This is a genomic window from Pseudomonas sp. EA_65y_Pfl2_P74 (assembly GCF_963970575.1).
Taxonomy (GTDB): Bacteria; Pseudomonadota; Gammaproteobacteria; order Pseudomonadales; family Pseudomonadaceae; genus Aquipseudomonas; species Aquipseudomonas baetica_A.
Genome location: NZ_CAXAOQ010000020.1, coordinates 1 through 113,134 on the forward strand (window position 1 = coordinate 1; position 113,134 = coordinate 113,134).

106 protein-coding genes, 3 tRNA genes, 1 other RNA gene and 4 pseudogenes (1 of these 114 cut by a window edge) are annotated in these 113,134 nt (G+C 57.7%); 66 read left to right on the forward strand and 48 right to left on the reverse strand.

What is annotated here, in order from left to right; translation table 11 throughout:
* Positions 1-223 precede the first annotated feature (223 nt).
* The 6 genes from recC (at position 224) to AACY18_RS16965 (ending at position 11,927) form a co-directional block, all read left to right on the forward strand.
* On the forward strand, positions 224-3,676 hold the full coding sequence (gene recC / locus AACY18_RS16940) for an exodeoxyribonuclease V subunit gamma (protein ID WP_339465443.1): 3,453 nt from the start codon (positions 224-226) through the stop codon (positions 3,674-3,676).
* Entirely contained in the window at positions 3,673-7,362 is a 3,690-nt protein-coding gene (gene recB / locus AACY18_RS16945; RefSeq protein WP_339465444.1) for an exodeoxyribonuclease V subunit beta, read from the forward strand. The genes recC and recB overlap by 4 nt, the downstream gene beginning before the upstream one ends.
* On the forward strand, positions 7,359-9,464 hold the full coding sequence (gene recD / locus AACY18_RS16950; protein ID WP_339434128.1) for an exodeoxyribonuclease V subunit alpha: 2,106 nt from the start codon (positions 7,359-7,361) through the stop codon (positions 9,462-9,464). Before recB ends, recD begins: the two co-directional genes overlap by 4 nt.
* Positions 9,465-9,586: 122 nt before the next feature.
* Positions 9,587-10,162 carry a YfiR family protein gene (locus tag AACY18_RS16955; protein WP_221730501.1) on the forward strand — a complete coding sequence of 192 codons (576 nt, stop codon included), beginning with the start codon at positions 9,587-9,589 and terminating at the stop codon, positions 10,160-10,162.
* On the forward strand, positions 10,159-11,427 hold the full coding sequence (locus tag AACY18_RS16960) for a diguanylate cyclase domain-containing protein (RefSeq protein WP_339465446.1): 1,269 nt from the start codon (positions 10,159-10,161) through the stop codon (positions 11,425-11,427). The genes AACY18_RS16955 and AACY18_RS16960 overlap by 4 nt, the downstream gene beginning before the upstream one ends.
* A 5-nt stretch (positions 11,428-11,432) precedes the next feature.
* Positions 11,433-11,927 carry an OmpA family protein gene (locus AACY18_RS16965; protein WP_339434130.1) on the forward strand — a complete coding sequence of 165 codons (495 nt, stop codon included), beginning with the start codon at positions 11,433-11,435 and terminating at the stop codon, positions 11,925-11,927.
* Here AACY18_RS16965 and AACY18_RS16970 read toward each other — a convergent pair.
* Positions 11,924-12,061: pseudogene (locus tag AACY18_RS16970) on the reverse strand (LysR family transcriptional regulator); the annotation flags it as partial. The gene AACY18_RS16965 and the pseudogene AACY18_RS16970 sit on opposite strands and share 4 nt — an antisense overlap.
* Positions 12,062-12,104: 43 nt before the next feature.
* On the opposite strand from AACY18_RS16970, the gene AACY18_RS16975 reads away from it, so the two are divergent.
* Complete coding sequence (locus AACY18_RS16975; RefSeq protein ID WP_339465447.1) at positions 12,105-12,848, forward strand: hypothetical protein; 744 nt, start codon at positions 12,105-12,107, stop codon at positions 12,846-12,848.
* 82 nt (positions 12,849-12,930) lie between these two features.
* Here AACY18_RS16975 and AACY18_RS16980 read toward each other — a convergent pair whose 3' ends face one another.
* The 6 genes and pseudogenes from AACY18_RS16980 to AACY18_RS17000 form a co-directional block, all read right to left on the reverse strand.
* A complete protein-coding gene (locus AACY18_RS16980; RefSeq protein ID WP_339434132.1) occupies positions 12,931-13,407 on the reverse strand; it encodes a hypothetical protein in 477 nt (158 codons plus the stop codon).
* 141 nt (positions 13,408-13,548) lie between these two features.
* The gene (locus AACY18_RS28120) at positions 13,549-13,701 is read right to left on the reverse strand and encodes a DUF7683 domain-containing protein (RefSeq protein WP_445261496.1); all 153 of its coding nucleotides are present in this window, start codon (positions 13,699-13,701) and stop codon (positions 13,549-13,551) included.
* A pseudogene (locus AACY18_RS16985) lies at positions 13,698-13,868 on the reverse strand (colicin E3/pyocin S6 family cytotoxin); the annotation flags it as partial. The pseudogene AACY18_RS16985 and the gene AACY18_RS28120, both read right to left, overlap by 4 nt.
* Before the next feature lie 190 nt (positions 13,869-14,058).
* Positions 14,059-14,298 (reverse strand): pyocin S6 family toxin immunity protein, encoded by a 240-nt coding sequence (locus AACY18_RS16990; protein WP_339434133.1) that lies wholly within the window; start codon positions 14,296-14,298, stop codon positions 14,059-14,061.
* A 12-nt stretch (positions 14,299-14,310) separates the two neighbouring features.
* Complete coding sequence (locus AACY18_RS16995; protein WP_339434134.1) at positions 14,311-15,432, reverse strand: colicin E3/pyocin S6 family cytotoxin; 1,122 nt, start codon at positions 15,430-15,432, stop codon at positions 14,311-14,313.
* 372 nt (positions 15,433-15,804) lie between these two features.
* On the reverse strand, positions 15,805-16,752 hold the full coding sequence (locus tag AACY18_RS17000) for a LysR family transcriptional regulator (RefSeq protein WP_339434135.1): 948 nt from the start codon (positions 16,750-16,752) through the stop codon (positions 15,805-15,807).
* Positions 16,753-16,901: 149 nt separating this feature from the next.
* Here AACY18_RS17000 and AACY18_RS17005 point away from each other — a divergent pair, with 149 nt between their 5' ends.
* The gene (locus AACY18_RS17005; RefSeq protein ID WP_339465448.1) at positions 16,902-18,428 is read left to right on the forward strand and encodes a CoA-acylating methylmalonate-semialdehyde dehydrogenase; all 1,527 of its coding nucleotides are present in this window, start codon (positions 16,902-16,904) and stop codon (positions 18,426-18,428) included.
* A gap of 10 nt (positions 18,429-18,438) precedes the next feature.
* Positions 18,439-19,326: a 3-hydroxyisobutyrate dehydrogenase gene (mmsB, locus tag AACY18_RS17010; RefSeq protein WP_339434137.1), complete on the forward strand. Its 888-nt coding sequence runs from the start codon at positions 18,439-18,441 to the stop codon at positions 19,324-19,326.
* Positions 19,327-19,409: 83 nt separating this feature from the next.
* Here the strand turns inward: mmsB and AACY18_RS17015 are convergent, their stop codons facing one another.
* The 4 genes from AACY18_RS17015 to AACY18_RS17030 form a co-directional block, all read right to left on the reverse strand.
* Positions 19,410-19,760 carry a cupin domain-containing protein gene (locus AACY18_RS17015; protein ID WP_122589396.1) on the reverse strand — a complete coding sequence of 117 codons (351 nt, stop codon included), beginning with the start codon at positions 19,758-19,760 and terminating at the stop codon, positions 19,410-19,412.
* 107 nt (positions 19,761-19,867) lie between these two features.
* Positions 19,868-20,239, reverse strand: coding sequence for a MerR family transcriptional regulator (locus AACY18_RS17020; RefSeq protein ID WP_221730505.1), 372 nt, complete (start codon positions 20,237-20,239; stop codon positions 19,868-19,870).
* Between the two features lie 47 nt (positions 20,240-20,286).
* Positions 20,287-20,862 (reverse strand): NAD(P)H-dependent oxidoreductase, encoded by a 576-nt coding sequence (locus AACY18_RS17025; RefSeq protein ID WP_339434138.1) that lies wholly within the window; start codon positions 20,860-20,862, stop codon positions 20,287-20,289.
* A gap of 147 nt (positions 20,863-21,009) precedes the next feature.
* A complete protein-coding gene (locus AACY18_RS17030) occupies positions 21,010-21,324 on the reverse strand; it encodes a putative quinol monooxygenase (RefSeq protein ID WP_339434139.1) in 315 nt (104 codons plus the stop codon).
* 184 nt (positions 21,325-21,508) lie between these two features.
* Here AACY18_RS17030 and AACY18_RS17035 point away from each other — a divergent pair, with 184 nt between their 5' ends.
* From AACY18_RS17035 to AACY18_RS17060, 6 genes are all read left to right on the forward strand, one after another.
* Positions 21,509-22,099 carry an NAD(P)H-dependent oxidoreductase gene (locus tag AACY18_RS17035; protein WP_339434140.1) on the forward strand — a complete coding sequence of 197 codons (591 nt, stop codon included), beginning with the start codon at positions 21,509-21,511 and terminating at the stop codon, positions 22,097-22,099.
* A 60-nt stretch (positions 22,100-22,159) separates the two neighbouring features.
* A complete protein-coding gene (locus tag AACY18_RS17040; RefSeq protein ID WP_339434141.1) occupies positions 22,160-23,071 on the forward strand; it encodes a LysR family transcriptional regulator in 912 nt (303 codons plus the stop codon).
* A 273-nt stretch (positions 23,072-23,344) separates the two neighbouring features.
* Positions 23,345-24,694, forward strand: a complete 1,350-nt coding sequence (locus AACY18_RS17045) for a GntP family permease (RefSeq protein WP_339465449.1) — start codon at positions 23,345-23,347, stop codon at positions 24,692-24,694.
* Between the two features lie 15 nt (positions 24,695-24,709).
* Entirely contained in the window at positions 24,710-25,570 is an 861-nt protein-coding gene (locus tag AACY18_RS17050) for a MurR/RpiR family transcriptional regulator (protein WP_339434143.1), read from the forward strand.
* 1 nt (position 25,571) lies between these two features.
* Positions 25,572-27,029 carry an N-acyl-D-amino-acid deacylase family protein gene (locus tag AACY18_RS17055; protein ID WP_339465450.1) on the forward strand — a complete coding sequence of 486 codons (1,458 nt, stop codon included), beginning with the start codon at positions 25,572-25,574 and terminating at the stop codon, positions 27,027-27,029.
* Positions 27,030-27,147: 118 nt separating this feature from the next.
* Positions 27,148-27,516, forward strand: coding sequence for a glyoxalase superfamily protein (locus tag AACY18_RS17060; protein ID WP_339465451.1), 369 nt, complete (start codon positions 27,148-27,150; stop codon positions 27,514-27,516).
* A gap of 66 nt (positions 27,517-27,582) precedes the next feature.
* Here the strand turns inward: AACY18_RS17060 and AACY18_RS17065 are convergent, their stop codons facing one another.
* Positions 27,583-27,945 (reverse strand): DUF6124 family protein, encoded by a 363-nt coding sequence (locus tag AACY18_RS17065; protein ID WP_339434146.1) that lies wholly within the window; start codon positions 27,943-27,945, stop codon positions 27,583-27,585.
* Positions 27,946-28,457: 512 nt separating this feature from the next.
* Positions 28,458-29,474: an AraC family transcriptional regulator GliR gene (gene gliR / locus AACY18_RS17070; RefSeq protein WP_339465453.1), complete on the reverse strand. Its 1,017-nt coding sequence runs from the start codon at positions 29,472-29,474 to the stop codon at positions 28,458-28,460.
* 178 nt (positions 29,475-29,652) lie between these two features.
* Here gliR and AACY18_RS17075 point away from each other — a divergent pair, with 178 nt between their 5' ends.
* Together AACY18_RS17075 and AACY18_RS17080 are read left to right on the forward strand one after the other, a co-directional pair.
* Positions 29,653-29,898, forward strand: a complete 246-nt coding sequence (locus AACY18_RS17075) for a FitA-like ribbon-helix-helix domain-containing protein (protein WP_221730516.1) — start codon at positions 29,653-29,655, stop codon at positions 29,896-29,898.
* On the forward strand, positions 29,895-30,314 hold the full coding sequence (locus AACY18_RS17080; RefSeq protein WP_339465454.1) for a type II toxin-antitoxin system VapC family toxin: 420 nt from the start codon (positions 29,895-29,897) through the stop codon (positions 30,312-30,314). The genes AACY18_RS17075 and AACY18_RS17080 overlap by 4 nt, the downstream gene beginning before the upstream one ends.
* A 90-nt stretch (positions 30,315-30,404) precedes the next feature.
* On the opposite strand, the gene AACY18_RS17085 is transcribed toward AACY18_RS17080, so the two are convergent.
* On the reverse strand, positions 30,405-30,971 hold the full coding sequence (locus AACY18_RS17085; RefSeq protein ID WP_445261498.1) for a methyl-accepting chemotaxis protein: 567 nt from the start codon (positions 30,969-30,971) through the stop codon (positions 30,405-30,407).
* A gap of 575 nt (positions 30,972-31,546) precedes the next feature.
* On the opposite strand from AACY18_RS17085, the gene AACY18_RS28125 reads away from it, so the two are divergent.
* Complete coding sequence (locus AACY18_RS28125; protein WP_445261959.1) at positions 31,547-31,786, forward strand: RNA recognition motif domain-containing protein; 240 nt, start codon at positions 31,547-31,549, stop codon at positions 31,784-31,786.
* Positions 31,787-31,877: 91 nt separating this feature from the next.
* Here AACY18_RS28125 and AACY18_RS28130 read toward each other — a convergent pair whose 3' ends face one another.
* Both AACY18_RS28130 and AACY18_RS28135 read right to left on the reverse strand, forming a co-directional pair.
* On the reverse strand, positions 31,878-32,741 hold the full coding sequence (locus tag AACY18_RS28130) for a methyl-accepting chemotaxis protein (protein WP_445261961.1): 864 nt from the start codon (positions 32,739-32,741) through the stop codon (positions 31,878-31,880).
* Positions 32,736-33,797 (reverse strand): annotated as a pseudogene (locus tag AACY18_RS28135) (methyl-accepting chemotaxis protein); the annotation flags it as partial. The pseudogene AACY18_RS28135 and the gene AACY18_RS28130, both read right to left, overlap by 6 nt.
* 253 nt (positions 33,798-34,050) lie before the next feature.
* On the opposite strand from AACY18_RS28135, the gene AACY18_RS17095 reads away from it, so the two are divergent.
* On the forward strand, positions 34,051-34,722 hold the full coding sequence (locus tag AACY18_RS17095; RefSeq protein ID WP_339434258.1) for a histidine phosphatase family protein: 672 nt from the start codon (positions 34,051-34,053) through the stop codon (positions 34,720-34,722).
* Positions 34,719-35,537, forward strand: a complete 819-nt coding sequence (locus AACY18_RS17100) for a phosphatase PAP2 family protein (protein ID WP_339465457.1) — start codon at positions 34,719-34,721, stop codon at positions 35,535-35,537. The genes AACY18_RS17095 and AACY18_RS17100 overlap by 4 nt, the downstream gene beginning before the upstream one ends.
* Positions 35,538-35,603: 66 nt before the next feature.
* Here AACY18_RS17100 and AACY18_RS17105 read toward each other — a convergent pair whose 3' ends face one another.
* The 11 genes from AACY18_RS17105 to AACY18_RS17155 all read right to left on the reverse strand — a co-directional run bounded on the left by AACY18_RS17105 (position 35,604) and on the right by AACY18_RS17155 (position 48,302).
* A complete protein-coding gene (locus AACY18_RS17105) occupies positions 35,604-37,043 on the reverse strand; it encodes an ArnT family glycosyltransferase (protein ID WP_339465459.1) in 1,440 nt (479 codons plus the stop codon).
* A gap of 69 nt (positions 37,044-37,112) precedes the next feature.
* Entirely contained in the window at positions 37,113-37,712 is a 600-nt protein-coding gene (gene rimJ / locus AACY18_RS17110) for a ribosomal protein S5-alanine N-acetyltransferase (protein WP_339465460.1), read from the reverse strand.
* A 274-nt stretch (positions 37,713-37,986) separates the two neighbouring features.
* A complete protein-coding gene (locus AACY18_RS17115) occupies positions 37,987-38,358 on the reverse strand; it encodes a DUF6124 family protein (protein ID WP_339465462.1) in 372 nt (123 codons plus the stop codon).
* Positions 38,359-38,552: 194 nt separating this feature from the next.
* Positions 38,553-39,479, reverse strand: a complete 927-nt coding sequence (locus AACY18_RS17120) for a hypothetical protein (protein WP_339465463.1) — start codon at positions 39,477-39,479, stop codon at positions 38,553-38,555.
* Between the two features lie 233 nt (positions 39,480-39,712).
* Positions 39,713-40,105: a transfer-messenger RNA gene (gene ssrA, locus AACY18_RS17125) on the reverse strand.
* 96 nt (positions 40,106-40,201) lie between these two features.
* Positions 40,202-40,480, reverse strand: coding sequence for a hypothetical protein (locus AACY18_RS17130; RefSeq protein WP_221730590.1), 279 nt, complete (start codon positions 40,478-40,480; stop codon positions 40,202-40,204).
* Positions 40,481-40,691: 211 nt separating this feature from the next.
* The gene (locus tag AACY18_RS17135; RefSeq protein WP_339465464.1) at positions 40,692-43,502 is read right to left on the reverse strand and encodes an FAD-binding and (Fe-S)-binding domain-containing protein; all 2,811 of its coding nucleotides are present in this window, start codon (positions 43,500-43,502) and stop codon (positions 40,692-40,694) included.
* The gene (locus AACY18_RS17140) at positions 43,499-44,170 is read right to left on the reverse strand and encodes a LutC/YkgG family protein (RefSeq protein WP_339465466.1); all 672 of its coding nucleotides are present in this window, start codon (positions 44,168-44,170) and stop codon (positions 43,499-43,501) included. Before AACY18_RS17140 ends, AACY18_RS17135 begins: the two co-directional genes overlap by 4 nt.
* Positions 44,170-45,624 (reverse strand): LutB/LldF family L-lactate oxidation iron-sulfur protein, encoded by a 1,455-nt coding sequence (locus AACY18_RS17145; protein WP_339465468.1) that lies wholly within the window; start codon positions 45,622-45,624, stop codon positions 44,170-44,172. The genes AACY18_RS17140 and AACY18_RS17145 overlap by 1 nt, the downstream gene beginning before the upstream one ends.
* Positions 45,621-46,445 carry a (Fe-S)-binding protein gene (locus AACY18_RS17150; protein WP_339465469.1) on the reverse strand — a complete coding sequence of 275 codons (825 nt, stop codon included), beginning with the start codon at positions 46,443-46,445 and terminating at the stop codon, positions 45,621-45,623. The genes AACY18_RS17145 and AACY18_RS17150 overlap by 4 nt, the downstream gene beginning before the upstream one ends.
* Positions 46,446-46,607: 162 nt before the next feature.
* Entirely contained in the window at positions 46,608-48,302 is a 1,695-nt protein-coding gene (locus tag AACY18_RS17155) for a lactate permease LctP family transporter (RefSeq protein ID WP_339465470.1), read from the reverse strand.
* Positions 48,303-48,564: 262 nt separating this feature from the next.
* Here AACY18_RS17155 and AACY18_RS17160 point away from each other — a divergent pair, with 262 nt between their 5' ends.
* A complete protein-coding gene (locus AACY18_RS17160) occupies positions 48,565-49,332 on the forward strand; it encodes an FCD domain-containing protein (protein WP_339431682.1) in 768 nt (255 codons plus the stop codon).
* Between the two features lie 104 nt (positions 49,333-49,436).
* Here AACY18_RS17160 and smpB read toward each other — a convergent pair whose 3' ends face one another.
* Positions 49,437-49,919 carry an SsrA-binding protein SmpB gene (smpB, locus tag AACY18_RS17165; protein WP_007915208.1) on the reverse strand — a complete coding sequence of 161 codons (483 nt, stop codon included), beginning with the start codon at positions 49,917-49,919 and terminating at the stop codon, positions 49,437-49,439.
* Positions 49,920-50,038: 119 nt separating this feature from the next.
* Between smpB and AACY18_RS17170 the strand changes: the two genes are divergently transcribed.
* The 3 genes from AACY18_RS17170 to AACY18_RS17180 are packed head-to-tail and all read left to right on the forward strand — an operon-like array spanning position 50,039 to position 52,191.
* Positions 50,039-51,442: a sodium-dependent transporter gene (locus tag AACY18_RS17170; RefSeq protein WP_339431683.1), complete on the forward strand. Its 1,404-nt coding sequence runs from the start codon at positions 50,039-50,041 to the stop codon at positions 51,440-51,442.
* 7 nt (positions 51,443-51,449) lie between these two features.
* Positions 51,450-51,884 carry a type II toxin-antitoxin system RatA family toxin gene (locus AACY18_RS17175; RefSeq protein ID WP_016986510.1) on the forward strand — a complete coding sequence of 145 codons (435 nt, stop codon included), beginning with the start codon at positions 51,450-51,452 and terminating at the stop codon, positions 51,882-51,884.
* Positions 51,877-52,191 carry an RnfH family protein gene (locus AACY18_RS17180; RefSeq protein ID WP_339431684.1) on the forward strand — a complete coding sequence of 105 codons (315 nt, stop codon included), beginning with the start codon at positions 51,877-51,879 and terminating at the stop codon, positions 52,189-52,191. The genes AACY18_RS17175 and AACY18_RS17180 overlap by 8 nt, the downstream gene beginning before the upstream one ends.
* Positions 52,192-52,252: 61 nt before the next feature.
* Here AACY18_RS17180 and AACY18_RS17185 read toward each other — a convergent pair whose 3' ends face one another.
* The gene (locus AACY18_RS17185) at positions 52,253-52,780 is read right to left on the reverse strand and encodes an outer membrane protein assembly factor BamE (protein ID WP_339431685.1); all 528 of its coding nucleotides are present in this window, start codon (positions 52,778-52,780) and stop codon (positions 52,253-52,255) included.
* 97 nt (positions 52,781-52,877) lie between these two features.
* On the opposite strand from AACY18_RS17185, the gene fur reads away from it, so the two are divergent.
* Positions 52,878-53,282 (forward strand): ferric iron uptake transcriptional regulator, encoded by a 405-nt coding sequence (gene fur / locus AACY18_RS17190; protein WP_339431686.1) that lies wholly within the window; start codon positions 52,878-52,880, stop codon positions 53,280-53,282.
* 75 nt (positions 53,283-53,357) lie between these two features.
* On the opposite strand, the gene recN is transcribed toward fur, so the two are convergent.
* A complete protein-coding gene (recN, locus tag AACY18_RS17195) occupies positions 53,358-55,031 on the reverse strand; it encodes a DNA repair protein RecN (RefSeq protein WP_339465471.1) in 1,674 nt (557 codons plus the stop codon).
* Positions 55,032-55,271: 240 nt separating this feature from the next.
* Here recN and grpE point away from each other — a divergent pair, with 240 nt between their 5' ends.
* From grpE to AACY18_RS17235, 8 genes are all read left to right on the forward strand, one after another.
* The gene (gene grpE / locus AACY18_RS17200) at positions 55,272-55,838 is read left to right on the forward strand and encodes a nucleotide exchange factor GrpE (protein ID WP_339431688.1); all 567 of its coding nucleotides are present in this window, start codon (positions 55,272-55,274) and stop codon (positions 55,836-55,838) included.
* 102 nt (positions 55,839-55,940) lie between these two features.
* Positions 55,941-57,857, forward strand: a complete 1,917-nt coding sequence (dnaK, locus tag AACY18_RS17205; protein WP_339431689.1) for a molecular chaperone DnaK — start codon at positions 55,941-55,943, stop codon at positions 57,855-57,857.
* 296 nt (positions 57,858-58,153) lie between these two features.
* Positions 58,154-59,278, forward strand: coding sequence for a molecular chaperone DnaJ (dnaJ, locus tag AACY18_RS17210; protein WP_221730603.1), 1,125 nt, complete (start codon positions 58,154-58,156; stop codon positions 59,276-59,278).
* 9 nt (positions 59,279-59,287) lie between these two features.
* Positions 59,288-60,094: a 4-hydroxy-tetrahydrodipicolinate reductase gene (dapB, locus tag AACY18_RS17215; RefSeq protein ID WP_339431690.1), complete on the forward strand. Its 807-nt coding sequence runs from the start codon at positions 59,288-59,290 to the stop codon at positions 60,092-60,094.
* Positions 60,095-60,352: 258 nt separating this feature from the next.
* Positions 60,353-61,489 (forward strand): glutamine-hydrolyzing carbamoyl-phosphate synthase small subunit, encoded by a 1,137-nt coding sequence (gene carA / locus AACY18_RS17220; protein ID WP_339431691.1) that lies wholly within the window; start codon positions 60,353-60,355, stop codon positions 61,487-61,489.
* 126 nt (positions 61,490-61,615) lie between these two features.
* Positions 61,616-64,837, forward strand: coding sequence for a carbamoyl-phosphate synthase large subunit (gene carB, locus AACY18_RS17225; protein ID WP_339431692.1), 3,222 nt, complete (start codon positions 61,616-61,618; stop codon positions 64,835-64,837).
* Between the two features lie 2 nt (positions 64,838-64,839).
* Positions 64,840-65,316, forward strand: coding sequence for a transcription elongation factor GreA (gene greA, locus AACY18_RS17230; RefSeq protein WP_339431773.1), 477 nt, complete (start codon positions 64,840-64,842; stop codon positions 65,314-65,316).
* 28 nt (positions 65,317-65,344) lie between these two features.
* Positions 65,345-65,749: an MFS transporter gene (locus tag AACY18_RS17235; RefSeq protein WP_339431693.1), complete on the forward strand. Its 405-nt coding sequence runs from the start codon at positions 65,345-65,347 to the stop codon at positions 65,747-65,749.
* 9 nt (positions 65,750-65,758) lie between these two features.
* On the opposite strand, the gene AACY18_RS17240 is transcribed toward AACY18_RS17235, so the two are convergent.
* Positions 65,759-66,067 carry a YhbY family RNA-binding protein gene (locus AACY18_RS17240; RefSeq protein WP_339431694.1) on the reverse strand — a complete coding sequence of 103 codons (309 nt, stop codon included), beginning with the start codon at positions 66,065-66,067 and terminating at the stop codon, positions 65,759-65,761.
* A gap of 101 nt (positions 66,068-66,168) precedes the next feature.
* On the opposite strand from AACY18_RS17240, the gene rlmE reads away from it, so the two are divergent.
* The 17 genes from rlmE to AACY18_RS17325 all read left to right on the forward strand — a co-directional run bounded on the left by rlmE (position 66,169) and on the right by AACY18_RS17325 (position 82,533).
* A complete protein-coding gene (gene rlmE, locus AACY18_RS17245) occupies positions 66,169-66,798 on the forward strand; it encodes a 23S rRNA (uridine(2552)-2'-O)-methyltransferase RlmE (protein ID WP_150617091.1) in 630 nt (209 codons plus the stop codon).
* A 203-nt stretch (positions 66,799-67,001) separates the two neighbouring features.
* A complete protein-coding gene (gene ftsH / locus AACY18_RS17250; RefSeq protein WP_221730609.1) occupies positions 67,002-68,909 on the forward strand; it encodes an ATP-dependent zinc metalloprotease FtsH in 1,908 nt (635 codons plus the stop codon).
* An 8-nt stretch (positions 68,910-68,917) separates the two neighbouring features.
* Positions 68,918-69,769, forward strand: a complete 852-nt coding sequence (gene folP, locus AACY18_RS17255) for a dihydropteroate synthase (protein ID WP_339465472.1) — start codon at positions 68,918-68,920, stop codon at positions 69,767-69,769.
* A gap of 16 nt (positions 69,770-69,785) precedes the next feature.
* A complete protein-coding gene (gene glmM / locus AACY18_RS17260) occupies positions 69,786-71,123 on the forward strand; it encodes a phosphoglucosamine mutase (RefSeq protein ID WP_339431696.1) in 1,338 nt (445 codons plus the stop codon).
* 65 nt (positions 71,124-71,188) lie between these two features.
* Positions 71,189-71,944 (forward strand): triose-phosphate isomerase, encoded by a 756-nt coding sequence (tpiA, locus tag AACY18_RS17265; RefSeq protein ID WP_016986498.1) that lies wholly within the window; start codon positions 71,189-71,191, stop codon positions 71,942-71,944.
* A gap of 4 nt (positions 71,945-71,948) precedes the next feature.
* On the forward strand, positions 71,949-72,335 hold the full coding sequence (secG, locus tag AACY18_RS17270) for a preprotein translocase subunit SecG (protein WP_095191056.1): 387 nt from the start codon (positions 71,949-71,951) through the stop codon (positions 72,333-72,335).
* A 22-nt stretch (positions 72,336-72,357) separates the two neighbouring features.
* A tRNA-Leu gene (locus AACY18_RS17275) sits at positions 72,358-72,443 on the forward strand.
* 97 nt (positions 72,444-72,540) lie between these two features.
* A tRNA-Met gene (locus AACY18_RS17280) sits at positions 72,541-72,617 on the forward strand.
* A 139-nt stretch (positions 72,618-72,756) separates the two neighbouring features.
* Positions 72,757-73,215, forward strand: a complete 459-nt coding sequence (rimP, locus tag AACY18_RS17285) for a ribosome maturation factor RimP (RefSeq protein WP_007915250.1) — start codon at positions 72,757-72,759, stop codon at positions 73,213-73,215.
* A gap of 47 nt (positions 73,216-73,262) precedes the next feature.
* Positions 73,263-74,744 carry a transcription termination factor NusA gene (gene nusA, locus AACY18_RS17290; protein WP_221730613.1) on the forward strand — a complete coding sequence of 494 codons (1,482 nt, stop codon included), beginning with the start codon at positions 73,263-73,265 and terminating at the stop codon, positions 74,742-74,744.
* 27 nt (positions 74,745-74,771) lie between these two features.
* The gene (gene infB / locus AACY18_RS17295) at positions 74,772-77,303 is read left to right on the forward strand and encodes a translation initiation factor IF-2 (protein WP_339431697.1); all 2,532 of its coding nucleotides are present in this window, start codon (positions 74,772-74,774) and stop codon (positions 77,301-77,303) included.
* 159 nt (positions 77,304-77,462) lie between these two features.
* Complete coding sequence (rbfA, locus tag AACY18_RS17300) at positions 77,463-77,864, forward strand: 30S ribosome-binding factor RbfA (RefSeq protein ID WP_095191053.1); 402 nt, start codon at positions 77,463-77,465, stop codon at positions 77,862-77,864.
* Positions 77,865-77,868: 4 nt separating this feature from the next.
* The gene (gene truB / locus AACY18_RS17305; protein ID WP_339431698.1) at positions 77,869-78,786 is read left to right on the forward strand and encodes a tRNA pseudouridine(55) synthase TruB; all 918 of its coding nucleotides are present in this window, start codon (positions 77,869-77,871) and stop codon (positions 78,784-78,786) included.
* 142 nt (positions 78,787-78,928) lie between these two features.
* Positions 78,929-79,198 carry a 30S ribosomal protein S15 gene (gene rpsO, locus AACY18_RS17310; RefSeq protein WP_003177875.1) on the forward strand — a complete coding sequence of 90 codons (270 nt, stop codon included), beginning with the start codon at positions 78,929-78,931 and terminating at the stop codon, positions 79,196-79,198.
* Between the two features lie 195 nt (positions 79,199-79,393).
* Positions 79,394-81,499, forward strand: a complete 2,106-nt coding sequence (gene pnp, locus AACY18_RS17315; protein WP_221730616.1) for a polyribonucleotide nucleotidyltransferase — start codon at positions 79,394-79,396, stop codon at positions 81,497-81,499.
* Between the two features lie 131 nt (positions 81,500-81,630).
* Positions 81,631-81,706: transfer RNA gene (locus tag AACY18_RS17320), tRNA-Thr, on the forward strand.
* Between the two features lie 149 nt (positions 81,707-81,855).
* The gene (locus AACY18_RS17325; protein ID WP_339465473.1) at positions 81,856-82,533 is read left to right on the forward strand and encodes a hypothetical protein; all 678 of its coding nucleotides are present in this window, start codon (positions 81,856-81,858) and stop codon (positions 82,531-82,533) included.
* Here the strand turns inward: AACY18_RS17325 and AACY18_RS17330 are convergent.
* From AACY18_RS17330 to AACY18_RS17375, 10 genes are all read right to left on the reverse strand, one after another.
* Positions 82,530-83,153 (reverse strand): recombinase family protein, encoded by a 624-nt coding sequence (locus AACY18_RS17330; protein WP_339465474.1) that lies wholly within the window; start codon positions 83,151-83,153, stop codon positions 82,530-82,532. The two genes, AACY18_RS17325 and AACY18_RS17330, sit on opposite strands and share 4 nt — an antisense overlap.
* A gap of 293 nt (positions 83,154-83,446) precedes the next feature.
* The gene (locus tag AACY18_RS17335) at positions 83,447-84,229 is read right to left on the reverse strand and encodes a DUF3800 domain-containing protein (RefSeq protein ID WP_339465476.1); all 783 of its coding nucleotides are present in this window, start codon (positions 84,227-84,229) and stop codon (positions 83,447-83,449) included.
* 86 nt (positions 84,230-84,315) lie between these two features.
* The gene (locus AACY18_RS17340) at positions 84,316-84,750 is read right to left on the reverse strand and encodes a hypothetical protein (protein WP_339465478.1); all 435 of its coding nucleotides are present in this window, start codon (positions 84,748-84,750) and stop codon (positions 84,316-84,318) included.
* Positions 84,751-84,794: 44 nt separating this feature from the next.
* Complete coding sequence (locus tag AACY18_RS17345) at positions 84,795-85,379, reverse strand: tail assembly protein (protein WP_339465479.1); 585 nt, start codon at positions 85,377-85,379, stop codon at positions 84,795-84,797.
* 3 nt (positions 85,380-85,382) lie between these two features.
* Complete coding sequence (locus AACY18_RS17350) at positions 85,383-85,745, reverse strand: hypothetical protein (protein ID WP_445261960.1); 363 nt, start codon at positions 85,743-85,745, stop codon at positions 85,383-85,385.
* Between the two features lie 54 nt (positions 85,746-85,799).
* Positions 85,800-86,633 carry a hypothetical protein gene (locus AACY18_RS17355; RefSeq protein ID WP_339465481.1) on the reverse strand — a complete coding sequence of 278 codons (834 nt, stop codon included), beginning with the start codon at positions 86,631-86,633 and terminating at the stop codon, positions 85,800-85,802.
* Positions 86,630-86,851 (reverse strand): hypothetical protein, encoded by a 222-nt coding sequence (locus AACY18_RS17360; protein ID WP_339465482.1) that lies wholly within the window; start codon positions 86,849-86,851, stop codon positions 86,630-86,632. Before AACY18_RS17360 ends, AACY18_RS17355 begins: the two co-directional genes overlap by 4 nt.
* On the reverse strand, positions 86,838-87,269 hold the full coding sequence (locus AACY18_RS17365; protein ID WP_339465484.1) for a hypothetical protein: 432 nt from the start codon (positions 87,267-87,269) through the stop codon (positions 86,838-86,840). Before AACY18_RS17365 ends, AACY18_RS17360 begins: the two co-directional genes overlap by 14 nt.
* A complete protein-coding gene (locus AACY18_RS17370; RefSeq protein ID WP_339465486.1) occupies positions 87,266-87,682 on the reverse strand; it encodes a DUF5681 domain-containing protein in 417 nt (138 codons plus the stop codon). The genes AACY18_RS17365 and AACY18_RS17370 overlap by 4 nt, the downstream gene beginning before the upstream one ends.
* A gap of 993 nt (positions 87,683-88,675) precedes the next feature.
* A complete protein-coding gene (locus AACY18_RS17375) occupies positions 88,676-89,008 on the reverse strand; it encodes a hypothetical protein (protein ID WP_339465488.1) in 333 nt (110 codons plus the stop codon).
* A 153-nt stretch (positions 89,009-89,161) separates the two neighbouring features.
* Here AACY18_RS17375 and AACY18_RS17380 point away from each other — a divergent pair, with 153 nt between their 5' ends.
* The 5 genes from AACY18_RS17380 to AACY18_RS17405 all read left to right on the forward strand — a co-directional run bounded on the left by AACY18_RS17380 (position 89,162) and on the right by AACY18_RS17405 (position 92,651).
* Complete coding sequence (locus AACY18_RS17380) at positions 89,162-90,184, forward strand: hypothetical protein (RefSeq protein ID WP_339465489.1); 1,023 nt, start codon at positions 89,162-89,164, stop codon at positions 90,182-90,184.
* A gap of 302 nt (positions 90,185-90,486) precedes the next feature.
* Positions 90,487-91,419, forward strand: a complete 933-nt coding sequence (locus AACY18_RS17385; RefSeq protein WP_339465491.1) for a hypothetical protein — start codon at positions 90,487-90,489, stop codon at positions 91,417-91,419.
* Between the two features lie 481 nt (positions 91,420-91,900).
* Entirely contained in the window at positions 91,901-92,086 is a 186-nt protein-coding gene (locus AACY18_RS17395; protein WP_339465494.1) for a hypothetical protein, read from the forward strand.
* Positions 92,083-92,328, forward strand: coding sequence for a hypothetical protein (locus AACY18_RS17400; protein WP_339465495.1), 246 nt, complete (start codon positions 92,083-92,085; stop codon positions 92,326-92,328). Before AACY18_RS17395 ends, AACY18_RS17400 begins: the two co-directional genes overlap by 4 nt.
* Entirely contained in the window at positions 92,325-92,651 is a 327-nt protein-coding gene (locus AACY18_RS17405; RefSeq protein WP_339465496.1) for a hypothetical protein, read from the forward strand. Before AACY18_RS17400 ends, AACY18_RS17405 begins: the two co-directional genes overlap by 4 nt.
* Before the next feature lie 485 nt (positions 92,652-93,136).
* Here the strand turns inward: AACY18_RS17405 and AACY18_RS17410 are convergent, their stop codons facing one another.
* Both AACY18_RS17410 and AACY18_RS17415 read right to left on the reverse strand, forming a co-directional pair.
* Entirely contained in the window at positions 93,137-93,538 is a 402-nt protein-coding gene (locus tag AACY18_RS17410; RefSeq protein WP_339465497.1) for a hypothetical protein, read from the reverse strand.
* A gap of 311 nt (positions 93,539-93,849) precedes the next feature.
* Positions 93,850-94,050 carry a helix-turn-helix domain-containing protein gene (locus tag AACY18_RS17415; RefSeq protein ID WP_339465498.1) on the reverse strand — a complete coding sequence of 67 codons (201 nt, stop codon included), beginning with the start codon at positions 94,048-94,050 and terminating at the stop codon, positions 93,850-93,852.
* A 116-nt stretch (positions 94,051-94,166) separates the two neighbouring features.
* Between AACY18_RS17415 and AACY18_RS17420 the strand changes: the two genes are divergently transcribed.
* Positions 94,167-94,706 carry a hypothetical protein gene (locus tag AACY18_RS17420; RefSeq protein WP_339465501.1) on the forward strand — a complete coding sequence of 180 codons (540 nt, stop codon included), beginning with the start codon at positions 94,167-94,169 and terminating at the stop codon, positions 94,704-94,706.
* On the opposite strand, the gene AACY18_RS17425 is transcribed toward AACY18_RS17420, so the two are convergent.
* Both AACY18_RS17425 and AACY18_RS17430 read right to left on the reverse strand, forming a co-directional pair.
* Positions 94,699-95,904: a site-specific integrase gene (locus AACY18_RS17425; protein ID WP_339465503.1), complete on the reverse strand. Its 1,206-nt coding sequence runs from the start codon at positions 95,902-95,904 to the stop codon at positions 94,699-94,701. The genes AACY18_RS17420 and AACY18_RS17425 overlap by 8 nt on opposite strands.
* A gap of 178 nt (positions 95,905-96,082) precedes the next feature.
* Entirely contained in the window at positions 96,083-96,577 is a 495-nt protein-coding gene (locus tag AACY18_RS17430; RefSeq protein WP_339431699.1) for a hypothetical protein, read from the reverse strand.
* A gap of 275 nt (positions 96,578-96,852) precedes the next feature.
* On the opposite strand from AACY18_RS17430, the gene AACY18_RS17435 reads away from it, so the two are divergent.
* A complete protein-coding gene (locus AACY18_RS17435) occupies positions 96,853-97,152 on the forward strand; it encodes a DUF6388 family protein (protein WP_339431700.1) in 300 nt (99 codons plus the stop codon).
* Positions 97,153-97,203: 51 nt separating this feature from the next.
* On the opposite strand, the gene nadC is transcribed toward AACY18_RS17435, so the two are convergent.
* Positions 97,204-98,052 (reverse strand): carboxylating nicotinate-nucleotide diphosphorylase, encoded by an 849-nt coding sequence (gene nadC, locus AACY18_RS17440; RefSeq protein WP_339431701.1) that lies wholly within the window; start codon positions 98,050-98,052, stop codon positions 97,204-97,206.
* Between the two features lie 281 nt (positions 98,053-98,333).
* Here nadC and AACY18_RS17445 point away from each other — a divergent pair, with 281 nt between their 5' ends.
* From AACY18_RS17445 to AACY18_RS17465, 5 genes and pseudogenes are all read left to right on the forward strand, one after another.
* Positions 98,334-100,508 (forward strand): DUF1631 domain-containing protein, encoded by a 2,175-nt coding sequence (locus tag AACY18_RS17445; RefSeq protein ID WP_339465505.1) that lies wholly within the window; start codon positions 98,334-98,336, stop codon positions 100,506-100,508.
* A gap of 64 nt (positions 100,509-100,572) precedes the next feature.
* On the forward strand, positions 100,573-101,133 hold the full coding sequence (gene ampD, locus AACY18_RS17450; RefSeq protein WP_339465507.1) for a 1,6-anhydro-N-acetylmuramyl-L-alanine amidase AmpD: 561 nt from the start codon (positions 100,573-100,575) through the stop codon (positions 101,131-101,133).
* A complete protein-coding gene (gene ampE, locus AACY18_RS17455; RefSeq protein ID WP_339431703.1) occupies positions 101,130-101,969 on the forward strand; it encodes a regulatory signaling modulator protein AmpE in 840 nt (279 codons plus the stop codon). Before ampD ends, ampE begins: the two co-directional genes overlap by 4 nt.
* 1,623 nt (positions 101,970-103,592) lie before the next feature.
* A pseudogene (locus tag AACY18_RS28140) lies at positions 103,593-104,165 on the forward strand (methyl-accepting chemotaxis protein); the annotation flags it as partial.
* Positions 104,166-104,354: 189 nt separating this feature from the next.
* The gene (locus tag AACY18_RS17465) at positions 104,355-104,744 is read left to right on the forward strand and encodes a hypothetical protein (protein WP_339431705.1); all 390 of its coding nucleotides are present in this window, start codon (positions 104,355-104,357) and stop codon (positions 104,742-104,744) included.
* On the opposite strand, the gene AACY18_RS17470 is transcribed toward AACY18_RS17465, so the two are convergent.
* The gene (locus tag AACY18_RS17470; protein ID WP_339431706.1) at positions 104,745-105,521 is read right to left on the reverse strand and encodes a TatD family hydrolase; all 777 of its coding nucleotides are present in this window, start codon (positions 105,519-105,521) and stop codon (positions 104,745-104,747) included.
* A 3-nt stretch (positions 105,522-105,524) separates the two neighbouring features.
* Positions 105,525-106,520, reverse strand: coding sequence for a catabolite repressor/activator (cra, locus tag AACY18_RS17475; RefSeq protein ID WP_339431707.1), 996 nt, complete (start codon positions 106,518-106,520; stop codon positions 105,525-105,527).
* 305 nt (positions 106,521-106,825) lie between these two features.
* On the opposite strand from cra, the gene ptsP reads away from it, so the two are divergent.
* The 4 genes from ptsP to AACY18_RS17495 all read left to right on the forward strand — a co-directional run.
* On the forward strand, positions 106,826-109,687 hold the full coding sequence (ptsP, locus tag AACY18_RS17480; RefSeq protein WP_339465513.1) for a phosphoenolpyruvate--protein phosphotransferase: 2,862 nt from the start codon (positions 106,826-106,828) through the stop codon (positions 109,685-109,687).
* Positions 109,687-110,628, forward strand: coding sequence for a 1-phosphofructokinase (pfkB, locus tag AACY18_RS17485; protein WP_339431709.1), 942 nt, complete (start codon positions 109,687-109,689; stop codon positions 110,626-110,628). The genes ptsP and pfkB overlap by 1 nt, the downstream gene beginning before the upstream one ends.
* Before the next feature lie 11 nt (positions 110,629-110,639).
* Complete coding sequence (locus tag AACY18_RS17490; protein ID WP_339431710.1) at positions 110,640-112,373, forward strand: PTS fructose-like transporter subunit IIB; 1,734 nt, start codon at positions 110,640-110,642, stop codon at positions 112,371-112,373.
* Positions 112,374-112,544: 171 nt separating this feature from the next.
* Positions 112,545-113,134: the start of an alkaline phosphatase D family protein gene (locus AACY18_RS17495; protein ID WP_339431711.1), read on the forward strand. The gene runs 952 nt beyond the window's last position; only the first 590 of its 1,542 coding nucleotides appear in the window; the start codon lies at positions 112,545-112,547; its stop codon lies beyond the right edge, outside the window.

Genomic DNA, 113,134 nt, shown 5'->3' on the forward strand with positions numbered 1-113,134 from the left:
AGCAGTGAAACGATGCATCGCCGATGGTAGTGTGGGGTTTCCCCATGTGAGAGTAGGTCATCGTCAAGATTAAATTCCGAAACCCCAATTGCGAAAGCAGTTGGGGTTTTGTTTTGCCCGCAGGAAAGTTCTTACAGCCCGTAGGGCCTTCTTCCGGCTGTCACAACCTGCCGACAGTGCTAAGGTTCTGCCCTGGCTTTTGTTCTTTCCCAAGGAAGCTTTTATGCCGGACGCCCAGTCCCTCAACGCTGCATTCATGGTGGTTCAGAGCAATAGCCTGGATGAACTGCGCAGCCTGGTGGTCAGCATAATGCGGCGCTATCCACTGGCCCCCCTGGAAAACGAAATTGCTCTGGTCCAGAGCAACGGTATTGCCCAGTGGCTCAAATTGGCCTTGGCCGAAGATCCTGAAGACGATGACCTCGGCGGCTGCGGTATCGCCGCCGCGATTGATGTGCAATTGCCTGGCAGTTTCATGTGGCAGCTCTACCGCATGGTCTTGGGCCGAGATGAAATTCCAGCCAAATCCCTGCTTGATAAAGCTCCGCTGACCTGGCGGCTCATGCGCCTGCTACCTCAGGTCATCGACCGTCCGCATTTCGAACCACTGCAACGCTTTCTCACTCACGACACCGACTTGCGCAAGCGCTATCAGTTATCCGAGCGTCTGGCGGATCTCTTTGACCAGTACCAGGTATATAGAGCCGACTGGCTGGAGGATTGGGCTGAGGGACGGCATCAATTGCGCAACGTCAGAGGCGAAGTAAAACCACTGCCGCCTACCAGTTGCTGGCAAGCCGAGTTGTGGCGTGCGTTGCTGGATGACGTTGGAGAGTTGGGCATGGCTCAAAGTCGTGCCGGTGTTCATCAGCGATTTATCGAACGCATCAATACGATTGAAGAAGCCCCAAAAGGGATTCCTTCGCGAGTGATCGTTTTCGGGATTTCTTCCTTGCCAGCCCAAGTGCTTGAAGCACTGGCCGGGCTCGCACGTTTCAGTCAGGTTCTGCTGTGTGTACACAACCCATGTCGTCATCACTGGGCCGATATCGTCGCTGATAAGGACTTACTGCGTCATCAATACAAGCGCCAGTCCCGCAGGAGCGGTATGCCGGTGATCCTGGATCAGGAAACACTGCACCAACATGCCCACCCGCTTCTCGCAGCATGGGGCAAGCAAGGTCGTGACTACATCAACTTGCTCGACAGCTATGACGATCCGAATAGCTATCGCGCAGCTTTCCGCGACGGACGTATCGATCTGTTCAGTGAGACCCGGCCACAGAATCTGCTTAATCAACTACAGGACGACATCCTGGAACTGCGGCCACTCAATGAGACACGCGAGCACTGGCCTCCTGTTGAGCTGAACGAAGATCAGTCGATCCGTTTTCACATTGCCCACAGCGCCCAACGCGAAGTTGAAATCCTCCATGACCAGCTGTTGGCACGCTTCAGTGCCAACCCGGATTTACGGCCGCGCGATGTAATTGTGATGGTGCCGGACATCGACAGCTATGCCCCGCATATCCGTGCAGTGTTTGGTCAGCTTGATCGACATGACCCACGTTGCATCCCATTTACCCTGGCGGATCAGGGCCAGCGTGGTCGGGATCCATTGCTGATCGCCGTCGAGCATCTACTTAAACTGCCTGACAGCCGCTTTCCGGTGAGCGAAATTCTCGACCTGCTTGACGTTCCAGCATTACGTGCGCGTTTCGGTATGGAGGAGCGCGATTTACCGACGCTGCATCGCTGGATCGAAGGCGCCGGCGTGCGCTGGGGAATGAACGCTGAACAACGTGCCGGTCTAGGCTTGCCGGACGAACTGGAGCAGAACAGCTGGCATTTTGGCTTGCGCCGAATGTTGCTGGGCTATGCCGTTGGCAGCGCCAATGCCTGTGCGGGTATCGAACCCTACGACGAAATCGGCGGATTGGATGCTGCACTGATCGGGCCATTGGTTGCCTTGCTCGATGCACTGGAACTCGCTCATCAGGAACTCACGCAACCGGCTCAACCCAACGTGTGGGGTCATCGCTTACAGGCGCTGATGCAGTTGTTCTTCAAGGCCAGCAACGAGCACGATGACTACCTGCTCACCCAGTTGGAAGAGCTTCGTGAAACCTGGCTGGAGACCTGCGAGGCTGTGGGCCTGAAAGATGAATTGCCGCTGACCGTGGTTCGCGAGGCCTGGCTCGCTGGACTGGATCAGGGCAGACTGTCCCAACGCTTTCTCGCCGGTGCAGTAAATTTTTGTACGTTGATGCCCATGCGTGCCATTCCCTTCAAACTCGTCTGTTTGCTGGGGATGAACGACGGCGATTACCCCCGCGCGCAACCGCCGCTCGATTTCGATCTTATGGGCAGCGATTACCGTCCGGGAGATCGTTCCCGGCGAGAGGATGATCGCTATCTTTTGCTCGAGGCGCTGCTGTCTGCCCGTCATCAGCTCTACATCAGTTGGGTCGGCCGCAGCATTCGTGACAACAGTGAGCGGCCGGCTTCGGTGCTGATCGGCCAGTTGCGCGATCACCTTGCCAGCGGTTGGCGATTAGTCGACGAACGTCAGGATTTATTGCACGCCATGACCGAGGAGCATCCGCTGCAACCGTTCAGTGCGCGCTATTTTCATGAGGGCGATCAACTGTTCAGCTATGCCAGCGAATGGCAGGTATTGCATCAACATCAGGCGCCCCAAAACGAGGTGGAGTTGCTCGCTCCGTTTGTTCAAGAAGAGCCGCTGAGCCTTACCCTGCTGCAGGACTTCTTGCGTAACCCCGTCCGACACTTTTTCACCCAGCGCCTCAAGGTGTATTTCGAAGCCGCCGAAGCGCCGCTCGCCGACGAAGAGCCTTTTGTCCTGGACGCTTTGCAGCGATATACACTCAGCGACAGCTTGCTCGAAGCTGCGCTCAGACAGCCGGATAATGTCGAGCAGGCGCTCGCGGTTCAAGCCCTGCGTTTGCAAAACAGCGGACTTCTACCCATGGCCGGTTTTGGTGAATGTCTGCAACGTGAGTTGATCGAGCCGTTACCCGATCTGTTGCAGCGCTATCAACAGTTACTGACGTTATGGCCGACACCGTTGACCAGTGCCATCCCGATCTCTATGGAGCTGCAGGGCTTACGCCTTGAAGGTTGGCTTTCGGGCTTGCATCAACGTGCCGACGGTGGCGTGTTGTCAGTCACGACCATCCCCAACAGCATCGGCTCGATCAAGAATCGCAAATGGCATCGACTGACCAAGCCTTGGGTTAATCACTTGGTCGCCTGCGCCAGCGGACTTCCGATGGCCACGGCGTTGGTGGCCAGCGATGACACCTTGCTGCTCGAACCGATGGAGCCAGACAGAGCTGTTCGTTTCCTTGGGGATCTTCTTCTCGCCTGGCAGGCTGGAATGCGGCAACCACTGCCGATCGCGGTAAAGACCGCATTCGCCTGGTTATCACAGACTGATCCGCTCAAGGCTGAAGCCGCGGCGCGTAAAGCCTATGAGGGTGATGGCCAAACCAGTGAGGGCGAGCGCCGCGAAAGCCCGGCGCTGTCACGGCAATATGCCGACTTTGAGGCCTTACTCGCAGACGAGACGTTCTCCGGTTGGTGCGATACCTTGTATCGTCCTTTGCTTGAAGCGCCCTGGCGTTCGTTGTCCAGCGAAGGAGCTCGGTCATGAGCAAGAAAATACCGCTGGCTCTGGCATTCCCATTACGTGGTAGCCAGTTGATCGAAGCCAGTGCCGGCACCGGTAAAACCTTCACTATTTCTGCGCTGTATCTGCGTCTGATTCTGGGCCATGGCGGCGAATCGAATGGTTTTGCCCGAGAACTGTTGCCACCGCAGATTCTTGTGGTGACGTTCACCGATGCTGCCACGAAAGAGTTGCGCGAGCGAATTCGCACTCGCCTTGCCGAGGCCGCGCGCTTCTTCAGAGACGAGATACCCGCTCCTGACGGATTGATCGCGCAGATGCGCGAACAATTCGAATCTCAGCAATGGCCCGGTTGCGCCAACCGTCTCGATATCGCCGCGCAATGGATGGACGAAGCGGCGGTTTCCACCATTCACAGTTGGTGTCAGCGCATGTTGCGCGAGCACGCTTTCGACAGCGGCAGCCTGTTCACTCAGTCGCTGGAGACTGATCACAGCGATTTGCTCGGGGAAGTGCTGCGCGATTACTGGCGACTGTTCTGTTATCCGATGCAGGGCGATGCCTTGAATTGGGTTCGCAGCAATTGGGGCGGGCCTGCTGCGTTGTTGCCTCGGGTGCGTGGCCTGTTCGCCAGTGAACGCGACAGCGACGAAGGCAAGCCCCCGGCGGAGCTGATCGACGAGTGTCTGCAAGAGCGCCGTGCAGCGCTGATCGAACTGAAAATGCCTTGGCGTCAGTGGGCTGACGAGTTACTCGCCATCTGTCATCAGGGCGTCGCGAGCAAAACCGTCGACGGTCGCAAGATGCAGGCGCGCTACTTTGAACCGTGGTTCGAGAAGCTCAAAGCCTGGGCCGAGGACGAGTGCCTCGAGCAGCTCGACATCGGCACCGGATTCACTCGACTGACGCCCGACGGTATGGCTGAGGCCTGGAAAGGCCATGTCCCACGTCATCCCGGGCTGGATGCCATGTCGAGCCTCAAATCGAGTCTCGATGCTTTGCCGACCCCCGACGCCGCCGTTCTGCAACATGCCGCCAAATGGGTAGGTGCGCGTTTTGAGGAAGAGAAGCGTCGCCGCGCCGAAATGGGCTTTGACGACATGCTATTGCGCCTGGATGCAGCCCTGCAATCTGACGGGGGCGAGCGCCTCGCGACGTTGATCCGCGAACAGTTCCCGGTCGCGTTGATCGACGAATTCCAGGACACCGATCCGGTGCAGTACCGAATCTTCGAGAGCATTTACCGCATCGAAGAAAACAATCCGGATACCGGTCTGTTTCTGATCGGCGACCCGAAGCAGGCGATCTACGCGTTCCGCGGTGCGGACATCTACACCTATCTGCGCGCCCGGCAAGCCACGACAGGCCGACTGCATACATTGGGCACCAACTTCCGTTCAAGCCATGGCATGGTGGACGCGGTCAACCACATATTCGAACGCGCCGAATCCCGGGAGCAGGGACGCGGCGCGTTTTTGTTCCGGGAGAAAAACGGTGAGAACCCGGTGCCGTTTCAACCTGTCGACGCGCAGGGCCGTAAAGAAACACTGCAGATTGCCGGGCAAGACGTTGCGGCGCTGAATGTCTGGCTATTGTCTTCCGATCAGCCCCTTTCTGGCGTGGTCTATCGTCAGCAGTTGGCATCGGCATGTGCCAGTGAAATCACCGCGTTGCTCAATGGGGGGCAAGCAGGTGTTGCTGGATTCGTACAAGAGGGTAAAGACTTCAGAGGTCTGCGCCCTTCTGACATCGCGATCCTGGTGCGTGACGGTAAAGAGGCCCAGGCTGTGCGCGGCGAACTCGCTGCCCGTGGCGTGCGCAGCGTGTATCTGTCGGACAAGGATTCGGTATTCGCCGCGCAAGAAGCTCACGACCTGCTGTCCTGGCTTAAGGCTTGCGCCGAACCGGATGTCGAGCGCTCGCTCAAGGCCGCGCTGGCCTGCATCACCCTGAACCTGCCATTGGCGGAGCTGGAGCGTCTGAATCAGGACGAACTGGTGTGGGAAGCTCGCGTCATGCAGTTCCGTGGCTACCGTGAGCTGTGGCGCAAACAAGGCGTCCTGCCGATGTTGCGACGCCTGCTGCACGATTTTCATTTGCCGCAAACCCTGATGACCCGCAGTGACGGTGAGCGCGTGCTGACCAACCTTTTGCACCTGTCCGAGCTGATGCAGCAAGCCGCTGCGGAGCTGGATGGTGAGCAAGCGTTGATCCGCCACTTGGCCGAGCTTCTGGCGTTGTCCGGTCAGGCCGGTGAAGAGCAGATTCTGCGTTTGGAAAGTGATGAGCAACTGGTCAAAGTCGTGACCATTCACAAGTCCAAAGGCCTTGAGTATCCCTTGGTATTTCTGCCCTTCATCTGTTCGGCCAAACCAGTGGATGGCAGCCGGTTGCCGCTGCATTACCACGATGCATCGGGCAAGGCTCAAGTGAGTCTGAGGCCGACGGCCGAATTGATTGCGCAAGCGGACGACGAACGTCTGGCCGAGGATCTGCGCTTGCTCTACGTGGCCCTGACCCGTGCGCAGCATGCTTGTTGGCTGGGAGTGACGGATCTCAAACGCGGCAATAACAACAGCTCGGTGCTGCACCTTTCGGCGCTGGGTTACTTGCTGGGTGGCGGAGCATCTCTGGGGGAGTCCAGTGCGCTGAATCGCTGGCTGCAAGACCTGCAACGCGACTGCCCGGCAATCAGCACGGGTGAAATGCCCCAGGCCGCCGACGAGCATTACCTGCCTCCACGCAATGACGCTGTGCTCTGTGCCACGCTATCGCCCAAGCGCAAGGCCAGTGAAAACTGGTGGATTGCGTCCTACAGTGCATTGCGCATCAGCGACATTTTGAGTGTGGGCAGTGATGAAGCGCCTGACAGTCCTCAAGCACAAAAGTTGTTTGATGATGAACGCCTTGATCCCGATGCTCCGCGAGACATCATTGCCGGCGGTGCGGATATTCATCGTTTCCCTCGTGGTCCCAACCCGGGAACGTTCCTTCACGGTCTGCTGGAGTGGGCAGGTGAAGACAGTTTTGCCGTTTCCCGCGAGGCGCTGGAGGATGCGATTGCCCGTCGCTGCAACCTTCGTGGATGGGAAGGCTGGATCACCACCCTGAGTGACTGGCTGCAACATCTGCTCAAATCCCCGTTGCCAATCGCTGACGGGCAGCCTCCCGTCATTCTTGAGCAATTGAAGCAGTACCGCGTCGAGATGGAGTTCTGGTTCGCCAGCCATAAAGTCGACGTAGTCAAACTCGACGAACTGGTGCGTCAGTACACCCACAATGGCGTGGCACGGGTGGCGGCAGAGCCGGTGCAGCTCAATGGCATGTTCAAAGGATTCATCGACCTGACCTTTGAACACGATGGTCGTTATTACGTGGCCGACTACAAATCCAACTGGCTGGGCGTTGATGAACTGGCCTACACCGCGCAGGCCATGGAGCAGTCGATCCTCGACAACCGCTACGACCTGCAATACGTGTTGTACCTGTTGGCGTTACATCGTCAGCTCAAGGCTCGCTTGCCAGATTACGATTACGACCGGCATCTCGGCGGTGCGCTGTATCTGTTTCTGCGCGGGACTCGCGCAGACAGTCGCGGTGTATATTTTGCCCGTCCGCCCCGTGAATTGATTGAGCGCCTCGACCGGATGTTCCAAGGCAAACCCGAACCCAAGGCCGAGCCCGCATGGGAACAGGGAGTCCTGCTATGAGTCGCACCTTCGACGATCTGCTGCCGACCCCGTTGACAGCCGACAGCCTGTCCTCGCTCTCGCCTCTGACCCGTGCTGAAGACTTGCTGTTGCTGCTCAATCGTTGGGTTGAGCGAGGTTGGTTGCGTGCGCTCGACAAGGCGTTCGTGGCATTTCTTCACGAGCTTGAGCCGGATACCGATCCACTGGTATTGCTCGCTGCGGCACTGACCAGCCATCAGCTCGGGCATGGCCATGTGTGTCTGGATTTATTTGAAACCCTTAAAGCCCCGGATTTTGCCCTGTCGCTCCCGCCCGAAGGCGATGTGCAAGGGGGTGTGCTGTTATTGCCCTCGCAACTGCTTGAAACGCTCGATGGCGCCCATTGGTGCAAGGTTCTGGCGGGTAGTCCCTTGGTCGCCCTGGCGGCGGATAGCCGTGATGCGGCGCAACAGCGGCCGTTGGTCTTGTCATCAAAGCGGTTGTACCTGCGACGCTATTGGGCTTACGAGCGCCGTATCGATTCGGCGCTACGCCAACGTCTCGCCCAAGTTGAGGCGACGCCGGGTGATCTGCCGCAGCGACTGGATGAACTGTTCGGCTCAGCCAAGCCTGGCGAGGTGGTCGACTGGCAGAAACTCGCCTGTGCTCTTGCCACGCGGGGTGCCTTCAGCATTATCACGGGCGGTCCCGGCACCGGTAAAACCACCACCGTGGTGCGTTTGCTCGCGCTGCTTCAGGCGCCGGCGGTCGAGGCAGGCCTACCACTGCGCATTCGTCTGGCAGCACCGACTGGCAAAGCGGCTGCGCGGTTGACCGAGTCGATCAGTCAGCAAGTGCAAACGCTGACAGTCGCCGAAAACGTGCGGGCCAAGATCCCCTGCGACGTCACCACGGTGCATCGCTTGCTTGGCAGCCGTCCCGGCACCCGGCACTTCCGGCACCATGCCGGTAACCGCTTGCCATTGGATGTGCTGGTGGTCGACGAAGCGTCGATGATTGATCTGGAAATGATGGCCAATCTGCTCGACGCGTTGCCGCCGCATGCGCGTTTGGTGTTACTGGGCGACAAGGATCAACTGGCCTCCGTGGAGGCCGGTGCGGTGCTGGGGGATCTGTGCCGTGATGCCGAAGACGGTTGGTACAGCCCGCAGACCCGGCAGTGGCTGGAGTCGGTCAGCGGCGAATCCCTGGCGGCCGGCGGTTTGCATGAAGACCTCGACGGTTCCCATCCATTGGCTCAGCAAGTGGTCATGTTGCGTCACTCGCGGCGCTTCGGCGAGGGCAGCGGCATCGGCCAGCTCGCGCGACGGGTCAATCAGCAGTTACCGGAGGAGGCGCGGCAGTTGCTGGCGACGGGGCACTATGACGATGTGTTTTCGTTGCTGCTCAAGGGCGAGCACGATCACAAACTGGAGCGCCTGCTGCTCGAAGGCCATGGCGATGGCCCGCAAGGTTATCGGCATTATCTGAGTGTGCTGCGCAATCAGCGTCCACCTCTGGGCAGGCCGCTCGAGCATCCGGACTGGATCAGTTGGGCCCGTGAAGTCTTACAAGCGTTCGACACCTTTCAGTTGTTGTGCGCGGTGCGCAAAGGGCCATGGGGTGTTGAAGGCCTCAACCAACGCATCACCGCCGCGCTGCTCAAGGCACGTCTGATCGAGAACGACCAGCAATGGTACGAAGGCCGCCCGGTACTGATGACCCGTAACGACTACGGTCTTGGTTTGATGAACGGTGACATTGGCATCGCCCTCAAACTGCCGGAACGCGAAGGGCCTGACGCTGGAAAGCCGGTATTGCGCGTAGCCTTCCCGCGTAATGACGGTCAGGGCGGGGTACGTTTCGTGTTGCCGAGTCGGCTCAATGACGTCGAAACCGTTTACGCCATGACCGTGCACAAATCCCAGGGCTCGGAGTTCGCCCACACGGCGCTGATTCTGCCGGATGCCTTGAATCCCGTGTTGACCAAGGAATTGATCTACACCGGTATTACCCGGGCCAAGCACTGGTTCACACTGATCGAACCGCGCACCGGTGTATTTGAAGAGGCGGTACAGCGCAAGGTCAAGCGTCTGAGCGGGCTCATGCTGGAACTGGAGGAGGGTGCCGAGCCTCTTTGAAGGTAAACGCAAAGATTTTCGGTAATTTCTGACCAGTCAGTCAGGGGTCGCTGTTTCGCTGGTGATTCACCGCTGTGCTATCGTTGCGGCATCATTTCGCTGCGATTGAAGAGAATACCTGCATGAAGGTGGCTTTCTGGGCGACAGAGCGCGTGGTTCGCTGCAAGCACGTAGTGCTTGTCGGTCTGCTCTGGTTGTTGGCGGGTGTGGCTGTCGCGCAACCGCAAACGCCGACGGGCATGGCTGAGCAGCGTGCCCGTTCTGTCACCAAGGTCGTTCTTGGCATCCTCAGCTACGCACGCTGGCCAGTGGAACCTGCGCAGTTGCACCTGTGCATCGTCGGCCCCACCGAATACACCGATGACCTGGTCAAAGGCACCACTCAAGCCACCGGCAGGCCGGTCATTGTGCGTCGCCTGCTGGCCGACAACCCGGCCATCGTCAGTGAATGCGATGCGGTGTACATCGGCAAACTGACCGCAGATGAACGCAGTCGCCTGTTCACTTCACTGATTGGTCATCCGGTGTTGAGCATCAGCGAAGGCGACGATCAGTGCACGGTCGGCAGCCTGTTCTGCCTGCGGGTGGGCGACGATCAGGTGGCCTTCGAAGTCAATCTCGACTCCGTTGCGCGTAGCGGCGTGCGCATTCATCCAAGCGTGTTGCAACTGTCCCGTCGTAAACCGGCGGCGCCATGAAACGGTTCAGTTCCAAAGTTCGTCCCACTCTGGGCTCGGTCATCGGTCGCGGGCATTTGATTGTGGCGCTGGTGGCTGTGGCAATGGCCAGTGTTTCGCTGACCCTGCTGGGCGTTCTGGCGCTGCGGGTCTATGCGGATCACAACTTGCACCTGATTGCGCGCTCGATCAGTTACACCGTCGAAGCGGCGGTGGTGTTTAACGACAAGGCTGCGGCCACCGAAGCGTTGGCATTGATTGCCTCCACCGAGGAGGTCGCCGATGCCCAGGTGCTCGATGCTCAAGGCCAACTGATAGCGCGCTGGCAGCGACCGGAGAACGGCTTGATCTCCGAACTGGAAATGCAGACCGCCCGCGCCATCCTGGAGAAACCGATCAGCCTGCCGATCCTCCATCAGGATCGTGAAATTGGACGCATCCTGCTCACGGGGCATGGCGGCAGTCTGATGCGCTTTCTGCTGAGCGGTCTGGCGGGGATCCTTCTCTGTACCGCGATCAGTGCCTGGGTGGCGCTCTATCTGGCGCGTCGGCAGTTGCGTGGCATTATCGGCCCGCTGCACAGCCTCGCTACGGTGGCCCACGCCGCCCGCAGTGAGCGAGCACTGGACCGTCGCGTGCCGCCGGCGCAGATCGCCGAGCTCGACAACCTCGGCAACGACTTCAATGCCTTGCTCGACGAGCTCGAATCCTGGCAAAGCCATCTGCAAAGCGAAAACGAAACCCTTGCCCACCAAGCCAGCCACGACAGCCTGACCGGGTTGCCTAACCGGGCATTTTTCGAGGGCCGCTTGATCCGTGCCCTGCGCACCGCCAGCAAGCTCAACGAGCGGGTGGCGGTGTTGTTTCTTGACAGTGATCGCTTCAAAGGGATCAACGACAATTTCGGCCATGCCGCCGGCGACGCGGTGTTGGTGGCCATCGCCAATCGTGTCCGTGCGCAATTGCGTGAGGAGGATCTGGTGGCGCGACTGGGCGGTGATGAGTTCGCCGTGTTGCTCACGCCGCTGCACAAAGTCGAAGATGCCGAGCGCATTGGCGACAAGATTCTCACCAGCATGGACATGCCCATCGCGCTGCCCGGCGACAGCAGTGTCGTGACTTCGCTCAGCATCGGCATCGCGGTTTATCCCGATCATGGCGTCACGCCGGGTGCTTTGCTCGATGCTGCCGACGCGGCAATGTATCAAGCCAAGCGCTTGTCTCGCGGCGCTCAATTCACCGCTGGGTCGGAGCACCCGGTCGATTCCGTTCAAACCAGGAGCTGACTCTCGTGTTCACACTTTCAATTCGCATTATTTCTGCCCTGCTGTTGTTGGCCTCACTGGCCCTGACCGGTTGCCAGACTGCCCCGCAAAAGGGGCTGACCCCGGCACAAGTCGCAGTGCTTAAACAACAAGGCTTCGAGCTGACCGACGAAGGCTGGGAGTTTGGTCTGTCCGGTAAGGTGTTGTTTGGCAGCGATGTTGAAAGCCTGAACACACAAAGCACCGAGATCGTCGAGCACATCGGCAAAGCATTGATGGGTGTCGGCATCGAGCGCGTGCGGGTCGATGGTCACACCGATGCTTCAGGCCAGGAAAATTACAATCAGCAACTCTCGCTACGCCGCGCCAAGAGTGTTGCCAAAGTGCTCGCCACAGTCGGCATGAAGCAAGAGAACATTCAATTGCAAGGCCTGGGCAGCAGCGAGCCAGTGGCGTCCAACGACACCGCGGCGGGCCGTACGGAAAACCGTCGGGTGTCGATTGTGGTCAGCGCTGATTAATCGGCAAACCGCATCTCCCGAGTCTGCCCCATCAACAGACCCTGATTACGCTCGGTCACCTCACGGATGTAATCCCACAACAGGGTGATCCGCTTCAACTTGCGCAAGTCCTCACGGCAGTACATCCAGAACTTCAAGGAATTCAGGTTAACCCAATGATTACGGGGGCTAACCGCCATGAGTATCCTTGAAGTTCGACCTGCTGTTACAAGCACCGTTACAACCCTCGCTTTTCCCTCGAAGCCGACCACAAGGCTCGCTAAGCCCTATCACTACAGACGCAACGGTATTTACTACATGCGTCTCAGGACTACGGGTAGCACCACTGAGGCTGCTGCGGTTTCTCTTCAGACCAGCAACAGGCGGGACGCATTGGACGCCTCAGAGCAGCTCGCTGGATTCGTCAGGGCCTTTCATCTGGAGAACCCCGAGGCGCCGTGGAGCAAGCTGAAAGAACATTTCCGTGCTGTCTCGGTGGAACTGTTTGAGTCAGGACGTGATGGTAACGTCACGCAGGTGTGGGGCGATTTGCACGATAGTAATGCTGGACCTGTTGGCGGTTCGACCAGGCCCGTGAAGTCCGTAGAGAACGTTCCTGTGTCCCTTTCTGTACTGTCGCCAGCGATGACGTTTGAGATTTTCTCGGCGCTCTACTTGGCTGACCGTGGGCAAGACCAAAAAACCTCAACCCTGAAGGAAACCAAGATTTGCCATGGAACAATCGCGTCGGCTCTTGGAGAACTGGACATGCAGACTCACTCACGGGCGGATCTCGTAGCACTGCGTGAGCACCGTGTTAAGCAGCTCGGATGGGGCGCCGGATATCCAGCAAACTTATTTTTTCAGGCTGCTACACAAGCGACCCCACCCTATAGCTATTTCCAAAAATCGGCGGGGCCAGGAACTGGCTGGATCGAGTGATGTAGCGATCTTTATCGCTCGCTCACACCTTCAGTTTAACCGCCGTGCAGGATGACAGTCCTTTGGTGTGGGCGGGTCTTGATTACAGCACTACATCTTTGTCTTTCAACGCTATTTCTATCACCTGCTCTGGGGATAGTTGCTGTGGATAATCTGCTTCATCGAAGTATTCGTCTGGCCAGAAGATCAGATCGGATATGCGTGCATTGGGTATGTTGATTGCCAACATGCTCAACCAGAACTCGACTTCATGGTCATCGCCATCACCCTCCATAACCCTTCGAGCCAGCTCAACCAACTCTTGCTTGGTCACGTCGGTCACGCGCCGCTCATACGGTGTTGCTAAGACCTTGCGAACCCATGTGTCGTGAGATTGCCCACCATAGATTCCCTGAAAGTCGATGAACTCAAGTGCGGTCATTGCTTCCCGATTGAATGCTGCCACCTGACTCTGGGTGTGTTCTTCGTGCCCGCAATCAATTTCTTCGGAAAGTTTCGTCAGTCGAGCAACCAAAGACTCGTCCAGCAACGGAGGCATTAAATCAGGGCGAAGCTCCATATTTTCTTTCACACTCCATTGATTATTCTTTGAATCCCGGCAAGCCTTGAGCGGCGCAGGTCAGCTCAAATTACAGGTGAGCTGGAAGATAAAACCCGGGTCGAAAATTCGCCTGCCTGCTAAAGCCTCAATGGCTGCGAGCTATGCGACGCTAAGGTTATAACCCTCATCTCCGCGTTGAGGTGAAGACCAGTTCATGATTTTAGCTAACTGAACATCACACCCGTTCGGAAGGTCGATCTCAAAAGCTAAAAATTCGGTTTCTTTGTCAAAAGCTTCAACGGTGTATTTCACGGTTCGACCTCGCGAGTCTTATTTGCGTCTTTAGTTTGCTGTCCAGTCTCGGGATCAAACTCCCCGAGGTGCTTGCCGCGTTTGTTGTACATCTCAACAGCACCATGCTGGCTATCCCACTCGAGAATACTGCCATCCCTAGTTTTCCACCGTTTGCGCAGCCCCCCGCTGATCATGGGAAGCTCCTCTCCGAAGTGGCGGTTTTCCAGCTTATCGACATCGTGGACTTTCCCACCCTTGGCTACTTCGTCTGCATGGTGCAGCTCGAATGATCCACGCTTTCCCCGCTCTATCCCTATAGCGTGCCTTTGGTTCTTGCTTGCCTGTTCGCACGAGAGGACTGGCAATCGAAAATTTTCAGCCTCGTACACCAATAAAAAGATCTAATTCAGTTGGCAATTGCTCATTCATTGCAGTTGAAATTTGCCGGACTTGCTCAGGCGTTAGTAGAAGCTCGCCATCACATTCAGCCGCAAGACTTTGCCATCCGAGAATACCCATTACCGCTTTTTCAAATTCAGGCAGAACTGTTAAAGAGTACTTCAACGAGTCGTCTTCGTTATCTTCGTCCAAAAAACCGCTGATCCATAAATGCATGGTTTTTTCTCTCTATTTAGGGGTGGTTCTTCCGGGTTTTGCTGCCTTGGTTTGCTCGCCTGTTTCCGCGTCGAACTCCCCCAAGTGCTTGCCCTGCTTGTCGTACATTTCAACTGCTCCGTGCTGGCTGTCCCATTCGTAAATTCGGCCCTTACTGTCCTTCCAGCGAGCGCGTTTTTTGCCACCGCCTTGAACAGAGCTTTTGCTTCTCGTGCTTACTGCGTCGGGAAATGCTGCCAGCCCGTCAGCGGGGGCCGGGTGATAGCTATGGTCACCTGATACGCTCAGCGAAATGTAAATCGGCTGAATATCGGCGTTAGGAAATGTGATGATTGCATCTTGGTAGTCTGGTGGATGCACCGGATTGACCAATATTTTATTGGCCTGTTCGGTCGGCGGATAAACCCACACTGGTGGCAATTGCGGAGCACCTTCCAGTGCAGGAATGCCCAGTACGCCATCTGGGTTTACCGCTGGCGTCCAAGTGAGCCCAATCCCGTTGCCGATGTCAGCAACATATGTCTCACCGACTTTATCGCCCTTGATGACAGGGACATTCTCCCAGTCCGTTTTACCGCCCGTGTAGAAGCCGTAGGCGTTAACGGAGCCATCCGGCAAAGTCTTCACGTTGACGCGTACACGGGTGCGGCCAGTTTCAAGCGTTGCGTATTGATCGTTGTTGTAGAAGGCGCTATCAGGTGAAATGCTGGTGTTCGGGATCAGCATCCCAACCGTACCTGTTACAAAGCCAGCAGCAACAACACCTGATCCTTTCAGCAGGCCCAGTGATAGCGACCCGCCAAGACGTTTAGCAATTGCACTGCCAGTAGCAGACCCGCCCACCAGTTGGAGTGGGGTGCCTTGGGCGGTAATCGCTGCCCCGGTTCCAAGCACAGCCCACAGTCCGTAGTCGGCCAGTTTCTCAACAGGCACAAACCCGGATGGGTTCTTGTGGTCGATCACACCATCAGGGAGGTTGCAGCTCTTGGCAAACACACAGCCCATTGTGTCGGGCTTGTCTTCTGGTTTTGGTGATAGGTCTTTGTATTCCGCCCAACGCTGGGCATGGATATCGACAGGCTCAACACCGCTGTAGCGGTAGCCCTTTGGCGGGTTGGGTACATAGCCAGACATGCCGCTTCCTTTCGTCCTTGGGGAGTTCCAGCCTGTAGCTGGGCAGCATCGACGTTGCGGGAAGCTCATGCAATGGCTGTAGGACAAATCCCAAAAGCCGTGCTGAAAGTTCCCTATGTTCCATGTCAATTGCTGGAGGTGCGGAGGATAAATGGTTGGGAAAGGACTTTGAATGGTGGCAGTTTGCCGTAGCGCTTTCATCGCAATCTTCGACAATGCAGCCGCCATGACAGCGTTAAATTCGAACAATCAAGATATGGGCTTCGATGCGCTTTCAAAGTTACAAGTCGTGTACCAACCCCTGTTACAAAACGGTTGAAAAGGGCGTGCTGACCTCGCTACGATCCGGCCACCTGATTCCTTGAAAGCCTGTCAGTCAGCAAACCGCATCTCCCGAGTCTGCCCCATCAACAGACCCTGATTACGCTCGGTCACCTCACGGATGTAATCCCACAACAGGGTGATCCGCTTCAACTTGCGCAGGTCCTCACGGCAGTACATCCAGAACTGTCGGGTGATGTCGATTTCCTCCGGCAACACTGGCAGCAGGCGCGGGTCCTGTGCGGCGAGGAAGCACGGCAGAATTGCCAGTGAGCGCCCCTGCTGCGCTGCGACGTATTGCGCGATCACGCTGGTGCTGCGCAGGTTTGCGCTGGCGCCTGGCAGCACGTTCGCCAGGTACAACAGCTCCGAGCTGAACGCCAGATCATCCACATAACTGATGAATTGATGCTTACTCAGATCGGCCGAGCGGCGGATGGGTGGGTGTTGGTCCAGATAGTCCTGTGTTGCGTACAACTGCAAGCGGTAGTCGCAGAGTTTGCAGCACACGTATGGCCCGTGTTCCGGGCGTTCCAGGGCAATGACAATGTCGGCTTCGCGTTTGGACAGGCTGATGAAGTGCGGCAGGGGCAGGATGTCCACCGAGATCGCCGGGTAGGCGTCGACGAAGTGGCTCAACTGCGGCGTGATGAAAAAGCTGCCAAACCCTTCGGTGCAGCCCATCCGCACATGCCCGGACAGCGCCACGCCGGAGCCTGACACCTGCTCGCAGGCCATGTGCAATGTGCTTTCAATCGACTCGGCATAGCCGAGCAAACGCTGGCCTTCGGTGGTCAGGACAAAGCCGCTGGTGCGTGACTTTTCGAACAGCAGCGTACCGAGCGCCGCCTCCAGCGAACTGATCCGCCGCGACACCGTGGTGTAGTCGACGGCGAGCCGTTTGGCGGCGGTGCTGGCCTTGCGGGTGCGGGCGACTTCGAGGAAAAACTTGAGGTCGTCCCAGTTCAGTGAACCTAGTGAGGTGATGTTTTTTTGCATGATGGACGGGCTTATATGTGCGTTCTTATTAGAAGTTTGCACATCTATACTCCAAAAACCGTCCGACAACCAATTCGTGACACACGCCTCATCTCAAGGCGAACCCTTCGCCTTGGCTCCTACGATAAGAACAAGTTCTGGAGACCAGCATGAACGCATCGCTTACGCCCAACGACACCACGCTGCAGAAGGTCAAGCTGCTGATTGACGGCGAGTGGGTCGAGTCGCAGTCCACCGAATGGCACGACATCGTCAATCCGGCGACCCAGCAAGTGCTGGCCAAAGTTCCGTTCGCCACCGCCGCTGAAGTCGACGCCGCTGTCAGCGCCGCGCAACGCGCCTTCCAGACCTGGAAGCTGACCCCGATCGGCGCGCGTATGCGCATCATGCTCAAGCTGCAAGCGCTGATCCGCGAGCATTCCAAGCGCATTGCCTTGGTGCTGAGCGCCGAGCAGGGCAAAACCATTGCCGACGCCGAGGGCGATATTTTCCGTGGCCTGGAAGTGGTCGAGCACGCTTGCTCAATCGGCACGCTGCAAATGGGCGAATTCGCCGAGAACGTTGCCGGTGGCGTTGATACTTACACCCTGCGTCAGCCGATCGGCGTTTGCGCCGGCATCACGCCGTTCAACTTTCCGGCGATGATTCCGTTGTGGATGTTCCCGATGGCCATCGCCTGCGGCAACACCTTCGTGCTCAAGCCTTCGGAGCAGGATCCGCTGTCGACCCTGCTGCTGGTGGAATTGGCGATTGAGGCCGGTGTCCCGGCGGGCGTGCTCAACGTGGTGCATGGCGGTAAAGACGTGGTTGATGGCCTGTGCACGCACAAAGACATCAAAGCCGTGTCCTTCGTCGGTTCGACCGCTGTTGGTACTCACGTTTACGACTTGGCCGGCAAACATGGCAAACGCGTGCAGTCGATGATGGGCGCGAAGAACCACGCCGTGGTGTTGCCCGATGCGAATCGCGAGCAGGCGCTCAATGCACTGGTCGGCGCCGGTTTTGGCGCGGCCGGGCAACGTTGCATGGCGACTTCGGTGGTCGTGCTGGTGGGTGCGGCCAAACAATGGCTGCCGGATCTCAAAGCCCTGGCGCAGAAGCTCAAGGTCAACGCCGGCAGCGAGCCGGGCACCGATGTCGGCCCGGTGATCTCGAAGAAAGCCAAGGCGCGGATCCTCGACCTGATCGAAAGCGGTATTAAGGAGGGCGCCAAGCTTGAGCTGGACGGTCGCGACATCAGCGTGCCGGGTTACGAGCAAGGCAACTTCGTCGGCCCGACCCTGTTCTCCGGGGTGACCACCGACATGCAGATCTACACCCAGGAAATCTTCGGCCCGGTGCTGGTGGTGCTGGAAGTCGATACCCTCGACCAGGCCATCGCGCTGGTCAACGCCAACCCGTTCGGCAACGGCACGGGCCTGTTCACCCAGAGCGGTGCGGCGGCGCGCAAGTTCCAGACGGAAATCGACGTCGGTCAGGTCGGCATCAACATCCCGATTCCGGTGCCGGTGCCGTTCTTCAGCTTCACCGGTTCCCGTGGTTCGAAACTCGGCGACCTCGGCCCGTATGGCAAGCAAGTGGTGCAGTTCTACACGCAGACCAAAACGGTCACGGCGCGCTGGTTCGATGACGACAGCGTCAATGACGGCGTGAACACCACCATCAACCTGCGCTGAGGAACGAGCCATGAAAATCGCATTTATCGGTCTGGGCAACATGGGCGCACCGATGGCGCGCAACCTGATCAAGGCCGGCCATTCACTGAGTCTGGTCGATCTGAACAAAACCGTGCTGGCAGAACTGGAACAACTGGGCGGCACCATTCGTGCCTCGGCGCGCGAAGCCGCTGAAGATGCAGAACTGGTGATCACCATGCTCCCGGCGGCAGTGCATGTGCGCAGTGTCTGGTTGGGAGAGGACGGCGTGTTGGCCGGTATCGGCAAAGGCGTGCCGGCAGTGGATTGCAGCACCATCGATCCGCAGACCGCTCGCGATGTGGCGGCGGCCGCTGCCAAGCAAGGTGTGGCCATGGCTGACGCACCGGTTTCCGGCGGCACGGGCGGCGCCACCGCCGGGACGTTGACTTTCATGGTCGGTGCAACGCCGGAACTGTTTGCGACTTTGCAACCGGTGCTGGCGCAGATGGGCCGCAACATCGTGCATTGCGGTGAAGTCGGCACCGGGCAGATCGCCAAGATCTGCAACAACCTGCTGCTGGCGATCTCGATGGTTGGCGTCAGTGAAGCCATGGCATTGGGCGATGCGCTGGGGATCGACACCTCGGTGCTGGCCGGGATCATCAACAGTTCGACCGGTCGCTGCTGGAGTTCGGAAATGTATAACCCGTGGCCTGGCATCGTCGAAACGGCACCGGCCTCGCGCGGTTATACCGGCGGCTTCGGTGCCGAACTGATGCTCAAGGATCTGGGGCTGGCGACTGAAGCGGCGCGTCAGGCACACCAACCGGTGGTGCTCGGCGCGGTGGCGCAGCAGTTGTATCAAGCGATGAGCCAGCGGGGGGACGGCGGGAAAGACTTCTCGGCGATCATCAACAGCTATCGCAAACCGCAATAGCAATCGCCGCCGATGTAGGGGCAATCAACGTGCAGTCAGTGTTGCCGGGAAATCACGTCGGGTGATTTCCCGGTTTTTTTTCATCAGGCGAACACGAAATATTTGCGCACGGTCTCGACCACTTCCCAAGTGCCTTTCATGCCCGGTTCAACCACGAAAATATCGCCGGCGCGCAGATGAATCGGCGCCATGCCGTCCGGGGTGATCACGCAGTAGCCTTCCTGAAAATGGCAGTACTCCCACTTCACGTATTCAACGCGCCACTTGCCCGGCGTGCAGATCCAGGTGCCCATGATCTTGCTGCCGTCTTCGCTGGTGTAAGCATTGAGGTTGACGGTGTGCGGGTCGCCTTCGAGTTTTTCCCATTTGCAGGCGTCGAGTACCGGCAGCGGGTGGGTGTCGCGCAGAACGGTGATAGGGGCGGTCGCGGTCATGAGGACTCCGGGCGGTGGACATGAGGAATGAAGTCGCACCCTATAGCGCCGGCTCGCCGCTCAGTTGTCTGTGCTCGACATCGAGCTGCTCAGAAACGCGCCAACACTTACAGATTTTCCAGCGGGCATTGCTCTCGGGCCTGTTGCAGGTTTGCGTCAAATGCCACCAACTGCGCGTGCTGTCGAGAAAGTTTGGCGATCTGGTCGCTGATCTCGCGTTTTTTGTCTTCGATGGCCTGCTGTGCCAAAGCCCAAGGCATCGACTCACCGTGATGGCCTGCGAAAATTTTCTGCAGCTCCATAAGTTTGAAGCCCATCTCCTTCGCACACTTTATAAAACCCAGCAGTTCGACGCTTTGCTGATCGTAGACGCGATATTTGCCCTGTCGTCGAGGTGGGGGCAGCAATCCAATAGCCTCGTAATGGCGGATGGTTTTGACCGTGGAGCTGGCGCGTTGAGCGGCTTCGCTGATGTACATGAACAGTCCTTTTTACCTTGGCTTTGCCTCAGTGATTATCGCCAGACTCAACGACTGACGATAGCCTGCGCCTGTAGCAACCACGCCTGTCGCTGCTGAGCGCTTGAGCCCAGCACCGGGCCGAACGTGAGCGTGCGCAGTGGTTTTATTCCGCAGAACGCTAGGGTGCTCTTGCGTACTTCATGCAAGGCGGGCATGCGATAGACCCAGCGGTAATACCAGGGCGGCGTGTCCATGGTCACCAGCAAATCCGCGGTGCGGCCTTTCAGCAATTTGTCTGGGAACGCTTTGCCTTTGCGGTATTTGAAGGCGAAACCCGGCAACAACACCCGATCAAAAAAACCTTTGAGCAGCGCCGGTATGCCGCCCCACCAGATCGGGTAAACCAGCGTCAGATGCTCGGCCCAGAGGATGTCGGACTGTGCCGCACTCAAGTCATCTTCCAGCGCTTGAATCTGTTGATAGCCCTGGCGTAACACCGGATCGAAGTTCATTTCACCAAGTCGCAACTGGCGAACTTCGTGTCCGGCATCGAGTGCCGATTGTGCATAACTTTCGGCGAGTGCGGCGCACAAGCTGTTCGCCGAAGGATGCCCGAGAATCAACAGAATACGTTTGCCCATCGTCATCGTCCTTGCTGATGAAAAAGCCAAGGATGAAGTCTGCCCCTTAGGGGAGAGTCAAGGCGCGCAGCAAGGCGTTGGCGTAATTGGGCCGGGCGCTGAACTCCCGGGCGCGCACCATCAAGCGGCGCCGCGCCCACTTGCTGATCAGCGGTTAGCCGATGCTTCGCTGAGCATGTCGATCAGACGGATATCGAAATCGCGCTCCAGATAGTCCATGCGCTCGGCGTAAAACGTCTTCATGTGCGGCAGCGTCGAATGCACATCGAGATGCGCCTGGGACTCCCAGACCTCGTAAAAGATGAACAGCGTCGGATCTTCTTTGTCGCGCAGCATGTGGTATTCGATGCAGCCCGGCTCAGCGCGGCTTGGCTCGACGTAGGCGCGAAACAGCGTTTCGAAAGCCTCGGCTTTCTCTGGGCGGGTCTTGGCGTGCAGGATGAAACCCCGGCGTTCACTCATCAGAAACGACTCCTCCAATTCAGATGGCTGTGAATGCTACGGCAACAATCAGATATCGATTCATGCGTTTTACTCAAATGTATTTTGCGCCATCCCGGCTTATTCCGCGCAAGAGGGATGGTTAATCTGCCGCCATTCAATTTTCCTTCTCCATCCAGCCCAATGGCTGCGCCGAGGCTTTCTCATGAAAAAAGTTCTGTTGCTCAATGGCGGTAAAAAATTCGCCCACTCTGACGGTCGCTACAACACCACCCTGCATGAAACGGCGCTGAGCGTGCTGGATCGTGGCGGTATGGATGTCAAAACCACCTTCATCGACGAGGGGTACGACGTTGCCGCAGAAGTGGCCAAATTCCTTTGGGCCGACGTGATCATTTATCAGATGCCGGGTTGGTGGATGGGCGCGCCGTGGACGGTGAAAAAGTACCTCGACGAAGTCTTCACCGAAGGCCACGGCAGCCTGTACGCCAGTGATGGCCGCACCCGTTCCGACGCGTCGCAGAAGTACGGCAGCGGTGGGCTGATTCAGGGCAAGCAATACATGTTGTCGCTGACCTGGAACGCGCCACAGCAAGCCTTTGACGACCCGAGCGACTTCTTTGAAGCCAAAGGCGTGGACGCGGTGTACTTCCCGTTCCACAAGGCCAACGAGTTTTTGGGCATGACCGGCCTGCCGACCTTCCTCTGCGTTGACGTGATGAAACGCCCGAACATCGAAAACGATGTGGCGCGTTATGAGCAGCATTTGACCGAGGTGTTTGGCCTCAAGGCTTGATGCTCGGCTACTATCGAAGGCCTGAACCTGCGGTGAAGGCCAATCGATCCGAGGACACCCGTGAAAGCCAGATCCGATGAGTTGCAGATTTTCGTCTGCGTGATCGAATGCGGCTCGATTTCCGCCGCCGCCGAGCAGGTCGGGCAAACGCCGTCGGCGGTCAGCCGCACCCTGTCGCGGCTGGAAGCCAAGCTCGACACCACGCTGATCAACCGCACCACGCGGCGCATGGACCTGACCGAAGAGGGCAAGTATTTCTTCGAGCACGCCAAGCTGATTCTCGATCAGATGGACGCGCTCGAAGAACGTCTGTCCTCTCGCCAGCAAACGCCGTCCGGACGCCTGCGGATCAACGCCGCGTCGCCGTTCATGCTCCACGCCGTCGTACCGTACATCGACGAATTCCGCCGGCTCTACCCCGACATCCAGCTCGAACTCAACAGCAATGACCTGATCATTGACCTGCTGGAACAGAGCACCGACATCGCCATCCGCATCGGCACCCTGGCCGACTCGACGCTGCATGCGCGTTCGCTCGGATGCAGTCCGCTGTTGATCGTCGCCAGTCCCGCCTATCTCGAAAAGCACGGCACGCCGCTGCAAGTGGCCGATCTGAGCGAACACACCTTGCTCGGTTTTACTCAGAACGAGGGCCTCAATCAGTGGCCGTTGCGTTATGTGCACGGCGACCGCTGGCCGATCACCCCGGCGATCAGCGCCTCCAGTGGCGAGACCGTGCGGCAACTGGCGCTGGAAGGGCAGGGCATCGCGTGCCTGTCGCACTTCATGACCATCGATGACATTCGCGCCGGGCGCCTGAACGTGGTGCTGGCCGAGTTCAACAGCGGTTATCGCCAGCCGATCAACGCCGTGTATTACCGTAACTCGCAACTGGCGCTGCGCATTCAGTGCTTCCTCGACTTCATCCAGAGCAAACTCGCCGCCTACGCCAGCGCCGATTTCAAAGGCTGAATGGGGTGCGCGACAAGCAAGCCCGGCCCCCACCGTTGCTGTCGCCTGACACACCGCCTTCGTGAGCAAGCCCACTCCCACAGGGTTTTGTGTTAACCCCGTAACGATGTAAATCCCACCCCGCGATTTTCAATAATCGCGACACGGCCTGTTCATCCGCGACAGGTCTTACCTCTCCACGAAAATAACTTTCATGGCGTTTGAAAACTCGATCTCGAAATGATTTATGAGTTTCACAACCCATTCGAACGTGACCCTTTCGAGGAGTACCGCATGACGCCTTCCTTCGGCTATTGGCTGCTGGTCTACGCCGCCGTCGCCATCATTGCTCTGATCGTGCTGATCGCCCGTTACCGGCTCAACCCGTTCATTGTCATCACCCTGATTTCCATCGGCCTGGCGCTGGTCGCGGGTATGCCGCCGTCCGGCGTGGTGGGCGCGTATGAGGCCGGGGTGGGCAAGACGCTGGGGCATATTGCGCTGGTGGTGGCGTTGGGGACGATGCTCGGCAAAATGATGGCCGAGTCCGGCGGCGCCGAGCAGATGGCGCGCACGTTGATCGACAAATTTGGTGAAAAGAACGCGCACTGGGCCATGGTGTGCATCGCGTTTCTGGTCGGCTTACCGCTGTTCTTTGAGGTCGGTTTTGTCTTGCTGGTGCCAATTGCGTTCACCGTGGCGCGGCGCGTCGGTGTGTCGATTTTGATGGTCGGCCTGCCAATGGTCGCCGGTCTGTCGGTTGTGCACGCGCTGGTACCGCCGCACCCGGCAGCGATGCTGGCGGTGCAGGCCTATCAAGCGTCGGTCGGGCAGACGCTGCTGTATGCGATTGCGATCGGCATACCGACGGCAATCATCGCAGGGCCGCTCTACGCCAAATTCATCGTGCCGCGCATTCAATTACCGGCGAATAACCCGCTGGAAAAACAATTCCTCGACCGCGAACCGCGCGACAACCTGCCAGGGTTCGGCATTACCCTGGCGACCATCCTGTTGCCGGTGGTGCTGATGCTGATCGGCGGTTGGGCCAACCTGATTTCCACACCGGGCAGCGGCTTCAATCAGTTCTTGTTGTTCATCGGCAACTCGGTGATTGCGCTGCTGCTGGCGACCTTGCTGAGTTTCTGGACGTTGGGCATCGCCCAGGGTTTCAACCGCGAATCGATCCTCAAGTTCACCAATGAATGTTTGGCGCCGACGGCCAGTATCACCTTGCTGGTCGGTGCGGGCGGTGGCTTGAACCGGATTCTGGTCGATGCCGGTGTGACCGATCAGATCGTTGGCCTCGCTCACGAATTTCATCTGTCGCCGCTGATGATGGGCTGGCTGTTTGCGGCGTTGATGCGCGTGGCAACAGGATCGGCCACGGTGGCGATGACCACCGCTTCGGGCGTGGTTGCGCCAGTCGCCATCGGTCTGGGTTATCCACACCCTGAACTGTTGGTGCTGGCGACCGGTGCCGGGTCGGTGATCTTTTCCCACGTCAACGACGGCGGCTTCTGGTTGATCAAGGAATACTTCAACATGACGGTCGCGCAGACGTTCAAGACCTGGACCGTGCTTGAGACCTTGATCTCGCTGGTTGCTTTCGGTCTAACCGTCGGCCTTTCTTACGTGCTGTAACCGGAGCCCGCCGTCATGGACATCCTCTACCAGATCCGCGCCCGTCAGGATTCCTTCAGCGCCGGTGAAGGGCGCATTGCCCGGCTGATGCTCGACGACGTCGGCTTTGCCGCCTCCGCCAGCCTCGAAGAGCTGGCGCAACGGGCCGACGTCAGCACCGCCACACTGTCGCGGTTTGCGCGCACGGTCGGCTGTCGCGATTTGCGTGATCTGCGCCTGCAACTGGCCCAGGCCAGCGGCGTTGGCAGCCGTTTTCTCGACCCGGCCGGCACGCCTGAGCAGTCGGCGTTCTACGGGCAGATTGTTGGCGATATCGAAACCACGCTGCGCCAGCATCTGGCGGCCTTCGACGAATCGCGATTTGCCGACGCGGTGAAAATGCTCAGCCAGGCACGCATGATTCACGCGTTCGGCATGGGCGGCTGCTCGACCCTGTGCAGCGATGAATTGCAGGTGCGCCTGGTGCGCCTCGGCTATCCGATTGCGGTGTGTCATGACGCAGTGATGATGCGTTTGACCGCCGCCAGCCTGAGCGCCGAGCAAGTCGTCATCGTCTGCTCATTGACCGGAATTACCCCGGAACTACTGGAAACCGTCGAACTGGCGCGCAACTACGGCGCACGCATTCTGGCCATCACCCGCGCCGATTCGCCGCTGGCCGAACGGGCCGACCTCGTTCTGCCGCTGCAAAGCGCGGAAACCTCGTTCATCTACAAACCGACGGCAGCGCGCTACGGCATGTTGCTGGCCATCGACGTGCTTGCCACCGAGTTGGCGCTGGCCAATCCTCAAGACAATCAAGAACGTCTGCGGCGGATCAAACTCGCCCTCGACGAATACCGTGGCGGCGATGATCACCTGCCGCTGGGAGACTGACATGCTGTACGACACGTTGATTCGTAACGCCCTGATCATCGATGGCAGCAACCGCCCCGGTTACAGTGCCGACGTGGCGATTGTCAATGGTCGCATCGAGCAGATCGGCGACTTGCACGACGCCACCGCGAACGAACAAGTCGACGCTGCCGGCCGCGTGCTGGCACCGGGGTTTATCGACGTGCACACCCACGACGACACCGTGGTCATCCGTCAGCCAGAAATGCTGCCCAAGCTCAGCCAAGGCGTGACCACGGTGATTGTCGGCAACTGCGGGATCAGCGCCTCGCCGGTGACGTTGAAAGGCAATCCACCCGATCCGATGAACCTGCTCGGCACGGCAGCGGCGTTCGTTTATCCACGTTTCAGCGACTATCGCGCAGCGGTCGAAGCGGCCAACACCACGCTCAATGTCGCCGCACTGATCGGCCACACAGCGCTGCGCAGCAATCATCTTGATGACTTGTTCCGCACCGCAACGGCTGACGAAATCAGCGCCATGCGCGAGCAGTTGCGCGAAAGTCTCGAGGCCGGTGCGCTGGGTTTATCCACAGGCTTGGCGTACGCCAGCGCCTACAACGCCTGCACCGATGAAGTGATGCAACTGAGCGAAGAACTCACGGCATTCGGCGCCGTTTACACCACCCACCTGCGCAGCGAATTCGCCCCAGTGCTGGAGGCGATGGACGAGGCGTTTCAAATCGGTCGTCATGCCCGCTCGCCGGTGATCATTTCCCACCTCAAATGCGCCGGTGTCGGTAACTGGGGGCGCAGTCCGCAGTTGTTGGCCGCTCTTGAAGACGCGGCAAACACTCACCCGGTTGGCTGCGATTGTTATCCGTATGCGGCGAGTTCATCGACGCTGGATCTCAAACAGGTCACCGACGCCCACCGCATCACCATCACCTGGTCGACGCCGCATCCGGAGGTCAGCGGCCGCGACCTGATCGACATCGCCGCGCAATGGAACGTGCCGCTGCTCGACGCCGCCAAACGCCTGCAACCGGCGGGGGCGGTGTACTACGGCATGGACGAGGCCGATGTACGAAGAATCCTCGCGCATCCGTTGTCGATGGTGGGGTCTGACGGACTGCCGGAAGACCCGTTCCCGCATCCGCGTTTGTGGGGCGCTTTCCCACGGGTGTTGGGACATTTCAGCCGTGACGTCGGGTTGTTTCCCTTACACACAGCGGTGCACAAAATGACCGGTCTGTCGGCGGCCCGGTTCGGTTTGAAGGGCAGGGGCGAGATTCGGCAAGGCTACTGGGCCGATCTGGTGTTGTTCGATCCGGCAACGGTGCGTGATGTGGCGGATTTCAGCGACCCGCAACGGCCGGCGCAAGGCATTGACGGGGTGTGGATCAACGGTGTTTTGAGTTATGGCGATGGGCAGGCGAATGGGCGAAGGGCAGGGCGCTTTCTTGCCCGCGAGGGCGATTTGCGTGACGGCTTTCGTTGACGTTTCGCGCAGTGCGTCACAGCAGTGGCACATTGCGACTAAAGAAAGCCATCCACAAGCCGAAGTGCTGACATTCAGCCCCGCTACACTTTTGGGCCAATCAGTCAGGGAGCCCCCCATGAGCTTCGGCAAAACCACTCCGATCCTGCGTATTTTCGATGAAGCCAAAGCCATAGAGTTCTACGTCGACTTTCTCGGTTTCAAGATCGACTGGCAGCATCGTTTCGAAGCGAATTTCCCGTTGTATCTGCAAGTGTCGCGGGGGGAGTGCGTGCTGCATCTGTCCGAGCATCATGGTGATGCGACGCCGGGTTCGGCGCTGCGGATTGAAACGGATGAGCTGGAGGCGTTTCAGCAGCAACTGCTGGCCAGGGATTACAAATTCTCGCACCCTCAGATCCAGGCCATGCCGTGGGGCAGTCAGGACATGACCATTGCCGACCCGTTTGGCAATCGGCTGGTGTTTACCAACGCGATCAGTGTTTGAAACCGTTTTAAGCTGCACAGAAAAGCCCGCAGCCAAACCGTGAGGGTTTGACTGCGGGCTTTTTCGTTACTCAGTCGGCACTAACGTGTCCAACACGCGATTGACGGCCAATTCGGCCAGCATCACCACTTGAGCAATACCTTGCAGTGTCTTGCGGTGCGTGCCTTCAACCAGCGCCACATGGTTGTTGATCATGACCGTGGCCGAACCGAGGGTTTCACTGGCATCGGCCAGCAGGGATTCGGTGTCGGCCTCGGGGTGCGCCATGTACAGCGCGTTGGGTTTGTACGGCGCGGCCATGATTTGGTCGGCGGGTTTGAGGTAATGGTCGAGGGCGCGCTCGGCGGCTTCGTGGAATTTCTTTGAATCGGGCGATTCGTAGGGGGAGACCGTGTCGGTGACCGGCGGGTTGGGCGTTACTTTGAACATTTACCAGATCCTCATTGAGGGCTAACCACCGCTTCTCTACTAAAAGAATAGGAGGCAGCTGTGCGCAGGTTAGTAGACCGGGGATCTGGGAAACCGGCGCGCCCGAAGGCGCCCTGCGCACAGCCACCATAAAGTTCAGGCAAAAGACCTGATCAACTGATGAGCTATACGCCCCAAACACCACGGGCTACTAAACCCGATCACTGGAAATCAGTGACGGACTCAAGTTACCGATGGGCTCCGGGGCGCACAAGCCGGCGGATTCTGGCGCAGGCGTAGGCAGCGGCGCAAGGATTTGTAGGCTGTCGGGCGTAACACCGGATGTCTTTAAACAGGTGCGCTGCGAAGGGTTTATTGCACTACAGAGATCAAGGATTTGCCTGTCGGATTTCGGTGCTGCGACTGACGCCTTCGCGAGCAAGCCCGCTCCCACACTGGATCGTCAGTGGACACAGATTTTGTGTACGGCATAGAGCCCCTGTGGGGGCTTGCTCGCGAAGAGGTCCGCACAGTCAGCCCCGATGCATCTGCCGAAACTCCCCCGGCGGCATCCCCCGTCGACGCTTGAACGTGCGGTGAAACGAACGCGGTTCGGTAAAACCCAAATACTGCGCAATGTCCTGAATCGGCAGGTTGCTGTTGAGCAAGTAATGCTCAGCCAGTTCCTGACGCAGGTCATCGAGAATCTGCTGATACGAGGTGCCGGCCTGTTGCAGTTGACGTTGCAGCGTACGCGCCGACACGGCCAACTGCTCGGCCACTTGCTCCTTGCGCGGCAGACCTTCCTTGAGCAATTGGCGCAGGATGGTTTTCACGCGTAGCGCCAGCGACGCATCCTCCAGCGTCGCCATCAACCCCATCGCATGTTCTTCCAGCGTGCGCAGCAATTGCGCATCGGCCTGGCGCAACGGCAATTGCAGATACGCCAACGGCACGATCAACGCTGAATAAGCCTGATCGAACAAAACCGGGCAACCGAAAAACGCTTCGTACTGCGCCAACGTGGTCTCGGCAGGGCGCGAATGTTCCAGCCGGACAGCGGCGGGCGACATCGGCGTATCAGCAATCCAGCGCGCATAGTGCAGCCACGAACCGAGCACGTTTTCCACCAGATGCCGGCGAATCTGCGGGCGCTGATAGCGGCAAGTCCAGATCAGGTGCACATGGCCGTCCTGCACTTCGGTGCGACTCACACCCATGTCGCCGACCAGTTTCTCGAACGGCATGATGCGGCTCATGGCATCGCCCAGCGTCGCACAGTTCATGGTGATGTAACCCAGCACGCTCCACGAGTTGGGTAGCACGAACGTTGCCGCGTTGAGCCCAAACAACGGATCGCCCGAGTGTTCGCAGAAATAATCGAGCAGTTTTTCATGCGCCTCACCCGGCAGGCGCAGGCTGTTGTCGCTCAACTGCTGCGCCTGCAACCCGGCCGCCGCCAATGCCGGCTCAATGGCCATGCCCAGTCGCTCGGCATGGCGCAGGTATTTGAGCAGGGGCGGAACGGAGGTGAAGCCGAGCGATGGCATGATCAAAGCCTGCATGAGCGAATGAATGCCCTGAAAGGTAGTTTGAAAGCATGGCTGAAGTAAATTGCAGACGTGGAATGCGCTGAGGGTGTAATTGCCACTGGGAAGATTGCCAAATCTCAGCAAGGCGGGATGTGTTAGCCTGCAATCAATGATTTCATTGATTGCAGGAGGCGTCATGGCCAGCATCACAATCCGAAACCTTGATGAGAAGCTCAAGGAGCAGTTGCGCATTACTGCGGCGCATAACGGACATTCCATGGAAGAAGAGGCACGCCTGATTCTGGGCAGAGCCTTGGCGACGGTTGATCGCGCGGGTGGGCTTGGCAGTCGGATTCGCAACAGGTTCAGCGATGTGGGGGCCGTGGAGCTGGATCTACCCGCGCGTTCAGATAAAGCCACCGGCGTGGATTTTTCTGAATGATAGTGCTCGATACCAACGTGCTTTCAGAGTTTATGCGCCTCGAGCCTGCAACCCGGGTGCTTGCCTGGGTGGATGCGCAGCCGGCGATGGATCTGGCAATCAGCGCTGTCACCGTGGCCGAAATACTTCACGGCATCGCGCGCTTGCCCTCTGGCAAGCGCAAACAAAAACTTGAGGCGCATGCCATGGCCATGTTCGAAGAGGACTTTGCCGGGCGCATTTTGCCGTTCGATGCTCATGCCGCCATTGAGTGCGCAACATTGGTTGCTGATTGCGAAGCAAAGGGCCGCGCGGTGTCGATGGCTGACGCGCAAATAGCCGCGATCTGCCGCGCACATGGCGCATCGATTGCCACTCGTAACGTGAAGGATTTTGAGTCAAGTGGTGTTGAAATCATTGATCCGTGGGTGAGCTGACGGCTTCTGTTGCTGTTCGATAGCGCCTACAAAAAAGCCCGCTATCACACCCAATGGGTGGGGTAGCGGGCTTCTTCGTCAGTTGGTCAATCAGACGCGGAAGTGGCTGACCATCTGCTGCAACTGACCACCCAAGCGCGCCAGTTCAACGCTGGAGGCGGCGGTCTCATCACTCGCCGCTGCGGTCTGTTCGGACACGTCGCGCACGTTGATGATGCTGCGGCTGATCTCTTCGGCCACGGCGCTTTGCTGTTCGGCAGCAGCAGCGATCTGCTGGTTCATCGACTGGATGTTCGACACCGTGCGGGTGATGTTTTCCAGGGACGAGCCGGCCTTGCGGGTCAGGGCAACACTGCTGTCGGTCAGCGCGCGGCTGTTGTTCATTACGGTGGACACTTGCTGTGTGCCGTTCTGCAGGCCGGCGACCAGGCCTTCGATTTCTTCGGTGGATTTCTGTGTGCGCTGAGCCAAACCACGGACTTCGTCGGCCACCACGGCAAAACCGCGACCGGCTTCACCGGCGCGTGCCGCTTCGATGGCAGCGTTGAGCGCCAGCAGGTTGGTCTGTTCGGCAACGGCTTTGATCACGTCCATGACGCTGCCGATCTTGTCGCTTTCCTGTTGCAGCACGCTCATGGCCTCGGTGGAGCGCGCCACTTCGCTGGTCAACCGCTCGATCTGCGCGATGGCTTCGTTTACGACTTTGTTTTTAGAACTTGTTGTCAATGAAAAGAAATGAGCTTGACGTGTAAAGGATAGGATTAAGATGTCGGTCTGATGGTTGGAAAGTTCATGTATAGACGAGATGCAGAAACCAGTGGGTGTTAGTTGATGCTGAATCGATAGTTTTGTGTTTCATAAAGCGGTACTTCACTTGTGAGTAACAGTCTGGATAATAATATAACTAGCTTGTTCGTTCCGTTATCGGCTTGCCATGATCAGCTAAAAAACGCGGGGGAACTTCAAAGACATGTGAAACTTGTTGATGAACTCTGCGCATATGCAGACCGCGAGGACCATACGGCGGCACTTCTTGCACAGGTGACGTAGCGGATCTATGAATACGAGACTGAAGCTGTTTTATTCGTGCTAATCCTCATACCACTCCAGCATAACGGTTAGATTGAATTCGTCTAAAAACCTGGTATTTCTTACAGGTGTAAAAATTTTTCGGGATTGTTATGTTCGGCGTGCGAGTGGAACTAACATATGCAAGCCAAGAGGTGCGAACCATGAGTGTGAAAATTTTTATAGGTGGCCTTTCGTTTAATACTACGGACGATTCGCTGAGAAGCGTATTCATTAATTATGGCGTGGTTGAAGACGCGATTATAATTAGGGACAGAGAAACAGGGCGGTCTCGTGGGTTTGGTTTTGTGACTTTTTTAGACGACGTCTCTGCCCAAAGTGCTATTGATGATCTAGATGGAGGAGACTTCGAAGGTCGTAACATAAAAGTCAGTCGCGCGTAGGTACGGACATAAAAACGAAGCACTAGATGTTCTGAACTACAAAGCCTTTGTTGCCAAAGGCTTTGTTGTAGATGGTATTCAGGTGATGAAATCAGACGCGGAAGTGGCTGACCATCTGCTGCAACTGACCACCCAACCGCGCCAGTTCAACGCTGGAGGCGGCGGTCTCATCACTCGCCGCTGCGGTCTGTTCGGACACGTCGCGCACGTTGATGATGCTGCGGCTGATCTCTTCGGCCACGGCGCTTTGCTGTTCGGCAGCGGCGGCGATCTGCTGGTTCATCGACTGGATGTTCGACACCGTGCGGGTGATGTTTTCCAGGGACGAGCCGGCCTTGCGGGTCAGGGCAACACTGCTGTCGGTCAGCGCGCGGCTGTTGTTCATTACGGTGGACACTTGCTGTGTGCCGTTCTGCAGGCCGGCGACCAGGCCTTCGATTTCTTCGGTGGATTTCTGTGTGCGCTGAGCCAAACCACGGACTTCGTCGGCCACCACGGCAAAACCGCGACCGGCTTCACCGGCGCGTGCCGCTTCGATGGCAGCGTTGAGCGCCAGCAGGTTGGTCTGTTCGGCCACGGCTTTGATCACGTCCATGACGCTGCCGATCTTGTCGCTTTCCTGTTGCAGCACGCTCATGGCCTCGGTGGAGCGCGCCACTTCGCTGGCCAGACGCTCGATCTGGGCGATGGCTTCATTCACAACCTTGTCGCCTTCACGGGCTTCGCCGTCAGCAACGGCGGCCGCTTGTGAGGCTTCTTCGGCATTGCGCGCGACTTCCTGCACGGTAGCGGTCATCTCGTGCATGGCAGTGGCGACCTGATCGGTCTCCACTTTCTGGCTGTTGACACCGGCGCTGGTCTGTTCGGTCACGGCCGACAGTTCTTCGGCGGCGCTGGCGATCTGGGTGACGCCGTCACGGATGCCGCTGATCAGGTCGCGCAAGGTCACGCCCATGCGGGCGATGCCTTGTTGCAGTACACCGAGTTCGTCGCGGCGGGTGACGACCACGTTTTGCGACAGGTCGCCGCTGGCGATGCGCTCGACCACGGCAAGGGTGTCTTGCAGCGGGCGGGTGATCTGACGGGTGATGATCACGGCGGCAATGATGCCCACCAGCAGAGCCAGCAGGGTGCTGATCAGTTGCAGGGTGCGGGCCTGGGCGCTTTCGGCGTCGCGGCGATCAAGCTGGATCTGATACAACTGCTCGCTCAGGTTCACGATAGTGCTGCCCTGATCGGTCATTTCCTTGCGTGCCTGCACGGCTTCGCTGTTGGCGGACTTGTAGGCCATCAGCGCGCTGCGATAGTTGATCAGCGCCGTTTCCAGCTGACGCAAGGCATCTTGCTGGGTATCGCCGAAATGCACATTCAGTGGCTTGAGGCTGGCGATGGCCGCGTCGAGTTGGCCGATGGCTTTCTGCTCGGTTTCGGCATTGGTGGTGGCGGTGTAGCCGCGCACTTCGTAGCGCGCGAGGATGAACGCTTCCTTGGCGCCAGTGATGGCCTGGAACTGGTCGAAACGCTGTTCGCTCATCGCCATCTGGTGGACGCGGGTGCTGATCGCTTCAATCAGGCTGTAAGCGGTCTGGGCGTTAGCGCCCATGGTCTCGCGCGCGGTGTTACCGGTGCGGTAGGCGTTGCGCATTTTGTTGAGCGACGTCTGGTACTCGGCGATGGTCGCGGCCTGCTCCTTGAGCAGTTTGACGTTTTCCGGGCTTTTGAAGCTGCTGATCAGTTGTTGCTGTTGTGCGGCGAAACCGTCGAGGGTGGTCTGCACATTCTGCGCGGCAGTCTCGTCGCCGTTGGTCAGCATGTATTGCAGGCGCACCACGCGCAGTTTGGTCAGGCCGGCGTTGAGCTGGGTGATGTCGCTCATCCAGTTACTGCGGTCAATCAGGCTGCCCAGGCTGGTCCAGCCGGTCAGGGCCAGTACGCAGGTCAGTGCCAGGACAAGGCCGAAGCCCAATCCCAATTTCAGGTTCACGCTGATGTTACCGAACCAGCTATTCATCACAATTCCTCCAGAAACGTAGGGTTTCTTGATCGTCGGTTAGGCTGGAAGATTGTTGTTTTTTTGAGCCAGCAAGGGTGTAGCAGGTGTGTATCGGCCGTAAATCCGAGAGCTGAAAGGATTTTGTCCGACAGAATTTGTAACAAGCCGATCCCAAGACTTTTTTCACATGGGTTTCACTGGCTGCCCACACGGGCGTCTGTAGCTTCGCCGCATCGAATGACAAGTGATGCTGGCTGGCGAGGCGGTTTTTGTGGAACTGAGACTGAGTCTGTTCGGCGCCAAGCGCTCGATTGATCTGAGCGGTTTGGCGCGTTTTCGAAACACTTGGGTCGTATTGGCGGCCTCGGTGTTGGTGATTCCACTGACCCTTTGGTTGCTGGCACCGGCGTCGGTGCCGGATCTGGCCCACGGCAACGTGGCCGGTGCGAAGGCGTTGGCGGCGGGGTGGGCCAAGGGCGACATGATCGTGCTGGTGCGCCACGTCGAGCGCTGCGATCACTCCAGTGCGCCGTGCCTGATCGGCCATGACGGCATCACCGACCGTTCGCGCAGTGCCGCCGTCAGTGTCGGTGCACAGTTCGAACAACTGGGCCTGAACAATGCCGACATCTACAACAGCCCGTCGCTGCGCACCGTGCAGACGGCCGGTTACATGTTCAATCGGGCCGCCAGTGGCGAAGACTGGTTGATGAACTGCAAGGGGCACATGTTGCAGGACGCGCTTTCCCACAAGATCCCCGGTCGTAACCTGATTCTGGTGACCCACAGCGAGTGCATGGGGCAATTGGAAAAAGATCTGAAAGTGCCGACATCCAACCTGGGTTACGGCGCTTCACTGTTTGTTTCCGCTGCCAGCCCGGCGGCTCCGAAAATGCTCGGCTTTATTGAGGCTTCCGACTGGCGCACGGTGAATACCCGATGAAATCCCGCTTCTACGTTTATAACTTCGGCATTCCGCTTGCCTGCGCGGCGCTGGTGTTCCTGATGTTCGACATGACCAAAATCGACATCGCCTTCAGCAATCTGTTGTTTGATCCACTGACTCAGAGCTTCCCGCTCGACAAGATTCACTTCTTCGAAAAACTGACGCACAAATGGGCGCGGATCATTCCCAACTGGACGGCGGAAATCGCCCTGATCGGCGCGCTGCTGTCGGTGGTCTGGCCGTTGGTCAATGCACAGAAGCGTCCTCGACTTGGCGCGTTTCTGGAGCGCAGCAAAGTCGCTCCCGTGCTGCGATTCACCGCTGATCACCGTCGGGACTTTCTGTTTGTGGTGGTGGCGTTCGCGGTGTGTACGGGCGTGATCCATTTCCTCAAGTCGCACACCAGTGTTTACTGCCCGATCGAGACGACGTTGTATGGCGGAAAAATGGCCCATATCGAGTGGTACAGCAATTTCCAGCTGTTCCATGAAGCGGGTAGTGGGCGTTGCTGGCCGGGCGGCCATGCGTCCGGTGGTTTCACCATGCTGGCGTTGTATTTCGTAGCGCGTCGCTATCAGTGGCGTTTTTCCAGTGCCTTGCTGTGGGGTTCATTGTTGCTCGGTTTCGTCTACGGCACGACGCGGGTTCTGCAGGGCTGGCACTACATGTCCCACACGTTCTGGGCTGGAATCTTCGTGTGGTTGGCGTGTTTGCTGACGGCGCTGGCGTTTTATGGGTGGGCACGGCTGGCGTTGCCGGTGCTGGACAAGCAGTCTCAGGCCTTCAGCACGCAGCCAGAAGCGTCTGTCTGAGTCTTTGCGATCGCTACAGAAAACCCGCCTTTTACTGGCGGGTTTCTTGTTTGTACTCCCGCGGCTTCAATACCCGACGAAGTAGTACGCCTGCTTTGCGACCATCAACGTCTTGATCACTTTCAACGGCGCAGCGGGTTCGCGGTCTGCCGCCATTATGGCGACGTGGGAGGAAGAGGCGGCGAGGAAGTCTCTCAACTGTGCATCGGTATCCAACCCCTTGAGCACGCGTTGGGTGTAGAACACGGTAGCGCCACCCAGACGTTCATTGGCCTGAAACAGGGCGATCTGATGCCCTTCGGCCTGCAGCGTCTGAATGTGTGCGGTCAGCGGCAGGAAAGAGAGTTTTTTATCCGCGTGGGGGAGTGCCCATTGCGCTGCGCCCAGGTAACTGACGATCACCAGCGTGAGGATGCTCATTGTCAGTGTCTGACGATGACGGGCGATTTTTCCGACGAACCCGGTGGCAGTTTCGTGCCGTTTCAATCGCTCAAACAGCACGCCTGCGTATTCCGCAGCAATCACCGCAGCAGCCGGTGTCATCGACATCAGGTACACCGTGCGCTTGCTCGATGCCAGGCTCAGCATGATGAATTGCACGATGATCCAAAGGCTGAAAAACAGCAGGTAACGATTGGCCTTCAGCTCTTTACGCACATGCCACAGCCCCAGGTACACCAGAATGTTCCACGGCAGGAAGGCTTCGGGCAGTTTGGCCAGGTAGTAATAGAACGGTTCGTAGTGCCCGGCCTCGACGAACGATCCGCTGAAGCGTCCGACACTGTTGGTCAGCAGCACTTCCTTGAGCGCTTGCACGCCGCTATGCTGATAGAGTACGGCCAGCCAGATCAGCAGCGGAATCAGCCCGATTACCGTGAGCAACCCGGGCCTTAGCCAGTCGCCGACCTTCAAGCGCTTGTCCATCAGGTTGTCGGCCAGCAGAAAAGCGAAAATCACTACCCCCGGCATCGCCAGCCCGAGCACGCCTTTACTCAATGTGGCGATGGCAATCCCGACGATAAACAGCAACGCATTGCCTACGCTCGATGCGCGTTGCCCCTGGAAAAACGCCAGCAACGCCGTGGTCACGCCGAGCGCGAGCAGGGCATCTTCGCCAACGCCGCGCACGTTGCTCCAGTAACTGGCCATGGTTGCCAGGAGAATTCCTGCCGTCCAGGCGACCATTTTTGGCCGTTCGAAGCGACGCAACATGCCGTACAGCAACATCACGCTGAGCAACCCGGCAACCGCTGACGCCAATCGCACCGCCCACGGCGAAACACCGAACACGCGCATGGCGCCAGCGTCCAGCCACAAACTCAGGGGCGGTTTTTCCAGAAACGGTTCGCCGAACAGACGTGGGGTTACCCAGTCATTGTCCAGGTGCATCTCCATGGCGATCCCCGCGACGCGAGCCTCGGTGGAGCCTTGCAATTGATGGTTACCCAGCGCGAAGAAAAACAGCAGGGCGGCAAGCAGAAACAGCGAAGTGGCGGCACGCGACATGGGTTTCAGGCAACCGGAAGGGGCGGGAAACCTGAGCATACGTCGCCAATGCTTAACAAATTGTGAACGTCAGCGTTTATTTCTCGCCAGGCGTCGTGACCAGCGCTGATCCGGCGCTTCGAACGCCGGATTGACCAACGCCGTCAGCACATGATCCTGCCAGCGTCCGGCTATGTTCAGGTACGCCTTGGCGTAGCCTTCACGCTCAAACCCCAGCCGTTCCAGCAAGCGTGCACTGCGATCGTTGCCAGGAATGTAGTTGGCCATGATTCGGTGCAGGTTCTGCGTCTCGAACATGTAAGCGATGGCCGCCTCCAGCGCTTCCTGCATCAAGCCCTGGCCCTGATGCGCTTCGTCGATGTGATAACCCAGATAACACGCCTGAAACGCACCGCGAATAATCCCGCTGAAATTGCAGGCACCGATCATCTGCTGGTCGTCGGGTGTCAGCAGGGCGAAATGCATCGCCAGTCCCGCTTCAAACGCGCTGGCCTGAATGTCGAGGCGGCGGCGAATCTGTTCGGTGGAAAAGTAATCGGTGGTCCGGATCGGCGACCACGCCGCGAGATGGCGTTGATTGCGCTGGTAGAAATCACTTTCCAATGCCGCCTGATCCGGGGCAAGGATGGCCAGCGTCAGGCGTTGGCAGGGCAAGGTCAGCAGCGACATCGGGAGCTCCGGTTGGCGAGAAGTCTGCTGGCAGGTTCGCGCAATAACCTGGAGTACGGCAAGCGATGGTGGCAAAGGGAGCGTAAACGCCAGGCAAAAAAAAGCCCGCGGGAGAGTGCGGGCGAACCGTAGTTTCTTGAATGAGCGAGTGGACTGTACCGGTTTGGCGCAGCGGCAGCAGTGAAGAAAAATTCATCTCGAGGCGCTGTCTCGATGTCGTTCCACCGGTCAATAAAACACAGGTCGACAACGAGGCCGGTGCAGGTTTTGCCCGTCAGTGGCGAACTTCAGGGTCGGGGGTGGCGCACGATCGATGGGGATCAAGATTGTCCCGCACCCGACAGATCACGATTTCGGCCAATGCACTCAGTTGCTTTATAGCCACCGCAACATGGCGCTGGGAACCGTCGAACTCATCAGCAAAGTTGGCGCTGATGACCGCAAGGGACTCAAGGAGGTCACTGGCATGCGCCAGCAGGGTTGTCGTGTCGACGTCGTCACGTACGCTGAGCATCTGCTTGAGGGGGATGGTGCGGCGGGGATTGCATCGGTTCGAGCTGGTGGCGTTGGGTTGCGGTTTCAGGCCGGCTGTTTGCGCCTCGGCAGATACCGGTCCAACAAGCGTAAGTCGGGTGATTTTTTTCATGACGTAGCTCCGTGGAATGAACAATCTCTGCGGTTGCGGCTGTCAAACCGTCCGCTGGATGGCAGCAATCGTGGAGGGTAATCCCCTGAAAACCTGTTCACCAGTTCATGAAAGTCGACGCGTATTGAGGGAAATTTCCTAGGATGCGAAATGTAGGAAGCGAGGTTGCGTGTAAGAACCTTCCCGTATGCCTGTCAGCGCTCGGTAACTTTATCTTCCCGTAAAATCCAGCCCGCCTCGCCAGCGTCCAACGTGTACTGAACCTGGCGCATTTTTCCTGTCCGCCCCGCGTTGGCGTCGGCGCTGTCGTAGAGCGGAAACCGCCGTACCAGCCAGTTCTCCACCACAGAAAATGAATCCTCTCCCTGATACCCCTCGGCGGTATTCGGATTGTCGCTGACTGGCGGCAGGTAAATATCGCTCAGGGATTTTTTATTGTTGGCCGAGTAGGCAATCAATTCTCCCGGCATGCCACGACCGGAGGCGCGCGTAAAAACGTAGATCTCAGGTGAGCCGTCGTTATTGAGGTCGGCGACTTCGGCACGGACGATCTCGCCGTTAAGCGGTCGGGTCATCGCCGAGTTGTCGATTTCCAGCCCCTTGGGTTCGATGCGCAACGTGGGTTTGCCGTCGACAGTAGTCGCCTGCACATGAAAGTGGATGCCCAGCAACGCCAGGTTCTGGTCAAAGGGCGCGTGGTTATCCACAGCGTCGCCGTTGGCGAGAATCAGCGAGAGGTTGTAGTCGGCCACTTCATTGCGCCGAGCGGCATTGCGCATGAGATAGACCTGCACCGTGTATTCGCCATCGGCGGGTAACGAGCCGAGAAAGTGATTGCCCATCATCGAACCGTTGAACAGCGCGTAATCAGAGCCTTTGGCAGTGATGTTGAAGTAGGCGGAGGTGTTGGAGGGCTTGAAGTCCACCGTCAGGAGCTGCCCGGCCTTGGCATTGAGCCTGTACTGCGCCGTCTTGTAGCTTTTGATCGATTGTTTGAACTGCACGCTGCCATGGCCGCTTTTGTAGACGACCTGCTGGATCCTAGGCGCGCTGTCGGTGGTGGCAGCGTGGGCAGTCAGTGAAACGAGGGCCGCCAGTACGGCGCCGAGCCAGATATTCATGAGCGTCCTTCGGGTAATTGCCTCTGTGCCCCGAAGCATAGATCCGGCGCCGCACCCCCGTCCAACCTTGCACCTAAGCTGCACTAGTGAGTCGGTGATGAGCTATTGAAACTGTGCTGAGGTGTGATCGACAGAACACCGCGCAAGCGTTGCTGGGAAACCGTAAAAACTGGCTTGAATCAGATGCCCAGATACGACAAAGCCCGCACGGGGCGGGCTTTGTCGTTGAGAGTTGGTGGAGCCGGGGGGATTTGAACCCCCGTCCGCCAGTACTCCGCTGTCGGTACTACATGCGTAGCCGTGTCTATTAAGTTAACCCTCAGCGACCCGACGGGCAGGGTGCTTTGGGCGAGTTGTGTAAGTTTTAGCCGCTTCGTCCACAACGTACTGCACGGCGATTCTGTTCTATATGACAATCATTTTGGGTTTACAGACATCCCCTGATGATTGCTGGACCCGAAGGTACCAGAAGGGAAGGCTAAGGCTGCTTACGCAGCGAGAGCGTATTCCCCGTAGGTTTCGTCATTGGCAACTATAAGAAGTTGCAACAGTGGATTTACGAGTTCTGTTACCAACTCGGCATGCACCTAAAGTTTCGCAACCGGCGTCGAATCCTAAACGGCCCCGAACTCATTGCTCTGTACATCTTGATGAGCAACAAGCCTGCGCAGTGTACGCCAAACGACAGGGGAAGGCCAACCCGAAGGTTGGCCACGCTGTCATTAGTTGGCGGGTTCGTTGGCCAGATTGTCTACGCGTTGCAGCGCTTGCGTGGCCGAGGCGATGCATTTCTTGTCATCACCCGCTTTTTGCGCCATCTCCGCGTCGCCCTGCATGCGCTTGATGTCCATGGTGGTGTTTTCCGACGTGGCCGGGAGGGACGTGACCTTGTCTTTGAGTTCTTGCAGTTTTGAGGTGCACAGATCGTTGTCCGCAGCAAACACGGGGGAGGCCAGCAGTGCGGCGGAAATAAACAAACCAGCAAAAGCAGTGCGTTTCATGGGTATCTCCTTGAACAGTTGGTCTCGGTGCTGCCGGACGATCTGGCGGCTCTGCCGAGGTCGGAACAAGCCACGTTCGTTTAGGGCTTGATTAATCGACTGCGGCTGCGCAGAGGAATTCGTTTTTTTTTACGTTCGGTATGAAAAAGCCGAGACACCTCTCTGCTCGCCTTGAAAAGGGGCGAAATAGCCCCTTTTCCATACAAATGGATCAGGCAGATTTGGCTCGTGTGACTCGATCGACCAGATAAACCAAGCCGTGATAGTCGATCCCGCCATGCTGCGTCAGGCCGATTTCGCACGTGCGGCTGGTGGAAATCCCTTCACTGCAATGCTGCACTGCGTCCTTGAGTGTGCGCAGCGAGTGGCTGTTCAGTTCCGGTGTGGTGAAGCCCTTGTCGCCGGCAAAGCCACAGCAATGAATACCCTCCGGAATCACCACGGTTTTGCTGCACTTGCGCGCCAGATCGATCAGCGCCTGGCTTTCGCCCAGGTGCTGAGTGCTGCACGTCACATGCACTGCAATCGGTGCGTCCTGAGGCGTGAAGTCCAGCCGATCAAGCAGGTGCGTACGGATGAAACGCACCGGGTCGTACAGATCCAGACGCACATCGGCGACGTCCTGCACCAGTCGCAACGTACACGGACTGGTATCGCAATAGATCGGATCAAGCCCGCCGCGACTGGCGTGGAGCAAGGCGCTGATGAGTTCTTGCCGCTTGTGTTCGGCCTGCTCCGCATAGCCCTTTGAAGCGAAGGGCTGACCGCAGCAGAGGTTGTCCTGATTGTCCGGGAAGACGACCTGGTAACCGGCCTTTTCCAGCAAGCCACGGGTTTTGTCGTACAGCGACATCTGCTCTTTATCGCCCGCCGCCGGGCCCATGACCCTCGACACACACGCCGCCAGATACACCACGCGTGGGCGTTCGTCCGACACGCTCGGGCTGAAGCGAATGGCTTTCTCCGGTTGCGGCATCGCGCTCGTCCACAGAGGCACTTGGCCCTTGGACAGGCGCGTCAGGGTTGCCGAAAGCTTGGTCAGACGCGGCGCACCGAGCAGCATTCGCGCGCCGTTGGCTACGTGCAGGGTGAAGCGTGCCCCTTGCAGGGTCTTAGCGAAATTTCCTTCGATCCAGTCGGCAGTTTTCTGATGCGTTGCGTGTCGACCGCGAAGCTTTTTCACCAGTTCGCCGGTGTTGATGCCTACAGGGCATCGTTGCGCACACAAACCCGTCGCGGCGCAGGTCTCGATGCCTTGGTATTCGTAGGCTTCTTCCAGTTCGGTGGTGTCGATGCCGGCACGTTTTTTCGCCTGAATGTCGCGCCAGATCACGATGCGCTGGCGCGGGCTGAGGGTCAGGCCTTTCGACGGGCAGACCGGTTCGCAGAAGCCGCACTCAATGCACTTGTCCACAATCTCGTCGGCCGCCGGCAGCGGTTTCAGGTGTTTGAGGTGGATCTGCGGGTCTTCGCTGAGCACCACATCAGGGTTGAGGATGCCGTTGGGGTCGAGCAGGCGTTTGAGCTGCCACATCAGTTGATACGCGTCGCTGCCCCATTCCAGCTCAACGAACGGCGCCATGTTGCGCCCGGTGCCGTGTTCGGCCTTGAGCGAGCCGCCGAACTCCACGGCCACCAATTGCGCGACGTCGTCCATGAACGCTTGGTAGCGTGCGACTTCTTCCGCGCTGTTGAAGCCTTGGGTGAAAACGAAGTGCAGATTGCCTTCCAGTGCGTGTCCGAAAAGGATCGCTTCGTCGTAGGCATGTTTGTCGAACAGTTCGATCAAGCGGTTCACACCGATTGCCAGTTGCTCGACCGGGAAGGTCACGTCTTCGATGATCACCGTGGTACCGGTTTTGCGCACGGCGCCGACGGCGGGGAAGGTGTCTTTGCGGATTGCCCAGAGGCGGGCGTTCTCGACCGGGTCTTCAGTGAAGTCGACCTGTTTCTCCACCGGGAAACCACTGAGTGACGCCATGATCTGCGCCAGTTGTTCCTGCAGTAATGACGAAGAAGCCGCGCGGGATTCGATCAATAACGCACAGGCATTGTTCGACAGTTGCTGTACGAAAGCAGGCATGCCCGGTTTGCTCTGCACCGAACGCAGGCTGCGCCGATCCAGCAGTTCCACCGCCGACACCGGTTGGCTTTTCAGTACGGTGACCGCGTTGCAGCAGGTTTCCACATCCGGGAACACGATCAGCGCCGAGGCCTTGTTCGGATGATCGATAACGGTGTCGTAAGTCACCGCGCTGATAAAGCCGAGAGTGCCTTCGGAACCGACCAGCAAGTGGCTCAGGATATCCACAGGCTCATCGAAGTCCACCAAGGCGTTGAGCGACAGGCCAGTGGTATTTTTCAGACGATATTTATGGCGGATTCTCTCGGCCAGTTCGGCATTGGCGCGAGTCTCGCGACCGAGCGTCGCCAAACGTTCGAGCAGATCGCCGTGGCTCGCGCGAAACGCCGCCACACTGTGGGCATCTTCAGTATCAAGGCGCGTGCCGTCGGCCAGAACCAGGCGCAGGCCGGCCAGGGTGTGATAGGTGTTTTGCGCGGTGCCGCAGCACATGCCGCTGGCATTGTTGGCCACGATACCGCCAATTTTGCAGGCATTGATCGAGGCGGGATCGGGGCCGATCTTGCGTCCGAATGGCGCCAGCCAGGCGTTGGCCTGGGCACCGATCACGCCCGGTTGCAGACGGATTTGCGTGCCCTGGCCACGAATTTCGCGAGCGTTCCAGTTATCCCCAAGCACGATCAAAACCGAATCGCTGATCGCCTGCCCCGACAGGCTGGTGCCGGCGGCGCGGAACGTGACCGGTACACGGTCGCGTTGAGCCAGTTTCAGCAGGGTCACCACTTCGTCTTCGGACTCGACGCGGATCACCAGTTTGGGGATCAGCCGATAGAAACTCGCGTCGGTGCCAAAAGCCAGGGTTGATAGCGGATCGTCAAAGCGTCGATCAGCCGGAATCAGTTGCTGCGCATCGCGCAGGAAAGCCGCCGGTAGACTCATCGGTCCTCCAGAATCAATACCACCAGGTCTTTCGGGCCGTGGGCGCCATAGGCCAGCACTTGTTCGATGTCAGCGGTTTTCGATGGGCCGGACACCAGCAGCGCGTTGGTCGGCATGCCCTGAGCCCATTCAAATTCTTGCTGCACCTGATAGAAGTTGTCGCGGATTTCGCTGGCCTTGAGCAGAGCGAAATGCACCGGCGGCACCAGGCTCATCAGGCGCGGTTCTTCGCGGGTCGGCCAGAGAATCAGGCTACCTGTTGCCGCTATGGCGCCGAGGGTGCCGGTGAGGCTGGCCGGGGTGTCGTTGAACAACTCGGCTTTCCATTCTTCCATCGGCCGGTTGTAGGATTTCAGCGTTGGCAGGTCAGGATTGTTCGCCCAGTGCTGCGTGACTCGTTGCCCGTGCGCTGTCGTCGGTGCGATCAACAGGCTGGGCAATTGACGGTCGCGCAGCAATTGCTGGAGCTGTGCCGGCCACTCTGCGTCTGAGGTCAGATGGATTTCGGTGTGCACCGCTTCCATCAGCTTGCGCAGTTGCGGGATGCGTTGTTCGGCGCTGTAGGTGTAAGGCTGAGTCACCAGATCGACGTCGAAGTCGTCAGCAATCGGCGTGGTGCCGGTCAGACTTTTGCGCAGTTTGCCGAGGATATTTTGCTTGGCACTCATCAGCGATCTCCCTGTTTGGCCAGATGCTCGCGGGCCATGTCATGCAATGAGCGGGCGGCGGGTTTCGGTGCACTGTGGTTCTGCGTCCATGGGCCGACATTGCTCGGCGCCAGGGCGCGCAGGCGCGTGGCGAAGAAACCGAATAACCGATACAGGGTCGGCGAGCTGTTGAGTTTCGCCCAGGCGTTCCAGATGAAACGTTCCTTGCGCGAGTACTTGCTGCCCTGACCGCGCATCACTTGATGAGGGCTGTCGGGGGCTTTGACGTTCTCTTCGCGTAGGCGACGCAGCAATGCCGGGATAGGAATTTTTACCGGGCACACTTCGCCGCACGCGCCGCACAACGACGAGGCGCTCGGGTGGTCTGGAACCTTCGCCAGACCGACCATGTGCGGGGTGATGATTTTGCCGATTGGCCCCGGATACACCTCACCATAGGTGTGACCGCCGACCCGGGTGTAGACCGGGCAATGGTTCATGCAGGCGCCGCAGCGGATGCAGTTCAAGGTCTGGCGCAGTTCACTGTCGGCGAAGGCTTGGCTGCGACCGTTGTCGAGCAACACCAGATGCACGTCCTGCGGGCCGTCGAGTTCATGTTCCTTGCGTGGACCGGAGATCATGTTGACGTAAGTGGTGATTGGAATGCCCAGCGCCGAGCGGGTCAGCAGCGATAGCAGCGGGACCACGTCGCGCAGGTTTTCCACGACTTTTTCGATACCGGTGACGGCGATGTGGACGGGGGGCACGGTGGTGGTCATGCGCCCGTTGCCTTCGTTTTCCACCAGCAGCAAGGTGCCGGTTTCGGCCACGGCGAAGTTGACGCCGGAGACGCCGATGTCCGCTTCGAAGAATTTCTGCCGCAGGACTCTGCGACCGATCTGAATGAGTTGGTCAACGTCCTTGGTGTATTCCACGCCAAGTTTGTCGTGGAACAAGGACGCGACCTGACCGGCATTCTTGTGGATCGCCGGCATAATGATGTGTGAAGGCTTCTCGTGGTCGAGCTGGACGATGTATTCCCCCATGTCGGACTCCAGACATTCAATGTCTTGAGCCTCGAGGAAATGGTTCATCTCCATCTCTTCGCTGACCATCGATTTGCCCTTGATCACTTGCCGCGCCTCGTGAGCGCGGATGATCGACAAGACGATGCCATTGGCTTCGTCCACCGTTTCCGCCCAGTGCACTGTCACACCGTTGCGGGTCAGGTTTTGTTCCAGTTGCTCGAGCAGGTCGGGCAACTTGGAGAGCGCGCGGGCTCTGATCGAGTTGCCCAGAGCACGCAAGTGTTCTCTTTCGTGGGCATCGCTGAAAGCCGCTGCCCGTTTGGTCATCAGTGAATCCATCGCCGTACGGAAGTTGTTCCGTAGCTGCGGATCACCCAAGGCGTTGTGCGCCCGGGTGCGGAAATCTTCTTCTACGGTGATCGTAGGAATAATCGCCGAGGTACTCATTGCGCACCCCCGGTTCGTTGCCAGAGGAAACTCGCCAGGTGTTGGCCGCGCAGCGCTTCTTTCTGTTTTTCCAGCGAACCGTTGATGTTCATCAAACAGCCGCAGTCCGCACTCAACACCTTGTGTGCACCGGATTCCTTCAGCGCTCGGGTCTTGTCAGCCACCATCGCGCCGGAAATGTCTGGCATACGGACGCTGAATGTCCCACCGAAGCCACAGCATTCGCTTTCGTGGTCGTGATTGACCCGTTCCACGTTGCTCAACTGCGCCAACAACTCTCGGCCATGCAGGTGAGTGTTCATCTCGCGGCGCGCTGAGCACGAGGTGTGCAGCGCGACTTTCACCGGTGCGCCGCTGTCCTTGAGCTGCACCTTGCAGACGAACAGCAGAAACTCCGCTAACTCATAGGTACGGGCCGCGAGGGCCTGAACCTGTTTGAGTGTGTCCGGCTCGTCCTTGAACAAGTCGGCGTAATGTTCTCGCAGCATGCCGGCACAGGAGCCCGACGGCACGACCACCGGATAATCCCCGGCAAACAGCGCCAGTTGTGAGCGCGCCACCGTCCGTGCCTGCTCGGTGTAACCCGAGGTGTAGGCCGGTTGTCCGCAGCAGCTCTGCCCTTGCGGGTACTCGACCCGGATCCCTTCGCGCTCCAGCAAATGGATCGCGTCCATCCCAGCTTCCGGGTAGAAGAGGTCGACTACACACGTCCCGAACAGGTAGACCTGCGAGGGTTTCTCGCTGGGGTATTGCCGAGGTTCGGGCAGTGGCGGTGCAACGCGGGTTGCGTTCGGCACCGCGTTGTAAAAAAGCTCGCTCATCAGGCGTGTCTCCGGGTGATCCCGGTTATCCGTCCGCTGAGGCTGCTGAATATAGAGCGCGTTGCTTTCAGCAGCCTTACAGACCGGGTTGTGAATTGCTGACGCCGGAATCACGAACCGGCGTCGGTTATTTCCATGTCGCTTGTAGGCTTCTTGCCGGTTTTAGTGCACCAGCATGCCAGTGAACCAGTAGGCCTGAGCCAAAGTGATCAGGCCGACAATCGTTGCAAAGAATAGGCTGTGCTTGAGGGTGAAGCGGAACAGATCCGACTCCTTGCCCACCAGGCCCGTCGCGGCGCAGGCCACGGCGATCGATTGTGGCGAGATCATCTTGCCGGTCACGCCGCCGCTGGTGTTTGCGGCTACCAGCAACACATCGCTGACACCGATCTGGTGGGCGGTGGTGGCCTGCAACGAGCTGAACAGGGCGTTGGACGAGGTATCGGAGCCGGTGAGGAACACACCAAGCCAGCCGAGGAACGGCGAGAAGAACGGGAATGCAGCGCCGGTCGCGGCCAATACCAGCGCCATGGTGGAAGACATGCCGGAGTAATTGGTGACGAAAGCAAACGCCAACACCATGCCAATCGACAGAATGGGCCAGCGCAGCTCGAACAGTGTCTCTTTAAAAGTGGTAAGACCAGTTTTAACGTTGATCTTAAGTACCAGCATCGAGATCAGTGCGGAGAAGAAGATCGCCGTGCCGGTCGCGGAAATCGGGTCGAATTTGAACACCGCCGCAATCGCCGTGGGCGTTGCCACGATCGGTGCGGTTTTGATCACCAGTTGATCGAGGTGCGCAATTGCAAAGTTGAATACCCAGCTGTACATCGAGCCGCCGGCGGCGAACATCGCCTTGAATGGCTTGAGGGTCCAGATGGTCACCAGCACGGTGAGGATCAGGAACGGCGACCAGGCTTTGAATATTTCCCCCAGGCTGTAGGGCGAAGCTACGGTGGTGCGCTTCTGGCCGAAACCGCCGACGCTGGCGGTGATGGTTGCGCTCGACGTGGCGCCGGCGATTTGCGCGTCGGCGCTGCGTTTCGGCTGCCAGACTTTCAGGAACAAGGTCAGGGAAATCAGGCTGACCAGGGCCGACGTGATGTCCGGCAGTTCCGGGCCAATGAAGTTGGAGGTGAAGTACTGGGTGACGGCAAAGCTCAAGCCCGCAACCAGCGCAGCTGGCCAGGTCTCACGGACGCCGCGCAGGCCATCCATCATGAACACCAGCCAGAACGGTACAAATAACGACAGCAATGGCAGTTGGCGACCGGCCATGGCGCCGATCTTGAATGCGTCGATCCCCGTGACCTGGCCGGCCACGATGATCGGAATCCCCAGTGCGCCGAACGCGACGGGGGCTGTGTTGGCGATCAGGCACAAACCTGCGGCATACAGCGGGTTGAAACCCAGTCCGACGAGGAGGGCGGCGGTAATCGCCACCGGCGCGCCGAAACCGGCGGCCCCTTCGAGGAATGCACCGAAGCAGAAACCGATCAGCAGCACCTGCAAGCGCTGGTCGTCAGTGATCGACAGCACCGAGCTGCGAATAACCTCGAACTGACCACTTTTGACGGTCAGTTTGTAGAGGAATACCGCCGCGACAATGATCCAGGCAATCGGCCATAGACCGTAGGCGAAGCCATACCCGGCAGCGGCGAAGGCCATGTCGACCGGCATCTGGAACGCGAAGATCGCCACGGCAATCGACAGGGCGAGCGTGATGCTGCCGGCTATATGACCTTTGAGGCGGAATACCGCCAAGGCGAGGAAAAAGAAAACGATGGGAATGACGGCCGCGAGTGCGGACACGCCGAGACTGCCGAGCGGGCTGTAGAGCTGTTGCCAGGTTTGCATATGGGGTGGCCCCTAATTGTTGTTGGTCAGGCACTGTCAGCGTTCTTGGATAATTGGTAAGACCAATTTACAATCGCTGTTGGCTAGGGTAAAAGCCTTTATATCGGTGTGTCAATTTGTCGCCCTGAAACTTTTGTCGAACAAGCGGTGCAGATCGCATCTGATCCGGTTCGGGCCAATGTCGTCTGATAGGTGTCGGCAAGGCGCCGATAGGCCAGAATAGAGAGCCCGGCGAGCGGCCGGGGTCGTGGAGAAATGAGTTATGGGGTTTGATCAGATACGTCAGCGCCGTTTGTCTGACGATATTGTCGAGCGACTTGAGGGGATGATTCTCGAGGGCACGTTGAAGTCCGGTGAACGGCTTCCGGCGGAGCGCACGCTGGCCGAACAATTTGGCGTATCCCGCCCGTCGCTGCGCGAGGCGATTCAGAAACTGGCGGCCAAAGGTCTGCTGGTCAGTCGCCAGGGCGGCGGCAACTATGTGGTTGAGAGTCTGGGTTCAACGTTCAGCGATCCGCTGTTGCAATTGCTTGAAAGCAACCCTGAGGCGCAGCGCGATCTGCTGGAATTTCGCCACACTCTGGAGGCATCGTGTGCCTATTACGCTGCATTACGTGCTACCGACGTTGATCGTGAACGATTGACCGCTGCGTTCGATGAGCTGCAGGACTGCTATTCGCGACACGACGAAATCAGTCGTGCGGAGGAGGGCGCTGCGGACGCGAAATTTCACCTGGCGATTGCCGAGGCCAGTCACAACGCCGTGTTGCTGCACACCATTCGCGGGCTGTTCGATCTGCTCAAGCGCAACGTCGTGACTAATATTGGCGGCATGTACAAGCAGCGCACGGAAACCCGCGACATGCTGATCACTCAGCATCGGGAATTGTATCTGGCGATTATTGAGGGGCGCGCGGAGCAGGCGCGGGAAGTTTCCAGCCGACACATTCTGTATGTGCAGGAAGTGCTGGAAGAGGTGCGGCAAGAGGTTCAGCGCATGGCGCGAGCGGAGCGGCGAAAGGGGAAGTAGCTTTTTTAAAAGCAAAAGATCGCACCGGCGGCAGTTCCTGCGTGTGGGAGATGTATTTCCCTGTAGGAATTGCCGCCGGCTGCGATCTTTTCAGGCAGAAAGACTCAGTCTTCCTTGCCCTTGTTGCGCACGGCACGCTGCAACTCACGACCTGCATCGCGTTCACGCTCGGTGTCACGCTTGTCGTATTCCTTCTTGCCCTTACCCAGAGCGATCTCACACTTGACCATGTGCTTGCTCCAGTACCAGGACAGGCATACGCAGGCGTAACCCTTTTGCTGCACAGCGGCGGCGAGTTTTTCAAGCTCGCGGCGATTGAGCAGCAATTTGCGAGTGCGCACCGGGTCAGCGATGACGTGGGTGCTGGCGGTCATCAGAGGCGTGATGTGACTGCCGAGCAGCCACGCCTCGCCATCCTTGAGCAGCACATAACTGTCGACCAGTTGCAGCTTGCTTGCCCGCAGACTTTTTACTTCCCAGCCGGCCAGGACCAGACCGGCCTCGAACTTATGCTCGATGAAGTAATCGTGTCGCGCTTTTTTGTTCTGCGCGATGGTCCCTGTTGGGTGTTTCTTCTGTTTAGCCATAGGGGCGGCATTATATGGAGATAAATGGCCGTCGGCTACGGTGATGCTGCGTGCTTGAGCAGGTTGAGTGAATGCCGGACAATGCGGCCTCTTTTTCTAACGCTTGGGCGTGATAAACGATGTCGACAGACAAGGTTTCTGTCCACGGCAGTTGGGCTAGCCGCTGGGTATTCATACTCGCCGCGACCGGTTCGGCCGTGGGACTGGGTAGTATCTGGAAATTCCCCTACATGGTCGGGATGTACGGCGGCGGCGCGTTCGTATTGATGTTTCTGGTGTGCATCGCACTGATCGGCATCCCTGTCATGCTCGCTGAAACCCTGATAGGCCGGCGCGCCCGGCAAAGTCCGGCGAATGCCCTGAAGGTGCTGGCGCTTGAGGCTGGGCACTCGCCCAAGTGGTCGTGGGGGGCGTTTGCCGGGATGATCACGGCATTGCTGATTCTGTCTTTCTATAGTGTGGTCGGTGGCTGGTCGCTGGATTACATCATCGACATGGGGCGCGGCGACTTTCAGGGCGCTACGGCTGATCAGGTCGGTGCCTATTTTGGCAATGTCATAGCCGATCCTTGGCGTCTGACACTTTGGCACACGATTTTTATGCTGCTGTCCGCGCTCGTCATCGCCAAGGGCGTGGTTGCAGGGCTTGAGCGCAGCCTGCGGATCATGATGCCGCTGCTGTTCGTGATGATTCTGGTGCTGCTGGGGTACAGCATGACCACTGGGCATTTCATGGAAGGCGTGCATTTCATGTTCGACTTTCACCCGGAAAAAGTCCTCGACGGTTTGCTGCCCGCCATGGGCCACGCGTTCTTCTCTTTGAGCGTGGGCGTTGGCTCGATCATGATCTACGGCGCCTACATGCCCAAGAGTGCGTCATTGTCCGGCACGGTTGTCGGCGTGGCATTGCTCGACACGTTTGTTTCGCTGGTGGCCGGTCTGGCCTTGTTTCCTATTGTGTTCGCCGGCGGACTGAACCCTAGCGAGGGGCCAGGCCTGATGTTCGTCAGTCTGCCATTCGCTTTTGGTAATGTGGCTTTCGGTCAGTTGATGGGCGTTGTGTTCTTTGTTCTGGTGGCGGTTGCGGCTTGGAGTTCGGCAATTTCGTTACTTGAGCCCATGGTTGCCTACCTGGTGGAACGCACGAAAGTCAGGCGTGCCTGGGTGACATTCTGGCTGGCATTCACCTGCTGGTTCGTCGGTTTGGGCACGGTGTTCTCCTTCAATATCTGGAAGGAAGCCAAGTTTTTCGTGAGCGAAGGCGGGATGTTCCATCTCTACCAATGGGGCGCGCAGAGTGGCCTTGATTTCTTCGGTGTGATCGATTTCTTCACCTCGCGGATCATGTTGCCGCTGGGTGGGTTGTGTTTCGTGCTGTTTGCCGGGTGGGTGATGGGGCGTGATGCGGTGCGTGACGAGTTGTCGACTCGTAACCCGGCGCTGTTTGCCCTGTCTTTGTTCTTGATGCGCTATGTGGCGCCCATCGGCATTCTTGTAGTGTTTGCCACCCAGCTCTGGAAGTGACGCTTACATGACGACACATATTCAACGATCGGCGCTGCTGCCGTACCCGGCGCAATTTCTTTACGACCTGGTCAACGACGTGGCGCGTTATCCGGAGTTTTTACCGTGGTGCTCGTCGGCTGAAGTGCTGGAAAGCTCGCCCGAGCATATGCGTGCCAGCGTGGGCGTGGCCAAGGGTGGCCTCAGTCAGCATTTCGTGACGCGCAACACGCTGGTACCTGGGCAATCGATCGAAATGAATCTCGAAGAGGGCCCTTTCAATCAGTTGCACGGCGTATGGGTGTTCAAGGTGTTGAACGAGAAGGCCTGCAAGATCAGTTTGGATCTGTCCTTCGACTACGCGGGGCCGCTAGTGCGCGCCACGCTGGGGCCGCTGTTCAATCAGGCTGCGAATACCCTGGTGGATGCGTTCTGCCAGCGTGCCAAGCAGATGCATGGTTGAATCGATGATCGAGATAGAGGTCGTATTTGCGGCCGTTGATCGTCAGGTGCTGCGTACGGTCAGCTTGGTTGAGGGGGCGACCGTGCGATCGGCGGTGTTTGCCTCGGGTATTGATATCGAGTTTCCCGAGTTGAATCTGTCTGAGTGTCCTCTGGGGATTTTTGGCAAAGTGGTTTCTGATCCGGATGCAAGGCTGGTTCAGGCGGGGGATCGAATCGAGATTTACCGGCCGCTGCTCGCCGACCCCAAAGAGGTTCGGCGTTTGCGTGCGGCTAAAGCAGCTGAAGCCAAAGCTCGAAATCAGTAAGCAAGCCAATCTGCAGGCAATAAAAAACCCGGAATTCCCGGGTTTTTTATTGCCTCGCCAATTATTGCGGCGAGGTGTCCAGCGGCTCTGGTGTCGGAACCGGAACGGTTTCTACACCATCGACTTCCTTCTGGATCTGATCCAGCATGGAACCTGGCTTGACCGGTTTTTCCGGTTTTGGCTTCTCGGCGTTTTCAGCAGGAGCGGTCACAGTAGTGCCACTGTCCTTGCCGAGAATGGCTTCGTCACGGCTTACGCCCGGCATGAAGTCACCAGACAGGCTGACAAGCTGGTCGTTTGAGTTAAAAATAACGCTGATGCGTTCCTGTTGGCGTTCACCGCCACCCGGTTGCAGGCTGTACAGATAATCCCAGCGATTGGCATGGAACGTGTCGGTAAGCAGGGGGTTACCCATGATAAACCGTACTTGCGGCCGGGTCATTCCCGGGCGTAACTGGTCTATCATGTCCTGCGTGACGACATTGCCCTGCTGGATGTCGATTTTGTAAACCCCGGGGAATGAACAACCGGCGAGTGCGAGCAGTCCCACAAAGGTGAAACTGGTTAGCAAGAGCTTGGTGTTTTGCATCGGTGGGCGACTTCCACTATCTTGGCTGGGACAACGTAAACGCCGATCATACCCGCATTAAGAGAAGCTGCGAAGCAGCATCGCGAGAAAGCTAACCATGGTTGAAAATAGCGAACTACGCAAAGCCGGTCTGAAAGTGACCCTGCCACGGGTCAAGATCCTGCAAATGCTCGACTCTACCGAGCAGCGTCACATGAGTGCCGAGGACGTCTACAAGGCGTTGATGGAAGCTGGCGAGGACGTCGGTCTGGCCACGGTTTACCGTGTTCTGACCCAGTTTGAAGCGGCTGGTCTCGTGGTCCGTCACAACTTCGACGGTGGCCACGCGGTATTCGAATTGGCCGACGGTGGGCACCACGACCATATGGTTAACGTTGAAACCGGTGAAGTCGTCGAGTTCATCAGCGTGGAAATCGAAAAACTCCAGAATGCAATTGCCGAGGAGCACGGTGTCGAGTTGGTGGATCACAACCTGGTGCTGTACGTACGCAAGAAAAAGTAAGCATGTCGCGCGAATTTCAGGTTCGCGAAACGAGCGAAGGCGACCCAAGGGTCGCCTTCGTGCTTTGTGTCATCTTTAAACTTTGGCGGTGACGACCATCTTTTTCGCATGCGCCAAGGATTCCTTGGTCAGGTCGATGCCGCCCAGCATGCGTGCCACTTCTTCTATTCGGTCGTTCTTGCTCAGCTTGGAGACAGCAGTATGGGTTGCCTGTTCGCCCCGTACCTTGTGTACAAACAGGTGTTGGTGACCTTGCGCCGCCACTTGTGGCAAGTGCGTCACTGTCAGAACCTGTCCGCGTTCACCCAGACGGCGAAGCAATTGGCCGACAATTTCAGCGGTCGGACCGCCAATGCCTACGTCCACCTCGTCGAATACCAGTGTGGGTACGCGGGAGGTTTGCGCGGTAATCACTTGAATTGCCAAGCTGATACGTGACAGTTCGCCACCGGACGCCACTTTCGCCAATGCCTTCAGGGGTTGGCCGGGGTTGGCGCTGACCAGCAGTTCGACTTGCTCCAGCCCGTTGGGCAGAAGTTCTTCGCTGCTATTGGCGCGCAGCTCAATGGTGAACCGCCCGCCCGGCATGCCCAGGCGTTGAATTTCCTGCTCTACCGCGCTGGCGAGGCTGCCGGCGGCCTGATGGCGCAAATCACTCAGCTCGCGGGCCTTCTCCTGATAATGGCGAGCATAAGAGGCTAGCTCTTCGCTCAAGCGCTCGATGGATTCGTCGTTGGCATTGAGCGTTTCGATTTCATCCAGCAGTTTCTGCTGCATTTCACTGACTTCGGTTGGTTGAATCCTGTGCTTGCGCGCCAGCGTGTAAATGGCATCCAGTCGCTCTTCCAGATATTGCAGGCGAGCCGGGTCGGCATCGAAGTTATCAAGGAAGCGATTGAGTTCACCAACGGCTTCTTCAACCTGGATCTGCGCGCTGGTCAGCAAGCTGCTTGCTTCGCCCAGTGCGCCGACCGAATTGTTCACACTCGATAAGCGATTGAGGCTGGCGGTCAGCGCATTCAGCACGTTGCCGGAATCACTTTCGCTGCATTGCTCGACCACTTGTCGACAAATACCCAGCAAGGTTTCGGCGTTGGTCAGGTTTTTGTGTTCCTGCTCCAACTGCTCGAGTTCGTTATCGCCGAGGCCGAGATTTTCCAGTTCTTCGAGCTGGTAGCTGAGCAGTTGATGGCGCGCGCGTTGTTCGTCGCCGGAATTGGAGAGGCGCTCCAGCTCCTGGCGTGTCTGGCGCCAACGCTGCGCGGCCAGATGCACTTGGCGCGCCAGGTCGGTAGCGCCGGCGTATTCGTCCAGCAGTCGGCGATGGGTGTCGGTTTTCAGCAGGGACTGGTGTTCATGCTGGCTATGGATATCGATCAGCAATTCGCCGAGAGCCTTGAGATCACCCAGCGGGCAGGGCGTGCCGTTGATATAGCCGCGCGAACGACCTTCGCAGGTGATGACCCGGCGCAGGATGCAGGGGCCGTCGATGTCCAGGTCGCGTTCGGCTAGCCAGGCGCGGGCTTCGGGGATATCGATCAGGTCGAAAGTCGCCAGAATATCGGCCTTGTCGGCGCCCGGGCGCACTACGCCACTGTCGGCACGATCGCCAAGGGTCAGGCCCAGGGCGTCGAGCATGATCGATTTGCCTGCGCCGGTTTCCCCTGTGATCACGCTCATCCCGCGATCGAGTTCGAGATCGAGATGTTCAACGATGGCGTAGTTGTGTACAGACAGGTGCACCAGCATAAAGGCCGCTCCCAGGCTTTAGGTCTGGTTATTTATACAGTGTTTTGTTTCGGGCTGACAATGCCCCCTCTTAGCTCGATTCGCTTGAACGGAAAAATTTCTTAGTGCATTGAGGAATGAGAAAGCGGCACTTTTTTGTAGGGTTAATCATTGAAGCCCCTTGAAGCCTGATTTTGCGGCCCCATATATCGGGACAGAAGCGCGAGTCGAACTCGCGGACGATATTGAAAGGAGAATTCTATGGCTGACGAACAGACAGTAGATAAGCAAAACCCAGAAGCCAATCCAGCGCCCGAGGGTTCGGGTGACGACCTGGCGACCCGTGTACAAGTGCTCGAAGAGCAATTGGCCGCCGCGCAGGATCAGTCTCTGCGTGTTGCCGCTGATCTGCAGAACGTCCGTCGTCGTGCCGAGCAAGACGTCGAGAAAGCGCATAAGTTTGCGCTGGAAAAATTCGCCAGCGATCTGTTGCCGATTGTCGACAGCCTGGAGCGCGGCCTCGAGCTGTCGAACCCGGACGACGAAAGTATTCGTCCGATGCGCGAGGGGATCGAGCTGACGCTGAAAATGTTCCACGACACCCTCAAGCGTTATCAGCTTGAAGCGATCGATCCGCATGGCGAACCGTTCAATGCCGTTCACCATCAGGCGATGGCCATGCAGGAAAGCGCCGACGTAGAGCCGAACAGCGTTCTGAAGGTGTTCCAGAAGGGCTACCAGCTCAACGGCCGCTTGTTGCGCCCGGCCATGGTCGTGGTCAGCAAGGCGCCTGCGCCAGTTTCGCCTTCTATTGATGAGCAGGCTTGAAATTAGCCGCAAGGCCCCCATTTAGAAGTCAAGCGTTTAAGTGCTACCGCAGTTAGCCACCACTGCTGCGGCATCCAAATCCAAAGTTTCGGGAGAGTTAACATGGGCAAAATTATCGGTATCGACCTGGGGACTACCAACTCCTGCGTCTCCGTGCTGGAAAACGGCAAAGCAAAAGTTATTGAAAACGCTGAAGGCGCGCGTACCACGCCGTCGATCATCGCTTACGCCAACGATGGCGAAATTCTGGTAGGTCAGTCGGCCAAGCGTCAGGCTGTTACCAACCCGCACAACACTCTGTACGCCGTAAAGCGTCTGATCGGTCGTCGTTTCGACGAAGAAGTTGTGCAGAAAGACATTCAGATGGTCCCTTACAAGATCGTCAAGGCTGACAACAACGACGCTTGGGTTGAAGTAAACGGCCAGAAAATGGCCCCGCCACAAATCTCGGCTGAAATTCTGAAGAAAATGAAGAAGACCGCCGAAGATTACCTCGGCGAGCCAGTGACTGAGGCGGTAATCACCGTTCCGGCTTACTTCAACGACAGCCAGCGTCAGGCGACCAAAGACGCCGGCCGCATCGCCGGTCTGGACGTAAAACGTATCATCAACGAACCAACCGCCGCCGCTCTGGCTTACGGTATGGACAAGGCCAAGGGCGATCACACCGTGATCGTTTACGACCTGGGTGGCGGTACTTTCGACGTTTCGGTGATCGAGATCGCTGAAGTTGACGGCGAGCACCAGTTCGAAGTGTTGGCCACCAACGGTGACACGTTCCTGGGCGGTGAAGACTTCGACATTCGTCTGATCGACTACCTCGTGGACGAATTCAAGAAAGAAAGCGGCATGAACCTCAAAGGTGATCCGCTGGCCATGCAGCGCCTGAAAGAAGCCGCTGAGAAAGCCAAGATCGAGCTGTCGTCCGCTCAGTCGACCGACGTGAACCTGCCGTACATCACTGCAGACGCCACCGGTCCTAAGCACCTGAACGTCAAGATCTCGCGTGCCAAGCTCGAAGCTCTGGTTGAAGACCTGGTTCAGCGCACCATCGAACCTTGCCGCATCGCCATGAAAGACGCTGGTCTGGACGTTGGCGCGATCAACGACGTGATCCTGGTCGGCGGTCAGACTCGTATGCCGCTGGTACAGAAGCTGGTAACCGATTTCTTCGGTAAAGAAGCACGTAAAGACGTTAACCCGGACGAAGCGGTTGCCATGGGTGCTGCGATTCAGGGCGCTGTTCTGGCTGGCGACGTGAAAGACGTTCTGCTGCTCGACGTCAGCCCGCTGACCCTGGGTATCGAAACCATGGGTGGCGTGATGACCGCGCTGATCGAGAAAAACACCACGATTCCTACCAAGAAATCGCAAGTGTTCTCGACTGCCGACGACAACCAGGGCGCTGTGACCATTCATGTTCTGCAAGGTGAGCGTAAGCAAGCCACACAAAACAAATCCCTGGGCAAGTTCGACCTGGCCGACATTCCACCCGCTCCACGTGGCGTGCCGCAGATCGAAGTGACTTTCGACATCGATGCCAACGGCATCCTGCACGTTGGTGCGAAAGACAAGGCCACCGGCAAGACTCAGTCGATCGTGATCAAGGCCAACTCCGGTCTGTCCGACGAAGAAATCGAGCGCATGGTGCGTGACGCCGAAGCGAACGCTGACGAAGATCGCAAGTTCGAAGAACTGGCCGTCGCCCGTAACCAAGGTGATGCACTGGTTCACTCGACTCGCAAAATGGTCTCCGAAGCTGGCGACAAGGTCAGCGCCGAAGAGAAGACTGCGATCGAAGCCGCTGTGGTCGCTCTGGAAGCCGCTGTTAAAGGCGACGACAAGGCTGCCATCGAAGCCAGGGTTGAAGAGCTGTCGAAACTCTCGGCTCCGGTTGCTCAGAAGATGTACGCCGACCAGGCTCAGCCAGCTGATGGTGCAGCCCCGCAAGGCGAATCGGCTGAGAAACCTGAAGACGTGGTCGATGCAGAGTTCGAAGAAGTCAAAGACCACAAGTAAGTTGTTGGTCGGCCGGTTGACTGCCTTTCGGCGGTGACTGGTAGGATGTCGCCGCGCGGGAGCTTGCTCCCGCGTTGGTGTATCTGGAATACGCGAATTTTTACAGCATGCGACAGCGTTCGGATGCTGGCGGTATGGCTGAAAATGCTCCTGCTTTTCACGTCGAAAGTACCGCATGAATCACAGACCAGGATCGTTGAATTGACGTGAGTTGGGTCCGGGCCTGTATTGGGGCTCAACGAGTTTGGCGAGGCTCAGGAGGGGTTTGCCGAACGTCCTTAAGAGTGCAAAGACTTATGGCAAAGCGTGACTATTACGAGGTGTTGGGTGTTGAGCGTGGCGCGAGCGACGCAGACCTGAAAAAGGCCTATCGCCGTTTGGCGATGAAGCATCACCCGGACCGTAATCCCGATGACAAAGCATCGGAAGAACTGTTCAAAGAGGCCAATGAGGCCTACGAAGTATTGTCCGACTCGAGCAAGCGAGCGGCGTTCGACCAGTATGGTCATGCCGGTGTCGACCCAAGCATGGGGGGAGGCGGTGCCGGTTTCGGTGGTCAGAACTTCTCCGACATCTTTGGCGATGTCTTCAGTGACTTCTTCGGTGGCGGTCGCGGTGGTTCCCGTGGCGGGGCTCAGCGTGGCAGCGACTTGCGCTACACCCTGGAGCTGAATCTGGAAGAAGCGGTGCGCGGCACAACCGTGAATATCCGCGTTCCGACACTGGTCAATTGCAAGCCGTGCGATGGTTCGGGTGCCAAAAAAGGCTCGTCACCTTCGACTTGCCCGACGTGTGGCGGCATTGGTCAGGTGCGCATGCAGCAGGGCTTCTTCTCGGTGCAGCAGACCTGCCCGCGTTGCCATGGCCAGGGCAAGATCATTTCCGATCCGTGCGACTCCTGCCACGGTGACGGCCGCGTTGAAGAGTACAAAACCCTGTCGGTCAAAGTGCCGGCCGGCGTCGATACTGGCGACCGCATTCGTCTGTCTGGCGAAGGCGAGGCGGGTACTCAGGGTGGTCCGACTGGTGACCTGTATGTCGTCATCAACGTGCGAGAGCACGACATCTTTCAGCGTGACGGCAAACATCTGTTCTGCGAAGTGCCGATCAGCTTTGTCGATGCAGCGCTGGGCGGCGAGCTGGAAATTCCGACCCTCGACGGTCGCGTCAAACTGAAAATCCCTGAAGGTACCCAGACCGGCAAGCAGTTCCGCGTGCGCGGCAAGGGTGTGGCTCCTGTGCGTGGCGGTGGTGCGGGCGACTTGATGTGCCGTGTAGCGGTCGAGACGCCGGTCAACCTGAATCGTCGTCAGCGCGAATTGCTGGAAGAGTTCCGCAGCTCCCTGGCCGATGACAACAGCCACTCGCCGAAAACCACGGGTTGGTTTGACGGTGTGAAGCGCTTCTTCGGCGACTTGTAAGGAGTGGGCATGCGACGTATTGCAGTGATGGGCGCCGCCGGGCGCATGGGTAAAATTCTGGTGGAGGCCGTGCAGCAGCGCGCGCCACTGACCGGGTTGACTGCCGCTGTCGTCCGTCCTGGCAGCACGCTGATCGGGGTGGATGCCGGTGAGTTGGCTTCGCTGGGGCGAATTGGCGTGCCGCTCTCCGGTCATGTGGAAGCGGTCGCTGATGAATTCGATGTATTGATCGACTTCACGCTGCCGGAAGTGATGCTGAAAAATTTGGCGTTCTGTCGTAAGGCAGGCAAGGCCATGGTCATCGGCACCACCGGGCTGGATGCGGCGCAAAAGCAATTGCTGGTCGAGGCGGGCAAGGACATTCCTATCGTCTTCGCGTCCAACTTCAGCGTCGGGGTCAATCTGTCGCTGAAGCTGCTGGACATGGCGGCGCGCGTGTTGGGTGATGATGCCGACATCGAAATCATCGAGGCTCACCACCGCCACAAGATCGATGCGCCGTCGGGTACGGCGTTGCGCATGGGTGAGGTGATTGCCGGTGCGCTGGATCGTGATCTGCAGAAAGTTGCGGTCTACGGTCGTGAAGGCCATACCGGTGCCCGTGAGCGCGAAACCATCGGTTTTGCCACGGTTCGTGGTGGGGATGTGGTGGGTGATCACACGGTGCTGTTCGCCTGTGAGGGTGAGCGTCTGGAGATCACCCATAAGGCGTCGAGCCGCATGACGTTCGCCAAGGGCGCGGTGCGTGCGGCGTTGTGGCTGGACGGTCGCGAACCGGGCCTGTACGACATGCAAGACGTGCTCGACCTGCGTTGATTGATCGTTTGAACCCGGCGCAAACGCCCTGTTTGCGCTGGATTTTCTCCGCCGAGCGACGTCCTGTCGCATTCTCCGGCCTTTTAGGCTCATTAGCGGTGGACCCAAAAAGCCTTTTTCTGTAAGCTACAGCTTTAGTGTGTCCACTAAAAGCGAGCAGAATAATTCAGTGAAGAAGCGGGGTGACGTGTCCATACGTCACTCCGCTTTTTTACAACCTGCGATCGCCCTTTCATGCGTTATTTACGGGAGGTCTTCTTGACTAAGCCAGCCATACTTGCCCTTGCTGATGGCAGCATTTTTCGCGGCGAAGCCATTGGAGCCGACGGTCAAACCGTTGGTGAGGTGGTGTTCAACACCGCAATGACCGGCTATCAGGAAATCCTTACCGATCCTTCCTACGCCCAACAGATCGTTACCCTGACTTACCCGCACATCGGCAACACCGGCACCACGCCCGAAGACGCCGAGTCCGACCGCGTCTGGTCCGCTGGTCTGGTCATCCGTGACTTGCCGCTGGTGGCGAGCAACTGGCGCAACACGATGTCCCTGTCTGATTACCTGAAAGCCAACAATGTTGTGGCGATCGCCGGTATCGACACCCGTCGTCTGACCCGCATCCTGCGTGAAAAAGGTGCACAGAACGGCTGCATCATGGCCGGTGACAACATCTCTGAAGAAGCCGCCATTGCTGCCGCGCAAGGCTTTCCGGGCCTCAAGGGAATGGATCTGGCGAAAGTCGTCAGCACCAAGGCTCAATACGAATGGCGCTCCACTGTCTGGGATCTGAAAACCGACAGCCACGCGACCATCGAAGCTTCCGAGTTGCCTTACCACGTCGTTGCCTACGACTTTGGCGTAAAGCTGAACATTCTGCGCATGCTGGTTGAGCGCGGCTGCCGCGTTACCGTGGTCCCGGCGCAAACTCCGGCCGCTGACGTACTGGCTCTGAAGCCGGACGGTGTGTTCCTGTCCAACGGCCCTGGTGATCCGGAGCCGTGCGACTACGCGATCCAGGCGATCAAGGACGTGCTGGAAACCGAAACTCCGGTATTCGGCATCTGCCTCGGTCACCAGTTGCTGGCGCTGGCCTCCGGTGCCAAGACCCTGAAAATGGGCCATGGTCACCACGGTGCCAACCACCCGGTGCAGGACCTGGACACGGGCGTCGTGATGATCACCAGCCAGAACCACGGTTTTGCGGTAGACGAAGAAACCCTGCCTGCCAACGTTCGCGCGATTCACAAATCGCTGTTCGACGGCACCCTGCAAGGCATCGAGCGCACCGACAAAAGTGCGTTCAGCTTCCAGGGTCACCCTGAGGCGAGCCCGGGCCCGAACGATGTCGCGCCACTGTTCGACCGCTTCATCAACGAGATGGCCAAGCGACGCTAAGCGTTCGCCTTGAGACTGTAGAGAGAAGCCCTTCGAGGGCGGCCCCGACACCGGCGGCCCCCTCGAGACTTCAGAAATCGATCAAGACGGCTTGCCGACTGACCTGCGGATTTGAGTGACAAACCCATGCCAAAACGTACAGACATTAAAAGCATCCTGATTCTTGGCGCTGGCCCGATCGTTATCGGCCAGGCTTGCGAATTCGACTACTCCGGCGCCCAGGCCTGCAAGGCCCTGCGCGAAGAGGGTTACCGCGTCATCCTGGTGAACTCCAACCCGGCCACCATCATGACCGACCCGGACATGGCTGACGCCACGTACATCGAACCGATCAAGTGGCAGACTGTTGCCAAGATCATCGAAAAAGAACGTCCCGATGCAGTGTTGCCAACCATGGGCGGCCAGACTGCTCTGAACTGCGCCCTGGATCTGGAGCGCGAAGGCGTTCTGGAGAAGTTCGGCGTGGAGATGATCGGTGCCAACGCCGACACCATCGACAAGGCTGAAGACCGTTCGCGTTTCGACAAGGCGATGAAATCCATCGGCCTGGCCTGCCCGCGTTCCGGTATCGCCCACAGCATGGAAGAAGCCAACGCAGTCCTCGAGACGTTGGGTTTTCCGTGCATCATCCGTCCGTCCTTCACCATGGGCGGCACTGGTGGCGGTATCGCTTACAACCGTGAAGAGTTCGAAGAAATCTGCGCCCGTGGTCTGGACCTGTCGCCAACCAAAGAGCTGCTGATCGACGAATCCCTGATCGGCTGGAAAGAATATGAAATGGAAGTTGTCCGCGACAAAAAGGACAACTGCATCATCGTCTGCTCGATCGAAAACTTCGACCCGATGGGCGTGCACACCGGTGACTCGATCACTGTCGCCCCGGCTCAGACCCTGACCGACAAGGAATACCAGATCCTGCGTAACGCCTCCCTGGCGGTACTGCGCGAGATCGGCGTCGAGACCGGCGGTTCCAACGTTCAATTCGGTATCTGCCCGAACACTGGCCGTATGGTCGTGATCGAAATGAACCCGCGTGTATCGCGTTCCTCGGCGCTGGCTTCGAAAGCCACCGGTTTCCCGATCGCCAAAGTCGCGGCCAAACTGGCTGTGGGTTACACCCTCGACGAACTGTCGAACGACATCACCGGTGGGAAGACCCCGGCGTCCTTCGAGCCGTCCATCGACTACGTCGTGACCAAGCTGCCCCGCTTCGCCTTCGAGAAATTCGCCAAGGCTGACGCACGCCTGACCACGCAGATGAAATCGGTCGGCGAAGTCATGGCTATCGGCCGTACCTTCCAGGAATCCCTGCAGAAAGCCCTGCGCGGTCTGGAGGTTGGTGTTTGCGGTCTGGACGAGAAGCTCGACCTGAGCAATCCGGAAAGCATGAGCGTGCTCAAGCGCGAACTGACTGTGCCGGGCGCCGAGCGTATCTGGTACGTGGCAGACGCCTTCCGTGCGGGCATGACTGTCGAAGACATCTTCGGCATGAACATGATCGACCCGTGGTTCCTGGTGCAGATCGAAGATCTGATCAAGGACGAAGAGAAGGTCAAGACCCTCGGTCTGTCCGCTATCGACCGCGACCTGATGTTCAAGCTCAAGCGCAAAGGCTTCTCCGATCAGCGTCTGGCCAAGTTGCTGGGCGTTACCGAGAAAAACCTGCGCACTCACCGTCACAAGCTGGAAGTGTTCCCGGTCTACAAGCGCGTTGACACCTGCGCGGCCGAGTTCGCCACCGACACTGCTTACCTGTACTCGACTTACGAGGAAGAGTGCGAAGCGGCGCCGTCCGGTCGCGACAAAATCATGATTCTGGGCGGCGGTCCGAACCGTATCGGTCAGGGTATCGAGTTCGACTACTGCTGCGTTCACGCGGCCCTCGCTCTGCGCGAAGACGGTTACGAGACCATTATGGTCAACTGCAACCCGGAAACCGTGTCCACCGACTACGACACGTCCGACCGTCTGTACTTCGAGCCGGTAACGCTGGAAGACGTGCTGGAAATCTGCCGCGTCGAGAAGCCCAAAGGTGTGATCGTCCAGTACGGCGGCCAGACTCCGCTGAAACTGGCTCGTGCTCTGGAAGCTGCCGGCGTACCTATCATCGGCACCAGCCCTGACGCCATCGACCGCGCTGAAGACCGTGAGCGCTTCCAGCAAATGGTTGAGCGTCTGAACTTGCGTCAGCCGCCAAACGCCACCGTGCGTAGCGAAGACGAAGCTGTTCGCGCTGCTGCGAAGATCGGTTATCCGCTGGTGGTGCGCCCGTCCTACGTGCTGGGCGGTCGCGCAATGGAGATCGTCTACAAGGAAGACGAGCTCAAGCGTTACCTGCGTGACGCGGTGCAGGTGTCCAACGACAGCCCGGTGCTGCTCGATCACTTCCTCAACTGCGCCATCGAGATGGACGTTGATGCGGTCTGCGACGGCAAGGACGTGGTGATCGGCGCGATCATGCAGCACATCGAACAGGCTGGCGTTCACTCCGGTGACTCCGCGTGCTCGCTGCCGCCTTACTCGCTGCCGGCGCACATCCAGGACGAGATGCGCGAACAGGTCAAGAAAATGGCCCTGGAGTTGGGTGTTGTCGGCCTGATGAACGTGCAGTTGGCGCTGCAAGGAGAAGACATCTACGTCATCGAGGTGAACCCGCGCGCTTCCCGTACCGTACCGTTCGTCTCCAAGTGCATCGGTGTTTCCCTGGCGATGATCGCGGCTCGCGTGATGGCCGGTAAAACCCTGAAAGAAATTGGTTTCACCAAGGAAATCATCCCGAACTTCTACAGCGTGAAAGAGGCGGTCTTCCCGTTCGCCAAATTCCCTGGCGTTGACCCGATCCTCGGCCCAGAGATGAAGTCCACTGGTGAAGTGATGGGTGTCGGCGACACCTTCGGCGAAGCTTTCGCCAAGGCCCAAATGGGTGCCAGCGAAGTGCTGCCGACCGGCGGTACTGCATTCATCAGCGTGCGTGACGACGACAAGCCACTGGTTGCAGGCGTAGCCCGTGATCTGATCAACTTGGGCTTCGAAGTGGTCGCGACTGCCGGCACTGCCAAGCTGATCGAAGCTGCGGGCCTGAAAGTGCGCCGTGTGAACAAGGTGACCGAGGGGCGTCCGCACGTGGTCGACATGATCAAGAATGACGAAGTCACTCTGATCATCAACACCACTGAAGGTCGTCAGTCGATCGCCGACTCCTACTCCATTCGTCGTAATGCCTTGCAGCACAAGATTTACTGCACCACCACCATTGCTGCTGGCGAAGCTATCTGTGAAGCGCTGAAATTCGGTCCTGAAAAAACCGTGCGCCGCTTGCAGGATCTACACGCAGGATTGAAGGCATGAGCATAATCAAGTACCCAATGACTGTTCAGGGCGCTCGCGCCCTGGAAGAAGAGCACACTCACCTGACCAAGGTCGTTCGTCCAAAGCTTAGCCAGGACATCGGTACGGCCCGCGAGTTGGGTGACTTGAAGGAAAACGCTGAATACCATGCCGCTCGTGAACAGCAAGGCATGGTCGAAGCGCGGATTCGTGATATTGAGGGCCGGATTCAGAATCAGGTGATCATCGATGTCACGACGATTCCTCATACCGGTAAAGTTATTTTCGGCACCACCGTTGAAATCGCTAATGTCGAAACTGATGAAAGCGTCACTTACCACATCGTGGGTGAGGATGAGGCTGACTTCAAACTCGGCAAGATTTCAGTCGGTTCTCCTCTTGCTCGAGCTTTGATCGGCAAGGAAGAGGGTGATGTGGTTGCTGTGAAAACGCCAGGTGGCGTTATCGAGTATGAGATTGTCGAAGTCCGTCACATCTGAAACCGGGCGCCCGCTACGCGCGGGCGCCATGCTTTGGCAGCTGACCCAGATGTTGTGGGTCGGTGGTCTTTGGTTGATTCATTTTGGTTTGCAGCCGGCGTTGGGCCAGATTGGCCTGGCGCAGTTGCTGATTGATGAAATCGCCAGTGCATTTGAAGTGCTGGTGGTGGGCTTTTCCGCCGCATGCTTGATTTTTCAGGCCTTGGTGCTGGTGCAGGCCGAGGGCCTTGGCAGTCTATGGCAAGATTTTCGCGGGCAGGTGCTGTTGATGGCGTTGAATGCGTGTGCGATGTTTGTCGCCGTGCGTATCGGCTGGCCGGATGCTCAGCGCTGGCAGGTATTCAGTTATCTGGTTCTGGGGTTTTCCGGGTTGGTGCTGGTGCTGCAGCCGGTACCTGGATGGAGTGGCAGGGTGCGCGAAGCACACCCTTGACCCTTGTCATCACTTGAAGCGATGAACGTTCGACAGCTGCTTGTTGACGCTGAAGTTCTTGCGGTAAACCAGTGCCATCTTGCCGATGACCTGTACCAGGTCAGCCTTGCCGACCTTGCACAGTTCTGCGATGTGCGCCAGGCGCGACTCGCGATCAAGGATGTTGAGCTTGATTTTGATCAGCTCGTGATCCGCCAATGCGCGTTCAAGTTCGGCTATAACACCTTCAGTCAAACCGTTGTCAGCCACAGTCAAGACTGGTTTCAGATGGTGGCCAATGGATTTGTACTGTTTCTTCTGCTCTTGAGTGAGCGGCATAATCTGACCCTTTCGTCTGGATTCTGTAAAATGGCGGCCATTTTACCCGAGGGTTCGTGGATCCGCCCAATTAATCACGACCCTTATCATCGAGGTGCCCAATGGCGCGTTCCAAGACAAGCCTTGGTTGGCTGAAAAGACATGTCAATGATCCCTATGTGAAGCAAGCGCAGAAGGATGGCTACCGCTCGCGTGCGAGTTACAAGCTTCTGGAGGTTCAAGAGAAATACAAGCTGATCCGTCCGGGCATGAGTGTTGTCGATCTGGGGGCTGCGCCTGGTGGCTGGTCGCAGGTTACTAGCCGGCTGATCGGTGGTCAGGGGCGTCTGATTGCCTCGGACATCCTGGAAATGGACAGTATTCCGGACGTGACCTTCATTCAGGGCGACTTCACCGAGGACGCAGTACTCGCGCAGATCCTGGATGCCGTCGGTAATTCGCAGGTAGACCTTGTGATTTCCGATATGGCCCCCAATATGAGTGGTACACCTGAAGTGGACATGCCCAAAGCCATGTTCCTTTGCGAGTTGGCGCTTGATCTGGCGGAGCGGATACTCAAGCCGGGTGGTAATTTCGTAATCAAGATTTTTCAGGGCGAAGGGTTTGATGTTTACCTGAAGGATGCCCGCAAGAAGTTCGACAAGATCCAGATGATCAAACCGGATTCTTCTCGTGGCAGCTCCCGCGAGCAGTACATGCTGGCTTGGGGTTATCGCGGGCGTAGTGAGTAAAACGGGTTTTTTTCACGGGGGTGATAGGTTTTTCGTATTTTGCCCCGAGCGCTTTAGCGAATATTGTGTAGAAAGTGTTTCACAAAGGGTTACAGACGGCGCCTGCCAGAGTTGTAGGTAATGTAGTAAGTTAGGCCGGTGAATATCATGCGAAGCGCGCGCCAGTAGCGGAGCTTGCTTCAGAGGGTAGTTAATTGAACGATATGGCAAAGAATTTGATCCTGTGGTTGATCATCGCGGCTGTCCTGGTGACGGTGATGAACAACTTCTCCAGCCCTAACGAGCCGCAGACCCTCAACTATTCCGACTTCATCCAGCAGGTCAAGGATGGCAAGGTCGAGCGCGTAGCGGTTGATGGCTATGTGATTACCGGCAAGCGCAACGACGGCGACAGCTTCAAGACCATTCGTCCCGCTATTCAGGACAATGGCCTGATCGGTGATCTGGTCGATAACCACGTTGTGGTTGAGGGCAAGCAACCTGAGCAGCAGAGCATCTGGACCCAGCTTCTGGTAGCCAGCTTCCCGATCCTGGTGATTATCGCGGTGTTCATGTTCTTCATGCGCCAGATGCAGGGCGGCGCTGGCGGCAAGGGCGGACCGATGAGCTTCGGCAAGAGCAAGGCGCGCCTGCTCTCCGAAGATCAGGTCAAGACTACTTTGGCTGACGTTGCCGGTTGCGACGAAGCCAAGGAAGAAGTGGGTGAGTTGGTAGAGTTCCTGCGTGATCCGGGCAAGTTCCAGCGTCTGGGTGGTCGTATCCCTCGTGGCGTGCTGATGGTGGGGCCTCCGGGTACCGGTAAGACTTTGCTGGCCAAGGCTATCGCTGGCGAAGCCAAAGTGCCTTTCTTCACCATTTCCGGTTCTGACTTCGTCGAAATGTTCGTCGGTGTCGGTGCCAGCCGTGTGCGTGACATGTTCGAGCAGGCGAAGAAACATGCGCCTTGCATCATTTTCATCGACGAAATCGACGCTGTCGGTCGCCACCGTGGCGCCGGCATGGGGGGTGGTCACGACGAGCGTGAGCAGACCCTCAACCAGTTGCTGGTTGAGATGGACGGCTTCGAAATGAATGACGGCATCATTGTGATTGCTGCAACCAACCGTCCTGACGTACTCGATCCGGCATTGCTGCGTCCGGGCCGTTTCGACCGTCAGGTTGTGGTCGGCCTGCCAGATATTCGTGGTCGCGAGCAGATTCTCAAGGTTCACATGCGCAAAGTGCCAATGGGTGACGACGTTGCTCCGGCCGTTATCGCTCGCGGTACTCCAGGCTTCTCCGGTGCCGACTTGGCCAACCTGGTCAACGAAGCGTCGCTGTTCGCTGCTCGTAGCGGCAAACGCATCGTCGAGATGAAAGAGTTCGAGCTGGCCAAAGACAAGATCATGATGGGCGCCGAGCGAAAATCGATGGTCATGTCCGAGAAAGAAAAGCAGAACACTGCTTATCACGAAGCTGGCCACGCCATTGTCGGTCGTGTTGTGCCTGAGCATGACCCGGTCTACAAGGTTTCGATTATCCCGCGCGGTCGTGCGTTGGGTGTGACCATGTTCCTGCCGGAAGAAGATCGTTACAGTCTGTCCAAGCGTGCGCTGATCAGCCAGATTTGCTCGCTGTACGGTGGCCGTATCGCTGAAGAAATGACCTTGGGCTTCGACGGTGTAACCACTGGTGCTTCCAACGACATCATGCGTGCCAGTCAGATTGCGCGGAACATGGTGACCAAGTGGGGCCTTTCGGAAAAACTCGGTCCGTTGATGTACGCCGAAGAAGAGGGTGAAGTGTTCCTCGGGCGTGGTGGTGGCGGTCAGGGCGCCAGTTTCTCTGGTGAGACTGCGAAGCTTATCGATTCCGAAGTGCGCAGCATTATTGATCAGTGCTACGGCACGGCCAAGCAGATCCTCACGGATAATCGTGACAAGCTGGATGCAATGGCTGACGCGCTGATGAAGTATGAAACGATTGATGCTGAGCAGATCGACGACATCATGGCCGGTCGCACGCCTCGCGAGCCTCGCGATTGGTCGGGTGGTGCGGGTACGCCGCCGCCTCCTGTCGTTCAGGATGAGCGTCCGGAAAAACCGATTGGCGGTCCGGCTGCTGATGTTTAAGGTTTGAAATGACTTCTGTACAGTCCCTGACCCGGTTGCCTTGCGGCAACCGGGTTCTTGATTTTTCCCAGACGCATGTCATGGGTATTCTCAATGTAACTCCCGATTCCTTCTCTGACGGTGGCCGTTACAGCCAGCTCGACGCGGCCTTGCGCCACGCTGAAGCCATGGTCGCCGCAGGTGCGACGCTGATCGATGTGGGTGGCGAGTCCACCCGTCCTGGCGCTCGTACGGTTTCGCCGCTGGAAGAGCTTGAGCGCGTGGCGCCAATCGTCGAGCTGATCAATCGCGAACTTGATGTCATCATCTCGGTCGATACGTCGACTCCGGCGGTGATGCGCGAAACTGCGAGACTGGGTGCCGGATTGATCAATGATGTGCGGTCACTGCGGCGCGATGGTGCATTGGATGCGGCGGCGGCTACGGGGTTGCCGGTGTGTCTGATGCATATGCTGGGTGAGCCTGGTGATATGCAGGATGATCCGCGCTATCAGAATGTCACTCGGGAAGTGAGCGAATTTCTCGCTGAGCGGATGGCTCAATGCGCGTTGGCAGGTATTGCTGCCGAGCGTGTCATACTTGATCCTGGTTTCGGATTCGCCAAAACCCTGGAGCACAACCTAAGCTTGTTCAAGCATATGGAGGCTCTGCATAAGCTAGGTCGACCTTTGTTGGTTGGTGTATCTCGGAAAAGCATGATTGGTCACGCCTTGAATCGTCCTGTGGGCGAGCGTCTGCATGGTGGTCTCGCACTGGCTGCGCTCGCGTCAATCAAGGGCGCACGTATATTGCGCGTCCATGATGTGGCGGAAACGGTAGACGTGGTGCGGATGATCGCGGCCGTTGAGTCGGCTGAATAAGAACGATGGAGCAGTTATGAGCAAGAAATACTTCGGTACTGACGGCATTCGTGGTCGAGTCGGGGAATATCCGATTACTCCTGACTTCATGCTCAAGCTCGGCTGGGCTGCTGGCATGGCGTTCCGCAAGATGGGCGCCTGCAAAGTGCTGGTTGGCAAAGACACGCGCATCTCCGGTTATATGTTTGAATCGGCGCTTGAAGCTGGACTGACTTCGGCGGGGGCGGATGTAATGCTGCTTGGTCCGATGCCGACGCCGGCCATTGCCTATCTGTCGCGCACGTTCCAGGCTGAAGCCGGCATCGTGATCAGTGCTTCGCACAACCCGCATGATGATAACGGCATCAAATTCTTCTCAGGTAAAGGCACCAAGTTGCCGGATGAGCTGGAATTGATGATCGAAGAGTTGCTCGACACACCAATGACCGTGGTCGAGTCGAGCAAGATCGGCAAGGTGTCGCGGATCAATGACGCCTCTGGTCGTTACATTGAATTCTGCAAAAGCAGTGTGCCAACCGGTACCAATTTCGCCGGTCTCAAGATCGTCATCGACTGCGCTCACGGTGCGACCTATAAAGTTGCGCCGAGTGTTTTTCGTGAGCTGGGCGCCGAGGTCGTGGTGCTGTCAGCCCAGCCAAATGGTCTGAACATCAACGACAATTGCGGCTCCACTCATATGGGGCAGTTGCAGGCGGCGGTGCTGGCTGAGCACGCTGATCTGGGTATTGCTTTTGACGGGGATGGTGATCGCGTCCTGATGGTTGACCACACGGGGGCGATTGTTGACGGTGATGACCTGCTGTTCATCATTGCTCGCGATCTGCAGGAGCGTGGAAAGCTGCAAGGAGGAGTGGTAGGCACCCTGATGAGTAATCTCGGTCTGGAGCTGGCCCTTGCCGATCTTTCGATTCCATTCGTTCGCGCCAATGTCGGCGACCGTTATGTGATTGCTGAGTTGCTTGAGCGTAACTGGTTGGTCGGTGGTGAGAACTCAGGGCATATCGTCTGTTTCAATCACACCACGACCGGTGACGCGATCATTGCTGCTCTGCAAGTGCTGATGGCGCTCAAAACGCGTAACGAAGGTCTGGCGTTAGCTCGACAAGCTTTGCGCAAGTGTCCTCAGGTGCTGATCAATGTGCGTTTCGGTGGAGGTGAAAGTCCGCTGGAACATCCGGCTGTCAAGGAGGCCAGCGCGCGCGTCACTCAGGCAATGGCCGGTCGCGGACGTGTGCTTTTGCGCAAGTCCGGCACAGAGCCTTTGGTGCGTGTGATGGTTGAAGGGGAGGATGCAACCCAGGTTCGCAGCTATGCCGAAGAGCTGGCAAAACTGGTAACTGAAGTTTCTGCCTGATTCGGCTTGCCAGCCATGATTGTGTTGGGTAACATCTGCGCCCACTTTGACCGACGAGGTACAGCATGCGTCGCCCTATGGTAGCTGGTAACTGGAAGATGCACGGTACCCGCGCCAGCGTCGCTGAGCTGATCAACGGGCTTCGTCATCTGGCCTTGCCAAGCGGTGTTGATGTCGCGGTATTCCCGCCTTGCTTGTATATCAATCAAGTGATTGATGGCTTGAAAGGCAAATCGATTTCGGTCGGTGCGCAGAATTCTGCGGTGGAATCCATGCAAGGTGCATTGACCGGTGAGATTGCACCGAGTCAGTTGGTGGATGCAGGTTGTTCCCTTGTGCTTGTCGGGCACTCCGAACGCCGCCAGATAATGGGCGAGCGAGACGGGATGCTGAATCGCAAGTTCGCAGCGGCACAGGCATGTGGCTTGATTCCGGTGTTGTGTATAGGGGAAACCCTGGAGCAGCGCGAAGCTGGAAAAACTCTTGAGGTTGTCGGGCGTCAGCTGGGCAGCATCATCGAGGAGCTGGGTGTAGGTGCTTTTGCCAAGGCAGTCATCGCTTACGAGCCTGTCTGGGCCATTGGTACCGGACTGACTGCAACGCCGCAACAGGCTCAGGATGTGCATAAAGCCATTCGCGAACAGTTGGCGGCAGAGAATTCTGAGGTCGCACGAGGTGTGCGGCTTCTATACGGCGGCAGCGTGAAGGCGGCCAATGCGGTCGAACTGTTCGGCATGCCGGATATCGATGGGGGGCTCATTGGTGGAGCTTCCCTGAATGCAGATGAGTTCGGTGCGATTTGTCGCGCCGCGGGAAACTGAAAAAATGCTGGAAACAGTCGTAGTCGTTTTTCATCTGCTGGGTGCATTGGGCGTAGTTGCTCTGGTTTTGCTGCAGCAGGGTAAGGGTGCGGACGCTGGTGCGTCTTTCGGAGCAGGTGCTTCAAATACTGTGTTCGGAAGCCAAGGTTCCTCTACCTTTCTTAGTAAGTTTACTGCTATACTTGCCGCCGGTTTCTTCATAACCAGCTTGGGGTTAGGTTACTTTGCTAAAGAGAAAGCTCATGAGCTGACTCAAGCAGGTTTGCCAGATCCAGCAGTGTTGGAAGTGCCTAAGCAGCAACAACCGGCTTCTGATGATGTACCGGTGCTTCAAGAGCAAAAGTCGGCTACTCCAGCGACTGACGTACCTCCAGCTCAAGAGCAGAAGTAAGAAGGGTTTCAAACGTAGTTTTGCCGAGGTGGTGGAATTGGTAGACACGCAACCTTGAGGTGGTTGTGCCCATAGGGTGTAGGGGTTCGAGTCCCCTTCTCGGTACCAATTAGTCAAGAGAGCCCGCTGTTGCGGGCTTTCTTGCAGGTGGAAGGTTACATTGACCCTGCAAGGGATCGGTCGTATACTTCCGCCCCAGCTTTGTCGCGGGGTGGAGCAGTCTGGTAGCTCGTCGGGCTCATAACCCGAAGGTCGTCGGTTCAAATCCGGCCCCCGCAACCAGTTTAAGGAGCCCCTTTTAAGGGGCTTTTTGTTAGCTGGATACTTTCGACGCCGCTGTTCGGCGGCGTTTCAAGGATGGGCGTTAGGCCCATTTTTTTATTTTGCATAGCATGCACATATCATGCACTAGGGGGTTCAGGTGTCGAGCAAGCTAGAAGAGTTGCAGGCCTTGCTGGCCCCGGTGGTCGTGGCCCTAGGCTATGAATGCTGGGGTATTGAGTTTTCGGCTCAAGGTCGTCACTCGATGTTGCGCGTTTATATCGATAAAGAGGGTGGCGTGCTGGTGGACGATTGCGCCATTGTCAGCCGTCAGATCAGCGGTGTACTGGATGTTGAAGATCCAATCTCCGTTGAATACACCCTCGAAGTTTCCTCGCCTGGCATGGAGCGCCCACTGTTCACTCTTGAGCAGTTTGCAAAATTTGCCGGTGAACAAGTGAAGATCAAGCTGCGCTCGCCTTTTGAAGGTCGACGCAACTTTCAGGGCCTTCTGCGCGGTGTAGAAGAGCAGGATGTCGTGGTGCAGGTAGATGACCACGAATTCCTGTTGCCGATCGATATGATCGACAAGGCCAACATTATTCCCAGTTTTGACTGAGACGCGGATCCCGCGGATCCAATGGCTTGCGAAAGGCGAGGCGTACGATGAGCAAAGAAGTACTGCTGGTTGTTGAGTCGGTATCCAATGAAAAGGGCGTACCGGCAAGCGTAATTTTTGAAGCGCTGGAGCTGGCTCTGGCCACTGCTACCAAAAAGCGTTTTGAAGACGAAGTTGACCTGCGTGTGGAAATTAACCGCCACACCGGTTCTTACGAAACTTTCCGTCGCTGGACGGTCGTCGAAGAAAACGATCTCGACGATCCGGCTATCGAAACTTGGCCGAGCAAGGTTGCTGAAACGCATCCTGGCGCCAATGTCGGCGACGTTGTTGAAGAAAAGATCGAGTCCATCGAGTTCGGCCGCATTGCTGCACAGACTGCCAAGCAAGTCATCGTGCAGAAAGTGCGCGAAGCCGAGCGTGCTCAAGTGGTCGACGCCTATCGCGAGCGCCTGGGAGAAATCATCTCCGGCACCGTGAAAAAAGTCACCCGCGATAACGTGATCGTCGACCTGGGCAATAACGCTGAAGCGTTGCTGGCCCGTGAAGACATCATCTCTCGCGAAACTTTCCGCGTCGGCGTGCGTTTGCGCGCGCTGCTCAAGGAAATCCGCACCGAGAACCGTGGCCCGCAGTTGATCCTGTCGCGTACCGCGCCGGAAATGCTGATCGAGCTGTTCCGTATCGAAGTGCCGGAAATTGCCGAAGGTCTGATCGAAGTCATGGCTGCGTCCCGTGATCCGGGTTCGCGTGCCAAGATCGCCGTCCGCTCCAAGGACAAACGCATCGACCCGCAGGGCGCTTGCATTGGTATGCGCGGTTCGCGCGTCCAGGCAGTGTCGGGTGAGTTGGGCGGTGAGCGTGTTGATATCGTCCTGTGGGACGACAACCCGGCTCAGTTCGTGATCAACGCCATGTCCCCGGCCGAGGTTGCGGCAATTATCGTTGACGAAGATGCCCACGCCATGGACATCGCAGTTGGCGCAGACAATCTGGCTCAGGCCATCGGTCGCGGTGGTCAGAACGTGCGTCTGGCGAGCCAGTTGACTGGCTGGACCCTGAACGTGATGACCGAATCGGACATCCAGGCTAAGCAGCAAGCAGAAACCGGCGACATCCTGCGCAACTTCATCGACGAGCTGGAAGTCGACGAAGAGCTGGCTCAGGTGCTGGTTGATGAAGGCTTCACCAGCCTGGAAGAGATTGCCTACGTACCGTTGGAAGAAATGCTCAACATCGACGGCTTTGACGAGGACATCGTCAACGAGCTTCGCGCTCGTGCCAAGGATCGCTTGTTGACCAAAGCCATCGCTACTGAGGAAAAGCTGGCAGACGCCCATCCGGCCGAAGACCTGCTCTCGCTTGAGGGTATGGACAAGGATTTGGCGATGGAACTGGCGGTGCGCGGCGTAATTACCCGCGAAGACCTGGCCGAGCAGTCTATTGACGACCTGCTCGACATCGACGGCATTGACGATGATCGTGCCGGCAAGTTGATCATGGCCGCCCGAGCCCACTGGTTCGAGTAATTAGGCGCGGCCTGAGGAGAGAAGTGCATGACGCAAGTCACGGTGAAACAACTGGCCGATGAGGTCAAAACACCGGTAGAGCGCCTGTTGCAGCAGATGCGTGAGGCAGGTCTGCCGCACACCGCCGCCGAAGAACATGTGACTGACAGTGAGAAGCAATCTTTGCTGACTCACTTGAAGAGCAGCCACAAGGCGAAAGTGGAAGAACCACGCAAGATCACGCTGCAGCGTAAAACCACCAGCACCCTGCGTGTGGCTGGTAGCAAGAGCATCAGCGTTGAAGTTCGCAAAAAGAAAGTTTTCGTACAGCGTAGCCCGGAAGAAATCGAAGCCGAGCGCAAGCGTGAACTGGATGAACGTCGCGCAGTAGAAAATGCTGCGCGTCAGAAGGCTGAAGAAGAAGCCAAGCAACGCGCCGAAGAAGAAGCGCGTCGCCAGCCTGCTGCTGCCAAAACCGCTACCAACGACGCCGTTTCGGCGCCGGCTGCAGCTGCCCAGCCAGTACGCGAAAGCGCACCGGTGGCCGCCGCTGCTCCAGCACCGTCTGCTGACGTTCGTAACAAGCAGAACGAACAGCGCCGTCCGGACAAACCACGTGCCGACGACAACAATCGTCGCAGTGGCGGTGGTGACGGCGAGCGTAAAAACGCTCCGCATCGCGCATCGGTCAAAGAGAAAGCGCCAGCACCACGTGTCGCGCCACGTACTACCGACGAAGAGAGCGATGGCTTCCGTCGTGGTGGTCGCGGCAAGTCCAAGCTGAAGAAGCGCAACGCTCACGGTTTCCAGAGCCCAACCGGCCCTGTCGTGCGCGATGTGCAGATCGGCGAGACCATCACCGTTGGCGATCTCGCCAATCAGATGTCGGTCAAGGCTGCTGAAATCATCAAGTTCATGTTCAAACTGGGTACTCCAGCGACCATCAACCAGGTGCTTGATCAGGAAACTGCTCAACTGGTAGCCGAAGAACTGGGCCACAAAGTGACCCTGGTCAGCGACACCGCTCTGGAAGATTCCCTGGCCGAGTCCCTGAAGTTTGAAGGTGAGTCGTTCTCCCGTGCGCCAGTCGTGACCGTAATGGGCCACGTTGACCACGGTAAGACCTCGCTGCTCGACTACATTCGTCGTGCCAAGGTTGCTGCGGGCGAAGCCGGCGGTATCACCCAGCACATCGGTGCGTACCACGTTGAAACCGAACGCGGCATGGTCACCTTCCTTGATACCCCAGGTCACGCCGCGTTTACCGCAATGCGTGCCCGTGGTGCCAAGGCGACCGATATCGTGATTCTGGTGGTTGCAGCCGACGACGGCGTAATGCCGCAGACCATTGAAGCTGTTCAGCACGCTGTAGCGGCTGGCGTTCCACTGGTGGTTGCAGTGAACAAGATCGATAAGCCGGGTGCTGATCTTGATCGCATCCGTAGCGAACTGTCGGTTCACGGTGTGACGTCGGAAGAGTGGGGCGGTGATACGCCGTTCGTACCGGTTTCGGCGAAAGTCGGTACTGGCGTGGACGAACTGCTCGAAGCCGTATTGCTGCAGGCTGAAGTTCTCGAACTGAAAGCGACTCCTTCGGCTCCAGGCCGTGGTGTCGTGGTTGAATCGCGTCTCGACAAAGGTCGTGGCCCGGTTGCAACCGTGCTGGTCCAAGACGGTACCCTGCGCCAAGGCGACATGGTGCTGGTCGGTTCGAACTATGGTCGCGTTCGCGCCATGCTCGACGAGAACGGCAAGCCAATCAAGGAAGCCGGTCCTTCCATCCCTGTCGAGATTCTCGGCCTGGACGGTACCCCGGACGCTGGCGACGAGATGAGCGTAGTGGCTGACGAGAAGAAAGCCCGTGAAGTGGCTCTGTTCCGTCAAGGCAAGTTCCGCGAAGTCAAACTGGCTCGCGCTCACGCCGGCAAGCTGGAAAACATCTTTGAAAACATGGGTCAGGCCGAGAAGAAGACGCTCAACATCGTCCTCAAATCCGACGTCCGTGGTTCGCTGGAAGCGTTGAACGGTGCCTTGAATGGCCTGGGCAACGACGAAGTGCAAGTGCGCGTAGTCGGCGGCGGTGTCGGTGGTATCACTGAATCCGACGCCAACCTGGCACTGGCCTCCAACGCTGTACTGTTCGGCTTCAACGTGCGTGCCGATGCTGGCGCACGGAAGATCGTCGAGCAGGAAGGTCTGGATATGCGTTACTACAACGTGATCTACGACATCATCGAAGACGTCAAGAAAGCCCTGACCGGTATGCTCGGCAGCGATGTTCGCGAGAACATCCTGGGTGTTGCCGAGGTGCGTGACGTGTTCCGTTCGCCGAAGTTTGGCGCGATCGCTGGTTGCATGGTGATCGAAGGTGTTGTGCACCGTAACCGTCCGATCCGTGTACTGCGTGAAGACATCGTTATCTTCGAAGGCGAGCTGGAATCCCTGCGCCGCTTCAAGGATGACGCTTCCGAAGTACGTGCCGGCATGGAATGCGGTATTGGCGTCAAGAGCTACAACGACGTCAAAGCTGGCGACAAGATCGAAGTTTACGAGAAGGTTCAGGTTGCTCGCAGCCTCTAACTCGCGCACTTCAGGAGCCGTGATGGTCGGCCGCACTGCAATGTGTGGCGCATCACTCGGACTCTAAACGCAACGCCCGGTCTGGCTTCTGTCAGGCCGGGCGTTTGCCGCTTTCAGACCTTGCGGGTTTCACCGTAGGGCAGTAACAGGTAACAAATCATGGCAAAAGAATACAGCCGCACCCAACGTATCGGCGATCAGATGCAGCGTGAGCTGGCCCAACTGATCCGTCGTGAAGTCAAAGATCCGCGCGTCGGCCTGGTCACCATTACCGCTGTGGAAGTCAGCCGTGACGTCGGTCACGCGAAGATCTTCATCACCGTGATGGGGCAGGACAATGCCGAAGACATCGCGCAAAGCATCAAGGTACTGAATGCCGCCGCAGGTTTCCTGCGTATGCAACTGGCCCGCGAAATGAAGTTGCGCAGCGTGCCGCAATTGCACTTCCACTACGACGAAAGCGTCGTGCGTGGTGCGCACCTGTCGGCCCTGATCGAGCGCGCCGTGGCTGAAGACAATCAGCACCCGGCAGTTGCTGAACCTGAAGACACCAAGGAGTAATTCGGTGGCTCAGGTCAAACGTATCCGTCGTAACGTCAGCGGTATCATCCTGCTCGACAAGCCGCTGGGGTTCACCTCCAACGCCGCGTTGCAGAAGGTTCGCTGGTTGCTCAACGCCGAAAAGGCTGGGCATACCGGCAGTCTCGATCCGCTGGCCACTGGCGTTTTGCCGCTGTGCTTCGGCGAGGCCACCAAGTTTTCGCAATATCTGCTCGATTCCGACAAGGGTTACGAAACCCTGGCGCAACTGGGCAAGACCACCACCACGGCAGACGCCGAAGGTGAGGTTTTGCAGGAGCGTCCGGTGACCGTTGGTCGCACCGATGTCGAGGCGGTTCTGCCGAAATTTCGCGGTCAAATCAGTCAGATACCGCCGATGTACTCGGCGCTCAAGCGAGATGGTCAGCCGCTGTACAAGCTGGCTCGTGCAGGCGAAGTAGTGGAGCGCGAACCGCGTTCTGTTACTATTGCGCGCTTGGAATTACTGGCCTTCGAGGGCGATACTGCGCGCCTTGCGGTGGATTGCAGCAAGGGCACCTATATTCGCACCCTGGTGGAGGATATCGGTGAGCAACTCGGTTGTGGTGCGTACGTCGCAGAATTGCGCCGTACCCAGGCCGGGCCTTTCACCCTGGCGCAGACCGTGACTCTCGAAGAGCTGGAAGCAGTACATGCCGAAGGCGGCAACGAAGCGGTCGACCGTTTCCTGATGCCATCGGACAGCGGCCTGCTGGATTGGCCGTTGCTGCAGTTCTCGCAAGCGAGTGCGTTCTACTGGCTTAACGGCCAGCCGGTTCGTGCTCCGGATGCTCCGAAGTTCGGCATGGTGCGGGTACAGGATCACAATGGTCGCTTCATCGGTATCGGTGAAGTGAGCGAAGACGGGCGCATCGCGCCACGTCGCTTGATTCGGTCAGAATGACCGGAACCGGCCTGTGTAACAGCAGGTCGGCGAGTGTGGCTGTTAACAGGCACGGTCACGACTCATTTATAGATACAGGGATTTGTCCCTGGCCTGTTGAAGCTGTTTCCTTGAAACAGTTTCCTGATAAAAGGATTGCCTCATGGCTCTCGACGTTCAAGAAAAAGCTCAAATCGTTGCTGACTACCAGCAAGCTGTTGGTGACACTGGTTCGCCAGAAGTGCAAGTTGCACTGCTGACCCACAACATCAACAAACTGCAAGGTCACTTCAAGGCCAACGGTAAAGATCACCACTCCCGTCGTGGTCTGATCCGCATGGTTAACCAGCGCCGCAAGCTGCTGGACTACCTGAAAGGCAAGGATCTGGGTCGTTACCAGACTCTGATCGGTCGCCTGGGTCTGCGTCGCTAATCAGCGATTGCGCTATGAGGTTGGTTGTCTGTCAGGCGTCAGCGGTTTACCGCTGGCGCCTTGCAGGCTCCCAGCCTCAAGTTTTATCTGGATACACGTTTTACCCTGGACAGGCGTTGGGCCGACTCCCGACATTGCCCAAGAATTTCGCAAGAAACCAGTTCCCCCAAGAGCCACAAAAGAAGGTAGGACACCGTGAACCCGGTAATCAAAAAATTCCAGTTCGGTCAGTCGACCGTTACCCTCGAGACTGGCCGTATCGCCCGTCAGGCCTCCGGCGCAGTATTGGTCACCGTTGACGACGACGTCAGCGTATTGGTGACTGTTGTTGGTGCCAAGCAAGCCGATCCGGGCAAGGGCTTCTTCCCTCTGTCCGTTCACTACCAGGAAAAGACTTACGCTGCCGGTAAGATCCCTGGCGGTTTCTTCAAGCGTGAAGGCCGTCCTTCCGAGAAAGAAACCCTGACTTCCCGACTGATCGACCGTCCGATCCGTCCGCTGTTCCCAGAAGGTTTCATGAACGAAGTGCAGGTTGTCTGCACCGTCGTTTCCACCAGCAAGAAGACCGATCCGGACATCGCTGCGATGATCGGTACCTCGGCTGCCCTGGCCATTTCGGGTATCCCGTTTGACGGCCCGATCGGCGCCGCTCGTGTAGCTTTCCACGAAAGCACCGGCTACCTGCTGAACCCGACTTACGAGCAACAAGCTGCTTCGAGCCTGGACATGGTCGTTGCCGGTACTTCGGACGCTGTGCTGATGGTTGAGTCGGAAGCCAAAGAGCTGACCGAAGACCAGATGCTGGGCGCGGTACTGTTTGCTCAAGACGAGTTCCAGGTTGTGATCAACGCCGTTAAAGAACTGGCTGCCGAAGCTGCCAAGCCAACCTGGACCTGGGCGCCTGCTCTAGAAGCCACCGAGTTGCTGGGCGCGATCCGTGCCGAATTCGGCGAAGCGATCTCCCAGGCTTACACCATCACCATCAAGGCTGACCGCTACGCACGTCTGGGCGAGCTGAAAGACCAGGTTGTTGCCAAGCTGTCCGGCGAAGAAGGCCAGCCTTCTGCCAGCGAAGTCAAAGCGGCTTTCGGTGAAATCGAATACCGCACCGTTCGCGAAAACATCGTAAACGGCAAGCCACGTATCGACGGCCGTGACACCCGTACCGTACGTCCGCTGAACATCGAAGTCGGCGTTCTGCCGAAGACCCACGGTTCGGCTCTGTTCACCCGTGGCGAAACCCAGGCTCTGGTCGTCGCGACGTTGGGCACCGCCCGTGACGCACAGCTGCTGGATACCCTGGAAGGCGAGAAAAAAGACCCGTTCATGCTGCACTACAACTTCCCTCCGTTCTCGGTGGGCGAGTGTGGTCGCATGGGTGGCGCTGGTCGTCGTGAAATCGGTCACGGCCGTCTGGCCCGTCGTTCGATTTCGGCCATGCTGCCTGCCGCTGACGTGTTCCCGTACACCATTCGCGTGGTTTCGGAAATCACTGAATCCAACGGTTCGAGCTCGATGGCTTCCGTTTGCGGCGCTTCCCTGGCCCTGATGGACGCTGGTGTGCCGATGAAGGCACCGGTTGCCGGTATCGCCATGGGTCTGGTTAAGGAAGGCGAGAAATTCGCAGTCCTGACCGACATCCTGGGCGACGAAGACCACTTGGGCGACATGGACTTCAAAGTAGCCGGTACTGCCAAAGGCGTTACCGCACTGCAGATGGACATCAAGATCAAGGGCATCACCGAAGAGATCATGGAAATCGCTCTGGGCCAAGCCCTGGAAGCGCGCCTGAACATCCTCGGTCAGATGAACCAGATCATCGGTCAGTCGCGTACCGAACTGTCGGCCAACGCTCCGACCATGATTGCGATGAAGATCGACACCGACAAGATCCGTGACGTTATCGGTAAAGGTGGCGCCACCATCCGTGCGATCTGCGAAGAAACCAAGGCTTCGATCGACATCGAAGACGACGGTTCGATCAAGATCTTCGGCGAAACCAAGGAAGCGGCTGAAGCAGCTCGTCAGCGCGTTCTGGGTATCACCGCTGAAGCCGAGATTGGCAAGATCTACGTTGGCAAGGTTGAGCGCATCGTCGACTTCGGCGCATTCGTCAACATCCTGCCGGGCAAGGATGGTCTGGTTCACATCTCGATGCTGAGCGATGCTCGTGTTGAGAAAGTGACTGACATTCTGAAAGAAGGTCAGGAAGTGGAAGTGCTGGTACTGGACGTGGATAACCGCGGCCGTATCAAGCTGTCCATCAAAGACGTGGCAGCGGCCAAGGCTTCGGGCGTTTAAACACCCCGCAGCGTTAGCGCAATAAAAATGCCCCGCCGTGAAAACGGCGGGGCATTTTTTTGTCTGTTGAAATCAACCGTACCAAGTCCCGAGTTGCCGGACCTCAAGAGCGGTGCTAGGTTTAGCCCACCGCCCGTGTAGCTCAGCCGGTAGAGCAGCGCACTCGTAACGCGAAGGTCGCAGGTTCGATTCCTGTCTCGGGCACCAGTAAAATAAGGGCTTCCCGGCGACTGATCGATTTTTATAAATGCTTGTGACAGCAGGGTGACAGCATTCCGCTCCATAACGTGGTGCGGAAAGGGCGGATTCGCAGTATGCGGACTCCGATCAAGCAAGGACGAAGTAGGAGCCAGGTCATGGCGAGTTACCCGCAGCGAGTATGGGAAAACATCATTCCGCTGTCTGTAGGCAAGACGCTGCCAGAGGCCTTCGAGGAGTGGTCTTTTAAGGACGTGGTGAGGGATCACGAGCACCCGACTGAGACGTGTGAGCTTTGTGATCAGGAGTCGCTCCGCTATCAGTTTGAGATTCGAAACGCGCTCACAGGCCACGCGCTTTGGGTGGGCTCTCAGTGCATCCTCAGATTCGGTGTTTCGGTATTTGAAGCGGGCCGTAAGCTCTCCGCAAAGGACACGCAGAAAAAGCTGGATCGTTTGACGCAGAAGATGCGCGACGATGCTTGCTTGCGATCGCTGCAGAAGCTCGCCGACGCAGAGGGTGGCTCAATACTCGCTAACGCACTTCGCTACTATCAAGGTCATGGGTACCTTTCTCCGAAATTCGCCTTCGTGGTTCTGTGGAGGCTGAAGGAGAACGACATCGACCATAGCCCTTCTTTTTTCAAGGTTGCCCTTCGGCGTGATCAGCATAAAAAGGACCTGCGGGAGATGAAGCTATCGAGCGTTCATATGATCTGGCCGGCGCTGTCTTCTTCTCAGCGCGAACTGGCAATAAGGCTTGGGCATCGCCCGCCGCCACCACCTTTACCGTCACCGCCATCATTTCCAAATCTTCCACCCTTACCGCTTTCTTAGGGGGTGCTGTGGCCCCGGTCCCTGATCTTCAGAACCGTCGTTGTTGAGCATGAGGCGTGTCGAGCCGCGGCGCGCACTCCAAGACCTGCCGCCAGTAACTCTTTTACACGCTTGTGCAGATCCTCATCTATCGGCCGGCCCTGGTACTTGCCGGCGGCTTTGGCCTTTTCGATGCCCTGCGCCTGGCGCTCGCGGCGCTGCTCATAATCCTTGCGCGCGATCGCAGCCATCATTTCCACCAGCATCGAGTTGATCGCGCCCAGCATCCGGCCGGTGAATTCGTCACCTTTGGTGTCCTGCATTCCTTGATGGCTGGTCGGCAGATCGAGCGCGACGATGCGCAAGCCCTTGGAGTCGATTGCAGCCTTGAGCTTCTGCCAGTCCTCCACCGGAAGGCGCGAGAGGCGATCTATCGACTCGACCAGCAGCACGTCACCCTTGCGCGCATCTTTGAGCAGGCGCAGCAGCTCAGGCCGATCTGCCGACGCGCCGCTGGCGTTCTCCAGGTACACGCTCGCGATCACCTTGTTGTGGTCAGTGGCGAATTGCTCGAGCGATGCCCGGGCACGGCCGGCGTCCTGCTCTTCGGTAGATGCTCGGAGGTATGCGCGGATGAACATGATGTGCTGTCCGTATCAGTTAAGGTGTTCTACTAATACTGTTGCACTTTGAGTGTTACTTATCAAGCGATGAGAGCGAATAAACCCGAATTTGTGCGTATCAGCTCAGGCATACCCATCAGGTAGGGGAGGGGTGTTAACCGAAAGTGGCTAAATGAGATAGCGAATAATCATTATCGATGCTTTAATGCTTGTGCAGGCAAGCGTGAGATTAGTAGAGGTTGCTGGAGACAGCGACAGCCCGGAATGGGTGGGATCCTCGAACTCAGGGCCTGCTTTTTTTTGCCTGAAATTTACGTTTTCGGGAGTAAATTGCAGATTTTTCTAGCAACCTCGGAATCATCGCACCAGAATTTGAGGCCATATCCTTCGTGTTTTGATTTGCGTTGGTACACCGTTCTGGCCAGCATTTCAAAGTACTTCGTCTCGGTATCTCCGTAACGGTTCGGGTTTACTGCCTGGTAAATGCTGGAAGCAACTACATCAGCTAACTGCAGTCCTGCCATTTTTTCGTGATTGACGGCCCGCACCATGTTTTCATCGATTACGTCCCAGTCAATGCTGATGGCTTGGCCGTTTGGTTTGTGATGGAGCTGCGAAATATAGGCTCGAAGATCCTCGTAAGACATTGCCGAACGATTGGAATATATGAGTTGAACTCGGCCGTCCCCACCGTCCTTTTTCCTGTTATCTCTGCATAGCCAAGATATGCGCTCAAGCAGCAAACGGCTTGCATATCGGTACAAGGAGTATGCGTCCTGTTGGAAATTTTCGGGATCAGCGATGGAGGGTTTGTGAATCAGAATGCTCACAGTCTTCACTGGCAAATTCCCGATCACTCGCGCAACTGGCACGCGCTGCTCGTGCCTTAGCTTGCAAAAATGTATTTGCTGCTTTGGCGCAAATTTCAGCGCCTCACGTGCGCGCTTTGCACCGTCTACTATCTGAGGGTCATTTATTTTTCTGACCACCACGGCGGATAAGATGAACCACCTGGACGAGCCAGTTCCATCAGGGTTGAATTTGAACCCCTCGTCTCCTGACTCGTCGATGTAAGCCACGAAGCTCTCAGCCATTGTCGTCTCATCTTCCTGATACACATCGTCTCGGTTGTAATCAAAGAGATGCATTGTGGGTGACGAGGCATATTGCCAGTAATGACTTAGATAGAGCTAGGGCGGATATCTACGCCGTTCTGCGTGCCAGATATACGGTACTTCTGCAGCTCGCCGGCAGAGATCTCTGTTGCCGTTTCCTTCACAGGTTGGCCGATCTGCATCGCGCACAGGCCGCTACCGTCCTCATCACCGCCGATGCCGACGATATGTCGACCTGGCTTGATGTGGAATTTTGCCACCTCTCCAGTATCCAGGCGGGCCGCTCTCTTCCCATCAATGAGCAACGTAGCGAAGCATCCACCAGACGCCCAAAATCCATTGTCACGACTGACAACAAGCGTCGCACCGCCCGGCGCCTCAGCCTGATAGGCGTAGACGCGATCGGCCGGCACTCGCTTGGCGGAGCCAGAATCCACTGGAGTGCTTGAGCATCCAGCAATCAGCGCGATGGCGGCGGTAGTTGGCAAAATCCTGTGCATGATTCGTCCTCAATGTTTGGAGGGCTGACTTTACATCAGGTCGGCTAGGTCTTGTCTTCGGCGTGGATCGACGCCGAAATGATGATACCGCCCCACCGGCGCTCGCCGATGCAGATCGGCACAGGGTTGCCGCTGGCCGTGGTGTTCTTGGCGCTTCCGAAGGCATAGGACGGAGCGTTTTCAGGGGATGCGCTTTGCTTCAGGCCGGTCGCCTGCGGGCTGAGCATCTGGATCACGCCGCCCGCTGCCAGGGCGATACCCGGCGCTAACGTTGCACCATTCGTGAAGGGGCTCATGACGATTAGGGCGACACCGAGGATTGTTTGCAGCAGACCGGCGCGCTTACTGCCCGTGATCACCGGCACGATTCGGATCTCCTTTGCTCCGCCCATCTTCAGCTCCTGTTCGCCGATGTTCTTTCTGTTGCAGAACACCGCAAACTCCAGGCCCTTCATTTTTGCGTCAGTGAGGTACTTCGCGAAGCCGGGATGGTTTACGTCGATCGCCTTCACGGCTTCCCGGGTGTCGCCGGTGGAAAGTTCGTAAATGTGTTCACGCCCGAACAGCTTCCCGGCCGATCCACCGAGTAGGATTCGGGTTTTGGCGCCGTAGTTGGTGGCCATAGCCATGGGTTACTCCTTGGCGCCCTGGGCGCTGTTGTTGGGTACCGAAACGCCCAATCGGATAGCGAGCAGCGAGCGCGACATACGCGCCTGGTCGACCGTCACCTGTTCATGACGCGGGTCGTAGTTCCAGATCCGGTCGTAAATGCCCTGGTAGGCCCTGGCGCCCCGGAAGGTACCGCGTAGAAGATCGGCCGACACCCGGGCTTCGTCCTCGGTGAAAAACGGCCCGTCAATCGTCACTTTTCGGCCGTCGCGGACGTGCTGGACATCCCACACCACGTAGCCAGAGTCGGGACCTTGTTTGAGTGGATACGACGCGAAGCCATCTGTCTTGCACGCATCGGCGAAGCGCTCTTGGTAGGTGGTCAAAAGGTCTATGCTCCTGGCTGGCGGCTGCATTGTGGCAGCCGCACTTCGATTCGATTACGCGGCTTCGGATTCTTCCGCTGCAGCCTTTGGCTTTCCTCGAGCCGGGATCTTTTCAAGCCAAGCGCGCAAAGATTCCGAGCCGTCACACCCCGATCGCCATTTTTCGAATCGACCTGCGTAGCCTGTCGAGTTTGCTATCATCCCGCTGAGCGACACGCCGACCTGCGAAGTGGTGGCGAGCACGTCGTCGTAGACGGCCAGCATTTGACGAAGAGCGTCAATATCATCTGCGCGAGAGGCGGCAATGCCCGCTCTGGACAGGCTCGCTGCTGCTTCAGAATTGAGGCCAGATAGCATCGGATTTGCTCTTAGCACTGCTTCGACGATATCGGGGTGACCACCTTGGCGCGCTTCGGACATGAGGTTGCGGCGTTCTTCCGGACTGAGGCCTCGCACAAGGGCTCTCAGTTCTTGGTCTGCGAGAAAGCCTGCGATATCGCTACTCGCGCGCGGAGTGACAGGAGAGAAGCCTTTGGTGACGGTTTCGGCCAGGGTGAGCATATCCTTCGCGACAGACTGCATTGCAGGAAGTAGGGCGTCTGTCACGCCTGCGATTTTCTCTTTGCTCAAGCGCTCGATCGCGGACGAGTTGAAATCTTTGTTTTCCCGGATCGAGACGATCTCTTCACCGAAGTCTTTGAAGGTCTCCAGCGCTAGTGTTTGAAGCTGGCGAGCGGACTTCATCAAGCCACCGGCTTGCCATACACCTTTGGTCCCGTCCGCACGCTGGATAGAAAAGGTGTGAGCCTCAATGCGAGAGTGCTCGTATTCGGAGTAGTGAAGGTTGGCCAGGCCGACCTTGAGAACAGAACGTTTGCCGATTTTCATTGCGTTACCTTTGGATTGTTTGGGAAAGGGATAGGGCGGTCGGAGGACGTAGAGGCGTTGAAAATTTCGAGAAGAGAGGCTTCCCCGGTGGCAGCGGCACCGCCGACGGCTTCGGCGCTCAACTCGTCCATCAGCTGACTGATCTGCCGAACGTCGCTGCTAAACTGGGAGTCGCCGGCGGTCTGCTTCAAGCGGGCGATTTGGTTACGGATGTTCATTGCGCGCCTCCACGATCCGCTGGTATTGCTCTGCAGCGTGCTGCTCAACCGAGACACCTTCAGGAGGCCAGGTAACGATCCAAGCCCCTTCCTCGGGGGCGACGCGCATATCCAGAATGCCGACTTGAGCTGTCCGGCCGGTGCGCTCAATTTGTCGAGTGTGAAGAATGATGGCTTTCGCCATCTGCTCACCCTGGTCGCTATCCATCTCTGCGAAGGGGAAGAACATCGATACATTCCGCCCCTGAATTCGATAGTCGACCTGGTGCCCAGCGGTTTTCGGAAAGTCTTCTTCCACTTGGATCTCTCTTGTATTTGCTCGGATCACCGCGAGCACAATCAGCAGCACTGTTTCATCTGCGGCGCCGATCTTCTGAGCGATCCTTTGCAGTTCTGCTTTCAATGATTTGATGCTCATTGCTGCATTCCCTCCATTTGCGTGCGCAGTTCTTCGACGGCCTTTTGAAGCTCAGCGACTTCGATTACCCGGGCTACGGCGCCCAAGCCTTCGATGAGCGACTTGCCCTGGTCGGGCGCCAGTTGTCCGCTGGCGACGGCGCGCATGATTGATTTGGCTGCACTCGGCAAGTCCGTGTCGTCGAGTTCGAATTGCACTGGCTCAGAAGTGGGTTTGATCGGCGGGACAAGGCGCTCAAGGATTAATCGGCAGGCCTGCATATCGCCCTTCTTGGCAGCCGCAAGCACCTTCTTTGTAACTGCATCCGCACCCTCGGCAAGTCGAGCGCGAAGCTCCTGTGTTTGCCCGGAGCGTCCACCAGGGTTGCCTGACTGCCCTGGCTTCCATTTCCCGCTCTTGTCGCGCTCAGTCATGCGGCGGGCGATTCCATGGCAATGACCGGTTTATTTTCCGCAAGCGCGATGAGGAGGGCGGATGCCTGGATGCTTCCTTCGCTGGCAGCGTCGCGCAGGCGACCCCACGCCGCGGCTACCTCTGAGCGAGTCGGTTTGTGTTGTCGACCTCGAGCGGTCTTGGCTGTGTTCATAGGATGGCCTCGAGTGGATTTGAATTGGCTTCAAACCCACATTAGGCATGATCTGATCTTATATCCAGTGTTTTTTGGGTGCACCTAAGGTGCTACACGTAACCAGATTAAACGGGACTGAAATAGTTGATTCTGGGCGGCATAGGAGGGAGGATTTTGTTGCAGTAAGTCGCCGGCAGGCAAAGTGATACGGCGCTGTTGTTGAAGCTCAATACTCGCTGACTTCTACCGAGTGCATCCAGCACGATAAAGCGTTTGCTTTTGGACAGGTGTCGATATTGGGCTAGCGTCATGACTGCAGGCCGAATGGTTGGCCTGCTCACGAACCACTTACGCGAAGGATAGGTAATGGAGCGCTACAGCAATCTAGGACGAGACTCGAATGTTGCTGCATTCGAGATAGGTAATGGGTCTATCACTGTCGAGTTCAACGACCGTTCGCAATACCTCTATACCAACCAAAGTGCAGGGCCGGGATCTATTGCAGAAATGCACCGACTGGCTAGGGCCGGCCGAGGCCTCAATAGCTACATTAACCGCGTCGTCAAGAAAGGTTATGCTAGAAAAATTCGCTAGACGGTAAGCGCGACACGTTTTGCAAATTACGAAAACGTGTCGCGTACCGATGACAGGCTTCTGATCTTTTGAGGGGCAGGTTTACTCCGTCGGTGGAGACCTTTTCTCAATCGGCGAGATCCCCCACTGGGGAAATACCACTGGACCGTGGGAATTTCGAACTACAGAGAGATCCTCGGTGGTTCGCGGCCAGGGCAAAGTGAGGGAATCCCACTTTGGTCCGGATCGCTCAAATGTGAGCCAGTCATTTCGTAAAGCGAGTCTCTAGCACCTGGCCAGACGCTTCATCGATCCGGCAACTGCAGCCAGCAAAGTTCCCAATCCACAGCGGTTCCTCGTTCATCACGCCGGTATAGGCATCAACGGCCCCCATTCCAATATCTGGCGCGCGCCATAGAAGATTGCCGAAGTGGTCATAGCAGAAGAGGTTTCGAGCAGGGATATTCCTCTCAAAGGCCATCCAGTCGAATATCACCATCACTCGCTCGTTGATCAGCACCGCTTGGAGGGCGGGGTATTCACCCTCGAAGCTTATCCCGTTGCCGAAAATCCGCTTGCCGCTGACGTTGAGTTGCATTCGACTTCATCCTTTCCCTGAATGCTGCGATGCAGCTTCCCCAAGATACCCGCTGCGACGAGATTGCCCTGCTCTAGCCTGCTGTCAGGTCAATGGCGCTGTACTATAGCGAGTCACGGTCGATTCACGAAGTCACGGTTCAAGGAGCAGAAGGTGCCTACCCCATCCCTATATAGCGCTATCCGAGATCACGATTTCTCAGAAAGCACCTGCTTTTTATGTGGTAATCATGTTGAGAATAACCAGAGGAGTCGAGAGCACGTTTTTCCTAAATGGTTGCTGCGTCACTTTGCTCTCCGTGATCGCCCGCTAACTTTGCTCAACGGCACCACAGTAGCGTATAGGAATCTAGTTATTCCGTGTTGTCAAACATGCAACAATGAATATCTTTCAAATATTGAAAGGGAGGTTCGAGAGCGGTTTCTAATTGGCGCTGCTGAAGTCGCAACGATGGATCGAGGGCGTTTACTGCTTTGGGTTCTAAAGATATTTTATGGTTTGCTTTATCGTGAACTGTTCTTGCCTATTGATCGTAGGAATCAAGCTGCAGGCAATATACTCAGTGCTGACGATATGGAGCAGTTTCAATTGCTTCATTTTATACTTCAATCATGCCGCGTTCCTATGGGGTTCTCGGTTGTCGACAGTGATATCCCTGCTTCAATTTTTGTTTTTGACGTTCAAGAACCTTCCAATGCAGATCTAAAGTTTGATTATAAAGACGATGTCGTAAATCGAACTCTTTATCTTAGGCTGGGAAAGGTTGGTATTTTAGCTGCATTTGATATGGGGGCGCAAACACCTTCTGGAATGGAGTTTTTTCCTCGGTACCAGGGACGTGCACTTCACCCGTTGCAATTCGCAGAGCTCGGGGCAAATCTGTTCATGAAAGCCAGGGTCTTAAATCGCACTCCAAAAGTTATGATTGGGGAGTCTCCCGGACGCATTAATTTTAGCGTACTCCCAATCGCTGGTTTGTCTTCAGAGCCAGTTTTTGGAGCGTGGGAGGTTGAGGATATGGCCGAGATGCTGAAGTCTTTTTTAGGTTGTCCTCTAGAGGTGGTAATGCCTGTCAAAGGAAGAAGAGTTACGTGGCTTGAAGATAGTGACGGCAGTCTGCAAACTATTAGTATAGACGTACCTCCTTGGGCTGCGCCGGCAGACGATACCTTATGAAGAAACACTGAGATGAGACACATCAGTAAGACACATCAGCGAGACAAAAACGTCTCACTGAAACTGACGCGTCACATCTCGAGATATTTCAACGCGAGATCGTGATGTCGCGGGGCTTTTGTCTGGGAGGGGTCTACTCATATTTGACTGCGTCAGAGGAGTCCTTGGAGTGAGGTGTATAGCTAGTCATGATGCAGACCAATCCTTACCGCTAGGGGAAGACTCAGATTTTGGTGGGAGAGGCTCCAAATATGCTTGGTAATTGCACTAAACATAATAGATAACAGTTTACGTGAGGGAATATGTATAAAGAAAGGATTGTTGCGTGGGTGCGGCGTGTTCTACCTTGGTCTTTGCCGATAAAGTTAGTTCTTTCTGCGTTTCTCGGAGTGCTCGGAGGGGCAGGGTTATTAGGTTATTTGTCGGAGTATGCTACTTATAATTATGCTATTCAGTATGGTATTAGGCCGCCACTTGAAGGTATACCTTATTTAAGGCCTGCTGTTGCTTTTGGTAGTATTTTTTTGCTGCTTACTGGGGCGTTGGTATTTGTGGTTTCGGCTGGTTTTTGGAAAGTCATTGCTTGGCATGTTGATCTCGTAACTTACTTGCCGACTGTCGTTGGTAAGCTTATTAAGTGTCCGATCCCTGACTCCCAATTACAGTTTGGCGGATTTGTCGCTATTGTGCGCGCTCAGTCAAATATTAAGGTTGCGATTTTCTCGTTGGGATTTGCTACGCTCATATTACTGGGCGTTTGGGCGTTGTTTCACTATTTTGAGGTTAGGACTGTTGATGGAGTAGCGGTTGAGTTTAATGCTTTGATTGCGGTATCTCTATTTCTTTACAGTTTTTTGATGGTCTTGGTAATGTTGAGGCCAAGATTGATTTATTGGATTTCTATTGTTTCCACTGTCGTGTATTTCTTGTTTTGTATTTATTTGATTTTTTCTCCGGTAAAGTATTCCGAGCTTCTTCGGGTGCTTGGCTATGGGGGAGGTTACTCCGTAAAGGTTCAGCTTCGTGAAGAAGGGAGCGAGAAGAAACCACTACAGCAATATCAATTAATGCTTCGCACGAATGAGGCATTTATTTTCTATGACTCAGTTAAGAGTGAAGTCATTGAAATTCCTCGTGATCAGGTTCGAAGTCTGATTCACGGTGTAGGGGGAATGAGTAAACTGCAATCCGTGCTGCCATCTCGCATTGAGTTTTGGCCCAGCTTGGCCAAGTGAGAAGTCCGGAAAGACTCAGGTGGCACGTCCGGTATGGCGCGATGTCAGGGCGACCGTCCGTGTGATCTAAAAATTGCGCAACTCGTCTTGTGTTACCCGTAACGGAATGGCATTATTGATCTACGTTACGGGTAACGAGGTGGTCATGACAGAAGAGAAGAAGCCAAAAGGCCTGGCCGAGCGTCAACGCGAATTCAGAGTGAGGCAGCGAGAAGCAGGGTTCGTTCAACGAACTTTATGGATTCACAAGGAGGCAGAGGAGCAGGGGAGGATTGCAGCATTAGATGGTCAGCCATGCGAGCCGATGAATACGAGGCATCCACTGAGCTGGGCTATGGGCTGGGTTGACGAGAAGAACAGGCAGGAACCGGGCTGACGTTTCTGCGTGGTGAAACGTGGGAATGGCCCATTTAAGAAGGTGCCAACCCGGTGTGCTACCACCGGGCTGGCTATCGCAGGACACAACTTGAAGGTACACGTCATGCAATCTAAACAGAATACCATCCAAATCCTCGATGCGAGTGGGGAAATCATCGGCTCTATGAGCCTTTCGGCAAGCATCAAGCTGATCGACTTGGCTCCGTTGAGAATGCTCGGTGCGATCAGCGTGAAGGTAGTGCCTTGCGCCACTCCATTCCACGGTATCAGCGCCGGGGGTGTGAAATGAGCCAGCCTACCGCTCGTATCGCCGACGAAGCCCTTGAGCTGCTACGCGCAACGCACGAACGCATCAGCAATATGCGGGTGTTGTTCAACGCCATTACGAAAGACTTGAAGCACGGCAAGGCGCACGACATCGAAGAGCTAGCCAGTCTCGGGAGTTTCCTTGGCTACGACTGGGCGAATTACGTCGACAGTGAAGTCGAGCAGATGCAGAAGTCGCTCGACGCGGTGGAGGTGGCCCAATGAGCGCCTCTATTCGATCACGGGACGACCTGAGCTTCACAAAGCGCGATGATGTCGGCCGGCTCATCAATTGGCCTCGATACAACTACGGCGTGCCAGGGGATTGGGAGAAGGGCATCGCCTGCTTCGATGTCGAGATTTTCGAACTGGCTGCTCACGATGAAACAGAAGCGTTTCATGCGATCCAGTTCGCGATCGTGGGAATGGGAGGGCGGTGCACGAGTTTGGAAACGGGCTTCATCGACCGAGTGGCCCGGGCGGCGGTGATTGGTCTGCGTTCACTGCGGGCTGGTGCTGAGCAGTTCGCTCCTACAGACATCGACTGACAGACTACGAAAGCTTCGTGGTAACCAAGGCACTACCCCGTTACAGGGTGGTGCCTTTTTCGTTTGAGGGCAGGCGACGACTATTTGCTTTTGCCCTTTTCAACCTGGTAGATCAAATCTTTCCTCACTTCCTCCGCGCATGGGCGGCACATATCGATCAGTGTCCAAGGAAGGAAGTCGAGAACAAGAAAGGTGAAGCCTCCAACACGCTTACATTTGGCCGTGTGACCATGAGCGCAGCGAGACTGTTTGTAGGTCTTGATGCCCATATAAATAAACCCGGTGGTGGTAATTTAATAAGACTGGGATTTTTTCCGTTTACTGCTATGCCCTGAAAGCCCCGGTTTACGGGAAAACCACTGGGAAAAAATCCCAGTAGATGCTCGGTACGCCTGAACGACCGGACGCAACCAGACATTTCGCCAATGCTGAGTGGGAAAAAATCCCAGTAGCAGGCGGAAAAAATCCCACCGAAAAATTCGAAATCAGATGAACTTGAATGTAGGGGGACCTGGTCTCACTTCCAGGTCTTTCCCTGGGCACTCGTCTACTGCCGCCCAAGTGATCGCGTACAGCGCACAACGTGCCATTCCCTTTTCACGACCCTTCCTATACGCCCGAGTGCGAACGATAAGTCCAACATCCAGAAGTTCCTGTAGAGCGGAAGCGAGTGTCTTTGCATCCATAGGCCTTCCTTTGGCCAGCATTTCGACGGTGCACGCGAGATCGCCGTTATTCCGACCGTTGTAATTTCTGGCCAGCTTTATGAGTACGGCAATTGCTTTAGGCGTTAGATTGTCGAATGCAGGATGAGCCAGTAGCCGATATGGAAGCGCCAGTACACGACCGCCACCGAAATCGACCTTGTAGCCTTTCTTTCTGGCCATTAGAAGCTCACAGGCAGGCGCGGACGCTCACCCCAAAGCTGGGGAAAGCACCGCAAATCTGAATTAGAAAACTTCACGTATCGCGACGAATTTCATATCGGGGGAAAGCGGCCAGCGCACTTCTGAATTTTGGTATGCCTGCGGTTTATTCCGAGGCGCTTTCTGGCTACCGCATTGCTGGCGAGTTGAGGCGCTGGTGTTCGTCCAAGTGCGGGCAGTAGAATCGATCTGTCTCATCTGTGGCTTCCCAAAGCATTCCGATGTGATACGTCGAGTCAGTGGTGCAAACACTGACTCGACACTTCTCCCTCTCATCGCGCACCTTCTCGGGCAGCGCGCTCGACCCAAGCTTTAAGTTCAGTCATCAGAATCAAGCGCCGCCGGCCTAGCTTGAACGCTTTCAGGTCTCCGCTAGCTATTAGTTCGTATATCCCGGACCGCGAGTGGCCGACGATTCTTGCGGCATCTTCAACGCTCACCGACAGCGGTGCGAACTGTTCTGCTTGGTTCATATGTTTATCCTTGATCGATGGGGCGGACTGTACGATACTCGTCCGGACGTAAGCATCCTATTTGTAAGTAACATCATCTGCAAGCATAAAGTTTGTAGACGTTTTGGAGTTGTGCGATGGCAAACCGCTCAAAAAAGGTTGTTCTCTCGGCTAGGGTCGACCCTTATTTAAAGGCGGCGCTCGAGTTGGCGGCATCTTCGCGCAATGAAAAGATCGTGAAGATTTTGGAAGCGTGCGTGGAGAACGGTTTGAATGATCGGACCGTCAAAAATCCTTTTAAACCGCGTAGCAAAGACCAAGAGACGATCAGCTTTATGATCGCCTTTACTGCAATTTGGTCTGAAAACGAAATACTTTATAAGCTGCGTGTGGGAGCGCTGGGGCCGGATTTTGCCGGTGAAGAGCTCGGGATGATTGCGATGTTCATCACTGGCGATAAGTACTTTGATGGTGAGTACGATGTTTTCGGAGACCTAAACGGCTCCATTGAAAAGTTTGGATTTCAGCCGAAAAGACGCCCCCTTGTTAACATCGAGTTGGTGGAGCAGGAGTGGGCGATCGTCGAAGAGTACGTACGGTTTCTGGCAAACAATAAGCCGCTTGAGCCGTCTTACGAGGACTACAAAAAAATGCGCGAGCAGTCCAAAACTAAATGAGCTCCACTGCTTCCGCCTTGCTGTCAGGTGCCAGATGGGCATAGCGCAGGGTCATTTTGAGGTCGGCGTGCCCCAGCAGATCGCGAATCGTGTTGAGCGGCACTCCCTTCATAGCTAGCTTTGAGGCGAAGGTGTGGCGCAGATCGTGCCAGCGGAAACCGCTTATGCCTGCAGCCTTCAGCACGCCATCCCAAGACTTTTTGACGTTATCCATGACACCACCGGTTTTGCTGGGAAAGACCCGCGCACCGCTTGATTGATCCCTCCAGGCCTTAACCACCACGAGAGCCTCCTTGTTCAGCGGAATGTGCCTCGTCTGGTCGGACTTTGCCCCCTCGCCGGCGACGGTCAGTGTTTTTTGCTGCAGGTCGATGTCTGCCCAGTTCAGATTGAATAGTTCGCCCCGGCGAAGACCAGTGTTCATGCTGATGATGGCCATGGGTTTCAGGTGATCAGCGAACGCCCTCTCTCTCAAGTCCGGCAGCTCTTCCTTTCTCCGCTCGGCGCGCCATTTGTTCGCGCTGTCGCGATCGGCCCTGATTCGCTCCTCTCGATCGTCTAGCGCTTGGCGCAAGCGCTGCTCCTCGTGCACTGACAGGAATCGAACTCGCCCCCGAGTATCGAGCCTCATCGGCTTGAGCTTCGTCATCGGATGCTGCTCAAGCATTCCCCATTCGACAGCCTTGGAAATGGCTCCGCGCAGGGCGGCCAGTTTCCTATTTGCTGTAGCGTCTTTCAGGCCGGCAGCGAGCCACTTCACCCGCATAGCCTCCAGATCGTGCTGGGTTATCTCAGACAGGGTTTTCCCCATCAATGTGGCGAAACTGTACTCTATGGCATGCCGCGTTTTCTGGTGGGTTTTGTGGTGTGTCTCCATCCACGGGTAGTAGCTGTCCTCTAGGTATGACTGGAGCGTGTGCGCGCTCCGGCGACTGCTCTTGGCGGCGATCAGCGGCGTGCCGTGGGCGTGCGCTTCTGCAAGCCAGCGCGCGGCTTCAGTCCTGGCCTGATCGAGAGTCATCATCCCTACTCGGCCTAGGGTGGCGGCTTTGTTTCTGCCCCAGCTCACGATGTAGCTGGCGTGTCCACTGGGCAACACTCGGATCGACAGGCCCGGCTGGGCGGTATCATGAATGCGGAATTGCTTTTCTTGAGGCTGGATGCCCGAGAGAATTTTGGCGGTGATCTTGGTTTTCATGCATGAGCGTCCGTGACAGCAAGGTGACAGCAAAAACGACTATACGGGTCTGTTTTGGCGGACTCAACCAGACGCTGAATCGTTGATTATGCTGGGCCGGGCCAGCAATCGCTGATTCAAAAAACGCACTCGTAACGCGAAGGTCGCAGGTTCGATTCCTGTCTCGGGCACCATCCCCTTATTTCACCTTGCGGCTCAAATCCTCAACGGTGCGTTTGAGCTGGTCCATCGCCCGATCCTGATCGTTGATCTTCTGCTTCAGGTTTGAAATCTCGCTGCTGTTCGAGCTGGAGCTCGAGCCACTGTTGCGCTTGAGGTCTTCGACCTGACGGCCAAGTGTGTCCAATTCACGATCCTGCTCTTTGACTTTGTTCTTCAGCTCATCGATTTCCTTGCTGCTGGCACTGCTGCTCGAACCGCTGTTGCGTTTGAGCTCTTCAATCTGGCGCGACTGATCATTGACGGTGTCGCGCATCTTTTTCAGTTCATCGATGCTGATGTCGCTTCTGATGACGACCTCTTTGCCGTAATCGTTGTGAATCAGAGAAACCTTGTCGCCATAGGAGGGGCTGCTGGTGCTCAGTTCAACGGCCATTGCACTGGCCGGCAGGGCCAGTGCAGCCATTAAAGTGGTGACGGAGACAATGGAGGACATCTTCGAAAAGCTGCGCATCACTGGTTTTCCTTGTGAACAGCGGAGAGGGTGCCGAAGTGGCACATCGCTATGACTCGAAATCCACCGTTATGTTCCGCAGGTCAACTTTTTGTGGGAGAGATGTAAAGAGCCGTGTAATTCGTCATGCAAACGTCCTATATTCGGTGCCTGCATGAGCATCGCCCAGCAGTTTTCAGATGATCCCGAATGGTTCCGAAGGCCGGACAAACCGCGTCAGAGAGATCCTTGATGATCCAGATCCATCCTCCATTCTTACGATCAGCGAGAACGCCATGACCGAATTAACTCAAGAGCAACGTCACGAACAAGCGCTGGAGAAATACAAACTCGATGCGCCGCAGCTATTGGAAGAGATCAAGGATCTCAGTCCCGATGATCAGAAAGATCAGATCCAGTGGGCGTTCGAAGACGAAGCCGAAGCTCAGGGCTTGCAGCCGTGGGAGTTGACGCTCAAGTACACGAGCACGCCAGAGGAGTTCGAGGCGCAGCGTCTGGTGCTGCACAAAGAGGCGGCCGAAGTGCTGGGCGTCGAGTGGCAAGAGTATTGCGAGATGAATAATCTGGTGGTCTGAAACAAAAACGCCAGCCTCAACCGGGCTGGCGTTTTTTATCGCGTGAAGGTCTTAGAGACTCAGGCGCATCGACAGATCCACCGCTTTGACATCCTTGGTCATCGCGCCAATCGAGATGTAATCGACCCCGGTCTCGGCGATCGGCAGCAGCGTGCTTTCGTTGATACCGCCGCTGGCCTCCAGTTTTGCCTTGCCGCCGTTCAGGCGCACGGCTTCGCGCATGTCGTCCAGGCTCAGTTCGTCGAGCATGATGATGTCCGCGCCGGCCGCCAGTGCTGCTTTGAGCTCATCCAGACTTTCCACTTCGATTTCCACCGGTTTGCCCGGGGCGATCTTGTGCGCGGCGGCAATGGCTTGCGCGATGCCGCCGCTGGCAGCGATGTGGTTTTCCTTGATCAGAAACGCGTCGTACAAACCGATGCGGTGGTTATGGCAACCGCCGCAGGTCACCGCGTATTTCTGCGCCAGGCGCAGGCCCGGCAGGGTCTTGCGGGTGTCGAGCAGCTTGACCTGAGTGTCGGCCACGAAGTCTGCCAGGTATTGCGCATGCGTTGCCACGCCAGAGAGCAGTTGCAGGAAATTCAGAGCACTGCGTTCGCCGGTCAGCAGCGAACGGGCCGGGCCTTCCAGATGAAACAGCGGCTGATTGGGCTTCACCCGCTCGCCATCAGTCACCTGCCAATGCACGGCCACCCGTGGATCGAGTTGGCGAAATACCGCATCGACCCACGCGGTGCCGCAGATGACGGCCGCGTCCCGGGTAATGATGGTGGCTTTGGCCAGGCGTTCGGCCGGGATCAGTTGCGCGGTGATGTCGCCGCTGCCGATGTCTTCGAGCAACGCACGGCGCACGTTGGCTTCGATTTCGGCGGTCAAATCGGCGAGACGTAGATTCGGCATAACGGGCTCCACAAACAAAGTGGGTCGATTATAGGGGCATGGCACGAACCAACCCAAGGCGGGAACGCGCGTGCTGGTCTGCATTCGGTCGATTTTATGTGAGCAAACCCGGCGAACGCGCGGTCATTGCAAGGTAGGCGGGCATAGGGGAAACCCTGACGCCTCTGGCGCTGGAGACATCTTTTGCAAGATAATCCGCCTTGCATTTGACGTCATAGCTTTGACATCTCCTGCGCTCGAGGTTTGTGCTCAAAGAAGAATCACCGTTCCAGGAGGCTTGGATGCACAACGACGGGAAAGTAGTGCCTTTGCACAAGGCCGCTACCGATCAGGCGAATCACTCGCCGCTCGCCCGCCTGCCAGTGATTCTGCTTCAGGTTCGCGACAAGGCTGCCCAGCAACTTCGCCAGGGTTTGCAGGAGCTGTTCGATAACGCCGATGACACCTTGTTTGAAATGGCCGACCGCGCACGCAACGACGTCGAGCAGAATATCTTTTTCGAAGCCATGCGCGACCTGCGCCTCAAGCGCAAGAACATTGAGCGCGGCTTTCTCGAACAGTTCTTCGAAGCCTTTGTCGGCCTCACTCAATACGATTTCACGCACAACACGCTACCGCACGCCCTGATTTACGAAGACCTGGCACCGCGCACCGATGACATGGAGCGCAATGTGGCGGTTGAAACCATGGTCGGTCGAGTGCTCAAGCGCGATGGCTTCGCGCTCGATCAACTGAGCACCCGGTTCAACGCGCTGCTCGGCAACACCCTTGACGATCAAACCAACCCGCTCGGCCCGGCGCTGCTCTGCGAGTATTTCCTGCAAGCCGGACGCAACCTCGGCGTGGAGATCAAGGTCAAGTTGATCCTGCTTAAACTGTTCGAGCGCTATGTACTGGCGGACACGGAACAACTTTATGCCGAAGCCAATCAACTGCTCAGCGCAACTGGAGTGTTGCCGGACCTGAAACCGGCACCGGCGCGGCGAGCTATCGATCGTGCTGCGGCCACGGTGGACAGCGAAGAAAGCCAGGGCCCGCCGCCCGCGGACGACAGCGTGCAGGAAGTCTTCGCCGCGCTGCAGGCGTTGTTGTTGCAGGTGCGCGGCAGTGTCGCGCCGACTCTGGAACCCAGCGTTTGCGCCCAGCCGATCACCACCCGCGACCTGCTGCGCCTGCTGTCACACTTGCAGCAATACGTGCCGGCGTTGGCAGCGCAAGACGATTTCGATCTGCGCAATCAGCTCGAACAGTTGCTGACGCGGGTCAGTGTCAAAAGTGGCAAATCGCGGATTGTCGGCGGCGCAGACGAAGACGTGATCAACCTGATTGCCATGGTGTTCGACTGCATTCTCGATGACCGCAATCTGCCGGACTTCCTCAAGGCCTTGATCGCCCGCTTGCAAATCCCGATGCTCAAGGTGGCGGTGCTGGATAAGAGTTTCTTCAGCCGCAGCAGCCATCCGGCGCGGCGATTGCTCAACGAAATCGCCGACGCGGCGATGGGCTGGGGCAATTGTGACGGTGATGCGCGCGACAGTTTGTATCAGCGTATCGAACAAGTGGTGCAGCGCTTGCTGACGGATTTTGTCGATGACCCGGCGATTTTCTCCGAGTTGCTGGCCGACTTCCTCGCTTTCACCAGCGACGAACGTCGTCGCAGCGAGTTGCTCGAACAGCGATTACGCGATGCAGAAGAGGGCCGGGCGAAAACCGACCTGGCGCGGCGCCGAGTCGAGCAGGCGCTGAATCAGGCACTGTTGGGTAAAGTCCTGCCACCGTCGGTGGTGACGTTCGTGCAGGACGCCTGGAGCAAAGTGCTGCTGCTGACCTGCCTCAAGCATGGCGATCAATCCGCCGAATGGCAGGCCGATGTGCAAACCATGACGCAACTGATCTGGAGCGTGCAACGGCATGAAGACGAGCAATCGAGCCTGCGTCTGCTGGCGCTGGTACCGGGGTTGCTCAAGTCATTGCGTGATGGCCTGAACGGTTCGGCGTTCGACCCGTTTGCCACCAGCGAATTTTTCAGTGAGCTCGAAGCCTTGCATGTTCGCGTGCTGGAGCGTTCCGCAGAGGCGGATGAGGCCACGGCGCTGGTCGAGGTGTCGCAGCAGATCGTCTTGCAAACCGCTGATGAGGACGGCATGGCGCTGGTTCGTTTGCCTTGCGATGACGCCGGGCTGCGTCAGGTCGCTCAACTGCGTCTGGGCAGTTGGGTGGCGTTCGAGGAAGATGAGGAACATACCCTGCGCTGCAAACTCGCGGCGATCATCGAAGCCACCGGCAAGTATGTGTTTGTCGACCGCACCGGGATGAAAGTGCTGGAGCGCAGCCGTATCGGCCTGGCCCTTGAGTTTCGCCGTGGTGCGGTACGCGCATTGGACGACACCTTGTTGTTCGACCGGGCGCTGGAGTCGGTGCTGGGCAATCTGAGGCGACTCAATCGCGCCAAGTGATCGCGCGCCGGGGGCCGATCACGGCATACTGGGCGCCAACACAGTCGGCGTTGAAGGAATCGGTATGCAGTTGGATCCCGCTAGCGGGTGGTGTCACGGGGTGCAGGTCTGCCCATCGCCCAACTTCAATGAACGCCCTGCGGGCGAAATTTCCCTGTTGGTGATCCACAACATCAGTCTGCCGCCTGCGCAATTCGCCACCGGCAAGGTGCAGGCATTTTTCCAGAACCGTCTGGATGTCACCGAACATCCCTACTTTGCAGGTATTGCCGACCTACGAGTCTCGGCGCATTTTCTGATCGAGCGTGACGGCAAGGTCACCCAGTTTGTCTCCTGTCTTGAGCGGGCGTGGCATGCGGGCGTGTCGATTTTTGACGGACGCGAAACCTGTAACGATTTTTCCGTGGGCATCGAACTCGAAGGCACCGATGATCTGCCGTTCACCGATGCGCAATATCAGGCACTGACAAGGCTGACGCGGCAGTTGCAAACAGCATTTCCGGCGATCACCGGCGCACGCATCTGCGGACACAGCGACATTGCACCCGGGCGCAAGACCGATCCTGGCCCGGCATTCGACTGGGCGCGTTACCGCGCTGCCCTGGCACAAGAGGAAGGACAATGAGTTTTCTGGTGTTACTGCTGGCAGTCTGGGTCGAGAAGTTCTCGGCCCTGCGCCATCGGGTTCAACGCGATGGCGGATGGATCCGCGAACTGAACAAACTCGAAAGCAGCGCGCGATTGGCCAATCGGCCGTGGCTGGTGCTGACGATTCTGGTGTTGCTGCCGGTGGCCTTGCTCGGCTTGTTGCTGGTGGTGCTGGAGCCTGTGGCTTATGGCTTGCTGGCCTTGCCGGTGCACTTACTGGTGGTGATTTACAGTCTGGGGCGCGGCGACTTGCTGGGCGGTCTCGGGCCGTTTCGCGATGCCTGGCGCCGTGAGGATCTGCAAGCGGCGGCCCATGTTGCCAAGCGTGATCTGGATATCTGCGCCGACAGTGGCGAGCAATTGCTCGATCAGGTCCAGGGCCATTTGTTGTGGCAGGCCTATCAGAGCTTCTTTGCGGTGATCTTCTGGTATTTCGTGCTCGGCCCGGTGGCTGCGCTGGCCTATCGCTTGTTGGCGCTGGCCGAAGAACATGGCCAGAACCCGGCACTGGTTGAACGGGCCGCGCAACTGCGCCATGCCTTCGACTGGGTGCCGGTGCGATTGTTGGCGGCGAGTTTTGCCCTGGTGGGCAACTTCGTTGCGGTCAGTCGGGTGATGCTGCATGAACTGTTGAACTGGAACATCAGTGCTGCGCAACTGATCAACAAGGTCGGATTGGCGGCGGGGGAGATCCCGCCACCTGCGGTGGGCCCTGAAGGCATCAACACCCTTGATTGCCTGTGGGAACTGCTGCTGCGTGCGGCGGTGCTGTGGTTTGCCGGGTTTGCCTTGTGGACAGTTCTGATTCACTGATAGAGGGTGCCGAGGGAGTCATTTCCCTCGGCACACCCCGCCGTTAACCTTAAGTTACAAAAACTCCCTTCGTTTTGAGCTATACAGAGATGGCGCTCGATAGTGGCTATCTGCTGTCGCCCCGCGCCTGCCAATAAAAACAAGAAAAACCAAGGGAGACTTCCAGTGAAGAGCTTGCTCTATCCCGCCGTCTCGCTGATGAACCGTCTGAGCTTCGGTATGAAGTTCAGCCTGATCAGCGTGCTGTTCCTGGTGCCGATGCTGGTGACCAATTTCTATCTGGTACGCGATTCCTATCGTGAGTTTCAGGGCACCCGAGTCGAATTGCAGAGCCTCGACCTGCTGGGCAGCAGCCTGGCCTTGCGCCGGGATCTGGAGACCCTCAACAATCTGGTGCAAATCAACGTCACCCTCGGCCAGTCCGGTAAGGCGAGTAACGTCGAGTCGCAGATCACCACCCTCGAACAGACGGTATTGGCTCGTCTGCAAGGGTTGACGGCGATGAGCGACGATCCTGAGCAGATCAAGGTATTCGACGGCAAGCGCGATGAAATGCTGGCTGCATTCAAAGCCCAGCAAGCGGAACGCTCGCTGCAAAGCAAAAGCGCCCTGATCGCAAAGCTCTTGGCCAGTGCGCAGATTTTCAGCCAGATCATCAGCAGTCAGGCCGGGTTGAGCCGCGACAACCAGGGCGATATCCGTCAGCTCAGCGAACTGGTGACCCTGATCACTCCGACCGTCACGCAGACCCTTGGCGACGGTCGGGCCATGGGTTCGTACTCGTTGGGCCAGGGTTTTCTCAACAGTTCGTCGAGCACCCGTTTTGACGAGTTGCTGGTGCAGATCGAAAAGCTCCAGGCCGAGTACGGTTTGAAATTGAAGGATGCCCTCGGCGCCAGCAACGTGGCGCGTGAAGCCCTCAGTGCTCAGGCCGACAGCAGCAAGGCGTCGCTCAAAGAGGCCAGCGAGTTGTTCGAAGAGCAAGTGGTGATGGCCGACACCCTGGATGCGCCGTGGCAGGCGTTTTACGACCAGGTCACCGTTCTGATGGACAAAACCTACCTGCTCAACGAAGCGACGTTGAAATTCCTCGACACCCAATTGCAGCAGCGCCTGGTGCAAAACCGCACGCACATGGTCTTGCAGGCTGTGGCGTTGTCGGTGGTGTTTGTGCTGATCTTCTATCTCTACGGCGGCTTCTACGCCTCGACCCGCACCACGCTCAAGCGCCTCGGCGCGATGATGGACAAGGTGGCGGCAGGCGACATGACGGTTAATTTCAAGGCCAATAGCCGCGATGAACTGGGCGAATTGGGCGAGGTGTTCAACGGCACGGTGAAGAAGATTCATGACTTGATCGAGCGCGTCGGCCAAACCGTTGGCGAAGTCGAGCGTCAGGCCGGGCAAGTGGAGGATGTCTCTGCACAAAGCAATCAAGCTGTCGCCGGGCAACGCTCGCAGATCGAGCAAGTGGCGACCGCGATGAACCAGATGTCGGCCACCTCGCTGGAGGTGGCACGCAGTGCCGCAGCAGCGGTAAGCAGCGCCCACAGCGTGAATGAAGAGACAGTCAGTGGGCGCTGCCTGGTTGAGTCGCAGCAGGGCAGCATTGCTGCGCTGGCCAGCGAAATCGACCAGTCAGTGCAGGTGATCAACCAATTGGCCAGCGACAGCCAATCGATCAGTCGCGTGCTGGAAGTGATCAAAAGCATTGCAGAACAGACCAACCTGTTGGCGCTCAACGCCGCAATCGAAGCGGCCAGGGCCGGGGAACAGGGGCGAGGTTTTGCGGTGGTGGCGGACGAAGTTCGCACGCTGGCCAAGCGCACGCAGCAATCGACTGAAGAAATCGAGCAGATGATCGGCAAGCTTCACGGCGGCGTCGGTGCCGCCGTCAAAGCCATGGGTGTCAGTCATCAGATGGCCAATGGCACGGTGGGGCAGTCGGAAAAGGTCCAGCAGGCGCTGGAAAATATACTCGGCGCTGTAGGCATGATCGTCGATCAGAACCAGCAGATTGCCGCTGCGGTGGAGCAGCAGACGGCGGTGGCCCATGACATCGACCAGAACATCGTCGAGATCAACCGCGCCGGTGAGCGTACCGCGCAAGGCGCGCACCAGACCGAGAACGCCAGTCGGGCGTTGTCGGCTCAAGTCGTGGAACTCAAACACCTGATCAGCGCGTTTCGCGTCTGATTCATGAAACACCTTGTTTCCTGTGGGCGTGGGCTGTCCGCTCCCACAGGTCCGGTTTTTTGTCTGAATGGCTTGTAGTCCTTGCTTGCCAGCCTATGTAAGACATTTCTTGTTTTTCTCCATGCTCTGGCATTTCGCCTTCGATCAACCAAGATCACGCTTCACAAGGCTGCATGGAGAAGGCCGCTAATGACTGTTGCAGCTCTGGGCATCCAGGGCCACTGCGCCCACTGCCAGATCACCCTGGTGCTCAAGCCCTGGCAACTCAATGCCATCGCAATCAATGAACCGTTCACCTGCCAGCATTGCCACAAAAGCCTGGAGCTGCGCTGCCCGCAACAGATCAAACGCTTCAAGTCTCTCGATTCGCTGGCGTTGTTGCGCTTTGGCGTGTCAATAACGGCGTGCATTGCGTTGCTGTTGGCGTTGGTGATGGAGTGGATAGGGCTGCTGAGCGTCACCGAGCAGTTGAATGCGTCGCTGATAACTATTTTTCTGTACTTCGTTGCCGTTCGATACGCGCGTCAGCGCCAGCATCTGACGCTGGTGCTAGAAGCCGCCAAGGCTCACGGCGACTGATTACCAGCCAAACACTTCGCAGCTGTTGGCCGTGCTGGCGTCGGCCAGTTGTGGCGCACTGATGTTCATCAGTGCGGCCAGCGCCTCGCAGATCGCCGGCAAGTGCGCCGGGCTGTTGCGCTGGCCGGGAAACATCGCGGGCGGCATGTCCGGTGAGTCGGTTTCCAGCACGATCGAATCCAGCGGCAGATCCGCCAGCACCCGATGCATGCGCAACGCTTGCGGCCAGGTCGGCGCGCCGCCTAAACCCAGTTTGAAACCGAGTTTGATGTACTCGCGCGCCTCTTCACGGCTGCCGGCAAACGCGTGGATGATCCCTGCACGTTTCAATCGAAAACGCTTGAGCGTGGCAATCACCGCCGCGTGGCTGCGGCGTACATGGATCAGCGCCGGTAATTCAAAGTCCGCCGCCAGTTGCAACTGCGCCTCGAACAGCGCCTGTTGGCGTTCGCGGTCGAGGGTTTCGATGAAGTAATCCAGACCGATCTCGCCCACCGCACATAACTGTCGATGGCTGCGCAACCGCGTCAGCCAGTCGCCGAGTGTCTGTAAATCTTCGGGGCGATGCTGATCCAGATACACCGGGTGCAAACCGAACGCCGCGTACAGATCAGCATCGCTTTGCACCAGATCCCACACCCGTTGCCAGTTGCCCTCATGGACGCCCAGCACCACCATCCGCCGCACCCCGAGGGCGCGGCTTTCGGCCAGCAACGCCGAGCGATCGGCGTCGAAATCGGGAAAATCCAGGTGGGTGTGGCTGTCGATCAACTCCACGGTTCAGCCCTGGTGAATACGCTGCTTGAAGGTCCGCGCGATGGCCTGCACGCCGGGCTTGTACTCCGACTGCTCGACCGCCGCCAGGGCCAGTTCCAGCGCCTTGTCGGCGATCAACTGGTGCTGCTGGGCCATGGCATTGACCGGCAGCGGCAGGAAGTCCAGCAACTGCGTATCGCCGAACGTGCCGAGGCGCAGCGGCCGCGACTTGAGCGGGAAGTCATGCAGCGCATCGAACACCCCCTGCAACAGCACGTAGGACGTGGTCACCAGCGCGTCAGGCAAATGCCCCAGGCGTTGCAGGAGCTCTTCCATCAATTGCTTGCCGCATTCGCGGCTGAACGATTCGGCGTGTTCGACCAGCACTTCGCCTTGGAAATCGGCGAGGGCTTGTTTGAAACCGGCGGCACGCTCCTGGCTGATGCTCAGCTCAGCACGGGCACCGAGCAACACGATCTGCTTGGGCTGCGGATCGAGCAGGCTCTGGGTCAGGTGCAGACTGGCTTCGCGGTCGTCGCTGATCACCGAGCAGAAATGCTCCGGTTCCATGACCCGGTCGATGGCAATGATCGGCAGCCCCTTGGCCTGCAACTGACGATAACTGTCGTCACCGGCCGGCAGGCAACTGGCGACGATCAATGCATCGCAGCGGCGCGCCTTGAACAGTTGCAGCAATTGGCGCTCGCTGTCCGGCGCATCGTCGGAACTGGCGATCAGCAACTGATAGCCGCGCGCCCGCGCACCTTGTTCCAGCAGTTTGGCAATTCGCGCATAACTGGGGTTTTCCAGATCCGGCAGGATAAACCCCAAGGTGCGCGTATGCCGACTGCGCAGCCCGGCCGCCTGAGGGTTGGGCGTGAAGCCGTGCTGCTCGACCACCGCACGCACACGCTCGACGGTGGCGGTGCTGATGCGTTGCTGTTCGGCCTTGCCGTTGATGACGTAGCTGGCGGTGGTCACGGACACTCCGGCCAACCGCGCGATATCACTGAGTTTCAACCCGGTATTTCCTTGTGTTTTCGAGCTTGCCGCGAAATTTTCGCCAATCCTACCCGATTAGGACAGACGACTATTGCCGGCGCGCATCCGACAAGTTGGACTTCAAGGATGAGACATTATCGAGTAACGTGCCGATCAATCTAGATTAAACGTTTCAGCAAGCGTATTTTCTACGTTTTAGACGCCTTTGACCGGTTCTGCCGTGAAACCGCCAAAAATGCCCCTGAAAAGGAAGCTGACAAGCGCCTAAGCTGCAACCATTCAAAACAATACCTGGCACCTTCATGTGCCAAAAAGGAGATCGCATGCTCGAGCTCACTATAGAGCAGATATCCATGGGCCAATCGGCTGTGGATAAACCCGCTGCCCTGCAATTGCTGGCCAATCACCTGGTCGCCGATGGATTGGTCGCCGACGGATACCTCGCCGGATTGCAGGCTCGCGAAGCCCAGGGCTCGACCTTTCTCGGCCAAGGTATTGCCATCCCGCACGGCACCCCCGAGACCCGCGACCAAGTGTTCGCCACTGGCGTGCGCCTGATGCAGTTTCCCGAGGGCGTGGATTGGGGCGATGGTCAGATCGTTTATCTGGCCATCGGTATCGCCGCCAAATCCGATGAACACCTGCGCCTGTTGCAACTGCTGACCCGCGCCCTCGGCGAGACCGATCTGGGCCAGGCCCTGCGCCGCGCCAGTTCCCCCGAAGCGCTGCTGAAACTGCTGCAAGGCGCGCCGCAGGAATTGGCGCTGGACGCGCAGATGATCGGCCTCGGTGTCTCCGCCGACGATTTCGAAGAACTGGTCTGGCGTGGCGCGCGTCTATTGCGTCAGGCCGATTGCGTGAGCAACGGCTTTGCCGGTGTGTTGCAGCAAGTCGAAGCGCTGCCGCTGGGCGATGGCCTGTGGTGGCTGCACAGCGAACAAACGGTGAAACGCCCGGGCCTGGCTTTTGTCACCCCGGACAAACCGATGCGTTATCTCGGCCAACCGCTCAGCGGTCTGTTCTGCCTGGCCAGCCTGGGCGAAGCGCATCAGGCCTTGCTTGAGCGCTTGTGTGCGTTGCTGATCGAAGGTCGCGGTCACGAACTGGGTCGTGCCACCAGCAGCCGTAAAGTCCTCGAAGTGCTTGGCGGTGAATTGCCGGCCGACTGGCCGAGCGCACGTATTGCGTTGGCCAATGCCCACGGTTTGCATGCGCGTCCGGCGAAGATCCTCGCGCAACTGGCCAAGAGTTTTGATGGCGAAATTCGTGTGCGCATTGTCGACGGTCAGGACAGCGCCGTGTCGGTGAAGAGCCTGAGCAAACTGCTGAGCCTGGGCGCCCGTCGCGGTCAGGTGCTGGAGCTGATCGCCGAACCGAGCATCGCCGCCGATGCGTTGCCCGCCTTGTTGGCCGCCATCGAAGAAGGCCTCGGCGAAGAAGTCGAGCCGTTGCCGGCCGTGAGCCAGCAACGCGAAGTGGTTGCCGATATCGCCGAAGTCGTGATCGCCCCGGCGTCCGGCAGCCTGCTGCAAGCGATCCCGGCGGCACCGGGCATCGCGATTGGCCCTGCGCACATTCAAGTGCAACAAACCATCGATTACCCGCTGCGCGGCGAGTCCGCGGCTGTCGAGCGTGCGCGTCTCAAGCAGGCGGTGAGCGATGTGCGCGGTGATATTCAGGGCCTGATCGAACGCAGCAAAGCCAAAGCCATTCGCGAGATTTTCATCACCCATCAGGAGATGCTCGACGACCCGGAACTGACCGACGAAGTCGACACGCGCCTCAAGCAGGGCGAAAGCGCTGAAGCGGCGTGGATGGCAGTGATCGAAGCCGCGGCCAAACAGCAGGAGTCGCTACAGGACGCCTTGCTCGCCGAGCGTGCGGCGGATCTGCGTGATATCGGTCGCCGTGTATTGGCGCAACTGTGTGGCGTGCAGACGCCGAGCGAGCCGGAGCAACCGTACATTCTGGTGATGGACGAAGTCGGCCCGTCCGACGTGGCGCGGCTGGACCCTGCGCGCGTGGCGGGGATTCTCACCGCTCGCGGCGGTGCCACCGCGCACAGTGCAATCGTTGCGCGGGCTCTGGGGATTCCAGCGCTGGTCGGCGCCGGCGCGGCGGTGTTGCTGCTGGCGCCGGGCACGCCGTTGCTGCTGGACGGTCAGCGCGGTCGCCTGCATGTCGACGCCGATGCCGCAACCCTGCAACGCGCCGCCGAAGAACGCGACACCCGTGAGCAGTGCCTCAAGGTGGCCGCCGAACAACGTCATCAACCGGCGCACACCACCGACGGCCACGCCGTCGAAGTGTTCGCCAACATCGGCGAAAGCGCTGGCGTCATCAGCGCGGTGGAGCAGGGCGCCGAAGGCATCGGTCTGCTGCGCACCGAACTGATTTTCATGGCCCACCCGCAAGCGCCGGACGAAGCGACTCAGGAAGCCGAATACCGCCGCGTTCTTGATGGCCTCGCCGGGCGGCCGCTGGTGGTGCGTACGCTGGACGTTGGCGGCGACAAACCGCTGCCGTATTGGCCGATCGCCAAGGAAGAAAACCCGTTCCTCGGCGTGCGCGGCATTCGCCTGACCTTGCAGCGTCCGCAGATCATGGAAGCGCAACTGCGTGCCTTGCTGCGTTCGGCGGACAACCGTCCATTGCGCATCATGTTCCCGATGGTCGGCAGCGTCGAAGAGTGGCGTCAGGCCCGTGACATGACCGAGCGTCTGCGCCTGGAAATCCCGGTGGCCGATTTGCAACTGGGGATCATGATTGAAGTCCCATCCGCCGCGTTGCTCGCGCCGGTGCTGGCCAAAGAAGTCGACTTCTTCAGCGTCGGCACCAACGACCTGACCCAATACACCTTGGCCATCGACCGTGGTCACCCGACCCTGTCGGCCCAGGCTGACGGCTTGCACCCGGCGGTGCTGCAACTGATCGACATCACCGTACGCGCGGCCCATGCCCACGGCAAATGGGTGGGCGTGTGCGGTGAACTGGCGGCGGACCCGTTGGCGGTGCCGGTGCTGGTTGGCCTTGGCGTCGATGAGCTGAGTGTGTCCGGACGCAGCATTGCCGAGGTCAAGGCGCGCGTGCGCGAACTCAGCCTGACCCAGGCGCAAACCCTTGCTCAACAAGCCCTCACCGTGGGCAGCGCCAATGAAGTGCGTGCATTAGTGGAGGCCCTGTAATGGCCAAGATTCTCACCCTGACCCTCAACCCGGCGCTGGACCTCACGGTTGAGCTGCCAGTGCTTGCGCCCGGTCAGGTCAACCGCAGCGACGAAATGCACACCCACGCCGCTGGCAAAGGCGTGAACGTTGCGCAGGTGCTGGCCGACCTCGGGCATCAACTGACGGTCAGCGGTTTTCTCGGCGAAGACAACCTGCAAGCGTTCGAAACCCTGTTCGCCAAGCGCGGTTTTGTCGACGCGTTTATCCGTGTACCGGGTGAGACGCGCAGCAATATCAAAGTCGCTGAAAGCGATGGCCGTATCACCGACATCAACGGCCCTGGGCCGTTGGTCGATGCAGCCGCGCAGCAGGCGTTGCTTGAGCGTCTGGTGCAGATTGCGCCGGGGCATGACGCGGTCGTGGTCGCCGGCAGTTTGCCGCGTGGCGTGACTGCGCAGTGGCTGCGCGAATTGATCGAGCGGCTGAACTCGCTTGGCCTGAAAGTCGCCCTCGACTCCAGCGGCGAAGCGTTGCGCCAAGCGTTGAAGGCCAGCCCTTGGCTGATCAAACCGAACACGGAGGAACTGGCCGATGCCTTGGGTTGCGAGGTGGTTTCCCACGCCGCCGAGGCTCAAGCGGCGAGTCGACTGCACGCTCAAGGCATCGAGCATGTCGTGATCTCCCACGGTGCCGACGGTGTGAACTGGTTCAGTGTCGGCTCGGCGCTGCACGCCTCGCCGCCCAAGGTCAGCGTGGCCAGCACCGTCGGTGCCGGCGATTCGCTGCTGGCCGGCATGCTCCATGGTTTGCTCAGCGCCGACACGCCTGAGCAGACCTTGCGCACGGCCACCGCGATTGCGGCGATGGCGGTGACGCAGATCGGTTTTGGCATCAACGACGCCACGCAACTGGCGCAGCTCGAACAGGGCGTGCGCATTCGCCCCCTGACAGAACAATAAGAGGGTTTGTCATGAAGTTAGCCATTGTTACGGCCTGCCCGAACGGCATGGTCACCAGTGTGCTGTGCGCCCGTTTGCTTGATGCGGCAGCGCAGCGTCAGGGCTGGAGCACCAGCGTTGAAGTGGTTGATGCGGCGCATCCGGAACGCGAATTGTCGGCGGCGACCATTGAGGCGGCGGAGTGGGTGTTGCTGGTGGCCACCGGCAACGTCGACATGACGCGGTTCGTCGGCAAACGACTCTTTCAGATTGCCCCGGCACAAGCCCTGCAGGACGTCGAAGGCGTACTGCGTCGCGGTGCCGAAGAAGCCGAAATTTATGTCGCAACCGAAGCCGCCCCTGCTGCGGTTGCGCAACGTGCACCGCGCATCGTCGCCATCACCGCATGCCCGACCGGTGTCGCCCACACCTTTATGGCGGCCGAAGCGTTGCAGCAAACGGCCAAGCGTCTGGGCTATGAACTGCAAGTCGAAACCCAAGGTTCGGTGGGGGCGAAAACGCCCCTGAGTGCGACAGCGATTGCCGAGGCGGATGTGGTGTTGCTGGCGGCGGATATCGACGTTGCCACCGAGCGTTTTGCCGGCAAGAAAATCTACCGCTGTGGCACCGGCATTGCGTTGAAACAGTCCGAAGCGACGCTGAAAAAAGCCCTCGCCGAAGGCCAGCAGGAAAGCGCTGCCAGCGAGGGCAAGGCCCCCGTCAAGTCGGAGAAAACCGGCGTCTACAAACACCTGCTGACCGGCGTGTCGTACATGCTGCCGATGGTGGTGGCGGGTGGTTTGATGATTGCCCTGTCGTTTGTCTTTGGCATCACCGCGTTCAAGGAAGAAGGCACGCTGGCGGCGGCACTGATGCAGATCGGCGGCGAGACCGCGTTCAAGTTGATGGTGCCGCTGCTGGCCGGTTACATCGCTTACTCGATTGCCGACCGTCCGGGCCTGGCGCCGGGGATGATTGGCGGCTTGCTCGCCAGCACCCTGGGCGCCGGGTTTATCGGCGGGATCGTCGCCGGTTTCATTGCCGGTTACGCGGCCAAGGCGATCAGTCGATATGTCGCGCTTCCGCAAAGTCTTGAAGCGTTGAAACCGATTCTGATCATCCCGTTGTTCGCCAGCCTGTTCACCGGTCTGGTGATGATCTACGTGGTCGGCAAACCCGTAGCGCAGATGCTCGCGGCGCTGACGCATTTCCTCGACAGCATGGGCACCACCAATGCGATTCTGCTGGGTGTGTTGCTCGGCGGCATGATGTGCGTTGACCTCGGTGGGCCGATCAACAAAGCCGCGTATGCCTTTTCGGTGGGGCTGCTCGCCTCGCAAAGTTATGCGCCGATGGCCGCGACCATGGCGGCAGGGATGGTGCCACCGATTGGTCTGGGTATTGCCACGTTCATCGCCCGACGCAAGTTCGCCCAGACCGAGCGCGAAGCGGGTAAGGCGGCGTTCGTGCTGGGGCTGTGCTTTATCTCCGAAGGGGCGATTCCGTTTGCCGCGAAAGACCCGCTGCGGGTGATCCCGGCGAGCATCGCGGGCGGTGCGTTGACCGGCGCGCTGTCGATGTACTTCGGCTGCAAACTGATGGCGCCGCACGGTGGCTTGTTCGTGCTGGCGATTCCGAATGCGATCAATCATGCGCTGCTTTATCTGCTGGCGATTGTCGCCGGTAGTTTGCTGACGGCGGTGGTGTACGCGACGGTCAAACGTCCCGAGTCCGTCGACCTCACAATGGCACCGGCGAAGGCCTGACGTACATCCCCTGTGTGTGGGCTTGCTCGCGAAAGCGGTGCGTCAGTCGATTCGATGTTGGCTGATACGACGCCTTCGCGAGCAAGCCCGCTCCCACATGGGGGGGTGGGCTGATGTCATGCCGGGTTCATAAACCCGTGCTTTAGTTTTCCTTTTTCCAGGGAGAACACCATGAGCGATTTCAACCTCGGTCGCCGTCGTGTCATGCAAGCCGTGGGCGCGGGGCTGTTGATGCCGGGGCTGGCGCCGGCGGTGATCGCGTCCGTCAAGGATCGTCCGCAACTGACCGATGGCGTGCAGTCCGGCGACTTGCAAGGCGATCGGGCGATGATCTGGAGTCGCAGTGATCGTCCGGCGCGGATGGTGGTTGAGTGGGACACGCGCAGCCTGTTCGGCAACCCCCGCCGATCTGTCTCGCCACTGGCCGACGCCCGCACTGATTTCACCGCTCGTGTCGAGCTGACCGGGTTGCCCGCCGATCAGGCGATTTTCTATCGTGTTTACTTTGAAGACGCGCAGACCGGCATCGCCAGCGAACCGTGGTTCGGCCATTTACGCAGCGTGCCGACGGCCAAGCGTGATATTCGATTCGTCTGGAGCGGCGACACCGTCGGCCAGGGTTTTGGCATCAACCCGGACATCGGTGGCATGCGTATCTACGAAGCCATGCGTCTGCGCCTGCCGGACTTCTTTATCCACAGCGGCGACACCATCTACGCCGACGGCCCGGTGCCGGCGCAGCTTGTGACGGAAGGGGGGCG

What these genes read in the sequence shown, in the direction of transcription:
- AACY18_RS17345 (WP_339465479.1), bottom strand. Translation starts at nt 85,379, where the DNA reads ATGGCTATGGCCACCAACTACGGCGCCAAAACCCGAATCCTACTCGGT.
- AACY18_RS17050 (WP_339434143.1), top strand. Translation starts at nt 24,710, where the DNA reads ATGGACATCCTCTACCAGATCCGCGCCCGTCAGGATTCCTTCAGCGCC.
- AACY18_RS17420 (WP_339465501.1), top strand. Translation starts at nt 94,167, where the DNA reads ATGGCAAACCGCTCAAAAAAGGTTGTTCTCTCGGCTAGGGTCGACCCT.
- recN (WP_339465471.1), bottom strand. Translation starts at nt 55,031, where the DNA reads ATGCTGGTGCACCTGTCTGTACACAACTACGCCATCGTTGAACATCTC.
- smpB (WP_007915208.1), bottom strand. Translation starts at nt 49,919, where the DNA reads ATGGCTAAACAGAAGAAACACCCAACAGGGACCATCGCGCAGAACAAA.
- AACY18_RS17240 (WP_339431694.1), bottom strand. Translation starts at nt 66,067, where the DNA reads ATGCCGCTCACTCAAGAGCAGAAGAAACAGTACAAATCCATTGGCCAC.
- ampD (WP_339465507.1), top strand. Translation starts at nt 100,573, where the DNA reads ATGCAGTTGGATCCCGCTAGCGGGTGGTGTCACGGGGTGCAGGTCTGC.
- AACY18_RS16975 (WP_339465447.1), top strand. Translation starts at nt 12,105, where the DNA reads ATGAGTATCCTTGAAGTTCGACCTGCTGTTACAAGCACCGTTACAACC.
- AACY18_RS17375 (WP_339465488.1), bottom strand. Translation starts at nt 89,008, where the DNA reads ATGCAACTCAACGTCAGCGGCAAGCGGATTTTCGGCAACGGGATAAGC.
- AACY18_RS17140 (WP_339465466.1), bottom strand. Translation starts at nt 44,170, where the DNA reads ATGAGTGCCAAGCAAAATATCCTCGGCAAACTGCGCAAAAGTCTGACC.
- rlmE (WP_150617091.1), top strand. Translation starts at nt 66,169, where the DNA reads ATGGCGCGTTCCAAGACAAGCCTTGGTTGGCTGAAAAGACATGTCAAT.
- AACY18_RS17030 (WP_339434139.1), bottom strand. Translation starts at nt 21,324, where the DNA reads ATGAGTGAACGCCGGGGTTTCATCCTGCACGCCAAGACCCGCCCAGAG.
- AACY18_RS17340 (WP_339465478.1), bottom strand. Translation starts at nt 84,750, where the DNA reads ATGCACAGGATTTTGCCAACTACCGCCGCCATCGCGCTGATTGCTGGA.
- AACY18_RS17060 (WP_339465451.1), top strand. Translation starts at nt 27,148, where the DNA reads ATGAGCTTCGGCAAAACCACTCCGATCCTGCGTATTTTCGATGAAGCC.
- AACY18_RS17025 (WP_339434138.1), bottom strand. Translation starts at nt 20,862, where the DNA reads ATGGGCAAACGTATTCTGTTGATTCTCGGGCATCCTTCGGCGAACAGC.
- AACY18_RS17160 (WP_339431682.1), top strand. Translation starts at nt 48,565, where the DNA reads ATGGGGTTTGATCAGATACGTCAGCGCCGTTTGTCTGACGATATTGTC.
- AACY18_RS17435 (WP_339431700.1), top strand. Translation starts at nt 96,853, where the DNA reads ATGACCGAATTAACTCAAGAGCAACGTCACGAACAAGCGCTGGAGAAA.
- AACY18_RS17100 (WP_339465457.1), top strand. Translation starts at nt 34,719, where the DNA reads ATGAAATCCCGCTTCTACGTTTATAACTTCGGCATTCCGCTTGCCTGC.
- AACY18_RS17105 (WP_339465459.1), bottom strand. Translation starts at nt 37,043, where the DNA reads ATGTCGCGTGCCGCCACTTCGCTGTTTCTGCTTGCCGCCCTGCTGTTT.
- AACY18_RS17055 (WP_339465450.1), top strand. Translation starts at nt 25,572, where the DNA reads ATGCTGTACGACACGTTGATTCGTAACGCCCTGATCATCGATGGCAGC.
- AACY18_RS16960 (WP_339465446.1), top strand. Translation starts at nt 10,159, where the DNA reads ATGAAACGGTTCAGTTCCAAAGTTCGTCCCACTCTGGGCTCGGTCATC.
- AACY18_RS17000 (WP_339434135.1), bottom strand. Translation starts at nt 16,752, where the DNA reads ATGCAAAAAAACATCACCTCACTAGGTTCACTGAACTGGGACGACCTC.
- AACY18_RS17065 (WP_339434146.1), bottom strand. Translation starts at nt 27,945, where the DNA reads ATGTTCAAAGTAACGCCCAACCCGCCGGTCACCGACACGGTCTCCCCC.
- AACY18_RS17465 (WP_339431705.1), top strand. Translation starts at nt 104,355, where the DNA reads ATGACTGTTGCAGCTCTGGGCATCCAGGGCCACTGCGCCCACTGCCAG.
- recB (WP_339465444.1), top strand. Translation starts at nt 3,673, where the DNA reads ATGAGCAAGAAAATACCGCTGGCTCTGGCATTCCCATTACGTGGTAGC.
- AACY18_RS17370 (WP_339465486.1), bottom strand. Translation starts at nt 87,682, where the DNA reads ATGACTGAGCGCGACAAGAGCGGGAAATGGAAGCCAGGGCAGTCAGGC.
- AACY18_RS17180 (WP_339431684.1), top strand. Translation starts at nt 51,877, where the DNA reads ATGGTTGAATCGATGATCGAGATAGAGGTCGTATTTGCGGCCGTTGAT.
- dapB (WP_339431690.1), top strand. Translation starts at nt 59,288, where the DNA reads ATGCGACGTATTGCAGTGATGGGCGCCGCCGGGCGCATGGGTAAAATT.
- gliR (WP_339465453.1), bottom strand. Translation starts at nt 29,474, where the DNA reads ATGCCATCGCTCGGCTTCACCTCCGTTCCGCCCCTGCTCAAATACCTG.
- AACY18_RS17330 (WP_339465474.1), bottom strand. Translation starts at nt 83,153, where the DNA reads ATGTTCATCCGCGCATACCTCCGAGCATCTACCGAAGAGCAGGACGCC.
- AACY18_RS17020 (WP_221730505.1), bottom strand. Translation starts at nt 20,239, where the DNA reads ATGTACATCAGCGAAGCCGCTCAACGCGCCAGCTCCACGGTCAAAACC.
- AACY18_RS16980 (WP_339434132.1), bottom strand. Translation starts at nt 13,407, where the DNA reads ATGGAGCTTCGCCCTGATTTAATGCCTCCGTTGCTGGACGAGTCTTTG.
- AACY18_RS17425 (WP_339465503.1), bottom strand. Translation starts at nt 95,904, where the DNA reads ATGAAAACCAAGATCACCGCCAAAATTCTCTCGGGCATCCAGCCTCAA.
- AACY18_RS28125 (WP_445261959.1), top strand. Translation starts at nt 31,547, where the DNA reads ATGAGTGTGAAAATTTTTATAGGTGGCCTTTCGTTTAATACTACGGAC.
- pfkB (WP_339431709.1), top strand. Translation starts at nt 109,687, where the DNA reads ATGGCCAAGATTCTCACCCTGACCCTCAACCCGGCGCTGGACCTCACG.
- AACY18_RS17015 (WP_122589396.1), bottom strand. Translation starts at nt 19,760, where the DNA reads ATGACCGCGACCGCCCCTATCACCGTTCTGCGCGACACCCACCCGCTG.
- grpE (WP_339431688.1), top strand. Translation starts at nt 55,272, where the DNA reads ATGGCTGACGAACAGACAGTAGATAAGCAAAACCCAGAAGCCAATCCA.
- dnaJ (WP_221730603.1), top strand. Translation starts at nt 58,154, where the DNA reads ATGGCAAAGCGTGACTATTACGAGGTGTTGGGTGTTGAGCGTGGCGCG.
- AACY18_RS17360 (WP_339465482.1), bottom strand. Translation starts at nt 86,851, where the DNA reads ATGAACATCCGTAACCAAATCGCCCGCTTGAAGCAGACCGCCGGCGAC.
- ptsP (WP_339465513.1), top strand. Translation starts at nt 106,826, where the DNA reads ATGCTCGAGCTCACTATAGAGCAGATATCCATGGGCCAATCGGCTGTG.
- AACY18_RS17385 (WP_339465491.1), top strand. Translation starts at nt 90,487, where the DNA reads ATGTATAAAGAAAGGATTGTTGCGTGGGTGCGGCGTGTTCTACCTTGG.
- AACY18_RS17115 (WP_339465462.1), bottom strand. Translation starts at nt 38,358, where the DNA reads ATGAAAAAAATCACCCGACTTACGCTTGTTGGACCGGTATCTGCCGAG.
- carB (WP_339431692.1), top strand. Translation starts at nt 61,616, where the DNA reads ATGCCAAAACGTACAGACATTAAAAGCATCCTGATTCTTGGCGCTGGC.
- AACY18_RS17185 (WP_339431685.1), bottom strand. Translation starts at nt 52,780, where the DNA reads ATGCAAAACACCAAGCTCTTGCTAACCAGTTTCACCTTTGTGGGACTG.
- rbfA (WP_095191053.1), top strand. Translation starts at nt 77,463, where the DNA reads ATGGCAAAAGAATACAGCCGCACCCAACGTATCGGCGATCAGATGCAG.
- fur (WP_339431686.1), top strand. Translation starts at nt 52,878, where the DNA reads ATGGTTGAAAATAGCGAACTACGCAAAGCCGGTCTGAAAGTGACCCTG.
- AACY18_RS28130 (WP_445261961.1), bottom strand. Translation starts at nt 32,741, where the DNA reads ATGGGCGTGACCTTGCGCGACCTGATCAGCGGCATCCGTGACGGCGTC.
- AACY18_RS17490 (WP_339431710.1), top strand. Translation starts at nt 110,640, where the DNA reads ATGAAGTTAGCCATTGTTACGGCCTGCCCGAACGGCATGGTCACCAGT.
- AACY18_RS17410 (WP_339465497.1), bottom strand. Translation starts at nt 93,538, where the DNA reads ATGGCCAGAAAGAAAGGCTACAAGGTCGATTTCGGTGGCGGTCGTGTA.
- AACY18_RS17150 (WP_339465469.1), bottom strand. Translation starts at nt 46,445, where the DNA reads ATGAGCGAGCTTTTTTACAACGCGGTGCCGAACGCAACCCGCGTTGCA.
- AACY18_RS16990 (WP_339434133.1), bottom strand. Translation starts at nt 14,298, where the DNA reads ATGCATTTATGGATCAGCGGTTTTTTGGACGAAGATAACGAAGACGAC.
- AACY18_RS17135 (WP_339465464.1), bottom strand. Translation starts at nt 43,502, where the DNA reads ATGAGTCTACCGGCGGCTTTCCTGCGCGATGCGCAGCAACTGATTCCG.
- AACY18_RS17080 (WP_339465454.1), top strand. Translation starts at nt 29,895, where the DNA reads ATGATAGTGCTCGATACCAACGTGCTTTCAGAGTTTATGCGCCTCGAG.
- folP (WP_339465472.1), top strand. Translation starts at nt 68,918, where the DNA reads ATGACTTCTGTACAGTCCCTGACCCGGTTGCCTTGCGGCAACCGGGTT.
- secG (WP_095191056.1), top strand. Translation starts at nt 71,949, where the DNA reads ATGCTGGAAACAGTCGTAGTCGTTTTTCATCTGCTGGGTGCATTGGGC.
- rpsO (WP_003177875.1), top strand. Translation starts at nt 78,929, where the DNA reads ATGGCTCTCGACGTTCAAGAAAAAGCTCAAATCGTTGCTGACTACCAG.
- AACY18_RS17235 (WP_339431693.1), top strand. Translation starts at nt 65,345, where the DNA reads ATGCTTTGGCAGCTGACCCAGATGTTGTGGGTCGGTGGTCTTTGGTTG.
- AACY18_RS17170 (WP_339431683.1), top strand. Translation starts at nt 50,039, where the DNA reads ATGTCGACAGACAAGGTTTCTGTCCACGGCAGTTGGGCTAGCCGCTGG.
- AACY18_RS17075 (WP_221730516.1), top strand. Translation starts at nt 29,653, where the DNA reads ATGGCCAGCATCACAATCCGAAACCTTGATGAGAAGCTCAAGGAGCAG.
- AACY18_RS17335 (WP_339465476.1), bottom strand. Translation starts at nt 84,229, where the DNA reads ATGGCTGAGAGCTTCGTGGCTTACATCGACGAGTCAGGAGACGAGGGG.
- AACY18_RS17120 (WP_339465463.1), bottom strand. Translation starts at nt 39,479, where the DNA reads ATGAATATCTGGCTCGGCGCCGTACTGGCGGCCCTCGTTTCACTGACT.
- AACY18_RS17405 (WP_339465496.1), top strand. Translation starts at nt 92,325, where the DNA reads ATGAGCGCCTCTATTCGATCACGGGACGACCTGAGCTTCACAAAGCGC.
- AACY18_RS17035 (WP_339434140.1), top strand. Translation starts at nt 21,509, where the DNA reads ATGAAAAAAGTTCTGTTGCTCAATGGCGGTAAAAAATTCGCCCACTCT.
- nadC (WP_339431701.1), bottom strand. Translation starts at nt 98,052, where the DNA reads ATGCCGAATCTACGTCTCGCCGATTTGACCGCCGAAATCGAAGCCAAC.
- AACY18_RS17445 (WP_339465505.1), top strand. Translation starts at nt 98,334, where the DNA reads ATGCACAACGACGGGAAAGTAGTGCCTTTGCACAAGGCCGCTACCGAT.
- ftsH (WP_221730609.1), top strand. Translation starts at nt 67,002, where the DNA reads ATGGCAAAGAATTTGATCCTGTGGTTGATCATCGCGGCTGTCCTGGTG.
- AACY18_RS16995 (WP_339434134.1), bottom strand. Translation starts at nt 15,432, where the DNA reads ATGTCTGGCTATGTACCCAACCCGCCAAAGGGCTACCGCTACAGCGGT.
- glmM (WP_339431696.1), top strand. Translation starts at nt 69,786, where the DNA reads ATGAGCAAGAAATACTTCGGTACTGACGGCATTCGTGGTCGAGTCGGG.
- AACY18_RS17130 (WP_221730590.1), bottom strand. Translation starts at nt 40,480, where the DNA reads ATGAAACGCACTGCTTTTGCTGGTTTGTTTATTTCCGCCGCACTGCTG.
- AACY18_RS17145 (WP_339465468.1), bottom strand. Translation starts at nt 45,624, where the DNA reads ATGAGTACCTCGGCGATTATTCCTACGATCACCGTAGAAGAAGATTTC.
- rimJ (WP_339465460.1), bottom strand. Translation starts at nt 37,712, where the DNA reads ATGTCGCTGCTGACCTTGCCCTGCCAACGCCTGACGCTGGCCATCCTT.
- AACY18_RS17005 (WP_339465448.1), top strand. Translation starts at nt 16,902, where the DNA reads ATGAACGCATCGCTTACGCCCAACGACACCACGCTGCAGAAGGTCAAG.
- AACY18_RS17400 (WP_339465495.1), top strand. Translation starts at nt 92,083, where the DNA reads ATGAGCCAGCCTACCGCTCGTATCGCCGACGAAGCCCTTGAGCTGCTA.
- AACY18_RS17155 (WP_339465470.1), bottom strand. Translation starts at nt 48,302, where the DNA reads ATGCAAACCTGGCAACAGCTCTACAGCCCGCTCGGCAGTCTCGGCGTG.
- AACY18_RS17415 (WP_339465498.1), bottom strand. Translation starts at nt 94,050, where the DNA reads ATGAACCAAGCAGAACAGTTCGCACCGCTGTCGGTGAGCGTTGAAGAT.
- AACY18_RS17395 (WP_339465494.1), top strand. Translation starts at nt 91,901, where the DNA reads ATGCAATCTAAACAGAATACCATCCAAATCCTCGATGCGAGTGGGGAA.
- AACY18_RS17045 (WP_339465449.1), top strand. Translation starts at nt 23,345, where the DNA reads ATGACGCCTTCCTTCGGCTATTGGCTGCTGGTCTACGCCGCCGTCGCC.
- mmsB (WP_339434137.1), top strand. Translation starts at nt 18,439, where the DNA reads ATGAAAATCGCATTTATCGGTCTGGGCAACATGGGCGCACCGATGGCG.
- ampE (WP_339431703.1), top strand. Translation starts at nt 101,130, where the DNA reads ATGAGTTTTCTGGTGTTACTGCTGGCAGTCTGGGTCGAGAAGTTCTCG.
- AACY18_RS16955 (WP_221730501.1), top strand. Translation starts at nt 9,587, where the DNA reads ATGAAGGTGGCTTTCTGGGCGACAGAGCGCGTGGTTCGCTGCAAGCAC.
- tpiA (WP_016986498.1), top strand. Translation starts at nt 71,189, where the DNA reads ATGCGTCGCCCTATGGTAGCTGGTAACTGGAAGATGCACGGTACCCGC.
- AACY18_RS17175 (WP_016986510.1), top strand. Translation starts at nt 51,450, where the DNA reads ATGACGACACATATTCAACGATCGGCGCTGCTGCCGTACCCGGCGCAA.
- dnaK (WP_339431689.1), top strand. Translation starts at nt 55,941, where the DNA reads ATGGGCAAAATTATCGGTATCGACCTGGGGACTACCAACTCCTGCGTC.
- AACY18_RS17365 (WP_339465484.1), bottom strand. Translation starts at nt 87,269, where the DNA reads ATGAGCATCAAATCATTGAAAGCAGAACTGCAAAGGATCGCTCAGAAG.
- nusA (WP_221730613.1), top strand. Translation starts at nt 73,263, where the DNA reads ATGAGCAAAGAAGTACTGCTGGTTGTTGAGTCGGTATCCAATGAAAAG.
- recD (WP_339434128.1), top strand. Translation starts at nt 7,359, where the DNA reads ATGAGTCGCACCTTCGACGATCTGCTGCCGACCCCGTTGACAGCCGAC.
- AACY18_RS17355 (WP_339465481.1), bottom strand. Translation starts at nt 86,633, where the DNA reads ATGAAAATCGGCAAACGTTCTGTTCTCAAGGTCGGCCTGGCCAACCTT.
- infB (WP_339431697.1), top strand. Translation starts at nt 74,772, where the DNA reads ATGACGCAAGTCACGGTGAAACAACTGGCCGATGAGGTCAAAACACCG.
- AACY18_RS17430 (WP_339431699.1), bottom strand. Translation starts at nt 96,577, where the DNA reads ATGCGCAGCTTTTCGAAGATGTCCTCCATTGTCTCCGTCACCACTTTA.
- AACY18_RS17325 (WP_339465473.1), top strand. Translation starts at nt 81,856, where the DNA reads ATGGCGAGTTACCCGCAGCGAGTATGGGAAAACATCATTCCGCTGTCT.
- recC (WP_339465443.1), top strand. Translation starts at nt 224, where the DNA reads ATGCCGGACGCCCAGTCCCTCAACGCTGCATTCATGGTGGTTCAGAGC.